The 115,343-nt window shown below is 45.1% G+C and carries 105 protein-coding genes, 1 tRNA gene, 1 pseudogene and 1 other annotated feature (1 of these 108 cut by a window edge); of the genes and pseudogenes, 34 read left to right on the forward strand and 73 right to left on the reverse strand.

Annotation, left to right across the window (positions count from 1 at the left end; all coding sequences use genetic code 11):
* Positions 1–252: 252 nt before the first annotated feature.
* The 6 genes from G9G53_RS11440 to G9G53_RS11465 all read right to left on the reverse strand — a co-directional run bounded on the left by G9G53_RS11440 (position 253) and on the right by G9G53_RS11465 (position 5,797).
* On the reverse strand, positions 253–375 hold the full coding sequence (locus G9G53_RS11440; protein ID WP_023988155.1) for a cyclic lactone autoinducer peptide: 123 nt from the start codon (positions 373–375) through the stop codon (positions 253–255).
* Between the two features lie 5 nt (positions 376–380).
* Complete coding sequence (locus G9G53_RS11445; RefSeq protein ID WP_029514741.1) at positions 381–896, reverse strand: accessory gene regulator ArgB-like protein; 516 nt, start codon at positions 894–896, stop codon at positions 381–383.
* Positions 889–1,521, reverse strand: coding sequence for a hypothetical protein (locus G9G53_RS11450; protein ID WP_069011386.1), 633 nt, complete (start codon positions 1,519–1,521; stop codon positions 889–891). The genes G9G53_RS11445 and G9G53_RS11450 overlap by 8 nt, the downstream gene beginning before the upstream one ends.
* 171 nt (positions 1,522–1,692) lie before the next feature.
* Positions 1,693–2,811: an acyltransferase family protein gene (locus tag G9G53_RS11455; RefSeq protein WP_069011385.1), complete on the reverse strand. Its 1,119-nt coding sequence runs from the start codon at positions 2,809–2,811 to the stop codon at positions 1,693–1,695.
* A 138-nt stretch (positions 2,812–2,949) separates the two neighbouring features.
* Positions 2,950–4,767: an APC family permease gene (locus tag G9G53_RS11460; protein WP_029514744.1), complete on the reverse strand. Its 1,818-nt coding sequence runs from the start codon at positions 4,765–4,767 to the stop codon at positions 2,950–2,952.
* Positions 4,768–4,960: 193 nt separating this feature from the next.
* Positions 4,961–5,797 (reverse strand): AraC family transcriptional regulator, encoded by an 837-nt coding sequence (locus G9G53_RS11465; RefSeq protein ID WP_029514745.1) that lies wholly within the window; start codon positions 5,795–5,797, stop codon positions 4,961–4,963.
* A gap of 138 nt (positions 5,798–5,935) precedes the next feature.
* Here G9G53_RS11465 and G9G53_RS11470 point away from each other — a divergent pair, with 138 nt between their 5' ends.
* The 3 genes from G9G53_RS11470 to G9G53_RS11480 all read left to right on the forward strand — a co-directional run bounded on the left by G9G53_RS11470 (position 5,936) and on the right by G9G53_RS11480 (position 10,106).
* Entirely contained in the window at positions 5,936–7,963 is a 2,028-nt protein-coding gene (locus G9G53_RS11470; protein WP_165147637.1) for a beta-galactosidase, read from the forward strand.
* 69 nt (positions 7,964–8,032) lie between these two features.
* Positions 8,033–9,259, forward strand: a complete 1,227-nt coding sequence (locus tag G9G53_RS11475; RefSeq protein ID WP_029514747.1) for an MFS transporter — start codon at positions 8,033–8,035, stop codon at positions 9,257–9,259.
* 211 nt (positions 9,260–9,470) lie between these two features.
* Positions 9,471–10,106, forward strand: a complete 636-nt coding sequence (locus G9G53_RS11480; protein WP_165147640.1) for a hypothetical protein — start codon at positions 9,471–9,473, stop codon at positions 10,104–10,106.
* A gap of 74 nt (positions 10,107–10,180) precedes the next feature.
* On the opposite strand, the gene G9G53_RS11485 is transcribed toward G9G53_RS11480, so the two are convergent.
* The 5 genes from G9G53_RS11485 to G9G53_RS11505 form a co-directional block, all read right to left on the reverse strand.
* Positions 10,181–11,011 (reverse strand): DegV family protein, encoded by an 831-nt coding sequence (locus tag G9G53_RS11485; protein WP_165147643.1) that lies wholly within the window; start codon positions 11,009–11,011, stop codon positions 10,181–10,183.
* A 21-nt stretch (positions 11,012–11,032) separates the two neighbouring features.
* On the reverse strand, positions 11,033–11,470 hold the full coding sequence (locus G9G53_RS11490) for a MarR family winged helix-turn-helix transcriptional regulator (RefSeq protein ID WP_029514750.1): 438 nt from the start codon (positions 11,468–11,470) through the stop codon (positions 11,033–11,035).
* Between the two features lie 410 nt (positions 11,471–11,880).
* The gene (locus G9G53_RS11495; RefSeq protein ID WP_013309835.1) at positions 11,881–12,462 is read right to left on the reverse strand and encodes an NAD(P)H-dependent oxidoreductase; all 582 of its coding nucleotides are present in this window, start codon (positions 12,460–12,462) and stop codon (positions 11,881–11,883) included.
* Between the two features lie 72 nt (positions 12,463–12,534).
* Positions 12,535–12,957 (reverse strand): MarR family winged helix-turn-helix transcriptional regulator, encoded by a 423-nt coding sequence (locus tag G9G53_RS11500; protein ID WP_029514751.1) that lies wholly within the window; start codon positions 12,955–12,957, stop codon positions 12,535–12,537.
* A gap of 212 nt (positions 12,958–13,169) precedes the next feature.
* Entirely contained in the window at positions 13,170–14,291 is a 1,122-nt protein-coding gene (locus G9G53_RS11505) for an NADH:flavin oxidoreductase (RefSeq protein ID WP_029514752.1), read from the reverse strand.
* A 246-nt stretch (positions 14,292–14,537) separates the two neighbouring features.
* Here G9G53_RS11505 and G9G53_RS11510 point away from each other — a divergent pair, with 246 nt between their 5' ends.
* Positions 14,538–15,134, forward strand: a complete 597-nt coding sequence (locus G9G53_RS11510; RefSeq protein ID WP_029514753.1) for a TetR/AcrR family transcriptional regulator C-terminal domain-containing protein — start codon at positions 14,538–14,540, stop codon at positions 15,132–15,134.
* Positions 15,135–15,229: 95 nt separating this feature from the next.
* Here G9G53_RS11510 and G9G53_RS11515 read toward each other — a convergent pair whose 3' ends face one another.
* Positions 15,230–16,381, reverse strand: coding sequence for an iron-containing alcohol dehydrogenase (locus G9G53_RS11515; protein WP_165147646.1), 1,152 nt, complete (start codon positions 16,379–16,381; stop codon positions 15,230–15,232).
* Positions 16,382–16,635: 254 nt separating this feature from the next.
* Between G9G53_RS11515 and G9G53_RS11520 the strand changes: the two genes are divergently transcribed.
* From G9G53_RS11520 to G9G53_RS11535, 4 genes are all read left to right on the forward strand, one after another.
* Positions 16,636–17,670 carry a C40 family peptidase gene (locus G9G53_RS11520; protein WP_165147649.1) on the forward strand — a complete coding sequence of 345 codons (1,035 nt, stop codon included), beginning with the start codon at positions 16,636–16,638 and terminating at the stop codon, positions 17,668–17,670.
* A gap of 270 nt (positions 17,671–17,940) precedes the next feature.
* Complete coding sequence (locus G9G53_RS11525) at positions 17,941–18,471, forward strand: GNAT family N-acetyltransferase (protein WP_165147652.1); 531 nt, start codon at positions 17,941–17,943, stop codon at positions 18,469–18,471.
* 202 nt (positions 18,472–18,673) lie between these two features.
* On the forward strand, positions 18,674–19,045 hold the full coding sequence (locus G9G53_RS11530; protein WP_029514757.1) for an iron chaperone: 372 nt from the start codon (positions 18,674–18,676) through the stop codon (positions 19,043–19,045).
* Positions 19,046–19,217: 172 nt separating this feature from the next.
* Entirely contained in the window at positions 19,218–19,895 is a 678-nt protein-coding gene (locus G9G53_RS11535) for a tetratricopeptide repeat protein (protein ID WP_029514758.1), read from the forward strand.
* 102 nt (positions 19,896–19,997) lie between these two features.
* Here the strand turns inward: G9G53_RS11535 and G9G53_RS11540 are convergent, their stop codons facing one another.
* The 10 genes from G9G53_RS11540 to G9G53_RS11585 all read right to left on the reverse strand — a co-directional run bounded on the left by G9G53_RS11540 (position 19,998) and on the right by G9G53_RS11585 (position 28,395).
* Positions 19,998–20,642: a GDSL-type esterase/lipase family protein gene (locus tag G9G53_RS11540; protein WP_039274815.1), complete on the reverse strand. Its 645-nt coding sequence runs from the start codon at positions 20,640–20,642 to the stop codon at positions 19,998–20,000.
* A 71-nt stretch (positions 20,643–20,713) separates the two neighbouring features.
* On the reverse strand, positions 20,714–21,136 hold the full coding sequence (locus G9G53_RS11545) for a GNAT family N-acetyltransferase (RefSeq protein WP_039274816.1): 423 nt from the start codon (positions 21,134–21,136) through the stop codon (positions 20,714–20,716).
* A gap of 43 nt (positions 21,137–21,179) precedes the next feature.
* Complete coding sequence (locus G9G53_RS11550) at positions 21,180–21,734, reverse strand: nucleotidyltransferase family protein (protein WP_165147654.1); 555 nt, start codon at positions 21,732–21,734, stop codon at positions 21,180–21,182.
* 18 nt (positions 21,735–21,752) lie between these two features.
* Positions 21,753–23,006: an MDR family MFS transporter gene (locus G9G53_RS11555; RefSeq protein WP_029514763.1), complete on the reverse strand. Its 1,254-nt coding sequence runs from the start codon at positions 23,004–23,006 to the stop codon at positions 21,753–21,755.
* Between the two features lie 57 nt (positions 23,007–23,063).
* Complete coding sequence (locus G9G53_RS11560; RefSeq protein ID WP_029514764.1) at positions 23,064–24,779, reverse strand: ATP-binding protein; 1,716 nt, start codon at positions 24,777–24,779, stop codon at positions 23,064–23,066.
* A gap of 49 nt (positions 24,780–24,828) precedes the next feature.
* A complete protein-coding gene (locus tag G9G53_RS11565; RefSeq protein ID WP_165147656.1) occupies positions 24,829–25,893 on the reverse strand; it encodes a cobalamin B12-binding domain-containing protein in 1,065 nt (354 codons plus the stop codon).
* 192 nt (positions 25,894–26,085) lie between these two features.
* Positions 26,086–26,547, reverse strand: coding sequence for a MarR family winged helix-turn-helix transcriptional regulator (locus G9G53_RS11570; protein WP_029514766.1), 462 nt, complete (start codon positions 26,545–26,547; stop codon positions 26,086–26,088).
* 199 nt (positions 26,548–26,746) lie between these two features.
* Positions 26,747–27,196, reverse strand: a complete 450-nt coding sequence (locus tag G9G53_RS11575) for a VanZ family protein (protein WP_165147658.1) — start codon at positions 27,194–27,196, stop codon at positions 26,747–26,749.
* Positions 27,196–27,864 carry a ribose-5-phosphate isomerase RpiA gene (gene rpiA, locus G9G53_RS11580; protein WP_068940619.1) on the reverse strand — a complete coding sequence of 223 codons (669 nt, stop codon included), beginning with the start codon at positions 27,862–27,864 and terminating at the stop codon, positions 27,196–27,198. The genes G9G53_RS11575 and rpiA overlap by 1 nt, the downstream gene beginning before the upstream one ends.
* Before the next feature lie 60 nt (positions 27,865–27,924).
* Positions 27,925–28,395 carry a GNAT family N-acetyltransferase gene (locus tag G9G53_RS11585; RefSeq protein ID WP_165147660.1) on the reverse strand — a complete coding sequence of 157 codons (471 nt, stop codon included), beginning with the start codon at positions 28,393–28,395 and terminating at the stop codon, positions 27,925–27,927.
* A 467-nt stretch (positions 28,396–28,862) separates the two neighbouring features.
* Between G9G53_RS11585 and G9G53_RS11590 the strand changes: the two genes are divergently transcribed.
* From G9G53_RS11590 to G9G53_RS11600, 3 genes are all read left to right on the forward strand, one after another.
* Positions 28,863–30,632, forward strand: a complete 1,770-nt coding sequence (locus G9G53_RS11590) for a methyl-accepting chemotaxis protein (protein WP_029514770.1) — start codon at positions 28,863–28,865, stop codon at positions 30,630–30,632.
* 147 nt (positions 30,633–30,779) lie between these two features.
* Positions 30,780–34,475 carry a non-ribosomal peptide synthetase family protein gene (locus tag G9G53_RS11595; RefSeq protein WP_165147663.1) on the forward strand — a complete coding sequence of 1,232 codons (3,696 nt, stop codon included), beginning with the start codon at positions 30,780–30,782 and terminating at the stop codon, positions 34,473–34,475.
* 119 nt (positions 34,476–34,594) lie between these two features.
* Positions 34,595–35,593: a polysaccharide deacetylase family protein gene (locus G9G53_RS11600; protein WP_165147683.1), complete on the forward strand. Its 999-nt coding sequence runs from the start codon at positions 34,595–34,597 to the stop codon at positions 35,591–35,593.
* A gap of 91 nt (positions 35,594–35,684) precedes the next feature.
* On the opposite strand, the gene G9G53_RS11605 is transcribed toward G9G53_RS11600, so the two are convergent.
* On the reverse strand, positions 35,685–36,305 hold the full coding sequence (locus G9G53_RS11605) for a TraX family protein (protein WP_165147686.1): 621 nt from the start codon (positions 36,303–36,305) through the stop codon (positions 35,685–35,687).
* A 22-nt stretch (positions 36,306–36,327) separates the two neighbouring features.
* Positions 36,328–37,047: a CBS domain-containing protein gene (locus G9G53_RS11610; protein WP_238437778.1), complete on the reverse strand. Its 720-nt coding sequence runs from the start codon at positions 37,045–37,047 to the stop codon at positions 36,328–36,330.
* Positions 37,048–37,224: 177 nt separating this feature from the next.
* Between G9G53_RS11610 and fsa the strand changes: the two genes are divergently transcribed.
* The 3 genes from fsa to G9G53_RS11625 all read left to right on the forward strand — a co-directional run bounded on the left by fsa (position 37,225) and on the right by G9G53_RS11625 (position 39,726).
* Positions 37,225–37,872 (forward strand): fructose-6-phosphate aldolase, encoded by a 648-nt coding sequence (fsa, locus tag G9G53_RS11615; RefSeq protein ID WP_013309811.1) that lies wholly within the window; start codon positions 37,225–37,227, stop codon positions 37,870–37,872.
* Between the two features lie 197 nt (positions 37,873–38,069).
* On the forward strand, positions 38,070–38,525 hold the full coding sequence (locus G9G53_RS11620; protein ID WP_029516787.1) for a MarR family winged helix-turn-helix transcriptional regulator: 456 nt from the start codon (positions 38,070–38,072) through the stop codon (positions 38,523–38,525).
* A gap of 1 nt (position 38,526) precedes the next feature.
* A complete protein-coding gene (locus tag G9G53_RS11625; RefSeq protein WP_029516786.1) occupies positions 38,527–39,726 on the forward strand; it encodes an MFS transporter in 1,200 nt (399 codons plus the stop codon).
* A 91-nt stretch (positions 39,727–39,817) separates the two neighbouring features.
* Here G9G53_RS11625 and G9G53_RS11630 read toward each other — a convergent pair whose 3' ends face one another.
* Complete coding sequence (locus G9G53_RS11630) at positions 39,818–41,128, reverse strand: MFS transporter (RefSeq protein ID WP_165147689.1); 1,311 nt, start codon at positions 41,126–41,128, stop codon at positions 39,818–39,820.
* A gap of 90 nt (positions 41,129–41,218) precedes the next feature.
* Positions 41,219–42,937: a methyl-accepting chemotaxis protein gene (locus tag G9G53_RS11635; RefSeq protein WP_029516784.1), complete on the reverse strand. Its 1,719-nt coding sequence runs from the start codon at positions 42,935–42,937 to the stop codon at positions 41,219–41,221.
* 272 nt (positions 42,938–43,209) lie between these two features.
* On the opposite strand from G9G53_RS11635, the gene G9G53_RS11640 reads away from it, so the two are divergent.
* Positions 43,210–44,163, forward strand: coding sequence for a serine hydrolase domain-containing protein (locus G9G53_RS11640; protein WP_069011370.1), 954 nt, complete (start codon positions 43,210–43,212; stop codon positions 44,161–44,163).
* Between the two features lie 144 nt (positions 44,164–44,307).
* Here the strand turns inward: G9G53_RS11640 and yicI are convergent, their stop codons facing one another.
* Positions 44,308–46,632, reverse strand: a complete 2,325-nt coding sequence (yicI, locus tag G9G53_RS11645) for an alpha-xylosidase (protein ID WP_069011369.1) — start codon at positions 46,630–46,632, stop codon at positions 44,308–44,310.
* 180 nt (positions 46,633–46,812) lie between these two features.
* Here yicI and G9G53_RS11650 point away from each other — a divergent pair, with 180 nt between their 5' ends.
* Positions 46,813–47,733, forward strand: coding sequence for an AraC family transcriptional regulator (locus G9G53_RS11650; RefSeq protein ID WP_165147692.1), 921 nt, complete (start codon positions 46,813–46,815; stop codon positions 47,731–47,733).
* Between the two features lie 15 nt (positions 47,734–47,748).
* Here the strand turns inward: G9G53_RS11650 and brnQ are convergent, their stop codons facing one another.
* Positions 47,749–49,107 carry a branched-chain amino acid transport system II carrier protein gene (gene brnQ, locus G9G53_RS11655; protein WP_165147695.1) on the reverse strand — a complete coding sequence of 453 codons (1,359 nt, stop codon included), beginning with the start codon at positions 49,105–49,107 and terminating at the stop codon, positions 47,749–47,751.
* A 517-nt stretch (positions 49,108–49,624) separates the two neighbouring features.
* Here brnQ and G9G53_RS11660 point away from each other — a divergent pair.
* Positions 49,625–50,899, forward strand: a complete 1,275-nt coding sequence (locus G9G53_RS11660; protein ID WP_069011367.1) for an oligosaccharide MFS transporter — start codon at positions 49,625–49,627, stop codon at positions 50,897–50,899.
* A 94-nt stretch (positions 50,900–50,993) separates the two neighbouring features.
* On the opposite strand, the gene G9G53_RS11665 is transcribed toward G9G53_RS11660, so the two are convergent.
* Positions 50,994–52,697, reverse strand: coding sequence for a methyl-accepting chemotaxis protein (locus tag G9G53_RS11665; RefSeq protein WP_029516778.1), 1,704 nt, complete (start codon positions 52,695–52,697; stop codon positions 50,994–50,996).
* 33 nt (positions 52,698–52,730) lie between these two features.
* Positions 52,731–54,005, reverse strand: a complete 1,275-nt coding sequence (locus G9G53_RS11670; RefSeq protein WP_029516777.1) for an ABC transporter substrate-binding protein — start codon at positions 54,003–54,005, stop codon at positions 52,731–52,733.
* 243 nt (positions 54,006–54,248) lie between these two features.
* On the opposite strand from G9G53_RS11670, the gene G9G53_RS11675 reads away from it, so the two are divergent.
* Complete coding sequence (locus G9G53_RS11675) at positions 54,249–55,097, forward strand: copper amine oxidase N-terminal domain-containing protein (protein ID WP_165147698.1); 849 nt, start codon at positions 54,249–54,251, stop codon at positions 55,095–55,097.
* A 141-nt stretch (positions 55,098–55,238) separates the two neighbouring features.
* Here the strand turns inward: G9G53_RS11675 and G9G53_RS11680 are convergent, their stop codons facing one another.
* The 5 genes from G9G53_RS11680 to G9G53_RS11700 form a co-directional block, all read right to left on the reverse strand.
* On the reverse strand, positions 55,239–55,580 hold the full coding sequence (locus tag G9G53_RS11680) for a darcynin family protein (RefSeq protein WP_029516775.1): 342 nt from the start codon (positions 55,578–55,580) through the stop codon (positions 55,239–55,241).
* Between the two features lie 83 nt (positions 55,581–55,663).
* On the reverse strand, positions 55,664–56,245 hold the full coding sequence (locus tag G9G53_RS11685; protein WP_165147701.1) for a Crp/Fnr family transcriptional regulator: 582 nt from the start codon (positions 56,243–56,245) through the stop codon (positions 55,664–55,666).
* A gap of 126 nt (positions 56,246–56,371) precedes the next feature.
* Positions 56,372–58,213, reverse strand: a complete 1,842-nt coding sequence (locus G9G53_RS11690; protein WP_165147704.1) for an adenine deaminase — start codon at positions 58,211–58,213, stop codon at positions 56,372–56,374.
* Between the two features lie 153 nt (positions 58,214–58,366).
* On the reverse strand, positions 58,367–60,745 hold the full coding sequence (gene helD, locus G9G53_RS11695; RefSeq protein WP_238437779.1) for an RNA polymerase recycling motor HelD: 2,379 nt from the start codon (positions 60,743–60,745) through the stop codon (positions 58,367–58,369).
* A gap of 356 nt (positions 60,746–61,101) precedes the next feature.
* Positions 61,102–62,133, reverse strand: coding sequence for an FUSC family protein (locus tag G9G53_RS11700; protein ID WP_175405266.1), 1,032 nt, complete (start codon positions 62,131–62,133; stop codon positions 61,102–61,104).
* 187 nt (positions 62,134–62,320) lie between these two features.
* Here G9G53_RS11700 and G9G53_RS11705 point away from each other — a divergent pair, with 187 nt between their 5' ends.
* Both G9G53_RS11705 and G9G53_RS11710 read left to right on the forward strand, forming a co-directional pair.
* The gene (locus G9G53_RS11705) at positions 62,321–63,643 is read left to right on the forward strand and encodes an MFS transporter (protein WP_165147710.1); all 1,323 of its coding nucleotides are present in this window, start codon (positions 62,321–62,323) and stop codon (positions 63,641–63,643) included.
* Between the two features lie 93 nt (positions 63,644–63,736).
* Positions 63,737–64,906, forward strand: a complete 1,170-nt coding sequence (locus G9G53_RS11710) for a glycosyltransferase family 4 protein (protein WP_165147713.1) — start codon at positions 63,737–63,739, stop codon at positions 64,904–64,906.
* A 135-nt stretch (positions 64,907–65,041) separates the two neighbouring features.
* On the opposite strand, the gene G9G53_RS11715 is transcribed toward G9G53_RS11710, so the two are convergent.
* The 6 genes and pseudogenes from G9G53_RS11715 to G9G53_RS11740 form a co-directional block, all read right to left on the reverse strand.
* The gene (locus G9G53_RS11715) at positions 65,042–65,674 is read right to left on the reverse strand and encodes a DUF2238 domain-containing protein (protein WP_025721732.1); all 633 of its coding nucleotides are present in this window, start codon (positions 65,672–65,674) and stop codon (positions 65,042–65,044) included.
* Between the two features lie 25 nt (positions 65,675–65,699).
* Positions 65,700–65,903 (reverse strand): YwbE family protein, encoded by a 204-nt coding sequence (locus G9G53_RS11720; RefSeq protein ID WP_165147716.1) that lies wholly within the window; start codon positions 65,901–65,903, stop codon positions 65,700–65,702.
* Positions 65,904–65,966: 63 nt separating this feature from the next.
* Positions 65,967–66,707, reverse strand: a complete 741-nt coding sequence (locus tag G9G53_RS11725) for a DUF1361 domain-containing protein (protein WP_165147719.1) — start codon at positions 66,705–66,707, stop codon at positions 65,967–65,969.
* A gap of 312 nt (positions 66,708–67,019) precedes the next feature.
* Positions 67,020–67,317: pseudogene (locus G9G53_RS11730) on the reverse strand (sugar phosphate isomerase/epimerase); the annotation flags it as partial.
* A gap of 200 nt (positions 67,318–67,517) precedes the next feature.
* Entirely contained in the window at positions 67,518–70,070 is a 2,553-nt protein-coding gene (locus G9G53_RS11735; protein ID WP_165147722.1) for a beta-mannosidase, read from the reverse strand.
* Positions 70,071–70,275: 205 nt separating this feature from the next.
* Positions 70,276–71,343, reverse strand: a complete 1,068-nt coding sequence (locus G9G53_RS11740; protein WP_039270191.1) for a LacI family DNA-binding transcriptional regulator — start codon at positions 71,341–71,343, stop codon at positions 70,276–70,278.
* Positions 71,344–71,623: 280 nt separating this feature from the next.
* On the opposite strand from G9G53_RS11740, the gene G9G53_RS11745 reads away from it, so the two are divergent.
* A complete protein-coding gene (locus G9G53_RS11745; RefSeq protein ID WP_039270082.1) occupies positions 71,624–73,315 on the forward strand; it encodes an ABC transporter substrate-binding protein in 1,692 nt (563 codons plus the stop codon).
* Positions 73,316–73,416: 101 nt separating this feature from the next.
* Here the strand turns inward: G9G53_RS11745 and G9G53_RS11750 are convergent, their stop codons facing one another.
* The 3 genes from G9G53_RS11750 to G9G53_RS11760 are packed head-to-tail and all read right to left on the reverse strand — an operon-like array spanning position 73,417 to position 75,575.
* Positions 73,417–74,610, reverse strand: a complete 1,194-nt coding sequence (locus G9G53_RS11750) for an MFS transporter (protein ID WP_165147725.1) — start codon at positions 74,608–74,610, stop codon at positions 73,417–73,419.
* A gap of 2 nt (positions 74,611–74,612) precedes the next feature.
* Complete coding sequence (locus tag G9G53_RS11755; protein ID WP_029516763.1) at positions 74,613–75,173, reverse strand: GNAT family N-acetyltransferase; 561 nt, start codon at positions 75,171–75,173, stop codon at positions 74,613–74,615.
* 39 nt (positions 75,174–75,212) lie between these two features.
* On the reverse strand, positions 75,213–75,575 hold the full coding sequence (locus G9G53_RS11760) for a DUF2500 domain-containing protein (protein WP_069011357.1): 363 nt from the start codon (positions 75,573–75,575) through the stop codon (positions 75,213–75,215).
* A gap of 407 nt (positions 75,576–75,982) precedes the next feature.
* Here G9G53_RS11760 and nrdI point away from each other — a divergent pair, with 407 nt between their 5' ends.
* The 3 genes from nrdI to nrdF all read left to right on the forward strand — a co-directional run bounded on the left by nrdI (position 75,983) and on the right by nrdF (position 79,597).
* On the forward strand, positions 75,983–76,342 hold the full coding sequence (gene nrdI, locus G9G53_RS11765) for a class Ib ribonucleoside-diphosphate reductase assembly flavoprotein NrdI (RefSeq protein ID WP_016819181.1): 360 nt from the start codon (positions 75,983–75,985) through the stop codon (positions 76,340–76,342).
* Positions 76,329–78,413, forward strand: coding sequence for a class 1b ribonucleoside-diphosphate reductase subunit alpha (nrdE, locus tag G9G53_RS11770; RefSeq protein WP_165147728.1), 2,085 nt, complete (start codon positions 76,329–76,331; stop codon positions 78,411–78,413). Before nrdI ends, nrdE begins: the two co-directional genes overlap by 14 nt.
* A gap of 218 nt (positions 78,414–78,631) precedes the next feature.
* Positions 78,632–79,597 (forward strand): class 1b ribonucleoside-diphosphate reductase subunit beta, encoded by a 966-nt coding sequence (nrdF, locus tag G9G53_RS11775; protein ID WP_029516760.1) that lies wholly within the window; start codon positions 78,632–78,634, stop codon positions 79,595–79,597.
* 69 nt (positions 79,598–79,666) lie between these two features.
* On the opposite strand, the gene G9G53_RS11780 is transcribed toward nrdF, so the two are convergent.
* The 11 genes from G9G53_RS11780 to G9G53_RS11830 form a co-directional block, all read right to left on the reverse strand.
* Positions 79,667–80,908 (reverse strand): MFS transporter, encoded by a 1,242-nt coding sequence (locus G9G53_RS11780; RefSeq protein WP_029516759.1) that lies wholly within the window; start codon positions 80,906–80,908, stop codon positions 79,667–79,669.
* A 154-nt stretch (positions 80,909–81,062) separates the two neighbouring features.
* Positions 81,063–81,536, reverse strand: a complete 474-nt coding sequence (locus tag G9G53_RS11785) for a MarR family transcriptional regulator (RefSeq protein WP_029516758.1) — start codon at positions 81,534–81,536, stop codon at positions 81,063–81,065.
* A 161-nt stretch (positions 81,537–81,697) separates the two neighbouring features.
* Positions 81,698–82,123 (reverse strand): VOC family protein, encoded by a 426-nt coding sequence (locus G9G53_RS11790; protein ID WP_165147731.1) that lies wholly within the window; start codon positions 82,121–82,123, stop codon positions 81,698–81,700.
* A gap of 91 nt (positions 82,124–82,214) precedes the next feature.
* Positions 82,215–82,865 carry a hypothetical protein gene (locus G9G53_RS11795; RefSeq protein WP_165147734.1) on the reverse strand — a complete coding sequence of 217 codons (651 nt, stop codon included), beginning with the start codon at positions 82,863–82,865 and terminating at the stop codon, positions 82,215–82,217.
* 209 nt (positions 82,866–83,074) lie between these two features.
* Positions 83,075–85,183 (reverse strand): class I SAM-dependent methyltransferase, encoded by a 2,109-nt coding sequence (locus tag G9G53_RS11800; protein WP_165147737.1) that lies wholly within the window; start codon positions 85,181–85,183, stop codon positions 83,075–83,077.
* Between the two features lie 328 nt (positions 85,184–85,511).
* Positions 85,512–85,856, reverse strand: a complete 345-nt coding sequence (locus tag G9G53_RS11805; protein ID WP_238794840.1) for a DUF3024 domain-containing protein — start codon at positions 85,854–85,856, stop codon at positions 85,512–85,514.
* A 235-nt stretch (positions 85,857–86,091) separates the two neighbouring features.
* Positions 86,092–87,063, reverse strand: coding sequence for a glycoside hydrolase family 43 protein (locus G9G53_RS11810; protein WP_165147740.1), 972 nt, complete (start codon positions 87,061–87,063; stop codon positions 86,092–86,094).
* 40 nt (positions 87,064–87,103) lie between these two features.
* The gene (locus tag G9G53_RS11815) at positions 87,104–88,489 is read right to left on the reverse strand and encodes an arabinan endo-1,5-alpha-L-arabinosidase (protein ID WP_165147877.1); all 1,386 of its coding nucleotides are present in this window, start codon (positions 88,487–88,489) and stop codon (positions 87,104–87,106) included.
* A gap of 80 nt (positions 88,490–88,569) precedes the next feature.
* Entirely contained in the window at positions 88,570–89,412 is an 843-nt protein-coding gene (locus tag G9G53_RS11820) for a carbohydrate ABC transporter permease (protein WP_029516751.1), read from the reverse strand.
* A 27-nt stretch (positions 89,413–89,439) separates the two neighbouring features.
* Positions 89,440–90,330, reverse strand: coding sequence for a carbohydrate ABC transporter permease (locus G9G53_RS11825; RefSeq protein WP_013309768.1), 891 nt, complete (start codon positions 90,328–90,330; stop codon positions 89,440–89,442).
* Positions 90,331–90,423: 93 nt separating this feature from the next.
* Complete coding sequence (locus G9G53_RS11830) at positions 90,424–91,767, reverse strand: ABC transporter substrate-binding protein (RefSeq protein ID WP_029516750.1); 1,344 nt, start codon at positions 91,765–91,767, stop codon at positions 90,424–90,426.
* Between the two features lie 507 nt (positions 91,768–92,274).
* Between G9G53_RS11830 and G9G53_RS11835 the strand changes: the two genes are divergently transcribed.
* Positions 92,275–93,204: an ArsR/SmtB family transcription factor gene (locus tag G9G53_RS11835; protein WP_029516749.1), complete on the forward strand. Its 930-nt coding sequence runs from the start codon at positions 92,275–92,277 to the stop codon at positions 93,202–93,204.
* A gap of 56 nt (positions 93,205–93,260) precedes the next feature.
* Here G9G53_RS11835 and G9G53_RS11840 read toward each other — a convergent pair whose 3' ends face one another.
* Positions 93,261–93,971, reverse strand: a complete 711-nt coding sequence (locus tag G9G53_RS11840; protein ID WP_165147743.1) for a DUF1361 domain-containing protein — start codon at positions 93,969–93,971, stop codon at positions 93,261–93,263.
* 95 nt (positions 93,972–94,066) lie between these two features.
* Positions 94,067–94,675, reverse strand: coding sequence for a DUF1349 domain-containing protein (locus G9G53_RS11845; protein ID WP_029516748.1), 609 nt, complete (start codon positions 94,673–94,675; stop codon positions 94,067–94,069).
* 189 nt (positions 94,676–94,864) lie between these two features.
* Positions 94,865–95,103 (forward strand) — a binding site (T-box leader).
* Positions 95,104–95,146: 43 nt separating this feature from the next.
* On the opposite strand from G9G53_RS11845, the gene G9G53_RS11850 reads away from it, so the two are divergent.
* Entirely contained in the window at positions 95,147–96,331 is a 1,185-nt protein-coding gene (locus G9G53_RS11850) for an aminotransferase class I/II-fold pyridoxal phosphate-dependent enzyme (RefSeq protein WP_165147746.1), read from the forward strand.
* Between the two features lie 46 nt (positions 96,332–96,377).
* Here G9G53_RS11850 and G9G53_RS11855 read toward each other — a convergent pair whose 3' ends face one another.
* The 4 genes from G9G53_RS11855 to G9G53_RS11870 form a co-directional block, all read right to left on the reverse strand.
* A complete protein-coding gene (locus G9G53_RS11855; protein ID WP_165147749.1) occupies positions 96,378–96,851 on the reverse strand; it encodes an NUDIX hydrolase in 474 nt (157 codons plus the stop codon).
* Positions 96,852–97,003: 152 nt separating this feature from the next.
* Entirely contained in the window at positions 97,004–97,594 is a 591-nt protein-coding gene (locus G9G53_RS11860) for an O-acetyl-ADP-ribose deacetylase (RefSeq protein WP_165147752.1), read from the reverse strand.
* 32 nt (positions 97,595–97,626) lie between these two features.
* Positions 97,627–98,019, reverse strand: a complete 393-nt coding sequence (locus G9G53_RS11865) for a hypothetical protein (protein WP_165147755.1) — start codon at positions 98,017–98,019, stop codon at positions 97,627–97,629.
* Positions 98,020–98,040: 21 nt separating this feature from the next.
* A complete protein-coding gene (locus G9G53_RS11870) occupies positions 98,041–98,628 on the reverse strand; it encodes a TetR/AcrR family transcriptional regulator (protein WP_165147758.1) in 588 nt (195 codons plus the stop codon).
* A gap of 195 nt (positions 98,629–98,823) precedes the next feature.
* Between G9G53_RS11870 and G9G53_RS11875 the strand changes: the two genes are divergently transcribed.
* On the forward strand, positions 98,824–100,059 hold the full coding sequence (locus tag G9G53_RS11875) for an MFS transporter (protein WP_165147761.1): 1,236 nt from the start codon (positions 98,824–98,826) through the stop codon (positions 100,057–100,059).
* Between the two features lie 86 nt (positions 100,060–100,145).
* On the opposite strand, the gene G9G53_RS11880 is transcribed toward G9G53_RS11875, so the two are convergent.
* The 3 genes from G9G53_RS11880 to fabF form a co-directional block, all read right to left on the reverse strand.
* Positions 100,146–100,886 (reverse strand): zinc ribbon domain-containing protein, encoded by a 741-nt coding sequence (locus G9G53_RS11880; RefSeq protein WP_165147764.1) that lies wholly within the window; start codon positions 100,884–100,886, stop codon positions 100,146–100,148.
* 107 nt (positions 100,887–100,993) lie between these two features.
* On the reverse strand, positions 100,994–101,947 hold the full coding sequence (locus G9G53_RS11885; protein WP_029516740.1) for a helix-turn-helix transcriptional regulator: 954 nt from the start codon (positions 101,945–101,947) through the stop codon (positions 100,994–100,996).
* A gap of 293 nt (positions 101,948–102,240) precedes the next feature.
* On the reverse strand, positions 102,241–103,479 hold the full coding sequence (gene fabF / locus G9G53_RS11890; protein ID WP_029516739.1) for a beta-ketoacyl-ACP synthase II: 1,239 nt from the start codon (positions 103,477–103,479) through the stop codon (positions 102,241–102,243).
* A 163-nt stretch (positions 103,480–103,642) separates the two neighbouring features.
* Here fabF and G9G53_RS11895 point away from each other — a divergent pair, with 163 nt between their 5' ends.
* The 4 genes from G9G53_RS11895 (at position 103,643) to G9G53_RS11910 (ending at position 108,706) form a co-directional block, all read left to right on the forward strand.
* Positions 103,643–104,482 (forward strand): helix-turn-helix transcriptional regulator, encoded by an 840-nt coding sequence (locus G9G53_RS11895; protein WP_023988057.1) that lies wholly within the window; start codon positions 103,643–103,645, stop codon positions 104,480–104,482.
* Positions 104,483–104,618: 136 nt separating this feature from the next.
* Positions 104,619–106,433, forward strand: a complete 1,815-nt coding sequence (locus G9G53_RS11900) for a DEAD/DEAH box helicase (protein WP_069011346.1) — start codon at positions 104,619–104,621, stop codon at positions 106,431–106,433.
* Position 106,434: 1 nt separating this feature from the next.
* Positions 106,435–107,385 (forward strand): YqhG family protein, encoded by a 951-nt coding sequence (locus G9G53_RS11905; protein WP_029516737.1) that lies wholly within the window; start codon positions 106,435–106,437, stop codon positions 107,383–107,385.
* Between the two features lie 259 nt (positions 107,386–107,644).
* Positions 107,645–108,706, forward strand: coding sequence for a hypothetical protein (locus G9G53_RS11910; protein ID WP_069011431.1), 1,062 nt, complete (start codon positions 107,645–107,647; stop codon positions 108,704–108,706).
* 99 nt (positions 108,707–108,805) lie between these two features.
* Here G9G53_RS11910 and G9G53_RS11915 read toward each other — a convergent pair whose 3' ends face one another.
* Positions 108,806–108,997: a YqzE family protein gene (locus tag G9G53_RS11915; RefSeq protein WP_029516735.1), complete on the reverse strand. Its 192-nt coding sequence runs from the start codon at positions 108,995–108,997 to the stop codon at positions 108,806–108,808.
* Positions 108,998–109,205: 208 nt separating this feature from the next.
* Between G9G53_RS11915 and G9G53_RS11920 the strand changes: the two genes are divergently transcribed.
* Positions 109,206–109,967, forward strand: coding sequence for an N-acetylmuramoyl-L-alanine amidase (locus tag G9G53_RS11920; protein WP_069011345.1), 762 nt, complete (start codon positions 109,206–109,208; stop codon positions 109,965–109,967).
* On the opposite strand, the gene G9G53_RS11925 is transcribed toward G9G53_RS11920, so the two are convergent.
* The 3 genes from G9G53_RS11925 to G9G53_RS11935 all read right to left on the reverse strand — a co-directional run bounded on the left by G9G53_RS11925 (position 109,942) and on the right by G9G53_RS11935 (position 111,776).
* Positions 109,942–110,877, reverse strand: a complete 936-nt coding sequence (locus G9G53_RS11925) for a divergent polysaccharide deacetylase family protein (protein ID WP_165147767.1) — start codon at positions 110,875–110,877, stop codon at positions 109,942–109,944. The genes G9G53_RS11920 and G9G53_RS11925 overlap by 26 nt on opposite strands.
* A 124-nt stretch (positions 110,878–111,001) precedes the next feature.
* Complete coding sequence (gene msrA / locus G9G53_RS11930) at positions 111,002–111,514, reverse strand: peptide-methionine (S)-S-oxide reductase MsrA (RefSeq protein ID WP_165147770.1); 513 nt, start codon at positions 111,512–111,514, stop codon at positions 111,002–111,004.
* Positions 111,515–111,691: 177 nt separating this feature from the next.
* Positions 111,692–111,776 (reverse strand) — tRNA-Leu (locus G9G53_RS11935).
* A gap of 222 nt (positions 111,777–111,998) precedes the next feature.
* On the opposite strand from G9G53_RS11935, the gene G9G53_RS11940 reads away from it, so the two are divergent.
* Positions 111,999–112,535 (forward strand): hypothetical protein, encoded by a 537-nt coding sequence (locus G9G53_RS11940; RefSeq protein ID WP_165147773.1) that lies wholly within the window; start codon positions 111,999–112,001, stop codon positions 112,533–112,535.
* A gap of 140 nt (positions 112,536–112,675) precedes the next feature.
* Here G9G53_RS11940 and G9G53_RS11945 read toward each other — a convergent pair whose 3' ends face one another.
* The 5 genes from G9G53_RS11945 to G9G53_RS11965 all read right to left on the reverse strand — a co-directional run bounded on the left by G9G53_RS11945 (position 112,676) and on the right by G9G53_RS11965 (position 115,194).
* Positions 112,676–113,005 (reverse strand): carboxymuconolactone decarboxylase family protein, encoded by a 330-nt coding sequence (locus tag G9G53_RS11945; protein WP_013309744.1) that lies wholly within the window; start codon positions 113,003–113,005, stop codon positions 112,676–112,678.
* Between the two features lie 117 nt (positions 113,006–113,122).
* Positions 113,123–113,344, reverse strand: coding sequence for a hypothetical protein (locus G9G53_RS11950; RefSeq protein WP_165147776.1), 222 nt, complete (start codon positions 113,342–113,344; stop codon positions 113,123–113,125).
* Between the two features lie 141 nt (positions 113,345–113,485).
* Positions 113,486–113,830, reverse strand: a complete 345-nt coding sequence (locus tag G9G53_RS11955) for a hypothetical protein (RefSeq protein ID WP_007429850.1) — start codon at positions 113,828–113,830, stop codon at positions 113,486–113,488.
* 101 nt (positions 113,831–113,931) lie between these two features.
* Complete coding sequence (locus G9G53_RS11960; RefSeq protein ID WP_039270032.1) at positions 113,932–114,504, reverse strand: xanthine phosphoribosyltransferase; 573 nt, start codon at positions 114,502–114,504, stop codon at positions 113,932–113,934.
* Between the two features lie 84 nt (positions 114,505–114,588).
* The gene (locus G9G53_RS11965; RefSeq protein ID WP_039270030.1) at positions 114,589–115,194 is read right to left on the reverse strand and encodes a DedA family protein; all 606 of its coding nucleotides are present in this window, start codon (positions 115,192–115,194) and stop codon (positions 114,589–114,591) included.
* 141 nt (positions 115,195–115,335) lie between these two features.
* Between G9G53_RS11965 and G9G53_RS11970 the strand changes: the two genes are divergently transcribed.
* Positions 115,336–115,343, forward strand: the 5' portion of a protein-coding gene (locus G9G53_RS11970) for a YkvI family membrane protein (RefSeq protein WP_165147779.1). 1,099 nt of this gene lie beyond the right edge of the window; 8 of the gene's 1,107 nt are visible here — the first part of the coding sequence; its start codon is at positions 115,336–115,338; its stop codon lies beyond the right edge, outside the window.

The raw sequence follows: 115,343 nt of genomic DNA on the forward strand, positions 1-115,343 counted from the left end.
CATGCACCGCCGTTTGAAAAACTTAGGATGAGGCAGGTATAAAAAACCATTCCCTGGGCATCCTTAGGATATCGGCATTCAACCAATGTCGTAGACAACCGCGGAGAAGACTTACGTTTCCCCATAAGCTCTTCGTCCGGTTTCTCCTCTCCCATTCGGGCGCTCTTTAAATGGAGCGCCTGATTTTTTTTGCATAAAAAGAAGCTGCTTAATAGCAGCTCTATGTATCATTTTTCTATCTCGGCATTTTGTTTATTTCAGTAGTTCCTCGGGTGTATCCCCTTGATAAACATACACGTAACTCGCCACTGATACAGCAAATGTAGCAAACATAGACAACGATGTGGCTAACCCATATACCATTTTTCTCATCATTCCACTCACCTCCTTCCCCGGATCAATGTTAGGCTTTGGACCAAAAAAGCAACAGCCACTACAGAGGAACCGATTACAAAATTAGTACATACAAGCAAGGAGGATAACAGCCGCAAGAAGGGATAAAACCGTACTGGAATGCGCGACTGCTTTTCAATTCTGGACGGGGCAAAACATAAAACGAAAATGAGAGCTATTCCGGTAAACAGGTTTGTCCACCCACTATTTAAGGCAATGCAGGATATGTAAGTAAAAGCTGCTGAGGTCACCAACACACATGTCATGCCCGTTTTCAAATGAATGCCTCCTGACATTTGGCGCAGTAGGGCGAAAGCGACGAGAATCGTAACAGCCTCTACCATACGCCCCGTGAAGAATGAGGCGAATAGTGTCAACACAATGATCAGGGACGCATTCAGAATGAGAGCAAGTGCGTATTTAAGTACCGCGACAGAGGCCGGATGATCAGGCACAGTACGTTTGATCTGGTTAGCAAGTTTGAAAGCCATCGCTTCAATCATCCCGGTATTCCTTTCCGATTGCATAATAGATGAAAAATCCCGAAACCAGTGCAAAAAATATCATACTTAACCATACCTCGTTATAGTAGAGCACAATAGAAGTTGAAATGAGAGACAGGATAATCAGCGTGATGACAATGCCATATTCCTCTTTGAACTTAAGCTTCTTGAAATTAGGGGAAAAGCCGATCCCTTTTCGAGACAACATCAATGAAATAAGCAGTCCTACTGCTGCGCTTACCACTTGTAGCAGATAGCCCTTCAAGGACCCATCCTGCAGCTCAGAAACCGGAAGATTGCCGAACATGACTTTTAAGAGTACCGACTGAACAACGGCATATGCAAAATAACCTGTAACCGTCATAATACCGGACCACACAATCGGAATCTTCACGACCGTAGCGAGTAAAAAAATAAAAAGCAGCATATTTACGACAGGCACCAAATACGAAAGGGAAAACTCTTCTCTAAGCATATAACTTTGCATATTCATAATCAGGTTAACAAAAATGGCCTGCCATAGATAAGGGGTCATTTTAACTTTAAAAATACTCAAAATAAGCGCAAAAACAGCGACTCCCTCAAGTGTGGAGAAAAGCAAAAAGCCGATTGGCTTCAAAAGCATGCGTGCATCTCCTTTACAATTCCAACAAACCTCATCGGTGTATTCAAAAACTTGGATGTACATCGAATATAAAGGGCTGGGAGCTACTTTTCAAGAGGTCTTTTCAATTATTTCATAAATTTATTCAAGCACTTCAACCAAATGTTATCGGATGCCACTTCAAGTTGTAGCTTAGGCAACACTTTCTTTGACCGAATCTCCCTGCTTGCGCACAGGCTTCATACGTGATATAAGCTTTTTCCCCCAACGGATACCGGGCTGTTCAATCCACGAGTAGGTAAACCAAGATAGTCCGATGGTGACTAGCAACGTCATGATAAACATAAGTGTGAGGCTGACTAGGGGAGCAAAAGGTATTTTAACCTGTACGATTAGTCCCAGAGCCAGCATATGCGTTAAATACATGCTGTAGCTAAGGCGGCCGATCCATGACCATACCCGATTAAGCAGCCATATCGGCTGCCAGTGATACAAAGCATACGCTCCCAGCAGCAACCCGACACCTATGAGAACATCGGTCATGCCTTCTAAAAATGAAAATAGCACAGAAACAAGCAGCAAACCTCCACTGACTCGGTCTATACTTTTCCAATGCCGCTCGTCTTTCCAAATGAAAAACAACAATATACCTAGCCCAAAGACAGGCAATTGATTCGGAAACCATAAATACAGATAGTGCCCCCATAAAGAGTGATCACTAATCCATGGATATTGAACACTTACCGTATTTAGCCCCAAGCTTACCACAAGCGCCATCACGACAAACCACGTCGCATGGCGGACGGATCGGATCAGCTTAAATAATAGAGGGATAAACAGATAAAACATACATTCCACCGCAATGGACCATTCCACACCGATAATGCTGTTGATCCAGTACGGATTCAGACCATTCAAAAACAGGACATGAGCTGCGATATTGGCGGCAGTGACTCCCTCCTGATCCCCAAGCCAAAATCGTGGACCTGTCCCGTTCACAACTAAATAGATTCCTAACATCACGTAATACAAAGGAGCAATCCGAAAAAAACGACGCATCAGGTAAGCTGAAATTCTTTCACTCTTGTTACCCGAACGTCTGCTTAAGGACAAAAATAGCGTAAAAGCGCTGGCCATATAAAATAAAGCGACACCTTTGGCTCCTATACTCAAGCCTTTTTGCAACCAACCGTTTAATCCGTCCACATGCTGGCTGACATGCACAAGTAAAACTCCAATAATAGCCAGCGCCCTTAGCGTATCTACAAATTGCAGCTTGTCATCTTCCATTTTCCCCTTAGCTTCGGGCATCGTATCCCTCCATAACAGCCTCAAATGATACATTTTGTATCTATAATACACAAAATGTATCACTAAAGTAAATATCCTCGTTATGCAAAAAAACACCTTCTGACCGCAAAGAAATGCGGCCAAAAGATGTTCATTTTGTCATTTGTTTAAATGAAAAGGTACGGTCGTTACGATCACGTCTTTATAATTAATTAAATAAGCCCTCATCAGTAAGCTGGTCTGATTGTGTAGAATATTTTCCCACCAGTGCTTGGTGATGAATTGTGGAATGAGAACAGTGATATGGTCCTCGTCTGCTTTTTTCCACTCTACTGTATCGATGAACTTGCGAAGCGGATTAATAATGCTGCGATAACGGGATTTCAGTACGACCAAACGTATACCGACATCCCACTCTTCCCATTTCTGTTCCATTTTGCGAATTGCATCATCATCCACACCCACATATACGGCTACCACATTGTCCGACAAGGTTTTGGCATAGCTGATCGTATTCATGACGACTCGCGTAATGCCTGCCACCGGAATAATAATCGTATTGCCTTTCACCATAGGTTTATCCTTGGTAATATCAATGCGCAGTTGTTCAGCCGTATTTTTGTAATGCCTGTTGATCTTCATAAAGAAATACAGAACCAAAGGCAGGAAGATAAAGACTACCCACACCTGGCTAAACTTGGTGAAGATAAAGATGAGCGTAATCGACAGCGTGGTCAGCATCCCAACCGTATTAATAGCAAGTTTGACGATCCAGCCTGGCGGTTTGAGCTTGATCCAGCGAATCATCATACCAAGCTGTGAAAGGGTAAACGGGATAAATACCCCTACCGCATAAAGCGGGATCAGATTTTCTGTGTTGCCGCCAAATACGATGACCAGCAATGCCGAGAAGATACTCAGAAACAAAATACCATTAGAGTATCCGAGCCGATCTCCACGAACCATGAACATGTGCGGCATGTATTTGTCCTTCGCGAGCATAAAAGCAAGCAATGGAAAGGCCGAATAGGCTGTATTCGCCGCCAAAAACAAGATGAGCGCCGTCACGCCCTGAATGATGTAATACATCACACCGCGCCCGAAAGTGGCGTTCGCAATTTGCGAAATGACCGTTTCATGCGGATTAGGACGAACACCGTACCAATAAGCCAGCAAACTGATTCCGATAAACATACACCCGAGAATCAAACCCATCATCATTAGTGTAGTTGCTGCATTTTTGGCAGCTGGCTTGCGGAAGTTCGGAATGGCATTCGAGACAGCTTCTACCCCAGTTAACGCCGAGCAACCCGAGCTGAACGCCTTCAGTAACAGGAACAGGCTGACGTTGGATACCGTAGCTCCAAATTGCGGTGCTGCAGCATGAGCTCCCCCTGCCACGTAATGAATGATACCGCTAATAATCAAAACAAATATGGCAACAACAAATAAGTAAATCGGTACAGCCAGCACTGAGGCAGATTCTGTTACTCCGCGCAAGTTCATAATCGTCAAAAAGATGATCATAATTAGAGCAATGGCGATCCGATGATCATGTAACGATGGGAACGCCGATGTAATGGCATCTGTACCTGCTGATGAGCTAACTGCTACCGTCAGAATATAATCGACCAGCAAAGAACCGCCTGCAATCAGACTCGGACTCTTTCCCAAATTGTCCTGTGCAACAATGTACGCTCCTCCGCCACCAGGATAGGAAAAAATGGTCTGTCTATAAGACAGGATCAGAATGATCAGCAAACCCAATACCGCAATGGATATAGGAATGGAATACCATAGGGCAGCAAAGCCGGCTGTAATTAAAACCAGCAGAATTTGCTCCGTTCCATAAGCTACAGAGGATAAGGCATCTGAGGACAGAATGGCCAGTGCCTTGAGCTTATTCAGCTTCTCATCTTCAAGGGCCGTCGACTTTCGCGGACGACCGATTAATAATCTTTTGACTTTGCTCAGCATTTCGTTGACTCCTTCTTTGGATGAGGGTTTTGCAAAAGAATTATGGATCTTATGTTTATTATGTCACCTGCACATCAGATTGATGAAACAAATGAACTATTATTTTATACTCCCTCTTCCTGAAAAAAACAATAAGGAATGCTCCCTAAAAAGAGCATTCCCGAGTAAGAAAGAGCATTTCGATAAAATACCTTTATGTATACAGTAATTTGAACCTTTCCGGGGTAATTCCTTCAGCTCGGCGAAAAGTTGCCACAAAATGACTGGTATCTCGGAAGCCCACTCGCTCCGAAATCTCCTTTACTGTTAATTGCGGATATTCCGCCATCATTTCCTTGGCCTTCCGCAGCCGAATCACAATCAGATAAGCATACGAAGTCACACCAAACGCTTGCTTAAATAATGTATTTAAATGACGGGAGCTGACATTCATCATAACTGCCATATCGCCTAGACCCACATCTGGACTGGCATAATTTTGCTCCATAAAGGCCAGTACAGGGGTTAATCGTTCCACATTATGGGATAGGGAAGGCATCGAGCTATGTTGTCCATGTTTACGCAGCAGAGTCAGAAAACGATACATATTGGCCGAAGCATCTAATCCAGACAAATCACGTTCACTAACCATGGAATGAAGCATCGTTTCCCCAAAACTGTGCAGCTCGCTATCCGGGTCCCAATGATACCCACGCGTATGCTTCAACCCCAGTGCAGTCAGTACAGCAGCGGCGATGGGGCCGTCAAATGTAATGTATAACGTTCGCCATACCTTGGTCGCCCGTCTGTATGCATGGGATTCCCCAGGTAGCAGCAGAACTCCAGACTGCTCCCCCAGACGAAAGGTCCCCCCTTTAAATGTAAACATCCCTTCACCAGACACCGTCTGAATCCAGTGAAAGCACGGATAGCCCTCTGGACGGGACACATCTTCCTGCCTGCTGTTAAATCCGATACTTTCAATAAAAAGGGGTAAAGAGTGCTCACGCGTAGTCAGGAAAAATCGCAAATGATGGGGAGTTAAAATCATAAAAAGCACCTCCGGCGTATGCGGGTATGTATTTCTCATGTAGATCCATATTGTTATATACACGTTCATTTTATTATATTTAAAAGCAGTTATTTGTATTATAAGATAGAATTATTCTTATATACAGAGGTGATTGGCATGATAAGCAGTAAACTACCTAAAGTATTTTACGGTGGAGATTATAATCCTGAACAATGGGATGAGGCCACGCATCAGGAAGATTTACGGATGTTCAGGCAGGCAGGGATTGATATCGCCACGGTCAACGTATTCTCATGGGCCAAAATTCAATCCGACGAAATCACATATCATTTTGAATGGCTGGATCAATTGATTGACAGTCTTTATGAAAGCGATATCTTCGTTTGTCTAGCTACTAGCACGGCAGCGCATCCTGCTTGGATGGCTACTCGCTACCCCGACGTTCTCCGGGTGGACGCTGACGGACGGAAGCGGAAGTTCGGTGGTCGCCACAATTCTTGTCCGAACAGTCCTACGTATCGAAAATTTGCGGAGCAGATGGCTGGCCAACTTGCAGAACGATACAAAAACCATCCCGCGATCCTCGTGTGGCACGTGTCCAATGAGTACGGTGGGGATTGCTATTGTGATAACTGTGCGGCCGCATTCCGGGTGTGGCTCAAGCAAAAATACGGATCACTGGAAGAGCTAAACCGGGTGTGGAATACTTCCTTCTGGGGTCATACCTTCTATGATTGGGATGAAATCGTGCCACCAAATAATTTGAGCGAGCATTGGGGAGAAAATCACTCCTCCTTTCAGGGCATATCCCTCGATTATGCACGTTTTAATTCAGACAGTATGCTGGATTGCTATCTGCTGGAATACAACGCGATTAAAAAACATATTCCCCATGCCGTGATAACGACCAATCTGATGGGATTTTTCAAACAACTGGACTATTTTAAATGGGCTAAGCACATGGATATTGTATCTTGGGATAGTTATCCTGCGGCTAATACCCCGCCAAGCTATACCGCGATGGCACACGATCTGATGCGCGGCTTGAAGGATGGGCAACCCTTTATGCTGATGGAGCAAACACCGAGCCAGCAGAACTGGCAGGCGTATAATTCGCTTAAACGGCCCGGCGTTATGCGGTTATGGAGTTATCAGGCAGTCGCGCATGGCGCGGACACGGTCATGTTCTTCCAGCTTCGCCGCTCAATCGGCGCATGTGAGAAATTCCACGGGGCTGTTATTGAGCATGCCGGGCATGAGAACACACGTGTATTTCGCGAGGTGGCACAGCTTGGCAGTGAGCTTGGCGCATTAGGCAACACGCTATTTGACGCGACCGTCAATGCCAAAGTAGCCATTTTGTTTGATTGGGATAATTGGTGGGCATTGGAAAAATCAAGCGGTCCTTCTGTCGCCTTGAAATATGTGGATCAGGTGCATAAGTATTATGCGACCCTCTTCCGGCGCAACGTACAGATAGACCTGATTTCCGTTGATGCAAATTTCCAGAAATATGATCTCATTATCGCGCCTGTACTCTACATGGTCAAGCCAGGTACCGCCGAGAAGCTGGAACAATTCACAGAGCATGGAGGCACCTTCGTAACGACCTTTTTCAGTGGCATTGTAAATGAAAACGATTTGGTCACAACCGGAGGATATCCTGGTAAACTGCGTAACTTGCTCGGGATCTGGGTGGAGGAAATTGACGCGCTTCTGCCGGAATCATACAATCGCATTGTATTAAAAGAAAAGGTGGGCGTATTACAAGGTGAATATCAATGTGGTCTGCTCTGCGACCTGTTGCATAGCGAAGGTGCCGAGGTGCTGGCGGAATACGGCGATGATTTCTATCAGGGCATGCCAGTGCTGACACGCAATCGTTTCGGTCAAGGCGAGGCATGGTACGTTGCTTCAGATCCTGAAGAGACTTTCCTTGATGGCCTGCTGGGCTACATTTGTGAGCAAAAAGGGATTCCATCCCTGCTGCGCGCTCCTGCGGGTGTAGAAACCACTGTACGGACCAAAGATGGAAAATCATATCTGTTCATTCTGAATCATAACGCCCAGACGCAGCAATATCATCTGGATGATCAGAAAGGGAATGAGCTAATCAGCGGTAAATACCTGGAAGGAGATATTTCTATTGAAGGCTACGGCTTTCAAGTACTGGAGCTATCATAATCACTCAGATTTGACACATACAGTTCACTTTGCTGCATGAGTATAATCTAGGTATCAAAGGAGTTCATCATGAAACGACTGCTATGGATCGGCAGCTTGTCTTATTTTTTAATCGGCCTGGCACACGTGGTTGTAGGCTCCCTACTGCCTGTGTTGTTAGAGCATTACGGTAGAAACTATACGGATGGCGGTAGTCTAATCTTCGCTCAATTTTCCGGTTTTCTGGTTGGAGTCCTGCTGTCACCGTGGCTTGCCCGAAGTTTCGGCAAACGCCGAAGTCTGGTATTCGCCCTGCTTTTGCTGTGCGCGGCTGAAGTGCTATACTCATTGCTGCCGCCTTGGGATTGGCTATATGTCGTCGGTGCAGCAGCGGGGTTTGGCTTCGGCATGGTAGAAACACTCATTGGCACGATTATTATCAGCGGTATTACTCAAGGAACGGGCGCGGCGATGAGCCGTCTGGAAGTCTTTTTTGGGATTGGCGCTTTGGCTATGCCCGCTATCGCCAGCCAACTTATCGCTCTCGGTTGGTGGCGATTGGCCTTTCCCATCATTTCCATGTTTGCAGCCGTGACCATTATAGCTTGGTTGCGCGGGTCCTTCGGCCCGCTGGACGCTGTATTGGACCCACAGGAACACCGAGATAACAGCCTTAAGCGTTCGACTAATTCACTGAAGTCACCCACGGAGAAGGCTTCTGAAGGTAACCCTATTGGCAATCGGAAGCTACTTACACTATTTATCATCTTTTTCTTTATCTATGTAGGAACAGAGATGAGCCTAGCTAATTTCCTGCCCTCCATGTTCATCGAACGGCTGGGCCTCACTCAAGCCGAGGCAGCACTCAGTGTTACCTGCTTCTGGCTAGCAATGGCTACCGGACGGTTGTTCGCAGGAAGTATTGCTGATCGGTACGGCTATGGTGTCTTTGTAGCCCTAAGCTCGCTGGCGGCGACCGTGCTGCTATGCGTGTTCCCACTGATCAAGGGAACTACCGTTGCCTTTGTCCTTATCACACTGCTGGGGCTGGGCATGTCGGGCATTTTTTCCATCGCACTTGTTTTTGCCAGCAAAATGATGCCAGGCACCGAAGAATCTACCACCAGCCTGCTTATAGGCGCAGGTGGAGTTGGGGGAGCTCTGCTGCCTTTATGGCTCGGAAATAGCATGGATCGTGGTGGAGCAGTCTCATCGGCGTGGTTGCTGGCAGGCTTCACATGTATCCTGTGCCTGCTTGGGGGCATCTTGTACGCCCTATATGTGCGCAAAAAGCGGCTTCAAACCGCCTCATCATGATATACACCTCTACTGGTGCCTTTGTCTGTTCCTTGGTTGTCATCCAAGTGCACATTCAAAGGTGCTTTTTTTACATACTAGACGAATGTACCTTGTACAGTAGCCTGTTTTTAGTCAAAATAGATCGTTTCCTATGAATCACAGGACAGATATCCATGCCTCCTCTAGATGAATGGAGTAGTATACAACAAACCATATGGAGGTGTTTGTATTGGGTCATCCTGAATTAAAACGAAAAAAAGGCCGTAAAAAAAATGTTTTTGTCCGTGCCTGGTTTGATAAGTTAGAAAAAAAGTTTGAGGAGAAACCCCCAAAGAGAAAAAGCCGCTCGAAACGGAAAGGGTTTGGGAAAGACATCATCGTCAAAAAGCAACTTGTAAGTGTGAATATTAATCAGGGTGCTTTAGGACCTGAAGGGGATTCTGGAACCATAGGTGATTTAGCGCAGTTCGGTTATATTTACAATGTAAAGCCCCAAGTTGTTCCGATTGAAGGGGATGTCATTTGGGATACGAACGGTATACTTACACCTGGAATTGCTCATGTTCCAGGAACTACACAGATTGCTGTATCCGATGCTGGAAAATATGAAGTTCACTTTTCGGTGTCCGGTGTGGAACCTAACCAATTCGCCATCTTTATTAATGGCGCACTGGCTGTGGGAACTGTATACGGCTCAGGAGCCGGGACACAACAGAACACAGGGCAAGCCATCCTTGCTCTGGCATGCGGTGACGTCCTTACTCTGCGAAACCATAGCTCTACTACTGCTGTTACCCTGCAAACACAAGCCGGAGGAACTCAAGCCAGCATAAACGCTTCTGTCCTCATTAGAAAATTGGGATAGGCTTGAACTCCCGCAAAGCCTCAGTGTACTAAAAAAGGGTTTATCCATACAGCGAGGATAAACCCTGAATATTTTTAAAAGGCCATAATGATCCCTTTGTCATTGGCATACATTGAACTAATCCCTCTGGTGGACACAATATGAATATCTTTAAATTGATAGCGTTTCCTCAGCGCATTCATTAATTTTTCCGCCAGCCCAGGATTATTGCAGTGAGTAATGACAATGCTTTCTCCTTCGGTAGCCCTGCCACTTTTTTCAATAGTATCTGCGAGCTTTTCGATAATTTGATTCTGACCGCGTGCTTGAGTAAAAAATGCGATATTACCGTCACCATCCGAGCCTAAAATAGGCCTGATATGCAAGAGTGAAAGTATCTTTCCAGTGATTTTATTCATCCGCCCGTTCTTAACCAGATTATCCAGATTTTCTAAAACAAAGTAGGTTTTCATCTTGCTGATAAAGCTCTCCAAGGATGAAATAATTTCGCTTTTATGATATCCCTCGTCAATCAACTTGCGCAGTTTTAGAGCTAACAAGAGCTGTCCAGCCGAAGCGCTTTTCGAATCAAATACATGAACATCCGCCCCCTCTTCTTCCGCCATATCTTTTCCTACCAATGCACTGGAATACGAACTGGACAGGTTGCTGGATAATGTAATGGCAAAAGAAGTATGCGCACCTTGAAAGGCTTCCTTATATAGCATAGGTGACGGTGATGCGGATCCAATTTTGGTTGTACAGGCTTTCATTTCTTCCATAAACTGAGGCAAGTCCAATGTGTCATCATCTACGAAGCATTTATCTCCCAGCGTCATATTTAACGGAATCGTAGTAACTTGCATCTCTTCTCTAAGCTCTCTCGTTAAATCACAGCAACTATCTGCTATTATTTTATATCTCACCCGGTACACCCTCACATTATGTTATTTTTCAATAGAACGCGCATTCATAATACTCAAAGAAAGCTCAATTAACCGTATAAATTCCTTCACATTCTTCTCACCCAAACCTACTACAAGCGCTTCAAAATAACCTTCAATTCTCTCTTGCTTCTGTCTGATCAAGGATTCACCATTTACTGTGAGCCTTACACACATTCGTCGTCTGTCATGCTCAGACATTTCCATAGTCACGTAGCCTTTTTTCCTTAATCCCGTAAGCGCTGCCGTAATTCTTGATCTGGATACATGCAGATCATCGCTGAGCAAGGAAGGATTAATTTCATCATCCCGGTGCTGAACTAAATATTGAAGCACATGGTTTTCCCCCTGAACAAGCTCCGTCAGGCTACTGAATAATTCCATGTCATAAATCCGGTTAACGGATTCTCTCAATTCGTCCCTTAGTTCATAATCTTTCATAGTGAACCTCCGCAACACACATAATACATACAGTTAACTATTAATACTATGTACTATAATGAATTGCCCACGATAATAACAATGAAATATTTGTGAATTTTTATACTTTATCCCCCCCTTGAATGTCCAATAACAGGAGGTTTTATACCTTGGACTGTGAGACACCCAGAGGAGAGGGACTGACCCCATAACGTGAGACAACAAGGAGGGTTTTATTTTATGAGGTTCTGGAAACGTGTTATATCATAGAATTTCAAGGAAAAGGGGGATTTGAGCAGCTCCAAATGAGATTGTTGTTTGGACTATATTAGAGAAGTATTAACATTTACAAGAAAAGGCCAACCACTAAATACGGGTTGACCTCATTATTTAAAGAATGTCTTACGTTTCTAAAAGAATATGAACTGAATTTACAGCACCGTTTTAACCGTGTCTTGTACTTGCTTCAACAACCCTTTATAGCCATCTTCATCAAGATAACCAATACTTCCAAGCAGCAAGTGACCGACGGATTCAATTCCAACGAAATCAAAAATTCCCGTATCGGATGTGAGCTTCAATCCTGCAGTCATACCGATTTCATCGTAGATCGCGTTGGGAGTACCATGTGTATTCACGATAAAACCTTTTTTACCTGTAAGCAGCTTATTAATCCCTTCCGCACCAGCCGTATATGCAAAGCCGTATGCAAATACACGATCAACGTAACCTTTCAGGATAGCCGGAAGACCTGTCCACCAAATGGGAGAAATAAAAGTAATCGTATCCGATTGTGAGATGTATTCCTGCTCCACTTTGATATCAGCCGGAGTTTGCCCTGCTCTCATAGCGGCAGTATCCTCAGGTTTTAATACAGGTTGAAAATTAAGGGCATAAAGATCGCGTACAACGACTTCATCACCTTTTTCTTTCAAGGTATTTACAACCGTTTCGAGTATCGCGTGATTGAAGCTTTCTGCGTTTGAGTGAGCATAGATAATAAGATGTTTCATTTTAATAACCTCCAGATGTTTTATTGTTATTTTGATATTAATATAGATATCTATACATTTACTTAAAAAAATTTATAATCTGTTTTTGACATGCTCCAGCAAATATTCCAGTTGTTCTTTTTCTTCATCTTTGAGACCACCATAGATGGTTTCTTGTAATCTATTGGAGATCACCTCAAATACAGGCTCTATCTCTCTTCCCTTATCGGTCAGAAATATCAGGGTAACTCGGCTATCCTCCCTTTCTTTTTTTCTTTCGACATATCCCAACTTCACTAGCTTGTCGATCAAAACAGTGACCGTGGGTTGCTGACGAGAAATTTTTTGCGTCAATTCCTTAATAGAAAGCCCGTCGTTTTGATAAAGGAACATTAGGATTCCGCCATGAGTAGGAACAATCCCTTCAATTCCATTCGATTCGAGCTCAGACACAATCAATTTATTGATCGAGTCTCTAATGGTTCCTATCAGTGCAGCTGCATTATTTTTTAACATACAAGCATTATTACATAGACATCTATATATATCAAGTGTTGGTGTCAGTCTGAACTAAAAGCAAATATGACTTAATCTATAATGGTTCATGGTGGATTACTATCGCAGACGCATAAAAAAGCCAAAATACCCAAGTTCCTTACCTGACTTTGAGTATTTTGGCTTACAGTATTTATTTATGAAATGAAGAGATGTTCAAAGTATGATATGTTTTAGTTGAGCGTTTGAAGTATCTCAGGTGTAAAGGTTTGAAGATCATGAATTCGGCCTTCACGTATTTTCGTAGCCCATGCAGGATCGCCCAGAAGCGCACGCCCAACAGCTACCAGATCAAATTCATTGTTGTCGAGCCGTTCCAGAAGTTCATTAATATCTTGGTGTCCTGCCCCTTTCCCTTCGATATAACTTACAAAATCCTCATCCAGACCTACAGAGCCAACCGTAATCGTAGTTTTTCCAGTCAGCTTCTTCACCCATCCGGCAAAGCTCAAATCGGAGCCTTCAAATTCAGGTACCCAAAAGCGACGTGTCGAGCAATGGAAGATGTCCACGCCCGCTTCTACTAATACATTCAGGAATTGCTCCAGTTTATCCGGTGTATCGAACGGCTTTGCGTTGTAATCATTCATTTTCCATTGGGATAGGCGCATGGCAATAGGGTAGTCAGGGCCAACCTCAGCACGAATAGCTTCCACAAGCTCAATGGCGAATTGAGCACGTTTTATGATATCGCCACCATAGCGATCCGTACGTTGGTTCGTCCTCTCCCAAAAGAATTGATCAACCAGATAGCCGTGTGCTCCGTGAATTTCAACGCCGTCAAAACCCAGTCGTTTTGCATTCGCAGCTGCATCGACATAGGCGCGAATGACCTTGACAATTTCTTCTTCTGTCATCGGCTCGGTCACTTTATTGCCTTCCAGATCCAGCCCCGATGGACCAATCGATAGCGCTTCGGGATTCGGCTGAGATCCCAAAGGACGAGCCATCCCCATATGCCAAAGCTGTGGGAAAATTTTACTACCAGCTTCATGAACCTGTCTGACCACTTCAGCCCAACCGTTTAAAGCCGCTTCCCCATAAAAATTAGGTATCCTCGGCTCACTTGTTCCAGCCGGATGGTCAATCACTGCGCCTTCAGTAATAATAAGACCTACATCATTCTCTGCGCGACGGCGATAATAAGCGGCTACATCCGGTCCTGGCACACCATTTGGTGAAAAAGCGCGGCCCATTGACGGCATTACAATACGAGTCTGTAGGGTTAGATTATGAATGGTATAAGGTTGAAATAAAGCTTCTGTTGAATGAACATTTTGCGGTTGATTACTCAAGGATTGTCCCTCCTCATTTTCTTTTATTCTTTTAAAGGATTATATATAAGGCTCGTGCATCTTCAAACGGGGTGCAAGTGAAATGTTAGCAATGTTTAATTTATCATTCAACCGACAAAATGTTCATTCTGTTGCTTAACCAAAAGGGTTATGAAATTGTTGTATATCTAAATTCACTTGTTGACAAAACAACACATGTTTATAATGGGGGAATCATTTGATTTACCTGAAAGGAGTGTCTTTAGGATGCCTGGTGTAACTTCACCCAACCCAAACGATCCTCGCGTCATTCGAACACGTAGATTAATTCTCGACGCATTCGTTGACCAATTAAATAAGAAAGACTTCTACACGATTACGATCAATGACATTACCCAAAAAGCCACCATTAACCGCGCCACGTTCTATGCACATTTTCAAGATAAATATGCACTGCTTGAAACCCTTTTGTCAGATGCATTTTTGGAGTATGTTATCAAGAGGATTGATGCTGAGGCACGTTTGTCGGAGGAGATCATTCAGAAACTTATTCTTTCGTTATGTGACTATCACGACTCAAGTAACCAATGCGTTCATAAATATAATTCAGTGGCACCGATCCTGGAAGAACATATTAAGAATCAATTACAGCAATTCATACTTCAACTCATAACAAGAGAAGCCAATAATACAGACCAAAGAACGTTAGAACTTGCCGCAACCATTTTAAGCTGGTCCATTTATGGTGTAACCTTTCGCTGGAATGTGGAAGGAAAAAAAGAGTCTCCTACAGATTTAGCCGAGAGAGCTGTGCCTTTAATCTTCAATGGGGTTGTCTTATCTCTAGTCTCACAAATCTCTTAGCAGAAAATGCGAATAAAAAGGGCCGTTCCCAGTATACTTCGATCAGTTCCTGGGACAGCCCTTATAGTATTTAGTAAAATAATTGCATCTTTTATTTAAAGAATTTTCTTAAACATCTCGATAACTTGTTCTTTGCTAGGTATAAACGGATTGCCCGGAGCGCAAGCATCCTTCATTGAGTTCTCGGCAAGCAGATCCAAATCCACTTCATTTACACCTAGTTCAGAAAGTTTGGAAGGAATCCCCACTTCCTTCGACAGGTCTTTGATTCTTTGGATTACATAGTCTGCGCATTCCTTATCCGTTTTCCCCTTATCTTCAAAACCGATGACCTTAGCGATGGCACGAAACTTCTCTGGTACGTGCTTGGCATTCTCCTCCTCCACGATTGGCAGCAGCATGGCATTACAAACACCATGAGGCAAATCGTATACCCCGCCTAGCTGATGGGCCATCGCATGGACGTAACCCAATCCGGCATTATTAAATGCAAGTCCTCCCAGGAAAATAGCGTATACCATTTGCTCACGCGCTTCTATATCATGACCGTTTCTCACTGTACGAGCTAAATGTTTAAAAATAATTTCTACTGCTGCCAACGCAGTTGCATCCGTTACAGGATAAGCACCTGGCGTAACCAAAGCTTCAATGGCATGGGTCAAAGCATCTAGTCCTGTAGCTGCCGTTAACGCGGCCGGTTTGTCTACCATCAGTTCAGGATCATTTACTGAAATCGTAGCTACACTATTCTTATCAACCATAACCATCTTGACCTTGCGGTCTTCGTCCGTAATGACATAATTGATCGTGATTTCAGCAGATGTTCCTGCTGTGGTATTAATGGCGACAATAGGAAGCGATTTATGCTTGGATTTATGGACGCCCTCATACTCGGTTATATGTCCCCCATTGGTAGCAATAATGCCGATTCCCTTAGCCGTATCCTGTGGTGATCCTCCGCCAATCGAAATTAAAAAGTCACATTCATTTTCTTGCAGAAACTGAACACCATCATGTACATTTTTACAGGTCGGATTTGGTTTTACTTCATCGTATACCGCATAGTTCAATCCAATATAATCCAGCAAAGATGTAACCTTGCCTGCAATACCACTCTTCATCAAAAATTTATCCGTCACGACTAGAGCTTTATTTAAATCCAGTTCTTTTATATACGGCCCAACTTCTTGCAAACAGCCTGTTCCCATAAGATTGATAGATGGTACAAAAAATACATGTGCGCTCATATAAAATCGGCCTCCTAAAGGATTCACTTCTTGTTGCCTCGCTAAATCATAAGGGTATTTCTCAAAAGTGAAATATTTCACATGTATAATGTTATCTTTATTTTATTTTGATGTCAACAATTAAACACAGATATTTATTGGTTTTATTTTTGTTTGTTTACGTTTTTCGAATCAGTCCAATATTTGGTATACAACTAATCGGAGACAGCCTCGTACAACTTAGATGAACACATTAACAACGAGGTGATGACAGCATGACAATCAACAAGGGAGTATTGCTGGCTCTACTGGCAGTATCGCTGCTCCAAGCAAACCCGTCGTATGCGAAGTCGGTGCCGCTGACTCCGGTGACGACCGTTTATGTAGATGACCGCCCACTTCAGCTTGCTGCCCAGCCGCTGCTGCTAGAAGGAACAGCGCTCGTCCCGATGCGCCAGTTGTTTGAGGCACAAGGAGCCGAGCTTTCCTGGAACGAATCCAGCAAAACCGTAACAGCTACCAAAAATGAAGCGGTGCTGACCTACCGTATGGGGGAACTTGCTGCCACCTTAAACGGCAAAACGCTGTCCCTGAATGTTCCTGGACAAATTGTTGAGGGCAACACAATGATTCCACTACGTTTTGTGAGCGAGGCACTTGGGAGCACAGTGAAGTGGGATGCCCTGACCCGAGCGATTCGGATTGTCTCCAGTAACGATTTTTTTACAACGGTTCTTTCGGGAGTCAACCTGCGCAGCAAACCGGATTCGTCGGGAGCTTCCCCTTCCCTGCGGCTTATTCCAGCCAACGAAAAGGTTCATGTCATCCGTGAGATCAATGCCCTCTGGTTGGAAGTGCGCACTAAAGACAACCTGACCGGATACATATCGGCTAAACCCAAATACAGCGATTATACCAGCTCATCCCTGGTGGAACGGCAGGGAGATGAACTCATCGCCTACGGAGAGAAATTCCTTGGTACTCCTTATGAATTCGGCGCAGCAAGCGGCCAGACATCGACCTTTGATTGTTCTTCTTTTGTGGGGGAAGTGTTCCGACATACGCTCTCCATCGACCTCCCCCGTGTCTCTTACGATCAGGCTAAAGAAGGCCAGAAGGTCGGGCTAAACGAGCTACGTAAAGGCGACCTGCTGTTCTTCAGCGCACGCGACCTGGAGATCGGCCATGTGGCGATCTATGCAGGGAACAACAAATTGTTGCATACATTCTCCAAAGAACGTGGCGTTCATTTTGACACGCTTGATGGTAAATGGCAGAATCGTTTCGTAACAGCCCGCAGGCTGTTTTAAGACAAACTGGATGGCTAATAATAGCGGGCTATTCCAGTACCACATTCAATATTTTCTGTTTGCATTTTTGCCGGACGCCTCCCTTGCGGTTTGCGTTCAGGTGGCAAAAGGTATTGATTCGTTCCCATTGTTCAACACGTAATTCGATCCTCTTCTCTAGCACTTTCTCTCAAAATCTTGGATCTTCCCCATCAGATCTGCTTAAATAGGATTAATAGAATGTGCAAAAAACACGAATATGTATGCTAATTATAGACAGGAGGAATCGTTATGCAATTTGAGACAAAACGGCTCATCATTCGTGATATTTGTACATCCGATTGGGGAAGTATACATACCTACACGTCATTGCCTGAAGTTACTAGGCACACAGCATGGGGACCCAATACAGAAGAAGATACAAAGGCATATATAGAACAAGTTCTAGCCTCACAGCAGGAAATGCCACGACAAGACTACGAACTAGCCATATGTCTGAAAAACACTGGAATCCTGATCGGCGGTGTTGGTATTCATGTCAAAGATACTAATGCAGAAATGGGCTATATTCTAAACCCAGATTATCAAGGAAAGGGTTATGCAACAGAAGTGGCACGAGCCCTGCTAGGCTTTGGATTTAGCACACTTGATGTCCATCGTATTTATGCAACATGTCGTCCAGAAAATAAGGCTTCTGAGAAGATTATGCAACAGATCGGAATGCAACGTGAAGGTATAATGCGAGAACACTGGTACTACAAAGGCGAATTTCACGATTCATATTTGTACTCTATTCTTTCTGAGGAATATAACAGGACATAAAAGGTATTGTTTACATCTTGGGAAGCATGTTGCTGCGATAAATTGATAGTAAACCATTTTGACTATCTAGTTTGAAAATATATATCGTTGGAAATAGGTGTTGTTAAGAACGTGTCTGAGCCATTCTATGAGGAGTTTTAACGACAAATAGGTTCGAGGAACTTCTCTGAACGATACAATTTTTAATTAAGGAGGGAACAACATGGAAGCTTTTGCAGAATATTTAGCGCATATTGATAACCCCCAACATCGGGCTCGAACGCAAGAAGTATTGGCTTGGGTAACCAAGAAATTTCCAAATTTAATGCCAAAAATTGCGTGGAATCAGCCTATGTTTACGGATCACAGCACATTTATTATTGGCTTTAGCGTAGCCAAACATCATTTGGCCGTTGCCCCTGAAAAGGCAGGGATTAATCATTTTTCTGAGTTAATTGTGCAGGCTGGCTATGATCACACCAAGCAGTTGGTACGTATCCAGTGGGATAGTCCAGTTGATTTCTCATTACTTGAGAAAATGATCGAGTTTAATATTTTGGATAAGGCAGACTGTTCAACCTTTTGGCGGGAATAAAAAAAGGTTCCTTTTCTCGTAAAACTATACACCGAGCATCACAAATAAGTGTTTTTCTTCTCACCCCCTCTACCATCCTTCGAAATCTCATCAGGCTAATGCCCCTTAAAGCGGCCTTATGCTATAATGTGGAAAGTATGGATTGTTACATGCACAGGAGGATTGGAGAAAAATGATTGGGAAATTTTTAATTTTCTCTCTACTATGGAGTTTGCTCGGCAACCCGTTTCTGGCACTGCTCGTACTCTTAATCGTGATCTATATATTGGATCGTAGCTTTGTCGGTGTATTGCCCAGCATCAGCAAACCATGGAAAAGAAGACGCAATGCCGCTCGATTGCGCCAACAGATTGCGCTAAACACCAACGATGTGGCTGCTAGGTTCGATTTGGCTCGTATCTGGATCGAAAGCAAGAAATATCCGCAGGCTTTGGAGCTCTTATTGGAAATTCAATCCCGTTATGAAGACTCAGCAGACTATTGGAACGCACGGGGAACGGCTGAAGTACATACAAACCATCTGGAGGATGGAGAACAACATTTACTAAAAGCACTGGATATTAACCCGCGGGTACAGTACGGTGAGCCTTATTTGCATTTAGCCGCTGCTTTCAAGGAACGTGACGTCAATAAGTCGCTTCATTATCTGCAGCAATTTCAGGAGATTCAGTCTTCTTCCAGCGAGGGTTATTATCTGACAGGCTTGATGTACCGTATGCTGGGACGCAAGGATGAAGCCACTATAGCCTTTAACCAGTCCATTGCCGTCTATCGCTCTCTACCCAAATACCGCAAACGAAGTGAGCGCAAGTGGGCTGCGCGTAGCTTATTTCGTAAATCAATCGGCTAAACAGCGCCTACTAACGCAAACAAAGAGGTTCATAATGGTCAGTTTCTACTGTCATCATGAACCTCTTTCTTTAATATACTTTGTCTGATCCAAAGCATCCTCTCACGCTCGCCTTAATGGCGCATAACCAAGCCGATTCAACTCTTCCGCAATCACGCGATAACCACGACTGTTCGGATGCACCCGGTCTAACGAAAGTAGTGCCCGTTCATAGCCCTCAAATGCGGGATAAATATTCGCCACCCGGTAATTCGGTCCGCCTAATGTATAGAGAAACGAGTTGTACTGACGCACATATACTCCCGCCTCCCTTACTTCTGGAAAAGGATTATATAATCCCACCATTCGAATGATAAATGGCTCACGCTGACCGGACTTTATCTGATACAGGGCATGTACAATTTGGCGTACATGTTCTTTTGTGTGATTCAACGCTTGTGGAATGGAAGAACCCGATAAGCCGGACCCTCCAGCAAGGGCGCTGATGTATGGGCGCAGATCATTCCCGCCGATCGTTACCGTTATAAGTTCAGCCCGGCTGATCGCCGACCGAAAAAGTGGATTGTTGCGGACCATGGACAGCAACTCCTGCGATGTCAGCCCGTTAATTCCCAGATTCTCGTAACTGACTGGCGTACGCAGATGTCTTTCTGCCATTCGCCGATAGATAGGTACAAATCCGCCGCTCAGCAACGTCCCTGCACCTGTTGTTAAAGAATCTCCAATCGCTGTGTAGTGGTACGCCAATGAAACCCACCTCCCTCTTTCTGCATAACATATCTTATGTAGAAAGAGGGACGCGGGACCCGGAGATTCGCTTATTCTTCGTCTATTTCATATACACAATGGAATTGCCCACCATCCGGCAAATCCTCTGATCCATACACGGCAAAGCCCACGTTGCGGAAAAAATCTGCCCCCTCCGCATCCGTGTCCACAGTAAGCCGTTTTGGATTACGCTCCTGAATGAGCGTAAGTAGCATACCTCTGGCATATCCTCTATGACGGTTTTCAGGCAACACGGCCAGATGGCGAATTACAGTTGTTCCATCCTCCTGGTCCTCAAAGCCGACAATACCTACAATAAGTCCTTCATCTTCTACACCGAACAGCTTCCAGTCATCCGAGGCTTGATAGGTACGTAAAACTGCTTCTCCGCGTTCAGGGTGATCCAGCACGGCGTAGGTTAACAGCTCCAGAACTTCCTCACGATCTGAATCTATTTTTATATTTTTAAACATTGTTTGTCGTCTCTCCTTAATATCCTAAAATTAGGATTTCACTCTAATTCTCCATAATAAGCAACGGCCAGTTATCAAGCCATTGCTTCTCAAATACACGCTGACGATAAGCCGTTGTGTGACGAAACAAAGGGCTTTGTCGTACCCGCATATCCAGCAGATCTTCCAATCCATGCGGACAAATGACCTCTATTTGATCCTTGTCATTCAATCTAACCGCCACCGCCGTTGCCGTCTCTGGCCAGCGGCTCATCGCATCCTCTACCGAGGAATAAGGAGCCTCCCCGTTGCGAAAATGCATCCGAGCCTGATTTTTGACAGACCAATTACGTCCGGCCTGCTTACGGTTCAAGGACAACTCTAGATACTCATCTCGTTCCTCTAGCGTGTTTTTCGGGTCAAAATAGATAACATCTATATCGTTTAAAGGTGTAGCCGTTGTATACCCATGGAGCTTGTCCCAAACGCGGTTACGTACATAGCCTGCGGCAATACATCCTTGCGGCAACTTCAGCTCTCGCACATAGCGCAAGTCTTCCATTACCTGCGGATCATTCATATATTGTATGACTCGTAGCACATCTTCTTCCGACTTCATCCTGCACTCAACTCCCTTTTATGATGACAGTTGCTGCACCGATTCTCCTCCTTGAGCCGCGATCCGTGCTGTACGCTGCACCAGGCGGCGGCGTGCGACCAGAAGGAACGGAATGCCAATCACAACCGACAGGGCAACCGGAACAAAAACAACAAGCGGCGCCGTTTGACCATAGATATCCAGCAACCAGCCACCAAATAAAGGAGCCAGCACGCTTCCCAAATTATTAAATCCGATTGTACCGAAGTAGGTCCCTTTATATTGAGCATCTGCAATTTGGTCAATCAATACGTCCAGCATCGTGAACAATAACACTTCACCAACCGTAAACAGCACCATATCCAGTATAAACATCCAGCCTGAGTTTAGCATACCGCACAGCAACAAGCTGACCGCAATACATATATTCCCTGCAATCAGAGAATTCACCGGGGAAAATCGGCTTGCCAGCCGCACCAGCGGATATTGAAATGCCAATACACAAACCGCGTTGACCGTCAGCATATATGTAAACCATCGAGTTCCTTCCGCGAAGGATAAGGACAAGAATTGAGGCATTGTGGAATTGGAATGCGCATAGCCCATCACACAAAATACCGTTCCCAGCAAAATCGGCATAAACACCGGATCACGGCTGGCTGTACGGAATGCCTCAGCCATTCGCAGTGGAGCCTCTCTCGCCGTTGTACCTATATGCAGATCCGATGCATAACGGGCAAATTGGATCAACAACAGTACTCCGTATAGTGCGTACACACCAGCAGCTACCATGAACGGCGTACCATTGGATGCAGATCCTAACATCAAACCAAGCAACGGCCCTGCCACTACCCCAACATTAATGGCCGCATATCTCATATTATAGATAAGCAGTCTTTTCTCCTTGGGGGTTACATCTGATAACAGCGCCCGCGAGGTTGGCTCGAACAAGGACCTGCACAGTCCATTTAGAGCATTAATGACAAAAAAGGCCCAGGCCGCTTCCGCCAACGCAAAAGCAACGAATACAAGCGCCCAGCTCGCAATGGACACCAACATCACCTTACGCCGTCCGATTCGATCTGAAATATATCCACCGTAAAAGCTGGCAAAAATGCCGACCAACGAGCTTACCGACACGATCACCCCCGTATGAAAGGGGGACACTCCTAAACGGGTGGTAAGGTAAATTGACAAAAACGGGATACTCATGGATGTCGCCATCCGCCCGAAAATAGTACCGACAATAATCGTCCAGGCCAGCGGGTGAATGGAACGCAACTGTTCTTTCATATATGCCTCTTACGTTCTCCTTCCGCGTGCAAGTCTAATAAGGGGGGGGAAAACGGTCTAGCACTGGTGAATATAGCGTTCCAGTTCTAAACACGTTGCTTGATAGACAGATTGGAGCGCAGACAACTTCGCTTTCGCATTCTCGAGTCGGTTCTCCCGTGCAAGCTGTTCAATATCCGACAGCAACGAGGACAAACGCCCGACACCCAGACTCACGCTGCCTGATTTCAACTCATGAGCAGCCTCTACTACTTTTGTGACTTCGCCCACAGCAGCCAGTTCTCTTAACTTATTGATTTTGGCAGGTGTATCACTTGTATACATTTCGACCAATGACTCCAGTAGTGCCGTGCTGCCATCCTCGTCCAGCAGCATAATTTCACGTATAACTTCCTTATCCAAAATCGGCTCGGTTTCCGGCTTTGGAAGCCATTTGACAAGCTTTTCAGAGAGCTTTTCAATCGTTACTGGCTTTATCAAGTAATCGTTCACTCCAACCTCCCGGCCCCGTGCCTGATCCTCCTCAGACACATTCCCGGTCAAAGAAATGATCGGTACAGGTGGTTGCTGGTTTTCTGCTTCCCGCTGGCGGATCGCTTTTGCCGCATCATGACCATTTAGCAGAGGCATGTAATGATCCATTAGAATACAAGCGTAGGATCGTTCGGAGGCCGCTTTTACAGCAGCTTGTCCATCCTCAGCAAAATCAATATGCTGGAATCCCAAATGGTTAAGCTGTAATTGCACCACCTGACGATTTACCCGATTATCCTCAGCCACCAAAATAGTTAGAGAATGACTATGCTCACGCAGCAACTCGCTAAATACCTTTAAATCACCATTTTCACGCTTCTCCATTTCGCCTGCCTGCTCCAATCCTTTCATGAGGGGAATTTCAAACCAGAACGTGGAGCCTTGGCCTTCTGTACTGACGACCCCAATTTCTCCCTGCATGAGTTCCACAAATGAACTGCATATCCATAGCCCTAGACCCGTTCCTCCATATTGGGAGGCGCTGCCTTCACCGGCTTGTACATAAGGCTGAAACAGCTTATTCTGATCCTCCGGTGAAATCCCAATACCCGAATCCTGCACCTCAAACCGAACACGTTGGGAGTCTTTTGTTTCCTCCACTAATTTTGTTCGAATGATGAGCAATCCTTCACTCGTAAATTTATTCGCATTGTTCAACAGATTGAGCAAGATCTGCATGATCCTTGCCGAATCTCCCTCCAGATGCTCTGCCACACCGGTATCGGTCTCTATACTCAACCGGTTACCCATCTGATAGATTTGCGGCTCCAACAACTGAGCAACATGGCTCATAATCGCCTGAACTCTGACGTTTCCGATCTCCAGTTCCATCTGTCCTGCTTCCACTTTGGATATATCAAGCAGATTATTAATCATGTTCAATAACAGGGAGGCTGACTCACGTATCACACCGATGGCCTGCCGTTGATCCGGGGAAAGTTTGGATGAACCTAACATTTCGATCATTCCAAGTATTCCGTTCATTGGCGTTCTGAATTCATGACTAACCACAGCCAGAAAAGTGCTCTTTAGGTCATTAGCCCGTACCGCTTCTTCCTTCGTCCGTGATAATTCCGCATTGCTTTTGGCAAGCTGACGCTGCAGATTAACCAGCTCGTTGTTCATCGCTGAAAATTCATTCAGCAGCTTTTCTTCCTCAGCCTTGCTTTTCACTATCTCATCCGTTAATTGTTCGACCGTTTTCCGCAGGACAGCCATTTCTGCTGTCGGTTCCTTCATATTAAAAGGCCCCCTTTACAAAATGACTTACAGGTTCACAAAACTAACCTTATTTCCTGAGCGAAAGTAAGTCACCCGCAACCTCCAGCGCTTCTTCCGCATCTGGCGCGTATCCGTCCGCCCCTACTTCTTGCCACAAGAGGGAATCGAGATTAAAAGGCAAGCCTCCGACCATAATTTTCACATGGCTAGTCGTTGGGTCTTGCCGAATGAGAGCAATTAACTCTTTCACTAGATGGACATGGTAAGCCATGGTAGCTGAGATAGCCACTACATCCGCCTTGTAACTCACAATGGCCTGAAGCAGACTCCGGTTAGGTACATTGGCGCCTAAATAATACGTATCCCAACCATCCATTTCAAATATATCAGCCAGCATACGCACTCCAATTTCATGCTGCTCGCTGCCTACACACGCCGCCACTAGGCAGCGTTCCTCACTTCCACTCCCCATCCATCTAGGGTACAGGCTGGAAATAATAAATTGAGTCACGGCAGTGCAAAAATGCTCTTGACCGACGGTGATTTTGCCTTCATGCCATAGACGGCCTATTTCATATTGCGAAATTTGAAAAATATATTTATAAGTATGTTGAATAGAGATACCCTCATCCAGCAAACGAACGATCCAATCCAAAGCCTGTCTGCGATTACCTGAGAGTAAATATTCCAAATATTGAGCCACGTCAGTAGCATAGGGATTATTACCTGTAATAAAAGAGGCATACTCCTCTTTCTTTCCAATTTGCTGTATCCCCAAATCCAGATGCTCCAGCACCATGGTTTTATCCGTATGGTCGAAGTGCTCTACCAACGTCTCCTGAATTAATCTGAAATTAATGCTCAAATCTTCTTGGGTTATGCCGAAACCCTCCAGAAGCTTTTTTAACCAGGAAACATACTGTGTAAATAAAATAGGGCTGTTCATGATTACACTTTCAGCCAAATAGTTCAAACTATATATGGAATCTTGTTTTGTCTTTATTTTACCGTTATCCCCAAAACGCTGCAAAAGATCGGGCTGTAATTCGTATTGCTTATGGGTAACTAATTCAGCCAAAGCTCCTGCTTGCATCAATAGCGATTCACCTGCGGTATATTGCTGTATACTCATGTACAGCTCCTTCCCCGACAAGGTTTTGTATGTGGAACAGGTACTGGGGATTTGTTCCGGACGTGACTATTAGACAATTATACCTGATTTGCGTCCCTACATTAACCCTACTCCCCCATAATACGACAAAAAAATAAAATACCGAAAAGTCGGTATTTTATCTAAAGCAGATTTAACCTGTACATGCACCATTTATGATCCGTTACTCTTCTGCCCCTCAGCCGTTAGTCCAAGCTTTTTTAACAGATGAATAGCCTGCTCCTTCTCTTCCACAGATAAGCCATCCACGGTCTCCATAATGACACGATGATGCTGCGGGAATATTTGCTCAAAGAAGTGACGTCCCTCATCAGTCAATTCTGCATAAATCACACGCCGATCATCTTGCGAAGCACGACGGGTAAGCAAGTTTTTCTTCTGAAGTTTATCGACCACGTACGTAATATTCCCACTAGAGATTAGTACCTTTTCTCCAATTTTCTGTAAAGGCTGTGGCCCCCGATAATACAGCAGATCAAGCACACCAAATTCTGTTGTATTTAATCCATGACTATGAATGTCCCGATTCGTACGAGACGTGACCGAATTATAAGCACGAGCCAGAACAACGAACAAGTTAAGTGCTAGGTCCTGATCATCTGGTTTTACAGACATATTAACAGCCTCCGTTACTCATATCTTTATTCCAAGATATCTTAATTGTGCGCTTTTGTCAAGTTTAAGCGTTCCTCCCCCTACTCCTACGGCCTAAAAATGGAGGAATTGTCGTCTATTATGTGAAGATTACAGTTCATTATGTAAAAAAAGTCCGCTCTCAGCCAGTCTTAACACACTGATTCAGAGAGCAGGACGATTATATTGCAATCCCTAACTTCTTACGTAAAAATACGTAGGCAATACGGCCGCATAATACTCCCAGAACATTCAGTATGATGTCATCCACATCCATTGTACCTGCGCCCAGCAGCATTTGGGACACCTCAAGAATGACCAGTGCGATCACTATCGTTAACAACAGGCTGCCTATACTTCGCATGGACACCCAAATGATAGGCACAAGGATACCGAAGGGAATGAATACGCCAATATTACCGAGCAAATTAACACCCCATACCCGAAAAGGAAACGACTCCATTGCCCGCCAGTATTGCCTGATCGTATCAAACGGCACAATATTATACGAATACGGGGGTCCTGGCCGTAATGTACGACCAAAACCGAGAAACATCCAATATAATAGAAGTCCTGTATATAAAATCAATAACACCAATGCCACATGATGAAGCAGACGGGTCCTAGACATTACTTGTTACGGACGTCGATCTGTCCATTGGCCCGTGCGATAATCACCTGGTCCGCCATATTAATGAACAGTCCGTTATCGACTACTCCCGGAATTTGGTTCAAGCGGATTTCCAACTCCTGCGGATTCTCAATCGTACCATAGCGACAATCGGCAATATAATTACCGTTATCCGTAAGGAAGCGCTCGCCGTCTTTCATACGCCACTCCGCTTTGCAGCCCGTCTGCCGCAAGGCCTCCAACGTCCATTCACTGGCAAAGGGTACGACCTCAACGGGTAAAGGAAATGCACCCAGTACCTTCACATCCTTGGACTCATCGACAATAATAATTAATCGGTCGCTATTGCTTTCCACAATTTTCTCTCTCAGCAGGGCTCCGCCTCCACCTTTCACCAGTACCAGTTGCTCGTTCACTTCATCTGCACCGTCGATGGTAACATCAAGCCTTCCAATCTGATCAAACGGAATGATGGGAATTCCCAGCTCCCTGGCCTGATCTTCCGAGGCTTGGGATGTAGCTACAGCCTGTATATGTAATCCTTGCGCTACACGCTCACCAATTTTTTGAATAGCCCAAAAGGCTGTCGAGCCTGTACCAAGTCCTACTTTCATACCGTCCTGAATCGCCTCAACTGCTTTTTCAGCCGCTTTTTGCTTCAAATTCATTATCATCTCTCCCGCTATATAGGCTAGTATTGATCATCATCCATTTTATAAGAGAACGCTTTATATTAACAGAGACAGCTTTTTACCATAACAAAGGCTGTTTTCATCGTGTTCATACTCCCCAAATCGTTCAATAGGTTCGTATCCCCGCCTGGTATAGAGAGCAATCGCTTCAGGTTGAGCCGCTCCGGTCTCCAGTTTAATCCTTACCACTCCCCGTTTGCTGGCTTCCTCTTCCAAAAAAGATAATAGGTTCACCGCAATTCCTTGTCTGCGATAAGAGGAATCGACATAAAATCTTTTAAGTTCCATTTCTTCCGCACCTATAGGCCTAAGCCCTCCACAAGCCACCGGTTTTTCGTCCACATACACAACAGCGAAAAACATTTCTTTAACTTTCGGATTGGAAAAATCAACCAAGTAAATTTCATCGGCAGGATACCTTTCCAGCAAGTCCTCATCCAGCCTTTGAATCAACTTATGCAGATCCTCGTGATTACTCTCAACCTTTAAAATCGTAAGCTTGGACATTCTTCTTATCCCTCTTCTCTTTGCATGGATATAAAGACTCATTTGCAAACAATTCACAAAAACCGCGATAAATCAAGCATTTCCAACGTTAAATATGAAAAATGTCCCAAATTGATAAGTGCATTTGACTCTATTATAAAGTATGATGGTTTCTGTTGAATAGTTGCTTATGGACTGTAATGAATTCAAATTTCAAGTTGAAGTATAAATTGGAATATACTGAAACACAGACAGCGTTTACCTATTAAAAATTAATTTTTTATTGTGTAAGGTATTCATTTCAAGGGCTTTTCGTACGACATATATATAGGGATATCATACTTGTCTGTAAAAGGACTTAAGACCTATTACATAAAATTCAAGGGTCTATGATCTCGATTATTTTGTTTGTAAGGGGGACTTGATTATCTCATTCGATAAGCGGTTCAACACCATATACAAAAAATACAACCAGGGAGTGGAACATTTTGAAAAAGTGGAGTAGCTTATCATTCTTCACCAAAAACCTATTATTATCCTTCTTCAACATCGTATTGATTGGGCTAGTTCTTATTGTGTCCAGCTATTTGATCCAACGTACGATTTTGATAGACCAATTGCATGGGCAAGTGGAAAAAATCACATTGAAGTGGGCCCAGGGCATTAATTCCGATGAAGTAACCCAAGCGGTTCAAGAGAAAAATTATGATGGACCCATTCAAACCAAACTTCGCGCGTACCTAGATAACATCATGGCGACGAATCCGAATATCTCTCATGCCTATATTTTCGGGACGGAGCTCGAAAATGGCAATCTGACATCTATTGTGGCGATGCCAACGGATCTCAGAGAAGCATTTGAAAAAGATAAGATGCTCGTTGGCTCTATGTATGAGCAACCCAATGTCGTGGCAGTAGGCGTAACCGGTATGCTGGACAGTGGCAAACCAACATTCACCAGCTTCTACGATGATACTTTTGGTACATGGACGACTTTGATGACTCCGATTAAAGATCCAAGTGGCAAAATCTTTGCATATTTTGCAGTCGATGCAGATGCCGGTGCCGTACCTGCAGGATTGACCAAGCTGCTCATTAGCGGCGCTACCATTTTAGTGATTTTCCTACTGATCTGCCTGGCGCTTCAATATTGGGTTGTGAAACGTACGCTGTCCCCGATTAAGCAATTGATGTACGGTATCAGCGAAGTAAGCAGAGGAAATCTGGATGTTCAAATTCATGCAGGTCATGATGATTTAGGACTCGTAAATCAGAATTTCAACGATATGGTAAGTCATATTAACAGCATTATGACCAAGGTGAAGCAGACAACTGATGAAGTCAATGAATCCGCCAAAGAATTACTCGCAATCTGCGAACAAAACGGAATCAATTCCAACATCATCAATCAAAATATCAGTGAAATCACGGAGAATATCCGTTCGCAGGAAAAAGCAACAGGCGATAGTGCACGTGCCATGGCTGAAATGGCTTCGGTCATTCAAAATATTGCCACGAGTTCTTCCAATGTTGCGGAAGAAGCTAATTCGGTAGAGAAACGCTCTAACGAAGGCAACGAGATTGTAAGTAAGGTATCATCCCAAATGCACTTGATTACCGATACAGTAACCAATACTTCCCGTATCATCAAGTTGCTGGACAGTCGTTCGCAGGAAATTGGCAATATCATCAGTACCATTTCAGGCATCTCCAGTCAAACCAACCTGCTCGCTCTGAACGCTTCTATTGAAGCTGCGCGCGTTGGTGAAGAAGGTAAAGGCTTTGCCGTCGTTGCCAGTGAAGTACGTAAGCTGGCAGAACAATCTGCGGAGGCAACCAAACAGATTACATCACTGATTGAAGAAATTCAAAATGAAATCGGACAAGCTGTGAAGTCGATGGAGCAAGGAAACGTTGAAGTTCAAAACGGAATCGTCGTTGCTGGACAAGCAGGCGTGCTGTTCAATGATATTCTTCAAGCAACTAAAAATGTAGCATGGCAAATCCAAGAAGTATCCAGCGCTACTGAGCAAATATCTGCGGGTACACAGGAAATGACAGCGACAGCAGACGATCTTTCTTCCACTGTAACCAAAACAGCCAATAACAGTGTTCACATTGTGCAAACGGTGGAGGAACAAAAAGCTTCTTTGGATTCGATTATTGATTCATCCCATAAATTGACATCCATGTCTGAAGAGCTTCAAGAAATTACATCTTATTTCAAAATTGCAGACACCAACCGTAGCAAATCATAATAGCCATTTATCGACTTAAAGTTAATTTCATAAGTAAATCATTCATTCGGTAATGCCTCCCTCCTGTTCATGCATTTGAAGGGATCGGAGGCATTTACTGAGTTTACCATTTATATTAAGACATCATACATTCAGGAGGTTAGCGTAATGGCTTCATTACTACAAAACAGTACACAGACAACCCCTTCCCCATTCCTAGTTCCCTTGGATTATGCACGTATACAACGCAAGCATACATCCTCTACTTATCAAGTAGAGTTAGAAGCGTCCATCTCGGAACAATTAAATCAGCAAAAAACTGCGGGAGACAAACAAGCGTTGCTCTTATCAGCATATACTGCATGGGTATATCGCCTTTCCGCAGAAGAAGAAGTTTCTTTTTCTACTTTCGTGCCACAAACTGGTCTGCTTACAGCTTCGCTGACAGTCGAAAAGGAAACGACTTTTCATGAACTAGCAGACTTATTTCAGGAGATGCTCCGTGAGCCAAGTGCATACCTTGCGGAACCACAAGCCGATACTTCATTTTCGACAAATCTGCCTACGGACAGCGGTGTAGAATCCCGTATTATGGATTGGGCTGTCAGTGAACACAATGGCGCTTATCAAATACAGATACGATATGATCAATCACTCTTGCTGGAAACAACGGTTGTCCGATACGCAGAATACTTTGAAACCCTTTTGCGTGGCGCGCTAACCAACAGCCATGCACCTGTGAATTCAATTGATATATTATCGGATGCAGATCGAGCTGCTCACGAAGCTTTAAATAATACAGTCGTGAAATATCCTGAGCATCAAACTATTCATGGAATGTTTGAGGAGGCGGCTTCACAATACCCTGATCGTCCGGCTATTGCTTCCCACACTGGAGAGTACACGTACCGTGAGTTGAACGAACGCGCTAACCAAGTCGCACGTGTCTTGTTATCCAAAGGTCTTACCAAAGGTGAATTCGTGACCATCTTCATGGAACGGAGCTTAGAGACCGTTATTTCACTGCTTGGTATCCTAAAAGCCGGAGGCGTATATGTACCTGTTGATCCCGCCCACCCCGCTGACCGGAGTAGCTACATTGTCGAAGACACGCGTTCTCCTTTTGTATTAACAACTTCCGCACTTATGGAACAAGCGACTGAACTGTGCGGTTCTATTGAAACGGTAAAAGAAATTTTAGCTATTAACGGGCCGCTGGCAGGCTATGCTGCAAGCAATCCGAACGTTCGTGTAAGTCCGGATGATCTAGCTTATGTCATCTATACATCCGGCTCTACAGGCAAACCGAAAGGTGCCCTGATCGCTCACCGCGGTGTTGTTAACCTAGGAGCTGTCGTGCAACGCGATTGCGACATTACACCTCAGGATGTATTGACCCAATTTGCAACCTACAGCTTTGATGCATCCGTTTGGGATACCATTGGAGCCTTGTTTTACGGTGCAAAATTGTACTTGCTGTCTTCTGAAGAGCGTGTATCTGTTGAAGAATTCGCTGAAGCCATTGCACGTACAGGCACGACGATTATTACCATTTTGCCAACTGTATTCTTTAATCAGCTATCTACGTACTTGTCAGACGAAGGCTATCGCAAACTCGCTAATGTACGGATTGTTACTGTAGCAGGCGAAGCGCTGTACGGCTCCCAAGTTCGAGCGTTCCAAAGCAAATTCGGTACAGATACCGACATCGTAAACGTATACGGACCGACCGAATGCACCGTAGCGACAACGACCCATCGGGTCCGTGGTGCCGTGCCTGAGCATGTCGTCAATATCCCGATCGGCAAGCCGATTTACAATTACAAAGTGTATATCGTTAACGATGATAACAAGCTCTGCCCAGTCAATATTCCGGGTGAAGTATGTATTGCTACTCCTGCATTGGCCCATGGTTATCTCCATCAGCCAGAACGTACAGCGCAATCGTTCGTGGACAATCCTTTTGTTCCGGGTGAAAAAATGTACCGCTCGGGTGATATCGCCAAGCTGCTGCCAGACGGTACGATTGAATACGTAAGCCGCAAGGATTCGCAGCTCAAAATTCGTGGAAATCGGATTGAAATCGGAGAAATTGAAGATCATTTTTCCAAACATCCAGGTGTTCAGGACGTTGCTGTGGTAGCCGTCAAAGATCACACAGATCAGAACATGCTAGTTGGCTATTTCACCACTTCGGATGGACAATCCATTCCACAGGACGTTATTCAGTCTTATATTGGGGGCAAGCTACCTTCTTATTTTGTACCGAGCCATGTCGTTCATTTGGAAGCTATGCCAATTTCACCAACTGGCAAGATCGATCGCAAAAAGCTGGCCCTGCGGCCACTGCCGGAAGCGTCTGATCTTTCATTTGGCGGGGAACCTCTTCGCGAAGGAACCGAAACACTCATTGCCGAAGCATGGACTCAAGTGCTTGGTAAAAATAACATTGGCGCTACCGATGATTTCTTCCTGATCGGGGGCGACTCGCTTCGTGTCATTCATGTGCTGGCTATTCTGAAGCCACGTTATGGCGCGCTGCGCATCGGAGATTTTTTCCGCTACAAAACCGTTCGTGAGCTTGCTGAATACGTGGAACAATTAGGTACGGAACAAACGCAGCAACGCAAGCCACTCGCGATTCCTCAAGAAAAAATGGATTTGAATGAGCATCCTATTGAGCTGTCTGATGCTTCTGACTTAGCTGAAGTCCGCGACTTGCGCGTGATTTTGTTGACTGGAGCTACAGGCTATCTGGGCTCGCACATTTTGTATGACCTGCTTCAACGGACAGAAGCCAAAATATACGCGATGGTACGCCCTTCTCAGGACGGTCCATCTGGTATCGAGCGTATTCAGTCCGTATTGACGGGATATTTTGGACATGATATCTCCAGCTTGATCGAAGGACGAGTGAAGGCTGTCTATGGGGATCTGGAGCAAGCTGATCTGGGTCTCTCTTCTGTCGACCGCCATATGCTGGAGCACCAAATCGACGGCATTATTCACAGCGCCGCTGACGTACGTCATTTTGGTGATTCGGCAGCCTTCGATCGCACGAATGTGACCGGAACACTGGAACTGTTGAAAATCGCTCAAGCCAAGCCAGGAGTATCCTTCCATCATGTCTCCACTATGGGAATACCGGAGGATCTTGCTAACGAAGGAAAATGGGAGTCGGCATTGGAGCTTTCTGCCTTCCCAGACGAACTGAATGTGGACAACCTGTACACGAATAGTAAACTGGCTGCGGAGAAGCTGTTGTTCCAAGCAGCTCAAGCGGGTACGCCTGTCTCGATCTATCGCGCGGGTAATTTGACAGCCCATTCGGCCAACGGACGCTTCCAGCGAAATATTGATAGCAATGCTTATTATCGTATGATGAAGGCGATGCTGCTGCTGGGCAAAGCGCCACAAGCCGATTGGCATACGGACTTCACACCGATTGATTACGCCAGCCGTGCTATCGTAGAGCTGTCTGTTCATCAAAAAAGCGCAAACCGTATTTTCCATATCTGCAATCCGAACCCACTGCCATATGATGAACTGATCGCTATGGTAAACCAACTCGGTTACGCAGTAGAAACCCTGCCTTTTGACGATTACAGCGCCTGGTTGCTAAATCCGTCTTCCGGCATTCAGGAGGATGCACTTCACCTTGCTATGGGACAACTAGAAGGTGACGGAGCCAAGGATTCAGCTTACCGTTACGGATGCTCTGTAACCACAGCTCTGCTGGAACAAGCTGGCGTTCAATGCCCGGCAACCGACCTGAATTTTATTCGGAACATGATCCAGCATGCCGTCGAGATCGGTTACTTCCCGACCTCTTCACCGGTATCTGTAAAAGCTACACAGAGGTAACAAAGTTGTGATATTTCCCCCGCGTGTTTTCGGTATGATAGACTAGATTTTGCTAGTTTCATATCTAGTATAAACCTCTATACTTTCAGAATTTTTTTGCATGCGGGGGATGTCATTCAATGAAACACACTTTTTTTAAAAGAACGTTGCTAATCATAAGTTTGTTGGCTATTTTAGGAATTTTGGTGTATGAAGCACGTAGCATATACCACACACCTACAGTTAAAGGGGCTCATCGTACACGCACAGCTAATGCAGATCGACTGGTACGCCATTTATTTTCAATGACGCCTACACCAGATAAAGTATATTACCAAAACAAAGTAATTGTCCTGATGTATCATGAGGTGACCAAGACTCCACCTGATCCCGGTGCTCTCAAGCTTAGTAATTTAACGAGGCAGTTGGACGAAATGAAAGCTAACGGCTTCCACTGGATCACGATGAAAGAGTATACGGATTTTATTTTACATAAAGCCAAGGTTCCTGATAATGCGGTACTTATGACATTCGACGATGGCTACGAGTCCTTTTATACGGACACTTTTCCTGTGTTGAAAAAGTACCAGGTACCGGCAACCAATTTTCTCATCACGTCCACGATCAGCAATCCCAAACATATTGGTATTCCAAAGCTGACATGGGATCAAATTCATCAGATGCATGCTGAAGGCATTGATTTCTACAATCATACCAATGACCAGCATGCTTACGGATACTCCAACACAGCGCGCACCCAACAAAAGCCGCTTCTGATGGCTCCAGTGTATTCGAAAAAGCTGGGGCGAATGGAAACCGAGAATGAGTTCAAACAGCGAGTTTCTACCGATTTGGACATGGCTGACAAGAAGCTGTTCAAGCATCTACACAATGATCAGAATGTACTTGCCTTCCCTTATGGTGGGTATACCAAGGAGACGATGGAAATTTGCCGTTCCTTGGGTATTGACGTTACGTTTACGGTGAAACGCGGGATTAACTCGCCAGGGCAAACGAACGGCTATCGCGTCAATGCAGGTGGAATACACAATATTCCCGAAGTATTGGTGCAATACATGAAGGAAGGTGCTCCCCTTCGCCCACTTCCTTTTGCTCAAGGTCCCAACAAGGTATCCTAAACGTTGGCTAGCTTATTGAAGGATAAAAAAGAACCTTTAAAACCATTTTATGTCGTGGTTTTAAAGGTTCTTTTAATGTATGAGATGTAGATTAGGGCCAGATGCGAATTGCCGCGATAACAGCCAGATGTACCGGGTAAAAGCTACGCCACAACCAACGCGGTACCCGACTATAAAATCCGCTTTCTCCAGTTGCAAAACATACGATCAGAATACTGGACAGCAGACTAAAGTGCTGAAGATTCGCGTGATGCACCATGTCATACACTACGTTCAAAACAAAATGGGCTGCAATCATCATATATGAACGGGTGTATCGATAAATCAGAACCAACAGCAGTCCATAGGCTCCGTAATCCATCTGGCTGAGCTCCATAACCAGAGCTGAGACGACGTACAGGCACGTTACAGCCGTCCAATGCTTCAAGCGGGATGCAGCAGTCAACGCAAGCAACGAGGTCAATAGCGTCCAGATTACGTTCGGTCTAAGCACATCAAACGCCAGCATATAGGGCACCTGAGAAATCAGAGCCAGTCCGAGTAGACGGAGCATATAGCTCTGCATGTCTCGGGTATGAGTATATCCCGCATACAGCGCGTACGCGTAGATTGGAAAAGCAAGCCTGCCGGCAATTCTCCAAGCCGGATCCGTCGGAAAAAACACAAGTCCGACATGGTCAATCAGCATCGTCAGCATGGCCAACCAGTACATACAAGGCCCCCTTATTTATGTTTTACGTTTTATCTTCTGTCAAGCTCAGAATGGCGTTCATGATGTCCGTTTTCGTAACCCGTCCTACCAACTCCCGAATTGGAGTTGAGGAGCTACATTGCTCGTCCAAAACTGGAAGACAATTGACCTGATGCCGAATCAGTTTCGATATCGCTTCCAGTAAAGTGTCTTCTGGAGCAAGCGTCGTCATTTGGGCCCGGCGCGTCATTGCCATGGTCACCGGGACGGTGTGAAGATCGGTATGCCCCAGCATGACCTTCAGCAAATCCTTGCGGGTAACAATTCCAATGAGCTCCTGCTCCTCTCCTGTGACCATCAGGGTACCTGTATTTTGCTGAAACAGCATCAGCACCGCATCATAGGCGGTAGTGTCACCGGAAATCAAAATCGGATCACTAAGTATATCCGCCACCGTCAGCTTTTTGAGCATGTTGCCGATATGACTATCATATTTAGGATGACGCCCTGGCAGGTAGCCTACCTTCGGCTTGGCATCCACCAGTCCGAGCATAACGAGCAGAGCAAGGTCAGAACGGAGAGTCGGACGCGTCAATCCCAGTGTTTCAGCAATTTTATCCCCCGTAACAGGTGCCAGACGCTGGACAATATCAACAATTTCCCGCTGTCTTTCAGACAGTTGAATAATGATTACCTCCTTATGGAGTGGGGTAGAATACATTATAAAGAGCGTAGATCGGTAAATTTCAGCATCTTCCGACAATTCATCAAATTTTAATCATACACCGCTTGTTTTCAAATTTAAAATGTGTCACAATTAAGAATGTAATACATACTAATTATAAGTTTAACGTGTGCAATATGCTACATTTATCAATGAACTATTGTACATCGCATGTGATATGTATTATGTATTATATAAACCTGAGGAGGAAATCAAATGAAATTTTTCTTGGATACTGGTAACATTGAAGAAATCAAACGTATTGAACGTTTGGGTCTGGTTGATGGTGTAACAACGAACCCTTCACTGATCGCTAAGGAAGGTCGAGTGTTCAAGGAAGTCATTCAGGAGATTTGCAGTATCGTTGAAGGTCCCGTAAGTGCTGAGGTTATTGGTCTGAAGGCTGAAGATATGCTCAAAGAAGCTTATGATATCGCCAAGTGGGCACCGAACGTGGTTATCAAGCTTCCTATGACTGAAGATGGCTTGTATGCTTGTAACGAGCTGACCAAGAACGGAATCAAAACGAATGTAACACTGATTTTCTCCGCGGCTCAAGGTTTGATGGCAGCCAAAGCTGGCGCTACTTTTATCAGCCCGTTCGTAGGACGTCTGGATGATATCGCTGTTGATGGTATGAAGCTGATTCGTGAGCTGAGACAAATTTTGGACATTCATGGTCTGAAATCCGAAATCATCGCCGCATCCATCCGCAATATTAAGCATGTAGAAGATGCTGCTCTGTCTGGTGCACATATTGCCACCATTCCAGGTTCCTTGCTCCCTTCTCTGTGGAAACACCCACTGACAGACAGTGGTATCGAACGCTTCCTGAAGGACTGGGAAACCGTACCTAAAGCTTAATTCGCCAGTCATGGCAAACGATATTATATCAACCCAAACAGCCCGTATTTTACGGGCTGTTTTTTTTGCTGTAGAGATAGCAGAACCCAAAACGCTGAACAACTTTTTTTGACAAAATAACTTGTTGTTCATATAATTGTTATAACAACTAATTAATTTCAAAGTAATTTATGTACGGGAAACAGAAAGGAGTACCTATGAATAACTTGCCTCCCGATTGTTCCATTGGGATGTTGCTCGGGATTACTCACCGCAAAATGAGTCAGCAGCTCTTGCAGCGCCTCAAACCTTATGATATTTCCCCAGAGCAATGGTCGGTTCTGTTCCAAATCTATCAGGCTGAGGGTTTAAATCAGAAAGAAATTGCAGCTAAGGCCGTGAAGGACCAGCCTACCACGACTCGAATTATTGATTTGTTGGACAAGAAGGGCTGGGTACGGCGTGTAAATAGCCCACAGGATCGTCGGGCCTATTTGCTTCATCTGACTGAAACAGGCCGACAGCTTGTGGAGAAGACTCTTCCTGTCGAACTTGATACCAATCACGATTTTGTAAAAGGAATTTCCTCGGCCGATCTGAAGCAATTCCGCCGGACTCTTTTACAAATTCACGCCAACATGACCGAATCAGAAAAACAAGGAGAGAACGATTAATATGCAACAAGGCAAGCAACCTCTTTGGACCAAGGAATTTATCGTTCTTACGGTTTCCAATTTATTTTTGTTTCTGGAATTACAGATGATTCTATCTTCCATTCCTTCTTATGTGAAAAATACATTCCACGCTAGTTCCGTTCAGGTGAGTCTCGTTACCACCTTATTCGCTTTAAGTGCGATTGCAGCACGACTCTTTTCAGCCCGTATGCTGGAAAAGGGACATCGCAGTACCCTGATCTTCGTGGGACTGCTGTTTGCATTGGCAGGAACGCTGGGGTACAGTGTTTCGCCAACGATTACAGTGCTTCTGCTCATGCGGATGTTATTTGGGATTGGCTTCGGTATGAGTAGCACGGCCTTTCCAACGATGGCCTCTGACGTCATCCCGCCCAAACGTCTCGGTGAAGGAATGGGCTTCTTTAGTCTGTCCACTAGTCTAGCGATGTCGATTGGGCCGACCATCGGCATTTCGATGCTTCAATACGGGAGTTTCAACCTGCTTGCCTATACGACAGCAGCTGTAATTGTTGTGATATTCCCGTTGGCTTACTGGCTGATTCGTACACTACCCAAAGGGCACATCGAACCACCTATGGTTCCTTTGGAAGAAGGGCGAAAACCGGCATTTAACCGTAAATTGTGGGTTCCCGCCTTGTTGAACATGCTGATGTCTATCACATATGGTGGATTACTCGGCTTTATGGCGCTTTACGGGGATGAAGCAAATCTGGCACATCCGGCCTACTTTTTCCTGTTTAATGCGGTATCCGTGCTGATCGTGCGTCCCTTCTCGGGCCGTATTTATGACAAAAAAGGGGCAAAAGCACTGCTCATCCCTGGCTCCCTGTTTTTAATTGGCGGTCTGATCCTGCTTTCCTACGCACACAGTGATGTCTTCATGTATATGTCTGCTCTTTGCTACGGTATCGGGTTTGGTGTCATGCAGCCGACCCTCCAAACCTGGATGATTCAGGTCGTGTCTCCTAAACAGAGGGGCATGGCAAACGGTATGTTTCTCAATTCCCTCGATTTCGGGGTTGCAGCCGGAGCGCTTATACTTGGCATTATCGCCAAAGCAAGTGATTATGCGTGGATGTACCGTCTTTCCTCGCTGTTTGTTGTACTGTTCTTACTAATCTATGTCATACAAATCGTTGTGAGCCGCAAGCCTAAGACGCATCTCCCTTTAGAAGGGTAGACTATATTTACAAATGAACATTAGCTCTTACTTGCTTAGTTATCAAAAACACCCGTTGCCATGGTTTCATGGACAATGGGTGCTTTTTCATTTATTTCGCAGGAGTTTTGCGTCTTAGCTTGGGAGAACGAGGCTTTTCCCGGGACACGCTTGTTTGCTCCTCATTTACACTCATACGGTCCGTGGATTTGTCATCTGTGGGTTCATCCTGCTTGGGTCTGACCGCAAACAGCATCAGCAGAGCTGCAATGCCTCCCACTGCGGTCATCACGCCAAAGAGCAGACCATGTCCACTGCTGCCCAGCAGCAAGGATACAACCGGAGGGCCTAGTGACACCCCGACAAAGCGCATGCTGCTATACAGGGCAGTAATGGTTCCGCGTTCCTCTTTTTCAATTCCCTTTGTAATGAGAGAATCCAAACAAGGCAGCGCAAGCCCAATTCCGCCGCCCCCTAACGTAAACAGTCCGATCACCGCATAAATATTTTGGATAAATCCGAGAATGGCAAAGCTGATCGTCAATATGGCCAAACCACTAAAACCGATCCACTTCATACGCTTTTTGTGCTTGCCGATGATCTTGCCTCCTACATAAGAACACAGACAGAGGGAAATCAGCGGAATGGCTAACACAAAACCTTTCCACACTCCATGGAGGTTGTAACGACTTTCCAAGATGTCGGATAAGTAGAACAAGACGCCAAAAATGACAAACATACAAATGCCGCCCATAGCGAAAATAGCATAGAGCCAACGTCCTTTTTCGGCAAGCACCCGCTTCACATTTCCCACAAACTCCCGAAACATAATCGGTTGGTTCTTACGCTTAGGCACATGGATCAGCCAAAGCACCAAAATGAGCGAAATCAGACAGAGGCCTGGAATTACGGCCAGTGGCAAAAACCATAGAACAGCTCCCAATGCGGCACCGAGTATCGGACTTAGCACTTTGCCAAATGTGTTGTAAGTCTCGACGACCCCCAGGTTCTTACTGGCCTCATCCTCATTCTCGTACAGATCACCCACAAGCGGAATAACTATAGGAAAAGCCCCTGCCGCTCCCGCACCCTGAAGTAGACGGCCTGCAATAATGGTCCAGTATGCTGCCGAATCGTGAAGCAGCCATGCTCCCGCTGCAGAAATCCCCCCACCAATCACCGTCAGAATCAGACAGGGAACAATCACCGCCTTACGGCCAAATCGGTCGGAGAGATAGCCCGCAATCGGTATCAGTAAAATGGCCACCACCGCATATACTGTAATCAACATGCTAATCCGAAAAGAGCTTACATGTAGCTTACGTCCGATTTCCGGTAACACAGGAATCAGCATGGAATTACCCAGCGTCATCATCAGCGGGATGGAACCTAACGCAAGCAGATTCCCCTTATTTTGTTGCATCCCGTTACCACCTTTGCAAAAGTAATAACACAGCTGTTCAGATTTGTTCTACAGATGTTATTGTGTTTACATTGGTGGGGATTTATACGGCTACACTTTAAATCCACCGACCCTTGCATTTAGTAGCTGCGACATATCCGCCAGTGTATGAATAGATGATGCAATTTCCTCCATGGAAGCCAGTTGCTCTTCTGCCGCCGCACTGACGCTCTGGGTTCCCCCTGCCGACTGCTCTGCTACTTCACGAATACGTTCTACTGCTTCCACCATTCGCTCTGATCCGCCGGACATTTGTTCTACGGACCGGTTTACACTGTGAATCTGTTCGCTGACCTGTTGAATGGAACTTCCAATCTGACGAAATGCGGTTTCTGCGGATTGCATGACCTTTACGCCAGACTGCACTTCAACCGTCCCTGTCTGCATACTGGAAGCGACATTTCCAACATGCTCCTGAATATTTTGCACAAATTGTGTGATTTCTGCTGCTGAAACCGATACCTGCTCGGCCAATCTTCTTACCTCAGAGGCTACAACTGCAAATCCTTTGCCCTGCTCTCCGGCTCTTGCCGCTTCAATCGACGCGTTGAGCGCCAGCATTCCTGTCTGTTTAGCAATTCCAGTAATAACAGCTCCAATCATGCCAATCTGTTCGGCCTGTTCACTAAGTGAACGTACAGCACGTGCAGAGCTGTCTACACTTTCGCTTACCTTCTCCATCTGACGCATAGCCTGACCTATAGATTGTTCCCCTGCTTCTGCATCTTTAGCGGCTGTATCAGACAACTCATATACCTGCTGGCTCGTAGCTGCAATATGCTCCAGTTCGTGGGCAAGCTCTTTCACAGTATCTGTAGTTTGTGTAATATCGTCGACCTGATGCTCCATACCAGCCGCTAATTCTTCCATTACACCGGAAGTATGACGATTGGCCTGATTCATTTCCTCTGTACTTACGCTAACCCGTTCTGCGGTTACGGTTAATGTACGCGCCGTATCCTGAGCATCCACTATAATACTGCGGAATCCCTCAATAAGCTTGTTGTAGGAGCTTGCAATCATACCGATTTCGTCTTTGGACGTAATATCCAGTCGGCTACGCAAATCTCCCCCACCTTCAGACATTTCCAACAGTTGCTCATTCATATGGTGTAATGGACGAATTGAACGAATCAGAACGATGGATTGAAAAATACTGTAAATGATAACCAGAAGCCCTACAATACTCGTAATCAAGGATGTATTCGTCATCGTTTGGTGCGCTTGCTGTACTTTCACCGTCACCATATCCTCTTGAGCTTTGACGAAGGCTACTACCTTGGTATCAAGTTGCTTGCGCAACACCCGTTCGTTTTCAAAATCATCGAGCAAATCAGAAAATGGCGGGAAAGCGTCATCTCTTGTACTCTGATACCCCGCTGTAGTCAGTAAACGATGAACTTGATTCATATAGGTATTAATCCCCGTCTTGAGATCAGTCATCTTTTTACTAGAATCCTCATTGCCTGTACTAAGCAGAGCTTCTGTCTCCTGTAGCAACTTTGCAACTTCACTTTGCTTGTTTCCGATCTCTTTCCCATACTGTTCGTCACGAGTTAGCAAATATGCCCGCTCATCATTAGATATGCCGTTTAACAAAAATTGAAGAGACTTCGAGTTATACGCAATAGCCTCTTCACGATTCATAATATCCTTGTACTCATTCTCACTATGTACGCTTAAAATGTAATTGGTCAGCAGCATTGCTGCAATCACACTCGGGATCAGTATCGCGCTAAGAATCATTTTGGCCTTAATCGTTAAATTCATGAATCGGTCCCCCAGTTATTTCTGAATAAAATGTCCAACTTACTATATATCGTTTTATTCGATTGTTTTTTTGAATGAAATAGAAAATAGTGTATAGATTTTTAAATATATTTATGTCTATTCAGTGAACATATATATCTTTTTTAATATCAAAAAACAAAAAAATTCAAAATTAGGTAAATGAACTGTTTTCAGTTTGTACTCTTCGAATTTCAGACTATTTAAATGATATACTATGTATTGGTATAGCATAAGCCTCAAGGAGGATCTGCATGAACAGTCTGGAGCTCAAACCGCTTATTCACGTGCTTAACGAGTTGGAAACCCGCAGCTGCCTTATTGAGCAGCAGGGTAACATGATCTTGAATTACTATCGTGAACCTCAAATTGCTAACGAACTCTATAAAATAAATTCCTGCACCAAAAGCGTGATTTCTGCATTAGTTAGTATCGCTATGAACCAGCAACAGGGACCGAAACCGGAGACGCCGATCCTCGAATTCTTTCCCCAGTTGGCCACAGATAGTGATTCTCGAAAACATGATATTACGATTGAACATCTGCTGACGATGTCCGCAGGCTTTAACTGGACGGAGTTTGGCGGACAAAACTCTTTTCCTACCATGAGCAAAACGTCAGACTGGGTGCAATTTGTACTTTCACAGCCATTATCGGATGTGCCAGGCACGCGAATGGAGTACAGTTCTGGCTGTTCTCAACTTTTGGCCACCATACTACGTCATGTTTCTGGACAAACAGTTGCTGAATTTGCCGAACAGCAATTATTCCAACCGCTCGGTATCGAAAGCTACCATTGGGAAACCGATCCTCAGGGCACTCATACGGGAGGCTTCGGACTGCATCTCAGGCCAATGGACATGCTCAAATTCGGGCAGCTTTACCTGAATGAAGGAGGCTGGGAAGGACGGCAGATCATCCAAGCAGAGACGGTTCGATATTCAACCCGTCCGTTTCTCCCTGCTGCCAAACCACAAAAAGCATTTTACGGATGGCACTGGTGGACTTCTTCCTTTTCAGATGGAACAGATACAGGAAGTGAAACGGACTATTTTTACGCTCTCGGCTTTGGTGGGCAATATATTGTTGTCGTCCCGTCGTATGACATGGTTGTTGTCGTTACCGCCGATAAATTCAAAAAGAAACGGACTCCTGTGGATATTTTCCGGCAGTATATTGTACCGCTACTACTCCAGCAGAATGGATAGGAGTAGATAACCAATGCTAAAAGTTGCAACTGATTCTATCAAAAATCTGCATCAAAAAGGGCTTGCCTGTTGGATCAAGCAAGCCCTTTCTTTACATATAATCGCTACATTGTGACATACTTCATCCACTTTCTAGCGCCTTACCTAGCCCAAGTGAATCGTAAGCTCTTGCTGTCCACTGGAAGCTGGTGTAATAATTACACCCTGTTCTCCCGACTGGCTGCTGCCTTGCTCCACTTGAACAACCTCGTGGATACCGCGCAGGACGATCGACCATGGTTTAACAGCACCTTCTGCCTTCACTGTAATGACAGAATCCTTGCGGCTGGCAATAACCGTTAACTCTTCTTCACCTGACGTATTCACGATAACCGTTCGAGCCTGTTGCCCCTCACCAAGCTCAAACAAATGAAGCGCCACTTGATCAGCATAATCATAATCCGGACGACTGTCCTCATGACCGATTGCCAACAGTGTGTTCGGCTTCACGAGCACAGGCAAAGTTGTAAAATCATGATGCTCGTTGACCCAACGACCACCTGACACTCTCTCATTCGTAAGTAAATTTGTCCACTGACCTTCTGGTACATAATACTGTACATTGCCTTCTTTATTAAAGATTGGGGCTACCAAAATGGAATCCCCCAGCATGTATTGCAGATCCAGTGTTGCACAGGTTGGGTCCTGCGGGAATTCCAATACCATAGCCCGCATCATCGGCAGTCCCTTTACCGAGGATTCCACAGCAGAAGGATACAGGTATGGCATTAGCGAGCATTTGAGTTTTGTAAAGCTACGCACCACATCCACTGATTCTTCGTCAAATAGCCAAGGCACGCGATAGGATTCGTTTCCGTGCAGACGGCTATGGGAGGACAGAAGTCCAAATTGTACCCACCGTTTGTATACGTCCGGCGCAGCCGTTAACTCAAAGCCGCTAATATCATGGCTCCAGAAGCCGAAGCCGCTCAAACCAAGCGACAAACCGCCTCGTAAGGATTCCGCCATCGACTCATACGTCGACGAGCAGTCTCCTCCCCAGTGAACCGGGAACTGTTGCCCCCCGGCTGTAGCGGAACGTGCAAATAACGCGGCTTCATTTTTACCCAGCTTTTCCTCCAGCACATCAAATACAGCCTTGTTGTACAAATGCGTATAATAGTTATGCATTTTCATCGGATCAGATCCGTCATGATATACCACATGGGTAGGGATGCGCTCGCCAAAATCAGTTTTGAAGCAATCTACCCCCTGATCTACTAACACCTTCAGCTTATCCTGGTACCAGGCGACTGCAGCCGGATTCGTGAAGTCAACCAGCCCCATCCCCGCCTGCCACATATCCCATTGCCACACGCCACCATCGGCGGTTTTGACCAGATAACCATTCTCCATGCCTTCATCAAACAAAATGGATTTCTCAGCAATATACGGATTGATCCATGCACAAATTTTGAGCCCCTTTGCCTTCAATCTTTGCAGCATGCCTTCCGGGTCTGGGAACATGTCTTGATCCCACTGGAAATCGCACCATTGGTATTCCTTCATCCAGAAGCAGTCAAAATGGAATACCGAGAGTGGCAGATCTCGCTCAGCCATCCCGTCCACAAAATGATTCACTGTGGCTTCATCGTAATCTGTTGTGAACGAAGTGGTCAGCCACAAACCAAAAGTCCAGGCTGGTGGTAATGCAGGCTTACCCGTCAGCTTGGTGTAATTGTCCAGTACCTCTTTAGGGTTAGCTCCTCCAATAATAAAATACTCTAACGATTCGCCGGAGACGCTAAACTGAACCTTTGATACATTTTCCGATGCAATCTCATAGGATACCTTTTCCGGATGGTTGACGAACACACCATACCCTTTATTAGATAGATAAAATGGAATGTTTTTATAGGCCTGCTCACTGCTGGTCCCGCCATCTTCATTCCAGATATCGACCACTTGGCCATTTTTTACGAACGGAGTGAAACGCTCTCCGAGTCCGTATACGTACTCACCGATGCCCAGCTCCAGCTGTTCCCGAAAAAAAGGCTGATCCTGCGGGTCTGTAATATAGCCTGGTCCCCGATGTCCGCTACCTGTGACTCTGCGATCCTCGACATAAAAGCCTACGTCCCAGCTCTTTCCACGACCGACTCGCACACTCAGATCGCCGCTTTTCAGTACCGCTGCGTCCTCATCCACCGTAATGCCTACCTCTGTTGGCAAGGTGTGAATTTCAAAATCCGGTCCCTGATGCACCCGTCCCTTATGGTGGTTTAGACGTACCCGAATGACATTCGGCATAGGCGAGCTGTAGGTCGCTTTCAGCAACGCTCCGTTCAGTGTATCTCCTTTATGCTCGATCCGGTGGGTTGCTGCATATACCGTCATGGAAGCATCGTCCGTCACGATATCACGGATTTCAGCAGGATTTTGTATTTCATAGCCCTTGCGAACCAACCAATAGCCATCTGTAAATTTCATCTGTTCCGTCCTCCGTCTCAATCTTTATATTCTTGATTCCAAATCGCTTGTTGGATTTTCTCGAAATCCTCACTATAATAATATTGATTTATGTAAGGGTTTACTTCTTTTATTTTGACGTATTGTATCAATATTTTGATGTTTTCTATATAAATCAGTTTGCCGAAAGGAATCATTGAAATGCAAAGGGAAATGTTACGAGAAAACCGCATTCACGGCAATCCCATGTATCCAGTCAGCGTATATCCGAGCGTAGAGCAATTGAACGGAAATAGTATATTGGAGTCCCATTGGCATGAGGAAATGGAGTTTATCGTAGTGGAACAAGGGACCGCTGTATTTCAGACGGATATGGTCTATACGGAGGTTAGCGAAGGTGAAGCCCTTTTTGTAAACAGTGGCGAGCTTCACGCCGGTTATTTACAAAAAAGTCCTCGCTGTGTATTTTCTGCGGTGGTGTTTCACCCCGACATACTGCACAGCCGCACGCAGGATACGGTGCAGACGCAGTTTATTGACCCATTTATCAGTAAAAAGCTTGTCCCTCCCCCCCACATTCGCGGCGTGCAGCTCTGGGAGCGAGAGGTGCTGGCTGCATTGCGATACATTATCACCAGCCATGAACAGAATGCGCCTGCCCGTGAACTGGCGACCAAGGCACAGCTCTATAGCATGATCGCCTGCCTGTACCCACACATGACTCCCGCTAACGGAGAGGATGTGATTATGGCGGGTCAGCGCAACAAAGTTGAACGGATCAAAAAAGCGTTGGCGTATATCAACAGTCATGCTCATGAGCCTATACGTTTACGGGAAATCGCAGATGAGATTGGAATGAGCGAGGGACATTTCTGCCGTTTTTTTAAGCAGATGGTTCAGAAAAGCCCGGTAGAATATATCAACTATCATCGGATTCAAAAGGCTTGCAGGTTGTTGGAGCAAAGTGATCGAAAAGTGGTTGATATTGCGCTGGATGTTGGATTTGACAATCTAAGCTACTTTATTGCGACCTTTAAAAAATGGAAAGGCCTGACCCCTTCGCAGTACCGTAAGCAGCACGAAGCAGATCAGGCGCTTGCTGTCCCTTATATAACAGACTGATATGCATAGGATAAATTATTTGTTTTTTTTGGGCTTCATAAGTACTAAAATTATTTTTCTTCCTCTTAATTTAGTAAATATGTAGCCAGCTACACCTCCTAAAACAGAGGGAATTAACCACCCTAACCCTACATTATATAATGGGAGAAAATGGGTGAAGAAATCATTAATTACATTAATTTTTATTCCAGCAGCATTTAAGCCATCAAATAAACTAATGATAAAGGTTAATATCAAACTGCCTTGATATACTTCTGACTTTCCTTTAAATACGGGATGTAAAAAAGTTAAAAATATTAGAGAAATAGCAATAGGATATATTGCCATTAATACTGGCGTTGAAACCTTAATGAGCTGTGTTAAACCTATGTTGGCTACAAGGGTACTAAATATAGATAACATGAGAGCGACTCTTTTGTAAGAGACTTTTGGAAATAATCCATGAAAAAAGGAAGAGCAGGAAGTGATAAGCCCCACACTTGTCGTTAAACACGCTACTGTAATCATTAAGCCTAATAGAATAGATCCATAAGATCCAAAATAATAGGAGGAAACCTTAGCTAACACCTCAGCACCATTTCCTAAAATGCCCAGTTTTTCAACACTAGAAGCTCCCATGTATGAAAGAGACGTATAGATAAAAGCTAAGAGTATAACCGCAATTGCTATCGCTTTGCCACAAATGATCATCAGCTCTTTTTTTGTAGTAACCCCTCTATCCTTAATCGCATTCACAATGATAATTCCAAAAATAAAGGCTACAAGAGCGTCCAATGTTAAATAACCCTCTTGAAAGCCTTTAAAAAAGACATTGGATGTATAACCCTCCGCAGGTTCTTGGAATTTTCCTATTGGGTGAATAATAGCTACAATCACAAGTAATCCAATGAATGTCAATTTAATGGGTGTTAGGAACTTTCCGATGACATCAATAATTTTTGTAGGATTAAGTGACAACAAACATGCAACTGCAAAAAAAAGGATAGTAAATACAAAAAGTGCGACAGGATGATCTGCATTGTCTGAAAAAAAAGGCTTTACTCCAATTTCAAATGACACACTACCGGTTCTAGGAATTGCATACAAAGGCCCGATGGCTAGATAAAGGATTGTTGTAAAGACAAGACCGAATACAGGATGTACACGACTCGCTAAAGTTTGCAAATTGCTTTTGCCCGAAAAAACAAAGGCTGTGACGGCTAGTAATGGTAAGCCGACACCGGTAACCAAGAAACCCGCATTGGCTATCCATACATTCTTTCCGGCCATTTGCCCAAGCATAGGTGGAAAGATTAGATTCCCCGCACCAAAAAATAAGGCAAATAGCATTGATCCTATAATGATAATAAAGGACGTAGAAACACTTTTAGACATAATAAATCCTCCAACCACGAACTCACAACATTTTGTTTTTATTCGTTTTCTTTTAATTTTGTATACTATATGTTAATAGGAACGTAGCCAATTGTTGCATTCAAAGAACGGCATCTGATTGCCTAGAGTATGTTACTCTATATACGATCATCGTTTCAAGTAACTTTGTACTTGCAAAAATGAATCATTTCATCCCCTTGCTTTTGCAATTATGAGGCTACCCTATATTTCTCCTCCTACTTAGTGAGCTTAATGAACTATAAGAGAATTTTACACGTAGGACTTATTTCTTACAAGACATAGATGTAGTTACACACACCCGGTAGGTCTCGTAAAAGTTTTAAATTACTACATAATCTGCGGTTTAATCGAATCATCAACTGATTGTAATAAGCACAGGAAATCTTGGGAAAATGCCCTATGGAAGCAAGCGAATAATCCTTACAATTAATAGTACAACAATGCATATTAACGTTGAATACAATTTGAGCGGCTACAATTGAAGGGGTGCTTAAACATGACGAATTTGGCAAAACGCAACTATTGGTCTCTGAGTATTTTTAACTTCGCTTATCTATTTACATGGTCTGCCGCCATGTCTTTTTTTGTCATTTGGCTGGGACAAAGCCTGGAAATTTCAGAAACCTACACGGGATTTTTATACGCGGCTAATTCAATCGTCGCCTTGATCATGCAGCCTTTGTTCGGTTACTTATCTGACAAGCTGGGCTTGAGAAAACACCTGCTGTACATACTCTTTACAATCCTTTTGCTCGTCGGGCCCTTTTTTATCTATGTATACGGTCCATTGCTTCAAACGCAGTTCGTCATTGGTGCCATTGTTGGTGCGCTATTTATCGGCCTGGTATTTAATGCAGGTAACGGTGTCGTCGATTCGTATATGGACAAAGTTTCGCGTAAATATGGCTTTGAATACGGACGGGTTCGTATGTGGGGTTCACTCGGGTGGGCGGCGGCTACTTTTGTTGCGGGACGGGTCATCAATATCAATGTAAATCTGACCTTCTGGATTGCCTCCGTATCTGCCATTGTTGCCATGATCTGCATCTTCCTGACCAAAGTCGAAATTTCTGGACAGGAGCAGCAGAAAACAGAATCGTTGAAGCTCATTGATGTGCTGCATCTCGTACGTACCACAAAGTTCTGGTTTCTTATGCTATTCATGGTTGGCGTGACCCAAATTTATGAGGTATATGACCAACAGTTTGCCACATACTTCGTATCGCAGTTCAGTTCCAAAGCGGAAGGAAATCAATTCCTTGGCGATTTGAGCGCTGTGCAGGTTTTTCTGGAATTTGTGTTCCTTTTCGTTACCCCTTGGTTTGTGAACAAAACGACCGCCAAATGGGCATTAATTATTGCCGGGTCGATTATGTCTTTGCGTATTATCGGCTCTTCGCTGCCATTCGGTTCTATATGGGTGGCTGCGATGAAGATGATTCACTCCCTGGAGAAACCACTTATTCTGGTAGCCATCTTCAAGTACATTACCGTTAACTTTGACCAGCGCTTGTCCTCCACCATGTACCTGCTGTATTTGTTTATGGGCTCCCTGGTGGTTTCCATTTTCTCACCCATTGTCGGGCATATGTATGAAGTATTAAATTTCCCGATTACTTATGTAATTCTGGGTTCCATTGCAGGTCTATTCACCATCCTATCCTGTTTTACACTGACAGCAGACAAGAAGAATGGAGAGCGGTATCTGGAAGAACGCCGTAAACAGGATCTGAAAAGAGCAACCAAAAAAGCTGAAGCAGTTCATTCGTAATCTAATGGTTTAAGCTTAACAAAACAGCGGCAGTCTAGGACTTTTTTCTCGTCCAAGGCTGCCGCTCTTAACTCCAGTTGATTTGAAGCTTATTTTAAATCTTGAATACCGACACCGTCTGATTCATCTCTTCCGCCCTCTTGGCAAGCATGTTAGCACCCGCAGACACTTCCTGCATGGATGCAGTAGTTTCCTCGACTACGCTTGCGACTGTTTGAGTAGAATCTGCTGCACGTTCGGAGATTTCAGCAATTTTCTTCATCGATTCCACCATAGAAACGGTCCCTTCATTTACGGATCTTGCTTCTACAGCCGCAGTGTCCACCTCACCGCTCACTTCTTCAACGGCACCTACAATCTCAGAAAAAACGTTACCTACGCCTTCGACAAGCATCATGCCTTCATTTAGAGATTGAACACCTTCATTCATTGAAATCACAACTTCATCTGTTCTTAAGGCAATTTCGTTAACCAGAGAAGAGATCTTGCCTGTTGCTTCACTTGCTTGTGCCGACAGATTGCGTACTTCAAAAGCAACAACCGCAAACCCTTTTCCCTGCTCTCCCGCCCTCGCAGCTTCTATACTCGCATTTAGTGAAAGCAAATTGGTTCGAGCTGCTATATCACGGATCATAGCTGTGATCTGTCTGATCTCCGCAGACTTTTCTCCTAGAATATTTACTACTTCAGCGGATTGAGTTACCTTGGTATGCACATCTCTTATTTGAGAAACAGTCGAAGACATTTGGGTTTTTCCGTTGTTTGCTTTTTCTTGTGCTTGGGTTGTGAGATTTGCCACATTCACAAAGCGATTGGTTATGTTCTCTACACTTTTAGAAACGTCTACCGTGTAATTCAGCGTTTCAGCTATGTCTACAAGCTGTGTCTGAGATCCCTCCGCAACCTGAGTGGCACTTATAGCTATCTGCTCGGTAGCAATGCTTGTCTGTTCCGCACTAGCCGTTAACTGTTCAGCCGTAGAGGCAACCAGTAAGGAATTATCCACAACTTCCTTTAAAAGATTGCGAAGTGAATCGCACATTTCATTAAAATCGGATGCCAGCTCCCCGACCTCATCTTTGGATCGGATACTAAGGGGTTCCACTTGCAGGTCCCCTCTCGTTACCAGCTTTATCTGTTCCGCTATCTTTAATATGGGCTTAGTGAACGATTGAGCCAGTAAAAAAGAACCGATAATTCCAAGGATCGTACATATGATAGTCAGAGAAATCATCAAAAGTCTACCTGAATGGTAAGATTGACTCGATTGATTAGCGGCATCAGTAGCGTACTGCTCATTAAGCAGCTTCAGTTTATTCACATCGTCCAAGGCTGCCTTATAAATAGAAGAATTCCCATGGATGATCATGTAGGCCATCACCTTGTCGTTTTCTTCCATGGCCGCGGAAACCACCTTTAGATGGCGGAGATACATTGCCCACTGACCATAAAAGTCGGTGAATAGTTCTTTTTCCTCTGCCGTGGAGGCTAAACTTTGATATTTATTTACACTCTTATCCATTGACGCTGTAGCTTTGGTTAGTTCTTCTTGATAAGTGCTGCGGACGGCTGCATCCTCTTCGAGTATCATTCGAACGGTGAGCCTATCGATTTCTGTAATCTGCTTATCCATACCTTGAAGAAGAATGACTGCAGGTAAAGACCTGTTATTTACCTTATCAGAAGCCTCCCCCATTTCCGACATCTTAATAACGCCTATAACACTTGAAAGGGACAGCACGATCACCAGTATGAGCGCTGCACTAATTATCTTTTTCTTTAACGTTAATTTAAACACCCTTATCTTCCTCCCGTGACTGGTCTCGTATCATCACTGCTGAGCTTTCCAATATATACGTATTTGGCGCAACAGCTCTGCCTTATCTATCTTTCCACTGATGTAGCTTTGGATAGATGCTCCTGTGATGCCCCCATGATCAGGTGGAAGGGTTGCCATGAACGGCAGCGTCTTTCCGCTCGACATATATGACTTGATCGATTTACTCAAAGGATCTGAAGGCACCATGTCAATATTCTTGAACGCCGGTATAACATTGGCCTTGTTAACCAAAAGTTCTTGTCCGGATTTTTCATATACCAGCCAGTTCAAAAACTTCTTTGCTTCCTCTTGCTGCTGAGGTGTGGTAGTTGTGGAGTCGATGAATATATACTTTGTCACACCGACAGTGATCTTAGCATTGTTAGGATCATCCGTATTATCGTTTAGCGGAAGAGGCAAGAAACCGTATTCCTCATTTGCCGTATCATTGCTCTTTATTCCATTCCAAGCCCAGTTGCCCATAAACCAAAGCCCTACCTTGCCCTCTCCCAAAGCTTTGGCTCCATCTTCATACGTACTGTCCAAAGGCAAGTGCTTATTAATGTTGTTATCCTTGAGCAGATCTAAAGTTTGTACCCATCCAGACATTACATTGTTCTGGGACATATCAATGGAGTTATTCTGCATACCTTTAACAAACTCCGGAAAGCCCCCAGGTTGAACAGAATAAGACAGAGCTAAAAGATGAGAGCCGAGAGACCAGTCCATTGGTGAAAGCATGTCCGGTGCTACTCCCGACTTCTGAATTTTAGCCATTAATGAATTCAGGCTACTTCTACTTTTTACCGAGGAAACATCAAAAGCCCCCCCTGTTGCTTTGTCCAGTACTTTCTTATTGTAAATTAATCCGTAGCCTTCTACTGCAAATGGAAACCCCAGCACAGCATCATTTTTCTTGACGGTGTCAAGTCCATTTTCTATCGTATCGGCTACCCACTTCTCTTTACTTAAATCAATAGCTTTATCCAAGAATGTCTGCGTGTCGCCTGGATCAAGCATCGACATGGTAGCTGGACTTCCTGAGCCATACATCGACATCAGCTTTTGATATGCAGACGTCCCCTCAGGAGCGGTTATAATCTCTAAAGATACTTCAGGGTGCTCTTGATTGTATTGTTTTGCTACTTCCTCTAACTGGGTTTTTATTTCAGATTTAGAATTCAAAAGTGTAATCTTGGTCGTCTGCTGTGATAATGGTGAAGCTGAACAACCTATAAACATAATTAAACATGCTAGAGAAATCGCAACTTTTAGCTGTTTTCTCATTAACTTCCCCCCCTAAGGATTTGCTTTCATAAAATTTATGAACAATATTCAATGTTATCGACATAATCCTTCGCGAAGGTTAGAAGTTTTTCGTTGGTAAATACCGGAAGTTAAATAATAGTACAAACAGGTTGTTACGTTAAGTTAACAGACAAGACAGCACAACAAATTTTATCCAGTCGCGTCTTAATATGGGGAAAAGTTACTTCACAACAAATTTAATCAAAAAAGGGGCAATCATTTATGAACAAAGCATTCTTTTGGGTTTTTCTTGCAATCTTTTTATTTATTTCATCATCCACTACTTATGCAGCACAAAATCAAATCAAAGTTGACGGTGTGACGGTTACATCCGATGTGACGCCCGAAATGAAAAATAAGCGCGCCATGGTGCCTCTACGTGTTATTAGCGAAAGTTTGGGGGCCAACGTCGAATGGTCCGATTCCGAGGTTATTCTCGCTAAGAGTGATGTGAAAGTAAAGTTAGCAATAAACAAAAGCACAGCGGAGAAAAACGGTAAAAAGATACTGCTAGATGTAAAACCATATACGAAAAATAATCGCATATATGTTCCACTTCGTTTTTTAGCAGAGGCGTTTGGCTGCAATGTCAATTACAGCAACTTTACAGTGACTGTGGATACTAAACCATTGCTCATCAACGGTGTACAAGTAAAGGCGCTTCAACAGGAATACCATATGACTTTGGGCGGCGTAGTTCAGCAAATTCATGGCAATGCATATAACAAAACCATTTATAATATTTTCACAAAAAACAAAGGTGAAAAGGTCGAAGCACCTGAAAACTATTCTTGGAGCTTCACTATTGACACACCCGGGTCTTATTATAAAAATGCACAATACGATTTTTTAGACCAAAAGGGGAAAAACTTAGCTCGTTTTGATGTGTATTCTTTAATCCAGTCCTTTCCATCCGAAGTTTTAATCGGATATCCCAAGTTTTTGATTCATGACGTATCGAAAGATGAGTGGTATTTGTTTAGCGAAAGCGCAACAAAATCTATAAATCAGTTAATGGATACCGCCGGAAAGAACGGTTTTCTGAAGGTTATAAGTAATACAGTTGTATAATGCGATTTTTTCTTATTACACTTTTTCGTCTCCAAAAGATAAAAGGCGAATTCCCAGCTGAACATAAGCAGCACAGGAATTCGCCTTTATTAACCGTATATAAGATGAACACTTCATTTTACATAGAAAGCGGAATGACGGTTATTTTTCCATCTGTAGCATTTCTGACTCATAGGACTGAAATGCATTTTCCATACCCATCACTACATCTTTAATCTTCATGTATCCTTTGGTATACGGCTCAGAATCGCGAATTTCTTCCCACATATAGTGATATTGCTTCATGTCCTCCGTTTCGCATACGACGAAATCGGTGTAGTCCTTTCCAGGCAATGCTTCTGCATCAAAAAACCGAACCTGAACCTGTTCGTTATACTTTTGAATGGTAGCCTGCAAGGTCCCCGCATGTTTTCGACGTTCCTCCCGAGGAAGAGCCAACCAGGAAGGGTAGAATTCCAATAATACAATCATCATATAACGCATATGCCTATCTCCTTTTTTTGGTGAAGCTTGAATGATGTATCGTTATTGTACGCTGCTTGTCTACAAATTCGCATTAACATAGGTTAATGCGGATCACTACGCAGCAAACGACTAAGTGACACAGGGGAGACGCCTATGTAAGAAGCTATATGATATTGGGCAACTCGCTTGTCCAATCCGGGGTATTTGAGGAGAAAAGCGTGATAACGTTCCTTAGCGGAGAGGTATAATAATTCGCGTTCCCGCTCCTCTTTTCGAATGTAAAGTCTCTCTACACTCTTGCGCACGAATCTTTCCCACATATGGCTTGTATCCATAAGCTCCTTCAATACGTGATATGGAATTTCAATGACAACCGAATCTTCCATTGCCTCAATCGAAAAAGTGGAGGCTTCTTCTTGGATCATAGCCCCATAAGAGGTTACGAAATCATCTTCTGGCGAAAAACCAACATTGTATTCTCTGCCATCTGCTAATGTATAGAATAAACGGAATAATCCCTCTGAACAAAAATAGGCATGTTTCACAAGCTCACCCGTTTCAATGAGAACCGTTCCCTGCTGAACATGCTTCACACGGGTTTGCTCTACAAACCGGTTCCAATCCTGCTCTATAATCGAGGCATGATGAGCCATTTTTTCTAGTGAACGATAATAGGGATGCATCTGCCCACCTCTTCTTGACTTTTATAAAGGAATCGAAGATAACTTTTATGGCTTCGTATATGAAAAACAGGGGTTATCCCTTAGGTCTGGACAGACCTGCAGGACAACCCCCAGCGACGTGTTCTATCAGACTTCCGCAGCATCCTCTTCCACGAAAAGAGATACCTTGCGGATGCCATCCGCTCCGATGACGACAAGCCCCTGATCCGACAGACGGATTTCAGGGATAACGACCAGTGCGAGCAGTGACAGTGTCATCAGCGCGTTGTTCAGCATGCAGCCGGCTTGCTGAAGCGCGCGGCTGATACTTTCGGACTGCGCTGCCACCTCTGCAAACGGAGCTGGGGACATCAGCCCGGCAATAGGCAGCGGGAAGCGTGTCTCACCCGAGGCGGATACAACCACCACGCCACCACGCAGACCAACAGCCTGCTTCGCCGCCTGGGTCATGAGCTCGTCATCATTACCAATGACGAGCAGGTTGTGACTATCATGCGCGACGGTCATGGCAATCGCAGCCGGCTCGGTGAAGCCGACACCTGTCACAAGTGCGACCGCGTGACTGCCACTGGCATGATGGCGCTCGAAAACGGCGATTTTGCACAAATCCTGCGCAGGATCTGATGCAACTTCACCATCACGCACCGGAACGGTCATCCGCACTTCCTTCGTGTCCACATGATTTTCCGTAACACGAATCACCCGTACGGGTACGTTCCCCTCCTGTACTGGAGCCGCAATGCGGAAATCTGCTGCACTCAGCTCTCGTCCCAGATGGACCGTGTCCATTACTTCCGCAGGATAAACGAATCCGTCCCAATCGGCGACCATTTGACCGTGCTCGGCCACCAGCTGGCCCGCTGCGATGGTAGCCGTCACATTCACTTCGGCCAATCGGCCATCAAGCAAAATAATGTCGGCAATCGCACCCGGAATGATCGAGCCGATGTCCCGTGCCACGCCGAAGCGCTCTGCCGTATTCAGCGTAGCCATCTGAAACGCGGTTACGGGCTTGACGCCCTGTGCAATGGCATGACGCACAACGAAGTCCATCTGCCCTTCATGGAGCAAGGATTCTGCGCTGCGGTCATCCGTTACCAGCATCATGCGGCGCGTGTCGAGACCCATTTCCGTGCTGGCGCGGATCGTCTCGGCCACATCATGCCATGCGGAACCTTGCCGCATCTTGGCATACATGCCGAGCCGGATACGCTCGGCTACATCCTCGGGCGTGACACACTCGTGGTCGCCCGAAATTCCCGCGGCTGCATAGACCGGCAGTCGCCAATCATCGGAGGCCCATGTAAAATGGCCATCCGCCACCTTGCCCGCGCGCAGCGTGGCCTGAATTTCCCCGATCATCACATCGTCTCCATAGACGACACCAGGGAAATTCATGACTTCGCCCAGCCCGATCATATCCGGGCCCCAGCTTAACGCTTCTGCGACTTCTGCCGGGCCGAAGGAGGCCCCCGTCGTTTCCAGCTCCGGACCTGTGGACGGCACGCAAGAAGCCACCTGCATGTAAGCTGCCAGCGGTGTCGTGCGGGCTTCGTCCAACATCAGACGAAGCCCTTTTAGACCCAGTACATTAGAAATTTCATGCGGGTCAAAAAAACCACCCGTCACTCCCAGCGGCAGTACAGCCTTAGCAAACTCAGTTACCGTAAGCTGCGTGCTTTCGATATGACAATGTCCGTCCAGTAACCCCGGTGCCATATAGCGGCCTTCCGCTTCAATGATTATGGTGTCTTCTCCAATCGTATGACTGACGTCCCTACCGACGTAAGCGATACGAGAACCTTGCACAGCAATAGACATGCCCGGCAGCAACTCGCCCGATACCACATTGACCAGTGTTCCTCCGCGGATCACCAGTGATGCCTTGCGCTCCCCTCTAGCTGTAGCTACTAACTCGGGTACACACTCCGCCAGTGGCGGGCGTTGAAATACACTCTTCATGTCCATTACGTTTGTAACCTCCGTTTATGCTTCTTACCTGTTTTGCTTATTTGCTTATGTTACTGGAATACGCTCCATAATGCCAGCCAACTCTATATCTATTCAAACATCGCAAAGGTTCCTGTGGCATTTGTCCCCAGCTGATTGCCAATATCCTCTCTACAGAACACGATCACTTTCTTCCACATTGCGGGTATACGTATCCGAATCCCGTAAACTCACGAATGGTGTAATCTCCCCTATGCTATAAATATGCAGCAAATGCATCGCTCGCGTACAGGCGGTGTAGAACAACTTACGCTCACTCTCACGCTGGTAATGTTTCGCTGATCCGTCATAAATCAGGACCGCATCGAATTCCACGCCTTTTGCCAGGTAGGCTGGAATGATATGAATCCCCTTTTCAAAAGCGGGGGTTGTTTTCTTAATTAATTTTGGCTTCACTGACAGCTGTCCTTCCAGCGCTTCGTAGGCTGCCGCGCTTTCGTCAGCATTTTTACAAATCACCGCGATGGACTCATAGCCTTCTGCCAACAATTCAGTGACATTCCCAGCTATCCGTTGATGCAACTTTTCACGTGAACGCACCTCGGTTACCAGAGGCTTCTCACCCTTACGGTTAAACGGTACAATGTGCTCTCCCCCAGCGACCATCCCCCGGGTAAATTCCACAATCTCCTGTGTCGAGCGATAGCTGCGTGTCAGGGAAATCATCTCGGTCTGATCTGCCCCATACAAGTCATACAATGGCTCTGCATCCTGAAGCACCGAGGCATGGGCATAGATGGCCTGATTAAAATCACCCAGTGCCGTCATTTTAGCCTGTGGAAATAAACGCTTGAAGAACGCCAGTTGGAATGGGGAATAGTCCTGTGCCTCATCAATAAACACGTGACGAATGTTGCTATTGGAACGAAAGCCCAGCATCAGCTCACGCAAATATAAAAAGGGCGTCACATCCTCATACGCTAACTCCCCAGCCTGAATTCGTTGCAGGGTTTGCCGACTAATTTCACTCCAGCTGACGGGCAGCTCTGCATGATTCGCCAGTTGGCTCAACAATGCCTCATTCATAAACAGCTCGCTGTAGAGCCGGGTCGTATCTACGAAGCGAAGCGCCTTAATCCATTTGCGCAGAGGCTTTAAGCGGTCACTGACCACCATACGCGCCAATATTTCTCTTTCACGTGCAAAATCGTCGAAAGTATCGCCCTTATTCTTGGATTTACGGCGCATACGGTTATAGGCACGCTGATAATCCTCCGGCTCCATCAGATCCATCTGTTGATCCACCCATGGAGCGGAGCATTCCTCCTTACCAAAGCGGGCCAGCTCTTTAAGCATCCAATCCCGCAGCAGTTCCAATCGATTCGCCAGTCGCACCGTAGAGTCGAATTCATAAAACTTGCGTGCCATCTGCTCTACTGAAACCACCTCACGTCCCTGAAAGCGGATGGGTTTAAAACGCATGCCCTCCTGCTCCAAATACGCCTTGTAGCCTGTAATCACATGTAGGAACGTCTTAGACGATTTAAAACGGATACCTTCCATCCTGGCTTCATACCCAGGCAGTAACGACGCTGAAAGCACATATTCCAGCTGTTCAAATGGATCTTCTAACTGAAACTCCCGGCCCAAACGCCGCTCCAAATATTCCTGAAACGTGGCCTGAAGCATATTTTCCTCACCTAATTCAGGCAATACTGTCGATACATAACTGTTAAACATCGGATTAGGCGAAAATAACACGACCTGATCCGCTCGTAAGCGATCCCGGTACTTATACAGCAAATACGCTACTCTCTGAAGCGCAGCAGAGGTTTTGCCACTTCCTGCCGCTCCCTGAACAATAAGCATACGGCTTCGGTCATCACGGATAATGCGATTCTGCTCCCTTTGGATGGTAGCGACAATACTTTTCATTTGGGCATCCGAGCTGCGGCTCAATACGGCTTGAAGAAGTTCGTCTCCAATCGTCACCCCTGTATCGAACATAAAACGAATTTGTCCATCACGGATCGAGAATTGACGCTTAAGCGTGAGCTCTCCATCCATCTCCCCTGCCGGAGTTTTATAAGAAGCGGGACCCGGCATGTTATCGTAATAAAGATTGGAAATAGGCGCGCGCCAGTCATAGATCAGAAATTCCTCATCTTGATTATCAAGCAGGGAGGCAATCCCCAGATAAACACGTTCCGCAGTCTGCCCTTCCTCAGCAAAATCAATGCGTGCAAAATACGGTGAATCAAGCAACTTTTTCAAACGACCTAACGCCTCAGTGGAATGCTTGTGTCTTCGTTCCCGCTCAGACAAAATCTCAGACTGCTGACGCAAACTGGTGGACGTCTCGCCCACATCATCCGCCTCACTGAAATTGATCGTTACCTCATCCCAGAAGTCTTTACGCATATCGACGACATCTCCGCGCACAGAACCAACCTCTGTCTCTAGCTTCCGAATACGCCCGCTAATTACTGCGGTCACATCTTCTACTCTTCGTTGTTCTTCATTCCATTGCTGTTCAGTAGTCACTGGCATCGCTCCTGTTCCGTTTCCTCCTGCTCCACGCAGGGCTCCTTTGCGTACAAACTATGCTCTATTATGGACCCGGACATACCCGCGGCATCCCCCTGCTCCGGGAAAATTGACTAATCCTTTGAAGCATGCTATAATGTAAAAAGAAGTGTAACTCACAATTTATGCATATGGTTTTACCATAAAACAGAGCATTCTCTATTGTAGCAAGTTCAGTCCCTGTTCGCAACCAGCGGGCTTTTTTTGTGCGTTCTGGCAACCTTCTATTAACCTGTTCTGACATACTTGAATTCATTACATAAAAAAGCGACCGTTCATCTGATTGATGAATGCGGTCGCTTTTCTTTTAGGAAATTCGCCTATCTGCTCTCTTCCACAGGATGAATATGATCGGCCAATCTGCTCAACCTCTCCAGCTGATGACCATAGTCGTACATGGCCGCAGCCACAATAGAAAGCCGCAGCATTCCTTCCTGACAATGGTCAAAACGTGTAATCGCATGCTTCATAAATTCGCCGTTCGCCTGCTGGAACAATTCACTTTCGTCCTCATTCGGTTTTAGCTTATTTTCGAATTTCAGTAGAGCGTGCTCGTGAAAACGAATCAGCAACTCCAGGTGACTGTCAAAAAAAGCATCCGTTCCCTTTGGCCGTAAAGACTGGAAGTAGTGCCTTTCCACCGCATCCAGTACCTCATATCCTTTGTGTAAACTTCCGAGCATTTGTTTGTATACTACCATTTGTCTCGTTTGACTAAACTTGGAGCGCTTGAGCTTCTTCTGCTCTTCCTCGAACAAATGATATTTGTCCGACAGCGATTTAATGGCTCCCTCTAGATTTCCTTTTTCCTCTTTAAAGACAGACTCCTTAATCTCATCGGAAATAGCAGTACGCAGCAGCAAGGACATGCTGTTAAAGACATTTTGAATCTGATTAATAAACTGCCTTTTCGGTTTCGGGGGAAAAACGCTAACATTGATGACAAAAGCAGACACAATTCCAATCAAAGTGAGCGCAAATCGAGTCACCGCAAATTTCCAGTCCCCTGAGGCTTCCATTACAGAAACAACGGTCACGAGTGTCAATCCAACCGTATCAGCCATATTTATTTTCAGACATATCATAAGTACCAATACACATACGAGTCCGACTGCAATCGGCTCATTCGAAAATACCATTCCGCCCAGCAATGCCATGATTGCACCTAGTGTGCTTGTTTGGAGTTGATCCAAGAAATAACGCCACGACCTATATATCGACGGTTGCATGGCAAAAATAGCGGCTATCGCTGCCCCCACAGGCGAATGGGTGTTCAAAAGCGTGCTCAGAAAAAGGGCGAGCGTCACTGCAATTCCCGTTTTCAACACCCGTGCTCCAAAAGCCAAAGCCATCCCTCCTGCTTACCTTTCAAATTTATTCATACCGAATTACTATAATGAAAATTCAATGTAAAGTCCATGCTTTATTATTACCCAAAACAAGCGAAGATCAGGAATATTTATGAAATGTACAGTTCCTGATAGAATACATATCAACAGAATTAACTTATTTGCAACAACGTCACAGGAGGAACTCATCGTGTCATGGATTAGCAAAATGTTAGAAGAGCCCCGAAAGTGGCCACGCAATATCCGATTGTTTTTTATGGCCAATCTGCTGTACCAGATGGGTACAGGAATGTTTTCTGTGCTGTACAATCTGTATATCCAAAAGCTTGGCTTTGACGATGATATGAACGGCCAAGTGGTCAGCATGCAGGCGCTGGCGACGGCGTTGCTGTTCATTCCGGTCGGATTTTTGGGGGATCGGATAAGCCGCAAAAATATGCTGGTCATCGGTGCATTATTCAGCGGCCTGGCCTTTCTCGCCCGTACCTTTACAGATACCAGCGGAAGCATGTTGGTATTTGCCGTAATCTCAGGTGTATTCGCTGCCTTTATTCAGGTGCTGGCCGTGCCTTTTTTAGCAGAAAGCATAAGCAAAGCCCAACGTTTAAAAATATTCAGCTATTACTCAGCTCTTGTACTGGCAGCCCAAGTCCTGGGCAGCTTCGGGGGTGGCGCACTCGCAGATGGGCTGCAGACGTGGGGAATCACACCGCTATCCAGTCTGCGGGTTGCTCTGTTCCTTGGAGGAATGGCAACATTGACTGCTTTTATTCCTCTATTGTTCATCACAAAAACTACGGCTAACTTAGAAGCACCCGTTCCTGCCGAATCTTCACCTCAAACAGAACAAGTACAGACGCCGTACAGTACATCCGATATCCCTGCCTCGGAGACACCTACTGCTTCTTCTGATCGCCGGGTTATCGGACAATTTGTTCTGGCCCAGTTTTTTCTTGGACTGGGTTCAGGTCTGGTCATCCCGTATCTTAATTTGTATTTTACGAACCGCTTCTCCGTATCGCTCAGCGCAATGAGTTTACTGATTGCACTCGGCCAGCTCATGACCATCCTCTCCATGTTGATCGGACCTACCCTCGGCAGCCGAATTGGTCTGGTCAGAGCTGTAGTTGGCTTCCAACTGCTTTCGCTACCGTTCCTTCTCATTACAGGCTTTACGAACGTGCTATGGATCGCTTCGATCAGCTTTCTATTCAGGCAAGCGCTCATGAATGCAGCTAATCCGCTGCAAACCGCCATTCTCGTCGAACGTGTGTCAGATAAAAATCGTGGCATTGCCAACTCCATTCTCCAGACGACCTGGATGCTAGGCACCGCAGGTATGGGACCTGTACAAGCCTATCTGGTTACAACTTATGGCAACTACTGGGGCTATGCCATCACATTTAGCATGACAGGTGTTTTCTATATTTTGTCCTCCCTCGTCTATTACAGGATGTTTCGAGAAAAGCGTCCGTCCGCGAACCAGCTTTTACAAAACCCGGCAGGCCCGTAAACAAAATCATGACACAATAAAAGCCGGAGCCTCCAAGCGGACTCCCTTGGAACGTCATAGGATAAATGAGAATGGCGGAGGAGGAATGAAGGCATGCTTCGAGTTGCATTATTTACGGACACGTATACGCCTGACGTGAATGGCGCTGCTCTGACCCTGGAACGATGGATTGGCTATCTGGAGACACATGGAGTATCTACGCTCGTCTTCGCACCGGAGGCAGACCATCATCTGCCCTCTGGGCCGGGTGTAGAGCGATTTCGAAGTATTCCCTTTTTGTTGTACCGGGAATGCAGACTTGCGATCCCCAACGCCAAACAGATCAACGAGCGTCTGTCAGCCTTTTCCCCGCATTTGATTCATGTCGCTACTCCGTTTAACCTTGGCCTGTATGGAACAAGCTACGCAGCCAAACACCATATTCCACTCGTTGCCTCATATCACACCCACTTTGATAAATACCTTGAATATTACAAGCTTCGCTGGCTTGAACCTGCGTTATGGAAATACATGCTCTGGTTTCATAGACATTGCGAAAGGGTATATGTCCCCTCTCAATCAACCATGGAATTGTTGCGCAATAAAGGAATGGGGCAGCTCGAAATCTGGAGCAGAGGCATTGATACCGACCGATTTCAACCAAAGGTGGACCGTCATGCAGTATGGAAGAAATGGGACGTTCATGCAGATGCATTTGTTATTTTGTATGTGGGCAGGCTTGCACCAGAAAAGGGGATAGACACGTTACTGGATTCCTACCTCCAGTTACCTGACGACGTCCGCGCAGCCTCTGTGCTGGTCATTGCAGGAGATGGTCCATTATATAAGGTCAAAACTGCAGCGGATATAGGGGTGCCGGAGCATGCACTCCACTGGCTTGGTTTTGTGAAAGGGCCGGAATTAGCTGAACTCTACGCCGCAGCCGACGTATTTCTCTTCCCTTCCACCACGGAAACCTTCGGCAACGTAGTACTGGAGGCTATGGCGAGCGGTACACCTGTGGTCGGTGCCAATGAAGGCGGGGTAAAAGATAATCTAATCCATGGAAAAACGGGGCTATTGTGTCCTGCTGGGGACGCCTCTGCCTTTGCCAAAGCTGTACACCTGTTGTATGAGGACGCCTCACTTCGCGATGCTATATCCAGAACTGGTAGAGCCTACAGTCTGGAGCAGACATGGGACCGTATTTTTGAACGGCTACTGGACAGCTACATGGACTCAGCGACCCTCCATCTTGACAGCCATCCCATGAGGCGAATGTAACTCTGAGGACTTCATAGCTACAGATGCTAAAGGGTGGTTAGAAAATGCTCCTTCACGCATTCTGTAACCACCCTTCATCAGCTTAACTATTTCCCCGTCTAACTACAATTGCAGATAAAAGAAGAAAAGCCTTTGCTAATACCTTAATTGTTTCAGCAGCTTGTTATGTACCCCACTCAACAAAATCACTGCGGTCAAAGCGCCGATGAACGCAAGAAGCATATCCCATTGGGTGTCCCATACATCCCCCTGTGTGCCCAGAAAAGCTTCTGCTGCTGTTCCCGTTGCCTTGGCTACAGCAAACTCAATCAACTCGTATACAGCGCTGATCGCAAGACACACACTAACCGTGAGGAAAGTGAGCCAGCTCCCGCTTCCCAAGGCCGTTTTACGCAACAGCACTTCCCTGACAATGAGTGCGGGTACAAAACCTTGTACAAAGTGCCCAAGTCGATCATAATAATTGCGCTCCAGTCCGAACGTGTCCCGAATCCAGTTGAACAGTGGCATTTCGGCATAGGTATAATGTCCGCCCACAATCAGGATCAATGCGTGCAGCCAGATTAGGGTATATACCAGATTGGTAAACCGAAATCTTCGGTACAGAGCCGCCAGCAGTACAGCTCCCAAAACTGCTGGGAGAACTTCCAGTACCCATGTAAAATAATCCGCCGGGCGAATCAAAGACCAAATGAGGGCAAGCGCCAGCAATACAAGTAAAACAAGCGGGTAGCGATCATTTTTAGACCATGCCGTTGCCTGGTTCATCGTCATTCCTCCTCAGCCCAAAGCTCTAGCCTTCGTTCGTTACGATATGTTTGACACGCCCAACCTGTCCGTCTGCCAAACGCACTTTGATTCCATGCGGATGACGTGGGGAATTGGTCAAAATATCTTTCACCGTTCCTCGCGTCAACTTACCGGTAGGCTGATCCTTTTTAAGTACAATATCTACCTGAAGACCAGTGCGGATGTCGGATCGATTCTGTCCGTTCATTATAGCTATTCCTCCTTTGTTTTTATATTTATAATGATATTCAGCCACTCAGTTACAACAAAATCACCAACGACGCCATTCGTCCCGGCGGCTGTTCCCCATCCAGACTACGCACATCGTGGATACATAGCTGACGAGCAAAATAACGAATACCATCCCGCTAAACTCCACAAAATGAGTACGTTGCAAGGAGTCTGCCCATATGGAAGATACCTGTGCATACAGTTGAGAAGGCGCAGAAACAATATCCCATGTGTTCCCTCGAAAGAAACGGCCAATATAAATACCCAGGCTGCTCAACAAGAGTACCGCCATCATAAACAGCCAACTAACAAGCCCACCACGTGCACGTTGTACCAACTGTCGTACGGATTCGAGTGATACAAATCCCATTGTCAGGCCAAGTATGGCTACCAGCAGCATCCCCAATACATGATTCCAAAAGTACGGATTTCCCCAGAAACGTTGCTCCCCGAGAAACGGATATCTGGCGAATACATGCAGCAAATCTGTGATCAAATAGGGTGTATTGGGATAAAAGAAAAGCCATGCCGCCCCCGTGACCCAGAGTAAAAAAGTCCTCGTTCCTCGCCTCCACGAGCTATACACTACATCAAGCAGCAGCGTCAACAGCATAGGAATCCAGGCCAGCATCATATTCCACCAAATAAAAAGATAAGGGCGGCCCCCTGAGGGCAGTCGCACGTTAATGATCCACAATGTACTGATTACGGAGCATAAGGCCAGTGTTAAAAAAACATAAAGTTTTACTGGATAATTTAACGATCTTAAACGGGCATACATACGTGTCTTTCCCTCCTTGTAACCGTCCTGCCTTCCTGACGTTCCAATTTACACCTGTTCTGGACAGTGTACACCACAATGGCTTCAAGCTCAATGGAAGCGCTCCACCTCTGCATAAATGAACTAAAAAGACATCTATTCTTTGGGAATCGACCCCATCCCGAAAAATAGATGCTTACTGTGTTTTAGACTTCACTCACAGGTAAAGGCGTAGCTCCGGTAGTTTTAATATTCGGGCAGCATGAATTAGCATAATACCGCTAACGGCATTATAAATTCCGTTGCTGCGCTCTGTCCATTCGCCATCTGTCGTCCGGGATGCACAATTCCCGCTTTTGCTCCGTACTGATGCGCATATTCCACAGATTGCACCAGCAGTTCTATCGCACGTTGTCGCTTGGTCTCATCGTCAAACCCGAGCAGAACGGAATTCGTGCTAATTCGGATCTGGTGTATGAGGAAATGTATTGTACACACTCGATATGCCGATTTTCCCCCGCTCAATCATAGGCTCAATCGTCGTTAGCATTTCCCGGGTAATGTTATAATTCAGCTCCACCCTGCTAAAGTCCAACTGACGGATTTCCTCTACAAGTTCTCGGCCGCCCATATGTTTTTTTATATTCCAACAGTTAGATGCTGAATAGATAAATTTCTTACAAATGATCTGTTATCACTCAGCTCCCAAGCCTTCTTTTGTTATGTATATGAACATTATGAAATCGCTCCACATATCACAAAAATAAATTTATATTATAAAAAAAAGCCTATCCATCATCTACTTAAAGACGGATAAGCTTTTACTGTTGTCTAACCTTGTATCCAATTGACTAATGAATGTACTGCCAATGTACCCGGCGCAGCTGCCACAAATGCTGATGAACCGTTGTGCAAAGCCAAAAATTCCACTGTTTTTGGAATACCGGGAGCCAGATCCAGATGGTTGTCGCTGAAAATACCTTCCTGCTCTGCCGATAGCCACACGTGTCTGGCAAGTACATCTGAACACAGCATGAATCTGCTAGCATCGCTTCCCTGAATCTCTGTCACTTCAATTTTTGCCTGCGGTAAATACATCTCTTTCGTGTCTGCAAAATAAATTTCACTGGAGGTCACCTGTTCACCATTCTGCGTCAGACGCGCGACCAGCATATGCTCCGCACGGTTCAGGCCACTCAGCCATTTGTCGATAGGCAGTATATGTACAATTCCTGCACCACCTGCTGGTTGCTTTACCTTAACATTCTCTTCACGAACAGCCTGGCTGCTTCGGATATGCAAAAGCGTCAGCCGCAACGTACCTGATATCGGCTCTAGTGTATCGTTGACCAGATGTAGTGCCTTATTCCCCTGTTCTGTATCTGTTGCACTCAACAACACATCGGCAAAGCTACGCTTAGCCGTATATTGGAGCGCTTTCCAACGACCAAAATAGTCCATACTCGACCAGGAGGCAACGGGCCAGCAATCATTCATTTGCCAGTATAATGTTCCCATGCAATAAGGCTTGTGACGACGATGCGCCTCTATAGCTGCTTTCATTGCTTCTGCCTGTAAAATTTGGCTCATGGGAAGAAAACTCGTAAAATCCTTTGGTTCTCGCATGTACCGCTCCATATATTCTTTAATCAGACGATTGCCCGCACCGTTCTTCTGATGTGCCAGCATCACCGCAGATTCCAGTTCCAAATCCTTCTCTTCCGCATAAGTACGAACGGACTTGTATTCAGGAAAAGACTGAAAACCATATTCACTCATAAAACGGCCCACATGTACATGATAATTCTCAAACGGCTCAGACGCGTGCCATACACCCCAATAATGAACATCGCCTGCAGTTGAAGACCGATGGGCATGCTGGTTCCGATCCCTCGTCAGGTCAATTAGCGGGGAGGAGGGCCAATATGCTGTCTGCGCTGACCAGGTGCGTACCACCTCCGGTAGAATCCGATGAAAGAGCATTTCATAATCATCCCACAGGCGTTCCCGTTGCTCAGGTGTGTAGTTCTTTTTCCAGCCCCAGCCTCCATTCTCTTCATAATGCGCCCACGCAGAATCGATCTCATTGTTGCCGCACCATAAGGAAATACAGGGATGATTACGCAGCCGCTTGATATTGTCCTCGGCTTCCTGTGCCACATTGTCTATGAAATCTTCATCGCCTGGGTACATACTGCAAGCGAACATAAAATCTTGCCACACGAGCAAACCGTATTCATCACAAAGCTCATAAAATACGTCTTGTTCATATATACCGCCACCCCACACTCGCAACATATTCATATTCGAGGCGGCTGCGCTGGCAATTTCATACCGATATCGTTCCATCGTAACTTCAGTGACAAAGCTGTCATTCGGAATATGGTTAGCCCCTTTTGCAAACACCGGAATTCCGTTCAGCTCAAAATAAAAGCTCTCTCCTGCTGCATCCCGTTCCCGTACAAGACGGATGGAACGCAGTCCCGTTTTTACTGATTTTTCCGCGATTACAGCTCCTTGTTCTTGTTCCACTAATTCGGCCACAAACGTATATAGATGCGGCTCCCCCAGTCCACGGCACCACCACAGCTTGGGCTTCTTCATCTCCAGCTCCAGCTCCACTGTCTGCTTCCCCTTCAGCAGCCGAACTGGCTTGGACCACACTTTGCCGTCAGCAGAAATACGCAACTCGGCATCTCTAATCTCATCTGCATTTTCGATCTCTACCACTGCCATGAGTTTAGCCCCTGCCGAACTCACTTCGTCCTGTCGAATAAACAAGTCTTTCACGAGCAGACCGGACCAAGCCTCGATCCGAACCTCTCTCCAGATACCGCTCGTCACCAGCCTCGGTCCCCAATCCCAACCATAGTGGTAAGGAGCTTTACGTGCGAAAACGCTTACCTTTTTATCGGACAAACCACCTATTTCGGACTGATCATTGGGTGCAGGGAGTCCATAACCTAAGCTTTCCAGCTTGGGTACATCTTCAGCAATCGGAGAACGAAAACTGATTTCTAGCCGATTTTCCCCTTGCTGAACCAATGCCTTCACATCCTGTCTCCATACTCGAAACATATTATTGGCTGACAAGACAGATTGATCATTCACTTTTACATCTGCGTATGTGTCCAGACCTTCCAACACCAACTCTACACATTGACATTGAAGCTGATCTGCATTTATCTCAAAATGGGCTTCATATATCCAATCCTGCTTATCAATCCACTGTACCTCCATCTCGTTCATACCCATAAACGGATCAGGAATTTTGCCATGTCGTAAAAGATCGGTATGCACACAACCCGGCACTTTCGCGCTGAGCCACTCATCACTTTGTGCTTCTCTAAACCTCCAGCCATCCAACCCTATCACATTAACCATCGTCACAAGCCTCCCTATAAGCATGATTGGGAACATCTGGATTCGTCAGTAACATAACAAAAATAACATTAAGCTAACAAAGTAGTCAATTGTTTTTTTGGAACAAGTGACAAAATACAAAATAAAAGTCGCCCTCTGCCCCAAACAGGCTAAAAGCGACCTCCTTTGTCTTCACGATGTATGGTGTCACACACGTATCTGGACATTAACTATATGTGATTGTGCTGATGGGACGCTCACGGTCATCATTTTCCCGACTGATCCGGGGTGCATGAACTTCCCGTATGAATAGCTCAGCATGTAGCAACTTTTTCTCGACAGGCGAGTTCGGGTTCGTTATGCGCCACAACAATTGGTCCACTGCACGCATTCCCAGCAATTCCTTATCCACTCTCACCGTGGCATAAATTGGCATTTGTTCATTCGTATCGTCAAACCCGGTCACTCCGCAACGCCTCGGAACGTCAATCCCCTTTTCTTTCAGCACATCCACGACCTGCGCAGCAGTCACATCATTAGCACACACAAAAACCTCAGGCAGTTTGTCCTCAGACAACTTGTCCATTTCCTCAGCAAGCGCCTGCGCTCCTCCGTGAAGAAGGGCTTTATTTTGTCGCAATTCTACTCCGCTCATTTCCAGTGTAGAACGACAAGCTTCCCAGCGTTCGTAGAAACTGTGAGCGTCATCAATATGACCCACAAACTGAAAGCGGGTATAGCCCCTACACAGCAAATCCTTCATTAATTCACTCATGCATGTGCGATTATCTGTAAACACCGTATCACTTAAAAATGCAGAATCCCAATGATCTACCATGACGACCGGAATACCCATCCGATAAATGTTCAGCAACAACGAAGTTGAAATTGTCCCTACTGTGATAATCCCTTTAATCGCCTCCGGGTTCAGTAGAGAAAACATATCCTCAGTCGAGGGCTCCGTTAACGTGATCATATCCATCCCCTTACGGTTCAGACGCTCGGAAATCCCTTCAAATACAGGTCCCCAGTACCTGGATTCCCTGTTCTGGTGCCGAATATTTGGAAATAACACCAGCACCGTACCCGACCATTCTCTGGCATCTGTGTCCCGAGGCTCTATCCCAGTCATTTTGGGATGACTGCGAAAATAGCCCATCTGGGCAGCAAGCTTAACCAGCAGCGCCCTCGTCTCTTCACTTACACCGGGTTTGCCTGACAGTGCACGCGAAACAGCAAACTTTGAAACACCCGCCGCATCCGCAATTTCCTGTAATGTTACTTTTCCACGCATCTCCTCACCCAACCCTATTCGAAATCTTTTTCTACCTTAGTCTTCTAAATATACAGGTATGCCTATAAACTGGTACCATCGTAGCATACTTTGTTTTAGATCATCAAACGATGGATTTACACAAATCCACACTTTTCATTAAAATATGTTTGCTTAATAAAAAAACAAACTGCATAACAAACAATTATAAATGACTTGACGTGAGGTTCTTTATTTCCTACAATTTACTATTGAAAGCACTTACATTGTGTAAATCATACTTATTAAGGGGGATTTGCAAATGTTCATGAACAGGTCGGTACGACAGAGCTCTATTCTACTCCTGTCTTTGCTGCTGCTCGTTACAACGGGCTGTGCGAATGGAACAGACGGTAAGGCAGAAAAGGAAGATCCTAATGACACCAGTCCCATTACATTTACTTTCTTTGGCGGTGATTCCAGCTCTAACTGGAACAACATGAAGGATGCTGTCGGACAGGAAATTATCAAGAAAACGGGCGTTACGCTAAATGCCGAACATGCTGTCAATGGTCGAGGCGAGGAAAAGTTTGCTTTAATGGCAGCGAGCGGAGAGTATCCAGATCTCGTGTACCCTAAATCAGACATTGGCAAGTTAGTCGATGCCGGGGCACTCATTGACTTAACCGACCTCATTGACAAATACGGCCCTAACATTAAGAAAGTGTATGGAGACTATTTTAATCGTATTAAATATAGTAGTGAAGATCCAGCCATCTACACGATCCCGACCAATCTGGGTGTGGATCACATTGCGTTTGATGCACAAGCCGGCTTCGAAATCCAGCACCAGGCACTTAAGAAGCTCGGATACCCTAAAATCCGCACCGTTCAAGATTTTGAAAAAGCACTTAAAGATTATGTCGCCAAATATCCAACCACCAATGGACAGCGAACCATCCCCCTATCACTCGATGCCGAGGACTGGAAAATTCAAATTACAGTGACAAACCCGGCTGTTACTGCTACAGGTGGACCCGACGATGGCGAATATTATATTGATCCTAAAACACACAAAGCCATTCTTCACTACAAGCGCCCAGAAGAACGTGAATATTTCCGTTGGTTGAACCATATGTACAATGAAGGACTGTTGGATAAGGATACTTTTGTGCAAAAAAGTGATCAGTACAAGTCCAAAATTGCCGCAGGCCGTGTCATCGGACTCATTGATCAGGAATGGAACTATCAAGATGCCGAAAATGCGCTCAAGGCAGCAGGTAAGGATGAATTCACTTACGCCCATTTTCCAGTCACTTTAAATGAGAAATACGAGGATCATTCCCTTCAGCCCATTGGCTTCGATACCGCATCCGGGATCGGAATTACAACCTCATGTGAAAATCCGGTGCGGGCTATCAAGTTTCTGGATTTTCTGGCCTCCGACGAAGGACAAATTTTACGCAATTGGGGAATTGAAGGCCAGCATTACAACAAAGAGAACGGCAAACGAGTCATTCCAGCGGATGTGCAACAACGTAAGAACACCGATAACGCTTCTTTTAGCAGAGAGTCAGGTATCGGTTTGTACTGGATATGGGGGCCACATTATGGCGATAGCGTGAAAGACCCCTCTGGCAACTATTACACAACCAATTATCCGGAGATGATTACCGAAAATTATAGTCAAGCCGAAAAAGAGTCCCTTCAGGCATACAAAGCCCATACGTGGAAAGACCTGTTCCCGAACGAAAAAGATTTTCCGGTAAAAGAGTGGGGGGCTGCCTACAACATGCCTGTTCCGACCAATACGAATTACAATGTTATTTATCAAAAGTCGCAGGACATTGTACGCAAACGCATTCCTGAGGCCGTACTCGCCAAGCCAGATCAGTTCGACGCTGTGTATGACCGCATGCTCCAAGAGCTGGATCAGGCGGGTGTGCCAAAGGCTGAAGAAATCTACACTGGCCTAATTCAAAATCGGCTGAAACTGTGGTACGGCGAAAAATAGGGTTTGCCTTTTTAATGAAATATTACAGGGCTGACAGACCATGCTGTTCAGCCCTTCTACATTAACTATTGTTACATATTCTGTTTGGTTTCTTTTTCTTTTCAAGAATTACTTTTCCCTGATACACGATTGACGTAAAACAATAAAATGATAGGAATCAACGCAATCCCGCCACACATCACCCAAGATATTTGAATAGGTGTTTGATCGGAAGACAAATCCGTAAAATTACGACTGATGGTCCCTGTCACGATTAAACCTATGCACATGCCTAATTGTGAAATCGCAGAATCCAGAGAGAGTAGTGTAGAACGATACTCATTAGAGATTCTTTTGTTCAGAAAAATTTGTTTCGCAACCGGGTACATGCCGCGCCCAATTTCATAGATCAAAAAGGTAAGCAGTACAGGATAAAATGTGTTGAATGCACCGGCTAAAATGAGCCATATCCCAATCATGCCGCAGGCATACATGAGTATATGTACATCACTGAATCGTGCGCCTAGCTTTCGAACCAGGTAACTTCCCAAAGTCATACATAGTGAATACCCTGCCTTGATAAACCCCATAATCCAAATCCCTTGTTCAGAAAGGCCAACCAGACGTGGCTGTTGGAATGTATTCCCCGCCGAGTTCGAAAAGCTGATAAATAAGCCAATCATAAACACAATCCAGATAAACTTATTTTCAAAACCGATACGGACACTTTCTCTGATAATCGTTTTAATACGAGTAGTAGACGTCTTTCGATGTGCAACATTCTCCTCATCCATATAAAAGAAACATAGAAAAATGCATACAATAATAGATAAAATACTAACCGCCCATGGAAGTGAATAGTTAAAAGTTGCGAGAAAGGCCCCCAACAGACCACAAATAAATCCTGAAATGTACTGTATACTGTTAGAGGTTGTAAAAAGAACTTCCATGGGCTTATCACTATTTTCCACAACCCATGATTCCAACGAACCTGATTGTAAACATATAGCCAGACCTCCAAAGACTTGTGCAAACACAAGCACCCCGATATGATCTGTCGAAACGAACAATACACTATAGGCTAGAAAACAACAAAGTCCCAAAATAACAGAGATTTTTCTTCCATACTTGTCTGCAATAGCCCCAGTAGGTATCTCAAACAGAAAAATACTTATAAAGAATACAACCAGTAAGAAGTTCGCACTCTGCAAAGAAAGTCCTTTAGCTAATAAAAAAAGGATGAGCGTAGTCCCCGTGATTTCACTCATAAAAAATTGAAGAAAGCTGACGGAGTAATATAGCTTATGAGGTTGCACTCTCAGGATTCCGTCGATTGCTGTGCAGCCTCATATTCACTTCGCAAAATCCCCATCTGAATAATGTCATAGTATCGCCCTTCCCTGAATAGCTTTTCCCGCAGCCGCCCTTCCTCCTTGAAGCCGCTGGCCAAATAGCAACGGTGTGCACGTTCATTGAACGCATAGACCTCCAGCTCCAGTCGATGTAGGTTCAGCGTATGAAATGCAAATTTTTGTAACAGCCGGATCGCTTCCCGTCCATAACCTTTGCCCAGATCACCGTCACGCCCGATCACAATTCCAAGGGTGGCATGCCGATTCACCCAGTTGATTTTAAATAAGTCCAATTGTCCGATATAATCCAGGGTGTCTTTATGCGCAATGACAAAACCTTTGATCTCGGGGTTGCCGTCAATCATCATCTGTACAAAAGATTCACTATTCACCTGTGAATGCGGATAGATAAACACGTCGCTTAAACCACGTGTGATTTCCGGGTCATTGACCCATTTTCGGATATCTGGTATATCCTCTTGACGGTATTCTCTCAATACAACTCGTTTTCCAATGATATGCGGCATCGTAATCTTCCCTCCGATTATGTATTTGTTTAAGCACCTTTATGCTTCCATTACTCTCACAAACTCCAGAAAACGTGTACCTTTATAATGAAGCTCCCCACGATCCCCGATCACAATCATACCAAAGTCCCTATCCTTCACCTCCAGCTCCTTACGCTCACCCCCGTCAAACTCAAAGGTGATATAATAATAGGTCGAAGCTGAAAAATCGCCTGATCCCCCACGCACTCTCGTCCGTTTATCCACAACCTTACATGAACGTTGTACCCGTTCGGCTGCTTGATTGGACAGGCCCGCTCCGATCGTTTTGACAATTCCCATAATCATTACAAAAGCAATGAGTCCAAATACGATAAAAAAGATCGTATTAAACGATTGAACTTCCATAGAATCACTTCCCATTCACTTCATCCTTTCTACAGTAAAATGTAAATTTTCCATTCTATTGCCCATTGACAAATCGTACATCTTCACCCTCAAAAACTCCAATACTTTTTTAACATACTTACGAAAAAAAAGTTCTTTCGCTCTTTTCCGCACCCCGCTTGGACTTCTACCCGATCTGGGTCCTCTGATCCCCTCTAGACCGATTGACAAAACTATATATAGATATAAAATAGAGAATGTACTCTAAATATAGTGTAAAAAACGTATTTATGACCGATATCTTGAAGATACAGGTATGAAAATACATGTAAATATAGAGTCAAAAATTTAAAATGGCACAGCCAGCAAGGGATTAGAGCTATGATGGATCTCGGGCAATGCCGTTTTCTTTTTTTCGTTAATTGTTAAGGAGGATGCATACCATGCTGATTGCTTATGATTCCAAGACCGGCAATGTAAAAAGATTTATAAACAAGCTCAAGCTTCCAGCGGTTCAGATCGAGGAGCAAATGACTATAGAAGAGCCTTACGTACTTATTACATATACAACCGGGTTTGGGCAGATACCTGAGAGGGTATCTTCCTTTTTGAAAAAAAACGCACAAAACCTTGTTGGTGTAGCTGCAAGCGGCAACCGTAACTGGGGTGAGAAATTTGCCAAAAGTGCGGATTTGATTGCCGACCACTATAATGTCCCCGTGATTAGTAAATTTGAATTATCTGGAACGTTCGGAGATGTAGAGCGTTTTAAACAGGAGGTGAGCCGAGTTGCGGCATATTGAATTGAACAACATGTTGATGAAACGCGATACAGACGGCTTTTTCCAATTGGAAAAGGACCAAGAGGCTGTAGCAGAATTTATGAAGGAAGTTCAGGAACGGAGTTTGAAGTTTGCTGACACAGCCGCTCAAGTGCTGTATATGATTGAGAATGATTATTATGAGAATTTCTACAACAGCTATACGGCTGACGAAATTAATGATATTTTCCATATCACTCATAGCTATAATTTTAAATTCCCTTCCTATATGGCAGCATCCAAGTTTTATACCGATTATGCAATGAAGAGTAATGACCGTAAAGTCTATCTGGAACATTACCCTGATCGGGTTGCCGCGGTTGCCCTGCATTTGGGACGCGGTAACGCGGATACGGCACGCCTGTTGTCCCGCTCGATGATGGAGCAACGTCTCCAGCCAGCGACACCAACGTTCCTGAATGCAGGCAAAAGCCGCCGTGGGGAATTGGTATCCTGCTTCTTGCTCGAAATGGACGACTCCCTGAACTCGATCAACTATGTGCTAAACACTTGCATGCAGTTGTCCAAAATCGGCGGCGGTGTTGCCGTTAACCTGTCGAAGCTGCGGGCACGCGGCGAAGCGATTAAAGGCGTAGAAGGCGCAGCAAAAGGCATTATGCCTGTGCTGAAGCTGATGGAAGACGGCTTCTCTTATGCGGATCAAATGGGGCAACGTAAAGGCTCTGGGGCAGCCTATTACAACATTTTCGGATGGGATGTGCTGGAGTTTCTGGATAGCAAAAAAATCAATGCTGACGAAAGAGTACGTCTTAAGACACTTTCGATTGGATTGCTGGTGCCAAACCGTTTTTACAAGCTGGCTCAAGATAATGAACCGCTGCATGTATTTGCTCCTTACAGTGTGTTCAAAGCCTATGGAACACATCTGGACGACATGGATTTGGATGAAATGTACGACACGCTGCTCGCCGACGATCGGGTGAAGAAAAAAATAGCGATGAGCGCACGTGACATGCTGACGAAAATTGCCATGATTCAGTTGGAGTCTGGTTATCCATATATCATGAACAAAAGTAACGCGAACCAGGCACATGCTCTTAAAAACGTGGGTCAAGTCAAGATGTCGAACCTATGCACGGAAATCTTCCAGTTGCAGGAAACTTCCGAAATTACAGATTACGGCCAACAGGATACCATCCGCCGGGACGTGAGCTGTAATCTGGCTTCTCTGAACATTGTAAATGTGATGGAGCATGGCAAAATCCGCGAATCCGTTCACGAGGGTATGATTGCGCTCACCTCGGTCAGCGATATGACCCAAGTAGCTAATGCGCCAGGTGTTGCGAAAGCGAACCGTGAAATGCATTCCGTCGGTTTGGGTGTCATGAATCTGCACGGCTACCTTGCCAAGAACAAAATTGCGTATGAAAGCAATGAAGCAAAAGATTTTGTCCGTACCTTCTTCATGACGATGAACTATCATTCCATCGAAAAGAGTATGGAAATCGCGAAAGCGGCTGGACAAAGCTTTTATGGATTTGAGGAATCGGATTATGCGACAGGCGTATATTTTGACCGATACCTGAACACAGATTATCGTCCAACAACTGCACGTGTGCAAGAGCTGTTCAAGGGCATCTATGTTCCGACTACAGCGGACTGGGACAAATTAAAAGCAGATGTGATGAAAAATGGCCTGTACCACGCCTATCGTATGGCAATTGCGCCGACTGCCAGCATTTCGTACATTCAAAATGCAACATCCAGCGTCATGCCGATTGTTGAGCAGATTGAAACCCGTACCTATGCCAATTCGACGACCTACTATCCAATGCCTTATTTGCAAAAGGATAACGTGTTCTTCTATAAATCCGCTTATCAAATGGACCAATTCAAAGTGCTGGATCTGATTGCAGAAATCCAGCCGCATGTGGACCAAGGAATTTCGACCGTTCTTCATGTGAACAGTGACGTGACTACGCGTCAGTTAGCACGTTGCTATCTGTACGCCGCACACAAAGGACTTAAATCGTTATACTACACACGCACCAAAAAGCTGTCTGTGGAAGAGTGCCTCACCTGCTCCATCTAAGCATAAATGGTAACAAGCTGTAGTATAAAAATTAGATTTTAAATAGATATGGATGCTTTGCATTAGAAGCTGTATCCAGCGTGTGGTTCAGACCTTTACGGGGCTGGACAAGACCCTCGCGGATACAGCTTCCGTATGTCAAGCATACGATGATTCGCCTGCACTATTTCAATGTGTGTTTCTAGGGAATCTCGCAAGCTGAAGGGAGAATGCTAACAATGACAGGTATACAAGCCGTAAACTGGAATCGCTCGGACGATGATTTTACACTGATGTTCTGGAACCAGAACATCATGCAATTTTGGACGGATGATGAAATCCCGTTGTCTGACGATAAAATGTCCTGGGTAACCCTCAGTGATATCGAAAAAGAAGCCTACATGAAGGTGCTGGGCGGATTAACACTGCTGGATACCATTCAAGGCGGTGTAGGTATGCCGCAAATTATGGAGCATGTGGACGGACTGCAACGCAAAGCCGTACTAAGCTTTATGGCGATGATGGAACAAATCCATGCCAAGTCGTACAGTAGCATCTTTACAACGCTAGCTTCCACGGAAGAAATTGACGGTGTATTCCGCTGGGTGGAAGAAAATCCACATCTCCAAACCAAAGCAGAAACCATTCGTCAATATTATATGAATATCCACACACCGAAAGACCTCTATCTCGCGATGGCTGCGTCGGTGCTGTTAGAAAGCTATTTGTTTTATAGCGGCTTCTTCTATCCTCTTTATCTGGCGGGCCAGGGCAAGCTGACATGTAGTGGAGAAATTATCGATTTGATCTTACGGGACGAAAGTATTCACGGTGTGTACGTAGGTGTACTGGCACAGGAGATTTATGCAGAATTGGACGAGGAAGAACAACGTGATCTTTACCAGACGCTGGTAGGCTTGCTGCGCTACTTGCATAATAACGAGGAACAATACACCGAGCAAATTTACACCCCTATTGGACTCGTAGACGATGTGAAAGTCTTTTTGCGCTATAATGCCAACAAGGCCATGATGAACTTGGGCTTTGATCCACTGTTTGAAGAAGAAGAAGTTAATCCCATTGTATTCAACGGCATCAGCACCCATACTAAGCAGCATGATTTCTTTTCTAAAAAAGGAAACGGCTATGTGCGGGCGATGAATGTAGAGCCGCTGACAGATGATGATTTTAATTTTGGCGTATAAGTACAATTACGTAAAACTGTAAACAAATAGGGTTTCAGAACTTGTCCCTGAGTTCTGAAACCCTATTGCCTAAAGAAAGTAGGTAGCATGCGTTCGCTTATATAAAACTGGTATTGCCGCTGTTATAAGGATTATACCCATAAAAGCGGGTGCGGCATGACCAAGTGATACATAGATTTGACCCCCAATAATAGGCCCAATCATTCTTGCTAAAGCCTGAATAGATTGACTACCTCCTTGAATCCTTCCTTGTTCACTAGAATCGACAGACTTGGAGAGCATCCCGTTGAATGAAGGTCCAAAGATCGAATCACCAAAACCAAATATAAACATTCCAGCGATAAAAAGAGGATAGAATGAGAACAAAGTAGATAGCGCAATAAGACTGTAACCTATAATCTCCGAAACCATTCCAAGAATGGCTATCTGTTTATCATTAAGTTTTATCAAAAGCTTGGGCATGATGAAACCTTGTGAAATGATGTCTTGGAAACCCATAATTGAAAACATAAGTCCGATTAGTGCAGGCCTCCAACTGAAAGTATCCATTGTAAATTGTGAAAAAACGGCCTGTAAAGATCCGTTGGGTATCCAAAGTAAGAACGCAGAGACAAGTAACCTATTTAAGTTTTTCATGGAAAGCAGATTTGCAAGCTGTGTAAATGGATTCAGTCTTACAAAGGTAATCTCTTTCAGTCTATGTTTCTTGTCAAGGCTCTCAGGCATAAAAAAGAATCCATAAACAACGTTCAATAAAGTTATGATTGCTCCAAAATACATGGGTACAGAATAACCAAACTTGGCAAGTAATCCGCCTAGAGTTGGCCCAATGACAGTGCCTACACCTACAACCGCACTCACCCATCCAAAGTATTTGGTTCTCTCTTCTGGAGGAATGATGTCTGCAAAATAGGCGAAGATCGTGCTTATGCTCCCGCCTGTTAACCCTTCTATGATGCGCCCAGCAAATAGTACCCATAGAGCTCCTCCTATGCCAAAAACCAAGTACCCAATTGCGGAACCCAAAAGGCATACTAAGAGCAATGGACGACGGCCATATTTGTCGCTCAAAGCTCCAAGTACGGGAGCCGCAAAAAACACGCAGAATGCATAAACAGAGGTCAGCAGCGTAACAACTATAGCTTGTTCTCCCGGACTGCTTGTATAAGGCTGCACTAAGAATGGGACGACAGGTATTATGATACTGAAGCCTATTCCGCAAAGAAATACAGAGATAAGGCCGAATATTAAAGCGTGTTTATCTACGGTTTGTTCTGTGTTCTGTTCATTGTGTGATCTACATTTGAACACTTCATTTCTCCCCTTAAAGGTTAATTTTTACTTCCTCGGAAGCAAAAATATCGTATCACAATTTTGCTTCCTCGGCAACAAAATAATAACAAAAAAATGCAGCCCGTTCTCAATAGAGCCCGGCTGCCTATGGTTTGATTTTCATTATTCAAATTTATTCCGTCTTAATATCTATACCCTGTTTTTTTATTTCTGCATCCAAATGCCTACTATACTTTTCCAAGAAGCTAATCATACTGTTAAATTGTTCTTCGGTTACCTGCTCAAATACGGCTTTATCCCGCTCTTGAAACTCTTTGTGCAGTTCCTCATGGATGTTATAGATTACTTTCCCTTCCTCAGTAAGCCTAAAATAGACTTCTTTCTTGTTATCCAGCTTCTGGTAGCTTTCGATAATGCCTTTTTTTATAAGCTTCTTAGTTATTTTACTTATGGCACCGGTAGTCATATAAAGGGACTCCGCAAGTTTTGTCACGTTGGAATCTGCATTTCTTTCAATGTATTCGATGCAATGTACTTCAGAAGGCTTATAACCCTTAAGGCTGTCTTCCATCTTATCTTTATTAAGCCAAACCATCTTGTTAAATAAGTCCCTGAAACCCACTATGACCTGTTCTTCTTTGTTCATGGCCTGTCCTCCCACCAGTTGGTGCATTAACAATACAATATAGTATATTTTTGTTTCTATTTCAACAATATTAAAATAATTATTGAATTGAGCACGAGGGCATACACGAAAAAAAAACGGCCAGATCGCTAAAGTAGCGGAATCGAGCCGTTTTACATTTCTTAAGACCGAGCCTCAGTGAACATTTGAAAAGTGACACCAAACTTGTCTGTTACATTCCCATAAGCTGGATTAAAATGGGTTTCCTGCAAAGGCATTCCCACCTGTCCTCCCTGCTGTAGAGCATTAAACATTTTTTGAGCTTGCTCCACACTATCGGTTGTAATACAGATGCTCACCTGATTCCCGCGGCTAAACGGTGACCCGGGAAAGGTATCAGAAAACATGAGCTCTGTCTCACCCACTTTAAGGGTAGCATGTCCCACACGTTCCTTGACCTCTGCGGGAATGGGAAAATCGGGGTTTTCCGGCATTTCCCCAAAGGTTTGAATAAAAAGCAGTTGAGCATCCAATGCCTCTTTATAAAATTCGATTGCTTCTTTTGCATTTCCATCCATCGTGATGTAAGGAATCAAACGTTTGGACATCTTCAACACAGCTCCTTTAATTCGAGGTGGTTAACCCAGCATTTCTCCCGTATTATATACAAAACTTGTCAAGAAAAACAAATCTGTATTCTTAGCTTTCATGCACTTGAACGCCAAGCTGCTTTAGCTCCTTTATCGCTTCCGTAACGTTACGCTGTGGATGAAGCGCAGAGATCATCTGTGCAGTGATCGGAACGCCGTTGAAAATCTGGCTTACCACCCCTAGAGAAATCGGCAACTCATAGTAACTCTCAGCCCAATCCTGATATTCCTCCGGTGTAACTATAATTTTCCCCAACAAAAAGGATGAGCCATCGTCATATCCCTCAGGAAAGTTCGCGTTGCCCATACGCCACTCTTTATCTCCCGCTTCCCTCCACATACAAAAGGTAACGTCCTCTTTCTCCAGTGCTTCATCTTCCAAAAGCTCCATCATATCATCAGGCACACCGTCATATATGCCCGGCCAGACTTCATATTCGTCTCTCGCATGAGAACTTACAGGGGATTCATGGTCAAACCCCTTCAGCAGCACACCTTCACCCGTCCATAGCATATGAATCGTATCTCCAGCGCCATTGTTTACCTCACCCAGGCACACATCACCAGACCATTCAGACTGCATACGATACGTGCGTAACCAATCTTCTGGAGACAATATAATGTCCAGCGCTGACAGTAGTAGCATTCTGTCTTTTAAACCATTCGGCGTTAGCTGTGCATCAAGCATCATATTCTTCATCATTCCCCCACTTTGTTCATGCGTACTAAGAATTCATCTGTCCCTACCTATATCTTTCAAGCTTCGCTCGCTCAACCACCTGCCGAATGAATGGTCCTTTGGCTTCGGTATACGCTGCACGGTCATATTTGAATGCATAGCTTTCTAAAAAATGCCTTCTAATCGTGCTTGGCACAAATCAGAAGGCATTCTCTTGTTCAATTTAAAAATCATTCAGCAACTCCAACCCTATTATTCGGCTTCTCAATCACGATCAGACAGGTGCTGTCTGGCAAAGAAACCTGCTGGCCCTGCTCATCCATGAACTCAACACGTCTAGACAGCGCCTCGGCATAGCCCTCCTGTAAATAGTGGCGGCTCACGCGGATAATCGCTTGTGATCCAAGTGTGCTACGAATACACTCTTCATACTGTGACGGGGTAAAATAACCAAACTGCTCCTGCACTTCATGCACATAGGCTTCCGCTCCCCATGTATAGGTATAGAGAAATTCCATCGCATCGTTCACTGGTAAAACAGCCTCATGCTCCCCCACACGCTCTATTTCAATGTGGCGACCTGCAAAATCTTGCGCATACCGTATCAGCCATTCCATTCCATCCGGCTCCAAGAATCGAATTCGTCTGCGCTGCTCTACTGGTTCGGTCATAATCCCGTCACGAATGATGATACGCCCGCCGGGTGCAAGCACACGATAGGCGCTCTGCAGAGCTGCCTCCACTGTTTGTGGATTGAACCGAATCCCATCTCGTTCAATGTAGGAATAGAGCTCGTGAAGAATTGAAGAGAAGATGACCGTGTCCATACTCCCCGTTTCCACATATTCCTCTAACTGAAGCGCATCCCCTTTGATGACATCCCAACGATGGCGCTCCAATTGCTTTTTACGTTTAAGTGCCTCAATGACATTTACAGAAATATCAAGACCTAATGGCTTCGCATCTGGTCTTTCCTGTTCGATCAGATCCAGCAGTACACCCCCGCCGGGTCCAATATCCAGTATGCGGGTTCCAGTCACATAATCTAAAATGATCCTTTTGTAATCTACGGTCTGGTTCATATCTGTAAGGTACGTTTCCTCATTGTGAAAGCGATCATACGCATCGCGCCGTAATCCGAACAGATCGAACAGCAGCAGGACTGCTTTGTCATACAGAGGCGTTTTTTCTGCCTCAATACAAAAGTCAATCAGTTTCTCAGCCGCAGATGAAAATACAAAATTAAAAAATACAGTACTCGGCAGCTCTTCTTTATGCTCCACGATCACACTCAAATGAGGATTATGCTTCCGTTTTCCTTTTGAAATGTCCTGCCAAGACAGTGCACTTAAATATTTTTCTATCATTCGTTTTTTATATACGTTAATTTTCTTGACACCACGATAGTCATAGTACATCGTATTCATGAGCGATTCGAAACTGATATGGCGAACGGTCGCAGGCTGTTCCTGCCCTGTGCCATCCCTTAATGTGAGTAAAAATACCTTTACCAGTTCTTGAAGTGAAAAATCCTGCAAAGCTGATTCTACATACCAAAGTGTCCGATTCTCCAACGGAGCCAGCGCCTTCTCTACATTCAACTCCCGCTCTAGTTCTGTGTAAGCCTGCTCGAACGGCTCCCCTTCATGAATGGAAACCGACCGTAACCTTTCCAGTCGCTCCTTTACACTCCAGACTACAGGTGCGTTATCCCATGCAATCCAGCCGATCAGCTGCTCCACTTCACTGCGTACTTGATCCCATAATGCAGGTTCCACCCCGGCGATAATACACTCGTTCAGGGCCCGTAAAACAAGCTCCAGTTCCTCAGGGCTTAGCCAGCCTTTACGAGTAATTTCAAGCAGCAGTCGATTTTCAGCAAAAGGAATTTCCCCCCGTATATATTGCCCGATCAATCCATGCGTCTCAATCAGAATTCGGGTCATGCTATTGCGCGGGTAAGCAGGGGACTCCGCTTGGGCCTGTCTGACATACAGTTGGGAGGATCCGATATTATGTACAAATAAATTAATACCCTCATGCTGCCAGCGTAGCCGTTCGCGGACTGTGCCTCCTTTGGCTGTCTCAGACCATACCAATACATCCTCCAGTAGCTCTTTAACCCAGAATGACAATGGAAGTCCGTCCAAAATAAGCAACGTACGCTCCACGTAATCCAGTACAGGATTGGCATCCTTTAACTCACCTATAGATCGAATGCGTTCCAAATTTACAATACGCTCCTCAGCCGAAACAAGCAGCTTTAACCAAGTCGGTGTATCCCAGGCCAGATCATTTTCTTTCCTGTAATTAGCAATGGCTTTTAACGATTGCAACATTTTTCTCACCTCGTGTGATTCGGATTCGGTATGCACAGGAGACTTTGAATAAGACATTTGGATTAAAACCTTGTATATACTACACTTTACCATACATTTGTAACTTCCACCTCGTGGAAAATATTAAACATTTGTATCAATCAACCGCTTGACATACTTTCCAAACGCATACATAACCCTCAAGTGCACTAGACAGTGCCACTTCAGACAAAACAAATGACCGTAACTTCCATATAAGGAATTACGGTCAGCCTGTTTATTTCCATATACAGTTTAACGACACGACTCCCACTACCTCCATCTTCCGAACTTATCATTCTGGACTTCGTTAACCTGTCCAAAAAATACCTGCATGATCTATTTCTACCTGTTCGAGCTGTTCTTCAAAGCACGGATTAGGTGCAATCTCTTTTACACACTGCCAGCTTTCAGCTTCTTGCCGGGCATATACATGCCAATGATTTTCTTCCCAGCGAAATTGGACAATGTCCGTGCGATCCCACAACTCAGTTTCATTAGAAGGCCTTTCCTCCATCAAGATCAAACAGTTATCCTCTATTTGATAAATGAGCCGCACGTCAGAACGTACGTAGCCTGGCACCTTTAGCGCAATATAGCCATTCAGCAGGTATTCAACCTTTTTAACGGTAAACGGATCGATCCGTTCGTTCACGAGATTTCCACCCCTTGATCAATTCGTAAATATTACGATTTAAATATAGCAGAAATCGAAGTTTTTGAAAAGAGTCCTTCATGCCGTCCCAAAAGCAAAAAGATATCCTCCAGCCTGAAGGCTCAGAAGATATCTTATTACTCTTGTTATACGCAGCCGAATCATAATCCCCTATGATTTCTAGAAAGTTAAAGTGCCGCTGTGCAACACGGCAACCATCTATAATAGATTTCGCTTATTTATCAACAGAAACGCCATCTGGTACTGGAATACCAAAATCAGGTGTTCCATCTTCTTTCCAGTAGAACGGCTGCACACGTGTATGACGATTCGGATCATACAGCGGGTCGCCTGTAATTTCCTTGTAATTCCGGGCGTGATATACGATTACATCGCTACCATCAGCAGCAACCGTAAAACTGTTATGACCTGGCCCGAATTGTCCTGTTTCCTCATGGGTGCAGAATACCGGCTGAGGTGATTTCGTCCATGATTTCGGATCAAGTAAATCCGCATTCTCATCTGCCGTCAACAGACCCATGCAATAATTGTGGTCTGTGGCGCTAGCTGAATAACTGATAAAGATCCGCCCGTTCCGTTTCAGAACCGCTGCTCCTTCATTCACCTTAAAACCGATGATTTCCCAATCATATTCAGGAGTGGAGATCATCACCTGCTCACCGCGCAACGTCCATGGATTGCTCATTTTGGAAATATACAGATTGGAATTACCGACGATGTCAGGGTCCTTCTGAGCCCACACATAATACAAAACTCCATTATGCTGGAAGGTTGTCGCATCGAGAGCGAACGTCTCCCAACGGGTTTTGATCTGTCCTTTTTCCACCCATTCCCCTTCCAGAGGATTAGCTGAATCATTTTCAAGCACGAACATCCGGTGGTCGAACAGGCCTTCCTTCGTTTCCGTTGTACGAGCTGCTGCAAAATAAATGTACCATTTGTCGTTAATATAATGAATTTCCGGTGCCCAAATGTTCGCACTTAACGGGCCCGTTTCATATTTGTGCCACACTGCGATAGGCTCTGCTGTACTCAAGCCTTGAATAGTACTTGCTCGTCGAACCTCAATGCGGTCATACTCTGGCACAGATCCGGTGAAATAATAGTATCCGTCACTATGCTTGTAAATCCAAGGGTCTGCCCGTTGCTCAATGACCGGATTATTAATGGGTACAGATTGATTCATGGTTATTCTCTCCTCTATGTGTAGTATGTAGTTCATACAATTAATCGCTGATACGTTTTCCCCAAATGGAAATTCCCTTTTCATTCATACCCGTGAAAATTAAAGTATGGCGACCAAGCTCCCAGTCCCATGAAGGAAGCAATAACAATTCTTCCTTAGTTCCTTCGGATGTATTGCTCCAATCTATTGTTAGAGTACGCTTGCCATCAAAGCTCCAGTGACCTTCAAGAGAACCGCTGGTTGCCCGCCCTCCATCTTCTAGACGGAGCTGTTCAGCTTCCACCTGGCCGTCTACTTCCTGCTTTATCACGATGCGCTCCCAGTTGCCGGATAATAGCCTTTTGGGTATATCCTGCTCCTTTTCGCCGGCATAGCGCTCTGGAGAGACGACCGGCCAGCCCTCTGTCGTCCACAATATTCTGCGTACATGCAGGTACGGCCAGCTCTTGTCCGTTTCTCCTCGCGCATGATGTACAATATAATAATCCGCACCGTCCTTCAGGACAGAATTGTGACCTGGCGCAACCCAGCCTTCTCCTTCGCTGAACCGATAACCGCCCAATACCTTGTTTCCAATCTCGTATTGAGGCAAATAGTTGGTATCTGCCATATCATGTCCATTCATGTCCACATAAGGGCCTGTGATAGAATCTGAACGGGCAACGCGAACATTGTAGTCCTCAAACAAAGAATCATACGAGACGAACAAGTAGTATTTACGGAACATTGGATTGTACACAATGTATGGTCCTTCTACAGCACCGTCCTCAGTTGCCCGATCTCTGGCAGCGATATTTTTACCATAGCCAGATTCTTTGAGCTTTCCAGTCTGGGGATCAAGCGGTGTAATATAAATACCGCCGAAAAAAGAGCCGTATACCATCCATGGATTACCCTCTGCATCCAGCACCGGATTGGCATCAATCGCATTCAGCTTGTCATGCTCTTTCGTTTTAACGACCAGCCCCTCATCCTTCCAAGGGCCTTCCGGGGAGCTGGATGTCTGCAATCCGATCGCAGACCGTGTGCTGCCAAAGGTAGAAGCAGAGTAATACATCCGATAGGTATCACCCATCTTGATGACGTCCGGTGCCCACAGATTGGTTGCCGATGACCACGATTCTGCTTCCTTTGGAATGCCGGGGAGTGCATACTGCACCCAATTCCAATGAATCAGATCAGTCGATTTGCGTACCATGACACCGGGTCTCAATTCTCCACCTGTCTTTACATCCGTTGAGTAGACATAATAGCCTTGATCTGTTTTGATAATCGCCGGGTCATGTGCATTGTTAATGGTCCAGCGCTGTTCATCGTTAATCGTACTTTGATCATACAAGTGATCGGGAGGCGGAGCCTGCGGATACACAGGGTCCGGAGTGTTATCCCCACAGCCAGATAGACCCAGCATGAGCAGCATAACCATAACTGTTATTCTCCTCCTTCCTTTACCCATTACATATTGTAACTGCCTTACATCATTCATGCGTACCCTCCAAGTGTCAATTAACCTTTGACACCCGAAATAGCAACCGATTCAATAATTTGTTTCTGGAAGATCAAGAATATAATCAGTACAGGTAACAAGGCTATTATTGATGCTGCCATTATAAGCGGATAGTCCGTCTGAATGGCGTAAGTCGCATTAAAATTCGCGATAACCAGTTGCAATGTCTGCGTTTCTGGTGAGTTCAAGTAAATAATCGGTGCCAAATAATCGTTCCAAATCCCCATGAACCATAAAATAAGCTGTGCCGCAACTGCTGGCTTAATGAGCGGGAACGTAATCGACGAATAGAGTCGGAAATAAGAACTTCCGTCAATTTTCGCAGCTTCGATAATGGCATCCGGTACACTAAGCAAGTACTGCCGCAGGAAAAAGATCATAACTACATTTCCGAACAAACCCGGAACGATCAGAGGCAAAAGTGTATCAACCCAGCCAAGTTTGGAAAACATCATAAACTGTGGAATCATAACCGTTGGGTATGGAATCATCATAGATGCGATGAGTGCCAAAAACAGTTTGTTTTTATGGGGAAATCTCAGCTTAGCAAATGCAAAAGCCGCCACACTGGATGTAAAGGTACCTACAACGGTAACACTTACAGCTACAATCACGCTGTTCTTGATTCCGCTTAACAAAGGCCCTGCTTCCCAAATTTCCTTATACTTGCCAAACTGGAACACCTCTGGTATCCATACTGGTGGAAGAGCAAAGACATCCTGCTTTTCTTTCACTGAAGTGGACAGCATCCAAAGCAGCGGCGCGATCATCACAATCGCTCCAATCGCTAGTGCAATAAAGATAATGATATTGGTAACTTTCGTTTTTTGACTATGGGACATAATCAGACTCACTCCTTTCCGCGAAAATCAATCCCCATCAAAGGACGATTTTTCATTCATTTTGAATTGAATCAAAGTTACGATAAAAATGAAGATGCCGAGAATCATAGCCATCGCGGAGGCATATCCCATTTGCAGGTTTTTAAATGCCTTATCCCAAATATAAAAGACGATTGAGGCGGATGAGTATTCCGGACCCCCTGTAGGTGTCATAATGTTCATTTCAGTAAAGATTTGCGAACCACCAATGATATTAGTTACGACCAGGAAAAAAGTTACTGGTTTCACCATTGGCCATGTAATATTGCGGAACATTTGGAATCCGCTAGCTCCATCTAGCTCTGCTGCTTCATAATAAGAGCGAGATACGCTTTGCAGGGCTGCCAAATATAGCAGCATCGTATATCCGAGACCCTTCCAGACGGTCATGAGGATCAAGGCCGGTTTGACCGTATCCTTATCCATTAGCCAGTTAGGACCCTTAATACCGAATATTTCGAGGAATTGGTTCACCAAACCATAGTCCCCGTTGTATGCCCAGTTCCACATAATAGAAACGGCAGCCAACGAAGAAATAACCGGGATATAGTAAATCACACGAAATGTTGTCGTACCTGGAATCTTGCGATTCAAACCTAGTGCCAGCAGTAAAGCTAGTACAAGACCGATTGGAATACCTAGCATTAAGAAAAGAGTATTGTACATCGATTTATAAAAGAGCTCATCGCTAAATAAATCTTTAAAATTGTCGAGACCAATAAAGTTCATTTGTCCCAATCCGTCCCAGTCTGTAAAAGAGCCGTATAATGAATAGACAAACGGGAATAACGTAAAGATTAGCAGACCGAGAATAGGTGGAAGAATAAATAAGTATCCATATACCTTCTCTTTGCGGTAGAGATTAGATTTGGTTATCACAGGGCTCACCTCTGTTTCTAATTTGGAATGAAGATGATGTTAGCAGCATGATATTCAGCCACTAACATCATCCTTTTTTCCTCTATTTACGCATTATTTCTGTGATTTTTTCTCTTGCTCCACCGCTTTATCCAGCAGTTTCTGCATCTTCGGTTGTTCTTGTTTCACATAATCTGCCGCCGTAATTTTACCATCCAGCACAGGTTGAATATCTGTGAAGAAAATATCGTACCATTCTGCATTATACGTATAGTTGCCTGGTAATGAGCGTCCATAGTCATTTACGATATCAATAAATTCTTGTTTATTGTTAGGCTTGGTTTTCGTATCTTTGGACCATTCATCAGCCATGTCCAGCAGATTCGGAATTTGTACCTTGGCATCTACGAGCTGCTTCATTCCTTCTTTAGAAGTCGTCAGATAGTTAACCAGTTCAACAGCTTCATCCGGGTATTTTGTTTTAGAGGAAACGCCGATACCCAGAGAACCGATCCATGTTGCTGATTTGCCAGTCGATCCGGCTGGGAACGGCAGTAAATCATATTCGAATGGCAGTTTTTCAAATGTACTCATATCCCAAGGACCAACCGGGAAGAATGCCATTTCGCCCTTCATCCAACGTTGGTATGTGTCCAATGTTTGTGATTGTTCAATACCAGGTGTGATTTTATATTTGTTTTGCATGTCAGCAAAGTACTGAAGAGCTTCCGCAAATTTCGGATCATCAATCGTTACTTTCGTTTTGCTCTCATCCAGCCAATCAGCCCCATTACTCCATACAAAGGCTTGCAATGCCCACTGAACGTTAAAACCTGTACCGTATTGATCTGGCTTGCCGTCACCATTGGTATCTTTGGTCAACTCTTGGCTAACCTTGATAAATTCATCCCATGTATACGGTTTGTCTTTGTCAGGCAATGGAACGCCCGCTTTTTCGAACATCGTTTTGTTGTAGCCAAGTGCGAATGGACCTAAGTCCTTCGGCATACCGTAAATATCTCCTTGACCGGCCATTTTACCGTCATAGCGATACAAATCTATACCGTATTTCCAGATGTTATCCAGTTTAATATCCTTGTTCTTCTCAATGTAAGGAGTGAGATTCTTCAATACCCCACTGTTTACATAAGCTTTCACATCTCCAGGGGCAAAGTAAAAGATATCTGGAAGATTATTTCCTGTGATCGCAGCTCTTAGCTTTGTAGCATATTGATCCGCTGCCGTCACGACCATTTTAACTTTTACGCCAGGATGTTCCTCTTCAAATTTCTTGATTACTTCCTTATAAGCCTTTTGTTCATCTGTGCCACCACGGAACATGAATGTCAGTTCCTTACTTCCATCACTACTGGAACTTCCCCCACTACAACCAGCCAGTGCAGCCACCATTAACAACAGAACAACCATTGTTATTGCAAAACCTTTTTTCTTTATCAACGCGACCCCTCCTAAATTTAAATGAAACCGCATACATTTAGTGTTAAAATAACTTTATACCACTCGGCCTAATCTTTAACTGTGCGGTACACAACCCGTTGTTGATTGCCGCTGTGATTATCATCCCTCTCATGTACCATATAATTAACATTTTACTTTATCAATAATGAATTCGTTTACAAACAAAATATAGCATGCCTTTCCTCGGTTCGTCAATGTATTTTTCAATCTTTTTAAATAATTATAAAACATAGATTAGAGTAACATGGAAAGCAAAATTAAATCGTATTTAAGTTAACTTTTATCGAAATAATCAGTGATAAAGCTTAAATACGATTTATTTTTGAAGTAATTCTTAATTCGGAGTTTAATTTGCTCCCCTCTTTATTTAGTAAAAAAATTTACAAAAAAGCAGTTTACTTCTTTTTGATTTTATTTTAACATAAATCAAAGTAAATATATAAGCGCTTACATCACAATTTTTATAGATAAGGATGGTCTATAGCTATGATTTATATTAAGGACTTAATGTCAGGATTAGATATTTTTAAAGCACTGGGTTCAGAAATCCGCATTCAAATTCTCGAGTTACTTGCCTACCAGGGACAAAGTATGAATGACATTGCTAACAAACTTAATTTGAGCAACGGTACCATTACAATGCATATTCGAAAATTGGAAGAATGCGGCCTTGTGGAGATCAATACCGTGAGCGGCAAGCACGGCACCCGAAAAATGTGCTATTTGAACAAGGATAAACTGATGGTAGATTTGCGCAGTAGAGAACAAAAAAATGTGTATGAGGTTGAGATTCGCGTAGGTCATTATAGTAACTATCAAGCGTCCCCCACTTGTGGATTGGTGACCCGAGACAGCATTATCGGCGATTTTGATGATCCACGCTATTTTGCAGATCCCGGGCGGCTGGAGTCGGAAATGATCTGGATGGCTGAGGGCTTTTTGGAATACCGTATCCCCAACTATCTGAAAGCGAATCAATCCTTTAAAGAAATTCAATTCTCCGCAGAACTGGGCTCAGAAGCACCCTGCTATTGTGAGGAATATCCCTCCGATATTTGTTTTCACATTAACGGTATCCCTATTGGGCACTGGACCAGCGCCGGAGATTTTGGAGAAGTGCCGGGGGTTCTCAATCCAGATTGGTGGCCACCGCATCTGAATCAATATGGTATGCTCAAATTAATTCGCATCAATCAACAAGGCAGCTTCATTGATGGGTGCCGCATTTCCGAGGTCACAATAGATGATATTAACCTTAATTATAAAAGCGACATTACACTCCGTTTATCTGTAACCGATGAATCAGAAAACAAAGGAGGACTCACTATTTTTGGCAAAAGATTCGGGAATTTCAGTCAGGATCTGCTTGTGCGCGTGCTTTACGATGTGCATGGGGAGGACAACGCCAACTCCTGACTCGCCACATGTAAAAATAGGCCGAAGCCTGTATTCATGGAATACATGTCCTCGGCCTAAACATCCTGATCCTCACTTAAAGAGATATAGATCAATAAATAAAAAATGACTGCTATCCCAAACACCAGCCAGCAAAAGGACAGCAAATGAAGCCTAGGTCCAGCATATACTCCCCATCTCCAAATATCCGTAAGGAGCACCAGTGGCTGCAACAACACATCCCAGCTATTCCAGCGAGCAAATCTGCCTATATATACGCCTATGCTGTCCAGCCACAACAACACCAAAACTACAGCCCATGCGAGCCCCTTTGAACAAATCCTCCTCAGCATATGATGGATCACCAACACACAAAGGGATGTAAGAAAAAGGCCAAGCCCTGCTGCTGAAAAAGACGTAAATAAGATTAACCAAAATTGGGTGTTCAACCAAAAACGTGTATCAGGATTCACATCGTAAAAACGAAACGCATGAAGTAACTCAGTCACCAAATAGAGAGCATTCGGCAGAAAAAACAACCATACAATTAAAGAGAAAAATAAAAGAATACTCCTCACTTTTGTACTTCGCAGTCTGGATAAAGCCATCATGCCGAGAGTGATAAAGACCGGAACCCAGGCCAGGAATATATCCCAGTACAGAAATTGATACATCCTCGTTCCGCTTGTGGACTGTAAATACATAATGAGCCCGAAACAGCCCAACGTAGCTACAAGCAGCACTCCCAACAAACTGGGCAGCTTGTAACCCTTCCTTCTTAACAGCAAGTTTCCATCTACCTCCTGCCTGAGTTGCGTATATACGTCTTTTCTAATCCTAATTTTATAACGCTTTCATATTAAGAAAGAGGGTCTTTGTCTGTTTACTCCACGTTTCGTATGTCCTCAGATACATGGTTTGTTATCGTCAAGGCATCAAAGGTAACAGCACAGCCCTCCCCCACGGGAGATTGAGCAACAACTCCGACTTTTAGCTGGTTAGGAACATTCATCCCAAAATATCTCGCCAGCTTCCAATGCTGACCATCTGATGAATAATGAAATGCAAAGCAATTTCCAGCTCGTGCCACTCGTAAATACGGATTGGACACGTCCATCGCCCCAGAGATACAATCATCAGATGTATCCCGTGTGACCACACTAAGAATAGATGGAATGCTTTCGAAATATTCAAAACACAGCTTAGCCCAGCGGGTATCATCCGCCATTATCATCAAACATCCTGAATCATAAGGCTGCTTCATATCAACACGAACCCTCGTCCATATTGTAAAATCACCTTGAAGCGTTGTATGCAAAAAAGGTGCGGACGATTTAGTCGCTGCGCCGGACGGATCCCTAAAGAAATCTGCCTGTGAAGGTGCAAAAATTTGCAAAGACTTGGTATCATCAAATCTCCATTCTGTCGGCTCATTGATCCAGCTCCAATCCGCCGGCAAAACTTCACCGCTAAAGCGTTCAAATACGTTCATATGGATACCATTCCTCTCTGGCAATATAGTTATATAACACATTGAAATCTGGGGCACAATCCCCTTGATACCACTATATACGTTATTTTCCAGTCGTCAATAATGATGATATGTCTTTAGAGTTTATGAAAAAAAGACTTGCCATCCTGAAATGTTGTGCTTATAATTACACCTAACTTGATACGGTAACAAATTTCAATGACGAGAACGAGTAAGCTATACAGCGGATTTGCAGAGAGTTGGGGCAGGTGAAAGCCAACATTCCGAGGGTAGCCGAACGCCATCTCTGAGAAGCGGGCTGAACCTGAAGTAAGCTCTGCCGCCTTTCCAGCGTTAACCGGAACACGTATTGATGGATACGTGAACAGAGTGTCATTTCCTATGGAATGAAACTAGGGTGGTAACACGGGTATAAACTCGTCCCTTTTACAGGGGCGGGTTTTTTTGTTTTTCAAAAAGGAGGAAATCATCATGACAAATGTATCGACAGTAGTATCTATAACCGATTTTTTGACTCCAGCTGTACGGGAAATGCCGCCTTCAGGCATCCGTAAGTTTTTCGAATATAGTACAGGCAGAAAAGATATTGTATCGCTTGGTGTCGGTGAACCCGACTTTGTAACCCCTCAACATGTCAGAAAGGCCTGTATCACAGCACTGGAAAATGGCAAAACATCATACACACCAAATGCCGGTCTTCCTGAGCTTCGTGAGGAGATTGCCGGGTATCTGGAGAGCAACTTCAACACATCCTACAACCCGACAGATGAAATCATGGTTACCATTGGCAGCAGTGAAGCCCTAGATTTGGCACTACGCGCCCTCATCTCAACACACGATGAAATACTCATTCCGGCTCCATGTTATATTTCGTATTCGCCCATCACGTTTCTGAACGGAGGACATACCGTAACGGTTGAAACCTCTGCGAATCAGCAGTTCAAGCTGACAGCTGAGGCACTTCGAGCCAAGCTGACTCCACGATCCAAAGTGCTTATTCTCTGTTACCCGAATAATCCAACGGGTGGGGTGATGACCTATGAGGATTGGCTACCGATTGCCCGCCTGGTTGAGGAGCATAATCTTGTCGTCATATCAGACGAAATTTATGCTGAACTGACCTATGGACAGAAGCATGTAAGCTTCGCTGCTCTGCCAGGAATGAAAGAGCGCACCCTGCTCATCAGCGGCTTTTCCAAAGCATTTGCGATGACAGGCTGGAGGGTCGGCTATGTGTGTGGCCCCAGAGAGTTGATTTCAGCTATGCTGAAGATTCATCAATATACCGCCATGTGCGCTCCTATTATCGGGCAAATTGCCGCTATTGAATCCCTGCGTAATGGGCTGGAGGAAAAAGATCGTATGATGGAATCCTACAATCTGCGTAGAAAATGGTTCGTTGAAGGCCTATGTCAGACAGGACTGCCATGTCACGAACCAAACGGTGCCTTCTATGCTTTTCCCTCCATTATGCACACAGGGTTAAACTCAGAGCAGTTTGCCAAGCGGTTGCTGGAAGAAGAAGGAGTCATTACTGTACCCGGTTCCGCATTTGGCCCAGGCGGCGAGGGCTTTATCCGCTGCTCGTATGCATCATCGCGAGATCAGTTGGAAATGGCTTTGGAGCGCATTAGCGCATTTTTGAAGCGCCTGTAAATGCGATTTTTCCTATCTTGAAATGAACATGAGTACTGGATGAACCCTACTGTAGCAGCTTCTGAATAAGCTTTTTCTGGTGTGCTGGCAAGCCTTCCGGCCATTCCCCTACACGGCAATAACAAATGTCGGAGATTTCGGCGCTTGGTCGGAAAGTACCCGGGATAACCCGGCCTGTGAAAATGATATCCACACGGTTCGGCGTCTGGCCAAACTGGGCTTGTGCTAATGAGGTGATCTCTACCTCCAGCCCGGTTTCTTCCCGGACTTCGCGCTGTAGTGCGATTTCCGGCTGCTCTAGCTCCATCCAGCCACCGGGAATCCTCCACGGCTGCTTCCGGTATACGTGCTTTAATAGCAGCACTTCCCCGGCATCATTCGTAAAAATGCCCAACACAGCAATCAAAAATTTGTGCTGCGCCCGATACACCAATGCATTTTTCAATCGAGTGAACGGCGTGTGCTTATACATGAATACAAGCCAATCCCGTGGGATTTTATTTACCAGCTTAGCCAGCATCGTACACCTCCTGTTGAAAGTTGCGGCTGGATGCAGACGAGAGAGTCCCCGCATATGAGCTATCCAGCGACACTACCTTTTAATAACAATTTGAAAACCCGGGATGACCGGTCGTCCTAATTTTTAGGATTTCCGGTATCACCCCCTAATTTCTATTCATGTATTCTCTCTTCAACTGTATCTTTTTGAATATCCTTAACACCATCTTGTAACTTACGGCTGTATAACTGAGCATTTTCCGCATCAAAACAAACAAAAATAATCTCATTCAAAGCCGAATGTTCACGTACAAAACGTGTCACTTCCTGTATAGCAATATCCGCCGCCTTTTCTTTCGGGAAACGGTAGATGCCTGTGCTGATATTCGGAAAGGCAATGCTTCGTGCATTCAGTTTTAAAGCTAATTGGAGTGCATTATGGTAGCATTTCGCCAATAGCTCCTCTTCCCGATGGTCGCCACCATTCCACACAGGGCCGACGGTATGAATAACATATTGGGCATCCAGCTTGCCAGCTGTGGTATAAACTGCCTCTCCTACGGGACATCCACCCTTCTTGTTTCTGATACTTACACAATCTTCTAAGATAGCCGGACCGCCAGCCCTATGAATCGCGCCGTCTACGCCACCGCCACCCAGCAAGCTTGTATTGGCTGCATTGACAATAATATCCGCCTTATAACGGGTAATATCCCCTTGCATCACACGTATTGTCACGTTTAATAGTTCAATTTGGGTATCCATTGATCCTCTCTCTCTTCTAAAAATCAACTCGTTTATATAGTCATCTTATAGTCTCTACAGGCAATTTCTACTATATCGTCATAGGTTTTCAACATATAGTGCTTTAGATTTTTCCCCCGTGCGCTTGCTATTGTAGCTAATAACGGCGTATCTATAAGCTCATCAAAGCTGCTGCCCTGCGTATATTCCCGTTCAGACATGTGCAAAGCGACGTCCAATTCAATCATGTTGAAGTAGTAGACTTCTGTAAATATTAGTTCATAGGGCACAAAATCATCTGCTGCTTCCGTTGTCAGCCCCCCATTAATCTCTCCCTTTAAAATCAGCTCCTTCTTCGAATAATTCATATGCACATGGTCCAAATAGATCGCATCTCGTCCATACAATACTCCAATCGGGGTTTGAACGGCCTTTATCTGTGGCATCCACGCTACCTCCCTTCATCTCTATTTCCCATCCAGCAACATAAGTGCGGTCGCAACCGCATGATCCACAAAAGAACGCTCTGGGCGTGATTTCATCATCACGGTAATCCCGATTAACAAAGAGACCAACATATGCGCCAAAGCCCGTGCATCCATAGTCGCCTCAAGCTCCCCAGATTGAATACCACGCTCGAGGGTCTCCTGAAAGACAGCAGAAAGATACATCTGATGCTCTCTGGTTAAAATTTCAAATTTCTCATCATGAGGAGCTAATTCTACCATCGTATTAATACAAAAGCATCCCCTATTAGGCCCATCCTCGTACTCTTCTGCCACGACTCCTCCAAAAAAATTGTAAAACGCTTCTTTTACAGAAGAATTGCTTTGTAGTCTAGAGCGTACATAAGCAGCGTGAGATTGCGTATATTTGCGCAGCGCGGCTTCGAATAATTGCTTCTTGTCTCCAAAGGCAGCGTAAATGCTAGGGCGCTGAATTCCCATTGTGGAGGTTAAATCGCTTAAAGATGTAGCCTCGAATCCCTTTTCCCAAAAAATTCGCATCGCTGCATCCAACGCTTGATCTTCATCAAATTCCCGTGGTCGAACCATAAGCAGCTCCTTCTTTTCATATCGTTCAGTATATTAAGATTGTATGATCACGATATGAAACTGTCAAATATGTACATGATGAACTCTTGACATTTCATATTTACACGAGTTATATTGACCTAAATTCATTACATACCAATCAGTATATTATACTTATCGGTATGTAAATTATAGAAAGTGAAGTGGTATGTGAAAATGAAGACGTCTGAAGAAAAAGCAGCATTCCTATCCCATCAAACGGTAGTAAATGCTGCCGAAACAGCCCCCATTCCCTCCTTGTCCCGATCTGTGGCACTCTTGTTTGCCATAGCCTGCGGGCTGGCTGTCGCTAACATTTACTATGCACAGCCATTGCTGGATGCGCTGGCAAATGAATTTGGCATTACGCACTCATCGGTAGGGATGGTCATTACCATCACGCAAATTTGTTATGCATTGGGTTTATTGCTGCTCGTCCCGCTTGGCGATCTTTTGAATCGACGGCGGCTGATTGCTGGGCAAATGCTACTGTCCGTGCTGGCATTAATCGTGGTTAGCTTTGCTCCTACTCGTACAATACTACTTATGGGAATGGCAATGGTTGGACTGCTGGCTGTAGTTACTCAAACACTCGTGGCTTTCGCCTCTACCTTGGCTAATCCGACTGAACGGGGGAAGGTCGTAGGTCTGGTGACCAGTGGAGTCGTTATCGGCATTCTGCTAGCACGAACCGTGGCCGGTGTATTAACTGATCTGGCAGGCTGGCGTTCAGTTTACCTTGTTTCTGCTATACTTACGCTGTTTATGGCTGTAGCTCTGTTGCGGGTGTTGCCAAAGAACGAACCCACGAGTGCGACACTTTCCTATCCGCAGCTGCTCCGATCGGTTATCTTGTTGTTCGTGCAAGAACGAATTCTACGCATTCGCGCTGTCCTTGCATTGCTCATTTTTATGGCATTCAGCATATTGTGGACTTCGCTTGTGTTACCTCTCAGTGCCCCGCCTCTATCTCTTTCACATACAGCCATCGGAGCCTTTGGCCTGGCTGGAGTCGCCGGAGCATTAGCAGCAGCACGAGCAGGGCGTCTTGCTGATCAAGGCTTGGGACAACGGACGACAGGTATCGCACTCGTTGTATTGCTGCTGTCCTGGTTACCTATCCGCTACACCGAGCATTCTTTGTTCGCTTTAGTTCTTGGCGTAATACTTTTGGATTTGGCCGTACAGGCTGTACATGTCACCAACCAAAGCTTGATTTTCAATGTTCGCCCTGAGGCACGGAGCCGACTTACCGCAGGCTACATGATATTTTATTCCATCGGTAGCGCCACCGGGGCTATTGCTTCCACTCATATGTACATCTATGCCGGATGGAACGGGGTGTGTCTATTAGGAGCTGGTGTCAGTGCTCTGGCTCTCATCTTTTGGGCTGTGACCCGACGTTCAACTTGATGGGGAGAATGCTATGGATTGAATCAGAAAAAACCGCCGGGTCCACGACAATGACCGGGTGGTTCTCTTCTGTCACGACAAAATCATCACTTGATTGCGATATAAATCAAAACAGGTTCATCAGGACTGCCATACACTTCAAAATCACCTGTGTATGTCCGCTCCCCTTGTCCCGTGGCAGCCCACTCCCAGATCGTCTGCCATACACGGAAGATAGAAGAGGGTTCCTGAGTTGTCTGAAAAATGGCGTAGCGTGCAGCCGGAATAACAAGTTCTTCAAGATCGTCAGGAGTTTGGAAATCAACAGCCGCTTCCTTCCCGATAAAGAATGTATACTCGCCCAAAGCTCCATTTTCATAGTCAGTATAGCAACCATAGACGGAAGCAGATCCTTCATGCCCCCTGATCCGACCTGGCACACTCTCGCTCCAAAAACGTTCCCACATGTTTGGAATGATCCCGTGAGATGTTTGTTCCTTCTGATTATTTGTACGTGCTTTTAGTCCAATTAAATGGATTTCACCTCGGTATTCCTCCCGAATGGGTCCATCAAGTTGAAGCTCTGTATCCTCTAAAGACCTCCACCTTTTCAAATGCGGTAGGTAATTACGCAGCATCGAAGTCGCTTCTTCTGCCTGCATCCCCTCTTCTACCAGGATAGGCACACACTGCTGAATCATCCCCTCCATAGTCAATTCAGGCTGTACAAATTCGCCTTCCTTGTAACAATACTTGCAATACTCATCCGTTTTATGATGTTGTGCATCCGTTCCATATTGGTCCTCATGCTCCAGCGGCATCCCACAACTTTGACAAGCTTTATCCATCCTCGTAAATCCCCTTTCGCTATCTGATATCAGGTATGCCACCAGTATAACGAAACAAACCTGACAACTATGGGTCAGGTTTGTTTTACTTTAATCTAAGAATTCCTTTATGATTCCCGAACTTCTTCGTAATTAGACGCAATACGCAGCGCCATCTTATGAATCTTATCCCGCAAATGGGCTGGTTCTTTGACAACCACATCCGGTCCCAGGCTTAAAATAAATCCGTACGCCCATGCATCCTCAGGAAACGGGACCGAGACCGTATAGATCCCTTCCTCCTGCTCGGTCAATGCTTCTACGCCAAACCAGTCCTCCGCCAGATGCCTTGAGTTACGGTTAAATTGTAGCGTAAATGGTTGTACGGCCCTGGATACCTCCATCCGCCCCTCATTCCACGGCAACACTTCATAAGAAAGATCCCTGCGAGCAAAAACGGTCTCTGTAACCACAAGGTCACTCATGCGGGAAAGCTTGAATAGACGAAACTGCTCCCTATCGGGACAATATGCATATACAAACCATTGTTGTCCTTTCAGAACGAGCGTATGCGGTTCAACATTCCGTTCTGTAATGGCTCCCCCCGCATTTCGATAGGTAAAGGCGACAGTGCGCGCTTGGCTCATTGCTTCTTTTACCTTTATCAATTTGCCTTCCTGCGCAGCCCGATTTCCCCATCCCGAATGATCGACGATAAACTGTGTGGTATGGACACTAAATTGCTCTTTCCCAGACTCTGGTATAATACTTTCAAATTTATGAAGTAACCGCGACACATTCGGGCCACCCAACGACGAGGACAAACTCTGCAGCCCCATTACAATGTCCTTGACATCATGATCCGTCAACATACTGCGATCCAGGCGGTATCCTTCCATCAAGCCGATCCCCCCATTGGCTCCCTGATAAGTCACCACCGGAATACCTGCCATACTAATCGCTTCAATATCTCTATAGATCGTCCGGATCGAAACCTCATATAAATCAGCCAGTTCCTTCGCTTGTATTCTATTTTTCTTTAGTAGCAAAATGACGATAGAAAGCAATCGGTCAATTTTCATTTTTTCAAAACCTTTCACCATTAATAAAAATAAGCCATGAACTCCTCATCGTATTCCTTCATCTTACTCTATCTCTTATCTTGGGATTTAGCAAAAATCCATTGAGCGACTTTCAATAAACAAGATATAGATCGAAATGGTTTAGTTCGTCTATATCTTGCACTTCAGAGCCACTAGTATCGAATTTTGCAAAATCCGGATCTAAAATGAATCTGTTATTCTTCAATTAAAATAACCTCAGGTACTCTATCCAGCCGAATAGAATGCCTGAGGTTTCAATAACTCCTTACAAATTATGATTCGTAGCGCTTCAGCACAATGACCGCATTATGACCACCGAAGCCGAAAGAATTAGATAGCCCAATATTTAGTAGAGCCTTGCGCGCTTCGTGAGGTACATAATCCAGATCGCAAGCCGGGTCCGGATTGTCCAGGTGCATCGTTGGTGGAATGATGCCCTCCCGTAGGCTTTGCACAAGCGCAATCGCTTCGACCCCGCCCGCAGCTCCCAGCATATGACCCAGCATGGACTTATTCGCAGTAACCGGAATCTGATAGGCATAGTCGCCAAACAGTTTGTGGATTGCCAAAGTTTCAGCGGTATCCCCTACAGCTGTACTCGTTGCGTGGGCACTGATCACGTCCACTTCTTCCGGGGAGATGTGAGCCGAACGAAGGGCCGCTTTCATCGCCAAGTAAGCTCCGGTTCCTTCGGGATGCGGTGCAACCATGTGATAAGCATCCGAACTCGCTCCATAACCGATGACCTCACCATAGATTTCCGCTCCCCTCCGGGTAGCGTGCTCCAGCGACTCCAGTACTAGGATGCCTGCTCCTTCGCTCATGACAAAACCGTCACGATCTTGATCAAACGGCCGGCTTGCTATCGAAGGCTCCTCGTTACGTGTGGACAAGGCTGTTGCATTAGCGAAACTTGCCAAGGCCAATCGGGACACCGCTGCTTCAGCTCCACCGGCAAAAATGACATCCGCATCTCCTGTACGAATCGTCCGAAACGCCTCTCCAATTGCTGTATTCCCAATAGAGCAAGCCGTCACGGGGGAAAGCGTAGGTCCCATCGCTCCAAACGCGATACTAATTTGAGCAGCAGCCATATTTGAGATCATCATGGGTACCAGCGTCGGGCTAACTCTGCCCGGTCCACGCTGTAGCAGTACATCTACATTGTCCACCAACGTATCCAAACCGCCGACTCCCGATCCCACATAAACACCGACACGCTCCAAATCGGTGTGATCCAGTTCCAGACCGGAATCCTTGAGCGCTTGCTCTGCCGCATATAATGCAAACTGAGTAAACCGATCCATTCGTCTAGCATCTTTACGTCCCCATTGCTTTTCTGCATCAAAATCCTGTACCAGTCCAGCAATTTGTGCTTTCAAATCGGACACATCGAATGTATCAATTTTACGTATACCTGAATTGCCTTCCAGCAAATTCTTCCACAACGTGTCCACTTCATTACCCAGTGGGGAAACGACACCCATACCTGTTATCACTACTCTTTGCATAAGCTATTCATTCCTCCTGCTCGGTGACTTACTTATAATCCTCATTTTACCCTCGTCTTATCCTATTACAAGTGTTTGTTTATCCTGGTATAATGAACACTACTATAGTACACGCCTTATTGGCTCACTTCGGATATACCCATTGAATGGAGAGAAAATACCTATGAAAACGGAAGCACGTCTGGAAGCACTATCTGTTTTTCTAAAAACAAAAAGAGCCCGCCTACACCCACATATGGTCGGTCTCCCCCAAGGATCACGTCGGAGAACACCAGGCTTGCGCAGAGAAGAAGTCGCTCAGCTGGCTGGTGTCAGTACGACCTGGTATACCTGGCTGGAGCAAGGACGAGATATTAAGGTGTCCGCCTCTGTGTTGGATGCTATTGCTGCCGCATTGCAGTTGAACACAGACGAGCGCAAATATTTGTATGATTTGGCGATCGAGGCTGGGTCTCACAGCCTTCCTGCTCCTGCAGAGCAAGCCGTCATTTCCCCCTCTCTGCAAAAGATCGTACAAGAGCTACACTACTGCCCTGCTATTATTTCAGATCGGCGCTGTCATATTGTCGGCTGGAACGCCGCTGCTGCTCATGTTTTTATGGATTTTGCCGAGCTACCACATGAGCAACGCAATATGATTGAACTGCTATTCACCAAAAAGGAGTTTAAAAGTCTAGCTGTGAATTGGGAACACTTTGTAAAGGGGTTCCTTGCTATTTTCCGCGCTTATTACGGGCAATACGTGACAGATCCCTGGTATGCACAATTTATACAAAATATGAGCCAGGCCTACCCGGAGTTTAACGAGCTTTGGAATCAGAGCGAAGTAAGCTCTGCACCGGAGGTGCTCATTGAATTTCGTCATGCGAAGGCTGGCAAAATGCTATTTGACCTAACTTCTCTTCAGGTACAAGGCAGTGTTGATCTCCGTTGCAGTATCTACACCCCCAATGCGCAAACCTCAACGGAAAGCAAACTCCAAAAGTTAATGGAAGGCAGCTAAAGGATTTCATCCCTCCTGTTATGAAGATATCATTTTCCGTCCATACTACATCTACGATCTGTGCAAAAATAGATGCCACGTATGTGACAGAACCAAGAGCTTCAACTGTGCTACTACCAGGAGGGAGGGAATCATCATGAAAGCCAAATCGACAAGTTCCCCGCACATACACAATCAAGCGCCACTGCCTGTTCCGGTGCAATTTGATCGAAGCTGGCAGGATGAGCTGGACCAACGCCTACGCAAAGGTGGCCCTTGGGGAGATTGGAATCTGTATCAGCTGGCCATTGAGGCAGAAAAAGTCAAACTGGTGCCGAACTTCGATGAGCTTCAATGTCTACAGCATTTGCAAGACCTCACTCCACTACCCCATCAGCTGGATACCGCTCGGAAGGTACTGTTTCAAATGTCCGGACGTGCCATTCTTGCCGATGAAGTCGGCCTGGGCAAAACGATCGAAGCTGGAATGATCCTAAAGGAATATCTGGTTCGCGGGCTGGCTTCCAAAGTGCTTATTCTTGTACCCGCATCCCTGGTCCTACAATGGGTGCGTGAGCTGAACAGCAAATTCGGTATTCCCGCTGTCGCCCAGAAAAAAGCGTATTCTTGGTCTTCCGAGGTTGTCGTGGCCTCTATGGATACTGCCAAGCGAGAGCCCCATAGTAACATCCTGCTAGATACCGATTATGACCTGCTCATTATAGACGAGGCCCATAAGCTGAAAAATAAAAAGACATCCAACTACCAGTTCATTATGAAGCTGCGTAAAAAATATTGTTTGCTCCTGACAGCGACACCTGTACAAAACGATCTGTCTGAGCTGTTTAACCTGATTACACTGCTCAAGCCCGGTCAATTGGGAAGACATGGCGATTTTTCAGCCAACTTTGTTGTAGATAAACGTCTGCCCAAAAATGAAGATCAGCTCAAGGATGAGCTGTCTAAAGTCATGATCCGCAATCGTCGCGGAGAAGGCCCAGTTCAATTCACCAAACGAAATGTTTCCAATATTCACTTGGAACTTTCGCCGGAAGAGCAAGCGCTGTACGATGGGGTAACCTCTTTTGTCAAAGAGCAATACCAGGCGAATGGCGGAAATTTAAGTAGCATGCTGTCTCTCGTTACCCTTCAACGGGAAGTGTGCAGCAGCCGGGACGCTGTGTTCGTGACGCTGGTCAATTTGTCTAAAAAAATGGCTCCAGACTCTCCCCTACGCGATCGTGTCTGGGATTTGGTTGCACACATTAAAGCGATCAAGGCCAATTCCAAAGCAGAAAAGGCGCTCGAGCTTATCCGTCAGATGAACGAAAAGGTGATCATTTTTACAGAATACAGAGCCACACAGGAGTATTTGCTGAACTATTTCCGTGACCGTGGCCTATCTGCTGTTCCTTACCGAGGCGGTATGAACCGTGGACGCAAGGATTGGATGATGGATCTGTTCCGTGGGCGCATTCAGGTCATGATTGCCACCGAAGCGGGTGGTGAAGGCATTAACCTGCAATTTTGTCACCATATGATTAACTTCGATTTACCGTGGAACCCCATGCGCGTGGAGCAGCGGATCGGACGGGTGCATCGACTTGGACAGACGCATGATGTTAATATTTTCAACTTGTCCACAACCGGAACGATTGAGGAGCATATCCTACATCTGCTGCATGAAAAAATAAATATGTTTGAGATGGTCATTGGCGGATTGGACGTTATTCTGGAGAAGTTTGAGAAGAAAGAATCCATTGAAAAAAGTTTGTATAAAATCATGCTTGAATCCAGTAGCGATGATGAAATTCGCAAAAAAATGCAAAAACTGGGCCACTCGCTGGATTCCATCAAACAGGAAATGGAACAACTGCGCACAGACCAGCCAAACACCGAGAACTTATTAGGCTTAGCAGGCAATACGGTTCCTCCGGGTAAAGCTCGACGCAGTGTGAAGGGAGGTCGCTAGTTTGACCATGGATGCACAGCAAGTCCAGCGTTTTGTCCACACCTATCTGGAAGCTACCGGATGCAGTGTCATTGAGAGGTCACCCCACCATGTAACCGTCAAGCTTTCTCCAGAAGCGGATAAAGCCTTAACAAACCGGCCCTACTATTGGGGATACGTGGAGCGTACTGGCGTTCCAGCGCAGACGATGTCCTTCACCTTCATCTTTGATGGGGAAGCCTATCGCACAGAACAGGAACGTTTAGCGGACCATACACCCCCAACTCCAGCATCAGGCAACGCAGCACAAGATCAGGTCATGGGGCGTTACTTCGGTCATGTACCGACGTTACCACAATTGGGACCTGGACGTATTTTGCAGGAGGAGCTTCGATATGGAAGCCGTCGGCTGCACCAAATTTTTGAAGCCGCACGGGATGGAGGAAAATATGTTTATTTGTTTGAGCAGCCTGATGCCCGTCAGTTGTCTGCCCGCTCTCCCGTAGTCTATGAAGCTTGGCTCAGCATCTGCTATAAAATTGAATTCGCTTGCGATTTGAAGCGTGAGGAACTTCATTGGCTAGGTATTTCGCTCAAAAGCGGCACCATTGTAACCGATTTTGGCGCCATGCTCGAAACCCGGCAGCTCAGCCCGCTGCTGGCGGGCAATATGCATGTACAGCCTGCCAAGCTATCTGTCCCGGAAGCTTCCACCTCGCTTGAAAGCTACCTCACTGAACAACTCCGTCAGCAAGACTATGGTTGGGCTGAGCAGGCGAAGGAACGATTGCGCGAGGAATTGGAGGTCATTGACCACTACTACGAAGATCTAATCAAGGAGCAGAAAGAGGAAGAGGAAAAAAAAGAAGCCATATCCGAGCAGCATCAAGCCCGCCGTAAAGAAATGGTATGGCAATATGAGCCAAAGGTACTCGTATCCGCCATTAACTGCGGGATATTTCATCTGCGGTAACCGATATCTCTCGCTCCTTCGCAGGAAAGTTGCAGAGATATCGTCAGCTTGTAACATCTTGCTTCAGCCTACATCAGTTTCCGCTGCTGTAACCACAAGTTTGGTTAAACATGTCCCCTATGTATCGACAGCAAAAAGCGAACCTGGATATGACATTTACGCCGACAAGGTGCAGCAGTCTTTTTATGGGACAGGCTGTATGCTGGATAAAAAAGAATGCCTCCGTCGGGCAATCAAGCCGACAGAAAGGTGGATACCATTGAAGAAGAGTCATTCCGGGCACTATAGCATAGGTATGATCGCAGCTGTTCTGATCGGCCTGTCCGCAGTCTGTCCGCTCACTTCCATTCATGCGGCTCCCTCAGTCGCTCAAGACAACAATTTAAACTCGGAGTCTCTTTACAACGATAGCTCGCGGGTTCCTCCATTGGAATCCGCGAGTCCTGCTACTCCTTCCCCTTCCCAGGATGACGTTTCAGCAAGTTTTCCTACACAGGAGCAAGGCGTACCTACGGGCGTAAAACAAGCTGCGGACAACAAGGTACAATCCTTATCGTCCCAACCCCCTTTTTCCTTGTGGAAAGATGCTGAGCTGAGCTATCATCCGCTCGGACCTGGAACCCATAGTTGGCTTGTTCAAGTAAACCGCGCAGGAGAATACATCGGCTACCTGATTATCGGATCAGACTCAAATGGCGCATATCAACTCAACGAATATGGGAATGGTCCAGGTGGACCTTATAGTATGGATGTACTTCGCCAATCTCTGGTGTCGCTCACAGAAACCGATCTTTCATCTATCGACAAGCTGCAAATCACACCTATGTATGAGGAACCGCTACTAGCCTACTGGCTGGTGCGTTCCTCTACAGGCAGCCAAATATGTATTGATGCTGTAACTGGCGATCCGTTACCTGTAGAAGTGGCAGATGGGAGTTGGAAACATAAGCTTCAGAACAACGTATTCTCTTCATCTGTTCCCTTTTTGAAAACACAGGCGCAGGCGGTTACGGTCTTGTCTGCTCCTTTCGATCCCTATGACGACCTGGGGTGGCTTCAACCCAAACAAAAGCTTTCCGTCCGTAACACAGGCCAATTTATGGATACACTGAGTATTTCGCCGCGTATTATATTTTCTGCCACAGGTATCAATTTTGCCTTTGGGGGTCCCTTATCTATTAGTGGGTATCAGTCCTGGATATCCCCAGGTCATCCGTCCCAATCCAATTTATATGCGTTAACCTACCATCATGGACTTTCCCGATTTGTACCATTAAAAAAGTTATTATCAGCTGGCGAATTCTATCGTTTGGACTCCTAGTTATAAAGAAACATGATAATGATTCGGAATGATCTCTACAACATAAAAAGAGACCTCAAAATGGCATACCCTATGCCTCTTGTGGTCTCTTTGGCGAGTTTAATGTCGCTCCCTTCGCCCTCTGCGTGTGGATTTCATCCACATTTTCAGAGCGAGAGGCAACATGCCAAACCATTTGCTCCCCCACGGCTCTCTGGCTTGTTTTTGACTGCGCCGAACATCACGCGGCGTTTCCATATAGCGAACAATCCGCTGCGTAATATACGTCACCAGTTCGTCACTCTTCGCCATCCTCCATGACCTCCTTCAATCTGCGCCCATCCTTTCCATTTACGTTGCTTGGAAATATCGGATTTACACGTTAGGTGCAGATACAACTAGCTTGCTCATTTTCCAAAAGGTCTAACCCCTGTGGGAATAACTATGCATGGTTTCCCTTAAATGGAACATACTATCTTCAATCAGTAAATAATTAATTCGTCCACTGGAGGAATAGAACGTGCGGAATAAAAAGTTAAACAAGATAGGGCTGACAAGGCTGGGATTGAGTCTATGCATCCTTTGCAGTGCTGTATTTGCCCCATTTACCTATATAGCTGCTCAGCCCGACGATAAAAGTAACGAACCGAACAAGTATACAGATGTTCCGCCCAACGTACATTCGTCCTATCACGCTTTTGCCAAGCCCGTTGTCCTGATTGATGTAGGCCATGGTGGTGTGGATGGTGGAACAAGTCACAAAGGAATTTTGGAAAAAGACATCAATCTCGCCATTGCTCAAAAGCTGTACTTGATTTTACGATCCCAGGGATATCCTGCTGTTCTGAATCGGGACAAGGATTACGCACTGAGTGACGACAACCGTTGGCTACAGTCCAAATCCCGGCATCTTAAAGACCTCGCCCAACGTAAAAGCCTAACAGAACAACTGCCCACCGCTTTGGTTGTAAGCCTGCATGTCAATTGGACCAAACGTGCCGAAAAACGGGGACCCATTGTGCTGTATCAGGATGAAGGCAGCAGCTATCTGTTAGCTGAACGGATTCAGCATTCATTAAACCGCTTATTTTGCATGAATAGAAAAACAGTGTACGGAAAACCCTTTTATCTTTTGAATAAAATCCAGCACCCTGCTGTCATTGTGGAAACCGGATTTATAAGTAACGAACAGGACAGAGCTATGCTTTCCGAGGATCGTGGTCAAAAAAGCATTGCAGGAGCTATTGCCGAAGGCATTATTGCGCATCTGACGGCCTGGTAGTGTTGGTGGCTGGGTCTCCCGTCCATCCCCATACAGCTCGCACCAAATCGCTAATACCCACAAATTTGGCCTGCTCCTTTAGCTTGGGAACCGACGAATGAAGAGCGGAGGACGTGTACATGCCCGACACGCCGACATGCCCAATTGTTACGCAGGTGTTGTGCTCATCCAGCCATTCAACCACTTTTGTAAGTTGCCGATTCACATGGGCGAGGGTATGAACATCATCCAGAAAAACATTATTGCGTACCGGAGGCATTCCCTTTTTAGCGGCAAGCTCAGGCACCACTGACCAATAATTAGTACGGCTATCGACAAAAAATAGTCCATGCTCCTTACAAACATCAAGAACTACAGACATAATGCGCTTATCTGAAGTGACCTTGGAACCCATGTGGTTGTTCATCCCTATCGCATAAGGAACATCCTTAATGGCTGCTGTCACCTTAGCGTGTACTTCTTCATCCGTCATATTAGCCTTAATTGCTCCGGGTCCAAGCCATTCGGGCTTTCCCTGTTTTGGCTCCATTGGAAGATGAACAATGACGTCATGACCACGCTTGTGCGCTTCCATAGCGTCCTGTTTGGTTGTAGGCAGGAAAGGCATCACAGCAACGGTAATCTTAACGGGTAAATTTAAAATTTGCTCAGTCCCTTTCATATTGTTTCCCAGATCGTCAATAATGACAGCAACCATCCTTTGCGACTCGCCCTGTTTGTCTATTGCTTCTGCAACACCAGTACTACAGACCATGAATAACATGCATACCGAAATAGAGAGAACTACGGTTCTTCGTATTTTGGAGCTTGAATGGAATACAGGTACATAAGCTGGCTCTTTCCGACCGCGAGATGCCTTTAAAGCCTTTTTTATTATATTTCTCATGTGCAGCTTCCGTCGTGTACTCATTGCGGGTCAGCCTCCTTCTCTGTCCCTTCATTGTGTGAGTAACCTCGTCTAAATATGTATAAGGCAGACCATGGAATACTCCCTAATCTGCCTTATCGTGCGTGGAAACGTATGTTAAAGCCGCTTACCAGTTCTTATCCATAAATTCATCACGGCCCGATTGAGCCCGATCTTCCTTATAGTGCTTCACGTTTTTCTTGTGGTAATCCTGATGATAATCCTCTGCTGGATAAAAAATCGAAGCCGGAAGGATCTCCGTTGCAATTGGCTTATCAAAGCGTCCACTTTGTGCCAACTGCTCCTTGGACTGTTGCGCAAGCTCACGTTGCTGCTCTGTATGATAAAAAATTGCGGGTTTATACTGTGTGCCCCGGTCCTGAAATTGACCTTCCCCGTCGGTAGGGTCTGTTTGTGGCCAATATAATTCGAGCAGCTTTTCATAAGGAAACAGCTCAGGCTCAAACGTAATCTGCACCACCTCGTAGTGACCTGTAGTTCCTGTTTTAACCTGCTCATAGGTGGGATTGGGAATCGTTCCTCCAGTGTATCCTGACACAATGCCATGAATGCCCGGCTGCTCTTCAAACGGAGTCACCATACACCAGAAGCACCCACCTGCAAAAGTTGCTTTCTCCATCTTACATCCAACCTTTCAATAACTTCATCATAAAATTTTCTATCATATCTGGAAATCCATAGTTTGCGTGAAGACAAGAAACGTGTTCAGCTTAAACTATGAGCAAATCCCCAGAAATATAAGAAAAAGGTCTCTAAAACTGCTACGAGAGCAATTCTATAGACCTTTTCTAATGGATGCGGTCGAGAGGACTCGAACCTCCACGGGGGGTTAGCCCACACGGACCTGAACCGTGCGCGTCTGCCAATTCCGCCACGACCGCATATAAATTATCGTTTATCCTCGAAAGATCAATCTTTCTTAGCGACAAGATAGATCATACCATGCATATATCAAGATGTCAAACCTTTTATGTTCGTTAATTTCCTCTTGATAAAAAAGGAATAATAAACTAAAATAAGAACATAGGTTCTCGGGAATGAATGTTCCTTTTCTTCAATCGTTTATGAATTATCATCACATTTTCCTAAGGCGGTGAATGGTAATGACCCCTTTAGATACTACTCAGCATGAATGGTCTCTTGTGAAAAGTTATCTGCTCCTTACCTTTATTCAAAAAGTATTTGAGCGGGACAGCCTAATTCTTGAAGAAAGCGGTATGCTGAAAACCCCTGATCTTTATGTCGAAATGGTTAACGCAGGTGTAGATCGTACCGGAATCCTACTGTCTGAAGTAAAACATGAATTTAATAAATATCACATTCATGTTCTGGACATACAACAAAACCACTCCGGCGTTCACGCCACCTATATAAGTAAAGGCAATAAAGAGCAGTTCAGTATGGCAATGCCAGCATTCCGCAAAGAAATGTATGAGCGGATGCGAGCATATCTGGGGCTCTCAACCTCTATGCCCCATACAGCTGCCCTTCCTTTACTAGAGAAACATCGCCCCGAATTACCAAACAATTCAACTTCCAACCCCCTACGCATCGTTGATCGAAGTTTGGTTACATCCTCTTTGGCTTATAAGCGTAAAACGTCTCGCCCTGCTGCTGTTGCCGCAAGCAGAAGAGCATAATCCCCGCACAATAAACACGCAAAAAAAAAGCTTCCGCAGACACCAACTGTGCTCGGAAGCTCCTTTCCATATCCATCATATCTCCAAATCGATCTATAACCGCTAAGATGAAGCATAAGCATATCTATTAATGATTCGCTTTATTGCAACGCCTTCTGTACACGCGTAACCCCTTGACTTAGAGCATGTCCTCCACCTACCGCTGCGGCTACAGCAATGGTCTCCATAATTTCCTGATCACTAGCTCCTTTGGACCGCGCCTCGTCTACGTGATAAAACGTGCATACTTCATTGTTGGCAAATAAGCCAATGCCTAGTGCAATCAGTTGCTTGGTTTTCTCATCTAAGCTGCCGGCTTGAAAGCACTCTCCGGTAAAGCGATGATATGCATGAACTACCTCGGGCAACTGATCTTCCAAATGGCTGATTTGATCCTTATATGCATGTACTTTTTCGTCCATAACCGTCATTGACACAGCACGTCCTCTCTGTTGGATTTCCCTTCATTACTGTGTCCGATTTAGAGTTTCTGTATGCCTAATGAATCACCCAGTTATTTTTATCCAACACCCATTTGGAACCCATTCCTAATTCAGATCTATCGGATTGTGACGTGGCTCGCTGAACGGCTGATATGTATAGCTGCGATCCAATTTGACCACACGTCGATTCTGGCGCCGAATAAGCACCTGTTCATCATCCCATGCCAGTACAATGCCAACAACATCGTTGGTCTCCAATCCATCGCGTACGACACGCACCTTTTCACCGGAGAGTCGATAAGCATCCAATTCTTCGTCCATAATCATCCTTGTCCCCTCCTTATACACTTTTTTTAATAACACAGCGACCATGATTCTATGCATGAAAAAGTTTAAAAAGAGACCTAAATGAATCATTTAGGTCTCTTCTCACTTACTACTTATATGGATTGCCAACAGAGCGACAAATTATCCCGACTGATTTACACTGTGATCATGTTCTTTTGTATCGTTCTTCTCGTACCAGAAGTCCAGCACTTGTGCAGACAACACTCGCTGATCTACATACTCCACTTGGTGAGCAGTAAATTCTTCTTTCCAAGAGAAGGACAATTCTTCGCATAGGTTAACCAACGTCAACAACTCAGACCAGGCCACATAGCGTTTATACCAAAAAAACTGAGGATGTTCAATCATATAGGGATACAAATCGTCAAATTCCGTATGCTTACAATCCAAGGCACGCTCAAAGTGTACTTTAGCCGCTGCCAGTTTTTCCAGAAAAAACTGTTCGGTCAATTGTTCTTTCCCCATGTTGCTGCCTCCTCTCCAAAACCTTAACTATATTATAAGCGAAATTGAAGCTCATGCAAAGGTTATTATTAGAAATCAGGAACAGGAGTTTTGAATTGTTACTATTCAGCAAACTCAATCTTACCGTCCGCTAACGACGAAATTTTGACCAATGACTCTACACGAATACCCTGCTCACGGATGGTTCTCGCTCCGGCCTGAAAGCTTTTTTCCACCGCGACACCGAATCCAACCAACTCAGCTCCGGAGCGTTGAATGATTTTAACCATGCCTCGCGCCGCATCACCATTAGCGATAATATCATCAATGAAAAGAACACGATCATCTTCGTGAATAAATTGACGAGACAGCATAATATCCGTAACAATACCTTTAGTAAACGAAGGTACGCGTTCACACAGCGCGTCTGGATCAGCTAGTAGGGTCTTTTTACGACGAGCGAATACCAACGGGACACCCAATTCCAAAGCTGTCGCAAACCCGATGGCAATACCTGAGGATTCCACGGTCACTACTCTGGTAATCTTCTCTTCCCGGAAACGTGCTGCGAACTCTCGTCCCATTGCCATTGTCAATTCTGGATCAACTTGGTGATTAAGCAAACCATCCAGCTTCAGTACCTGATCTGATGCAATCACGCCTTCATTTATAATTCGTTCCTTTAATACTTCCATTACATGACCTCCCACGGCATTCCTATGCGGTAAAAGTACCATACTTCACCCGCCGCTTTCAAGCTATAGCTACTTTCCTTCAGGTCATGTGACATTTTTTTTACGCTTATTCCAGAACCATACGGTGATTCCTCCCACAACGATTAAAAGAATAACGACCAGCCCTACCCGATGCGTCACCTTCTCCATTAGCTTCGCCACCTGCTCCCAATGCATGCCCACCGCATGTCCAATCCCCAAAAATGTACCGCACCACAGCAAAGCTCCTGCTGATGCATAACAGATATAGCGAAAAACGCCTAGACGGGTTGTGCCTGCCAGATATGAGGATACATGTCTCAAGCCGGGGACAAAATATCCGAACAGAATTCCCCAGGTACCATAGCGCCCAAACCAATTTTCAGAAGAGGCAATCCTGGAAGGCGTAAGCCTCACCCATTTTCCGTATCGATGCAATAGTGGTTTGCCCAGCAGACGCCCCAGTGTGTAGCTAAGCATCATACCCGTCATACTACCGAAAAATGTGACTGCCAGTGCAGCAATGAAGTTGTAGTGCCCTTGAGACACGAGTCCGCCGAAGGCGATCATTAGCACTTCGTCGGGTATCGGCATACCCGCTACTCCAAGTGCAAGTAAGCCGAACATTGCCAAATATCCGTATTCTAGTATCCATGCAAGGATTTGACCCATAAATTACGCTCCCGTCAAGCTATTCATTAAATTCACTTTAATTATTTTCAGTCTCATCCAGTCATGTCCTATTTCAGTTGAACATAGTTTGTATTATATGCTCGCTGCAGCGTTATTCAAGCAGGCAAGGAGGGACTGGGGATGAAACG

The sequence above is a fragment of the Paenibacillus sp. EKM206P genome (assembly GCF_011066155.1).
Lineage (GTDB): Bacteria > Bacillota > Bacilli > Paenibacillales > Paenibacillaceae > Paenibacillus > Paenibacillus polymyxa_D.

Coding starts and splice junctions, on each gene's coding strand:
- G9G53_RS11925 (WP_165147767.1), bottom strand. CDS start 110,877: ATGAGTACACGACGGAAGCTGCACATGAGAAATATAATAAAAAAGGCT.
- G9G53_RS11855 (WP_165147749.1), bottom strand. CDS start 96,851: ATGCTGGCTAAGCTGGTAAATAAAATCCCACGGGATTGGCTTGTATTC.
- G9G53_RS11795 (WP_165147734.1), bottom strand. CDS start 82,865: ATGAAGAATATGATGCTTGATGCACAGCTAACGCCGAATGGTTTAAAA.
- G9G53_RS11940 (WP_165147773.1), top strand. CDS start 111,999: ATGACCCCTTTAGATACTACTCAGCATGAATGGTCTCTTGTGAAAAGT.
- G9G53_RS11605 (WP_165147686.1), bottom strand. CDS start 36,305: ATGTACTGGTTGGCCATGCTGACGATGCTGATTGACCATGTCGGACTT.
- G9G53_RS11585 (WP_165147660.1), bottom strand. CDS start 28,395: ATGTCCAAGCTTACGATTTTAAAGGTTGAGAGTAATCACGAGGATCTG.
- G9G53_RS11875 (WP_165147761.1), top strand. CDS start 98,824: ATGAAGACGTCTGAAGAAAAAGCAGCATTCCTATCCCATCAAACGGTA.
- G9G53_RS11555 (WP_029514763.1), bottom strand. CDS start 23,006: ATGAAAGAACAGTTGCGTTCCATTCACCCGCTGGCCTGGACGATTATT.
- G9G53_RS11635 (WP_029516784.1), bottom strand. CDS start 42,937: ATGAATTTAACGATTAAGGCCAAAATGATTCTTAGCGCGATACTGATC.
- G9G53_RS11625 (WP_029516786.1), top strand. CDS start 38,527: ATGCAACAAGGCAAGCAACCTCTTTGGACCAAGGAATTTATCGTTCTT.
- G9G53_RS11815 (WP_165147877.1), bottom strand. CDS start 88,489: ATGGTTATGCTGCTCATGCTGGGTCTATCTGGCTGTGGGGATAACACT.
- G9G53_RS11565 (WP_165147656.1), bottom strand. CDS start 25,893: ATGAGTATACAGCAATATACCGCAGGTGAATCGCTATTGATGCAAGCA.
- G9G53_RS11700 (WP_175405266.1), bottom strand. CDS start 62,133: ATGGCTTTGGCTTTTGGAGCACGGGTGTTGAAAACGGGAATTGCAGTG.
- helD (WP_238437779.1), bottom strand. CDS start 60,745: ATGCCAGTGACTACTGAACAGCAATGGAATGAAGAACAACGAAGAGTA.
- G9G53_RS11960 (WP_039270032.1), bottom strand. CDS start 114,504: ATGGAAGTATTAAAGGAACGAATTATAAATGAAGGCGTGATTGCATCA.
- G9G53_RS11820 (WP_029516751.1), bottom strand. CDS start 89,412: ATGTCCCATAGTCAAAAAACGAAAGTTACCAATATCATTATCTTTATT.
- G9G53_RS11685 (WP_165147701.1), bottom strand. CDS start 56,245: ATGCATCCCTATTATCGTTCACTAGAAAAAATGGCTCATCATGCCTCG.
- G9G53_RS11740 (WP_039270191.1), bottom strand. CDS start 71,343: ATGCGTGGAAAAGTAACATTACAGGAAATTGCGGATGCGGCGGGTGTT.
- G9G53_RS11760 (WP_069011357.1), bottom strand. CDS start 75,575: ATGGGAAGTGATTCTATGGAAGTTCAATCGTTTAATACGATCTTTTTT.
- nrdF (WP_029516760.1), top strand. CDS start 78,632: ATGACAGGTATACAAGCCGTAAACTGGAATCGCTCGGACGATGATTTT.
- G9G53_RS11680 (WP_029516775.1), bottom strand. CDS start 55,580: ATGCGTTATATGATGATTGTATTATTGGAATTCTACCCTTCCTGGTTG.
- G9G53_RS11945 (WP_013309744.1), bottom strand. CDS start 113,005: ATGACGGTTATGGACGAAAAAGTACATGCATATAAGGATCAAATCAGC.
- G9G53_RS11790 (WP_165147731.1), bottom strand. CDS start 82,123: ATGTCCAAACGTTTGATTCCTTACATCACGATGGATGGAAATGCAAAA.
- G9G53_RS11800 (WP_165147737.1), bottom strand. CDS start 85,183: ATGTTGCAATCGTTAAAAGCCATTGCTAATTACAGGAAAGAAAATGAT.
- G9G53_RS11735 (WP_165147722.1), bottom strand. CDS start 70,070: ATGGTTAATGTGATAGGGTTGGATGGCTGGAGGTTTAGAGAAGCACAA.
- G9G53_RS11835 (WP_029516749.1), top strand. CDS start 92,275: ATGATTTATATTAAGGACTTAATGTCAGGATTAGATATTTTTAAAGCA.
- G9G53_RS11595 (WP_165147663.1), top strand. CDS start 30,780: ATGGCTTCATTACTACAAAACAGTACACAGACAACCCCTTCCCCATTC.
- G9G53_RS11720 (WP_165147716.1), bottom strand. CDS start 65,903: ATGAACGGACAGAATCGATCCGACATCCGCACTGGTCTTCAGGTAGAT.
- G9G53_RS11575 (WP_165147658.1), bottom strand. CDS start 27,196: ATGTCTAGGACCCGTCTGCTTCATCATGTGGCATTGGTGTTATTGATT.
- G9G53_RS11650 (WP_165147692.1), top strand. CDS start 46,813: ATGCAAAGGGAAATGTTACGAGAAAACCGCATTCACGGCAATCCCATG.
- G9G53_RS11725 (WP_165147719.1), bottom strand. CDS start 66,707: ATGTATGCCCGTTTAAGATCGTTAAATTATCCAGTAAAACTTTATGTT.
- G9G53_RS11460 (WP_029514744.1), bottom strand. CDS start 4,767: ATGCTGAGCAAAGTCAAAAGATTATTAATCGGTCGTCCGCGAAAGTCG.
- G9G53_RS11450 (WP_069011386.1), bottom strand. CDS start 1,521: ATGCTTTTGAAGCCAATCGGCTTTTTGCTTTTCTCCACACTTGAGGGA.
- G9G53_RS11715 (WP_025721732.1), bottom strand. CDS start 65,674: ATGAACCAGGCAACGGCATGGTCTAAAAATGATCGCTACCCGCTTGTT.
- G9G53_RS11445 (WP_029514741.1), bottom strand. CDS start 896: ATGATTGAAGCGATGGCTTTCAAACTTGCTAACCAGATCAAACGTACT.
- G9G53_RS11475 (WP_029514747.1), top strand. CDS start 8,033: ATGAAACGACTGCTATGGATCGGCAGCTTGTCTTATTTTTTAATCGGC.
- G9G53_RS11490 (WP_029514750.1), bottom strand. CDS start 11,470: ATGAAAGATTATGAACTAAGGGACGAATTGAGAGAATCCGTTAACCGG.
- msrA (WP_165147770.1), bottom strand. CDS start 111,514: ATGGAGAAAGCAACTTTTGCAGGTGGGTGCTTCTGGTGTATGGTGACT.
- G9G53_RS11495 (WP_013309835.1), bottom strand. CDS start 12,462: ATGAAACATCTTATTATCTATGCTCACTCAAACGCAGAAAGCTTCAAT.
- G9G53_RS11520 (WP_165147649.1), top strand. CDS start 16,636: ATGACAATCAACAAGGGAGTATTGCTGGCTCTACTGGCAGTATCGCTG.
- G9G53_RS11745 (WP_039270082.1), top strand. CDS start 71,624: ATGTTCATGAACAGGTCGGTACGACAGAGCTCTATTCTACTCCTGTCT.
- G9G53_RS11535 (WP_029514758.1), top strand. CDS start 19,218: ATGATTGGGAAATTTTTAATTTTCTCTCTACTATGGAGTTTGCTCGGC.
- G9G53_RS11660 (WP_069011367.1), top strand. CDS start 49,625: ATGACGAATTTGGCAAAACGCAACTATTGGTCTCTGAGTATTTTTAAC.
- G9G53_RS11955 (WP_007429850.1), bottom strand. CDS start 113,830: ATGGGGAAAGAACAATTGACCGAACAGTTTTTTCTGGAAAAACTGGCA.
- G9G53_RS11710 (WP_165147713.1), top strand. CDS start 63,737: ATGCTTCGAGTTGCATTATTTACGGACACGTATACGCCTGACGTGAAT.
- G9G53_RS11470 (WP_165147637.1), top strand. CDS start 5,936: ATGATAAGCAGTAAACTACCTAAAGTATTTTACGGTGGAGATTATAAT.
- G9G53_RS11755 (WP_029516763.1), bottom strand. CDS start 75,173: ATGCCGCATATCATTGGAAAACGAGTTGTATTGAGAGAATACCGTCAA.
- G9G53_RS11465 (WP_029514745.1), bottom strand. CDS start 5,797: ATGATTTTAACTCCCCATCATTTGCGATTTTTCCTGACTACGCGTGAG.
- fabF (WP_029516739.1), bottom strand. CDS start 103,479: ATGCAAAGAGTAGTGATAACAGGTATGGGTGTCGTTTCCCCACTGGGT.
- G9G53_RS11550 (WP_165147654.1), bottom strand. CDS start 21,734: ATGAAGTCGGAAGAAGATGTGCTACGAGTCATACAATATATGAATGAT.
- G9G53_RS11915 (WP_029516735.1), bottom strand. CDS start 108,997: ATGGCGAAGAGTGACGAACTGGTGACGTATATTACGCAGCGGATTGTT.
- G9G53_RS11950 (WP_165147776.1), bottom strand. CDS start 113,344: ATGATTATGGACGAAGAATTGGATGCTTATCGACTCTCCGGTGAAAAG.
- G9G53_RS11630 (WP_165147689.1), bottom strand. CDS start 41,128: ATGCAACAAAATAAGGGGAATCTGCTTGCGTTAGGTTCCATCCCGCTG.
- G9G53_RS11545 (WP_039274816.1), bottom strand. CDS start 21,136: ATGTTTAAAAATATAAAAATAGATTCAGATCGTGAGGAAGTTCTGGAG.
- G9G53_RS11670 (WP_029516777.1), bottom strand. CDS start 54,005: ATGAGAAAACAGCTAAAAGTTGCGATTTCTCTAGCATGTTTAATTATG.
- G9G53_RS11675 (WP_165147698.1), top strand. CDS start 54,249: ATGAACAAAGCATTCTTTTGGGTTTTTCTTGCAATCTTTTTATTTATT.
- G9G53_RS11600 (WP_165147683.1), top strand. CDS start 34,595: ATGAAACACACTTTTTTTAAAAGAACGTTGCTAATCATAAGTTTGTTG.
- G9G53_RS11560 (WP_029514764.1), bottom strand. CDS start 24,779: ATGAAGGAACCGACAGCAGAAATGGCTGTCCTGCGGAAAACGGTCGAA.
- G9G53_RS11850 (WP_165147746.1), top strand. CDS start 95,147: ATGACAAATGTATCGACAGTAGTATCTATAACCGATTTTTTGACTCCA.
- G9G53_RS11510 (WP_029514753.1), top strand. CDS start 14,538: ATGCCTGGTGTAACTTCACCCAACCCAAACGATCCTCGCGTCATTCGA.
- G9G53_RS11860 (WP_165147752.1), bottom strand. CDS start 97,594: ATGGATACCCAAATTGAACTATTAAACGTGACAATACGTGTGATGCAA.
- G9G53_RS11865 (WP_165147755.1), bottom strand. CDS start 98,019: ATGCCACAGATAAAGGCCGTTCAAACCCCGATTGGAGTATTGTATGGA.
- G9G53_RS11785 (WP_029516758.1), bottom strand. CDS start 81,536: ATGAACAAAGAAGAACAGGTCATAGTGGGTTTCAGGGACTTATTTAAC.
- G9G53_RS11640 (WP_069011370.1), top strand. CDS start 43,210: ATGAACAGTCTGGAGCTCAAACCGCTTATTCACGTGCTTAACGAGTTG.
- brnQ (WP_165147695.1), bottom strand. CDS start 49,107: ATGTCTAAAAGTGTTTCTACGTCCTTTATTATCATTATAGGATCAATG.
- G9G53_RS11440 (WP_023988155.1), bottom strand. CDS start 375: ATGATGAGAAAAATGGTATATGGGTTAGCCACATCGTTGTCTATGTTT.
- G9G53_RS11570 (WP_029514766.1), bottom strand. CDS start 26,547: ATGTCTGTAAAACCAGATGATCAGGACCTAGCACTTAACTTGTTCGTT.
- rpiA (WP_068940619.1), bottom strand. CDS start 27,864: ATGAATTTGAAGCAAAAAGCGGCTGAAAAAGCAGTTGAGGCGATTCAG.
- G9G53_RS11845 (WP_029516748.1), bottom strand. CDS start 94,675: ATGAACGTATTTGAACGCTTTAGCGGTGAAGTTTTGCCGGCGGATTGG.
- G9G53_RS11870 (WP_165147758.1), bottom strand. CDS start 98,628: ATGGTTCGACCACGGGAATTTGATGAAGATCAAGCGTTGGATGCAGCG.
- G9G53_RS11900 (WP_069011346.1), top strand. CDS start 104,619: ATGAAAGCCAAATCGACAAGTTCCCCGCACATACACAATCAAGCGCCA.
- G9G53_RS11810 (WP_165147740.1), bottom strand. CDS start 87,063: ATGAATCAATCTGTACCCATTAATAATCCGGTCATTGAGCAACGGGCA.
- G9G53_RS11500 (WP_029514751.1), bottom strand. CDS start 12,957: ATGTTAAAAAATAATGCAGCTGCACTGATAGGAACCATTAGAGACTCG.
- G9G53_RS11530 (WP_029514757.1), top strand. CDS start 18,674: ATGGAAGCTTTTGCAGAATATTTAGCGCATATTGATAACCCCCAACAT.
- G9G53_RS11455 (WP_069011385.1), bottom strand. CDS start 2,811: ATGCCCGAAGCTAAGGGGAAAATGGAAGATGACAAGCTGCAATTTGTA.
- G9G53_RS11525 (WP_165147652.1), top strand. CDS start 17,941: ATGCAATTTGAGACAAAACGGCTCATCATTCGTGATATTTGTACATCC.
- G9G53_RS11690 (WP_165147704.1), bottom strand. CDS start 58,213: ATGGACATGAAGAGTGTATTTCAACGCCCGCCACTGGCGGAGTGTGTA.
- fsa (WP_013309811.1), top strand. CDS start 37,225: ATGAAATTTTTCTTGGATACTGGTAACATTGAAGAAATCAAACGTATT.
- G9G53_RS11880 (WP_165147764.1), bottom strand. CDS start 100,886: ATGGATAAAGCTTGTCAAAGTTGTGGGATGCCGCTGGAGCATGAGGAC.
- G9G53_RS11965 (WP_039270030.1), bottom strand. CDS start 115,194: ATGGGTCAAATCCTTGCATGGATACTAGAATACGGATATTTGGCAATG.
- G9G53_RS11895 (WP_023988057.1), top strand. CDS start 103,643: ATGAAAACGGAAGCACGTCTGGAAGCACTATCTGTTTTTCTAAAAACA.
- nrdI (WP_016819181.1), top strand. CDS start 75,983: ATGCTGATTGCTTATGATTCCAAGACCGGCAATGTAAAAAGATTTATA.
- yicI (WP_069011369.1), bottom strand. CDS start 46,632: ATGAAATTTACAGATGGCTATTGGTTGGTTCGCAAGGGCTATGAAATA.
- G9G53_RS11620 (WP_029516787.1), top strand. CDS start 38,070: ATGAATAACTTGCCTCCCGATTGTTCCATTGGGATGTTGCTCGGGATT.
- G9G53_RS11885 (WP_029516740.1), bottom strand. CDS start 101,947: ATGAAAATTGACCGATTGCTTTCTATCGTCATTTTGCTACTAAAGAAA.
- G9G53_RS11515 (WP_165147646.1), bottom strand. CDS start 16,381: ATGAGCGCACATGTATTTTTTGTACCATCTATCAATCTTATGGGAACA.